This window comes from Agromyces archimandritae (assembly GCF_018024495.1).
GTDB lineage: Bacteria > Actinomycetota > Actinomycetes > Actinomycetales > Microbacteriaceae > Agromyces > Agromyces archimandritae.
This window is the reverse complement of record NZ_CP071696.1, coordinates 1,656,719-1,768,897: the sequence shown is the minus strand read 5'-3', so window position 1 is coordinate 1,768,897 and position 112,179 is coordinate 1,656,719. Positions and strand designations below refer to the sequence as shown.

Here is a 112,179-nt window from a genome sequence, read left to right as displayed (position 1 = left end):
GAGTCCAGCCGAAGGTCGTTCTGGTGCGCACGGCCGACGGGTGGGCACAAGCACTCGGCGGCTATCCGACGACCCACATCCTGAAACCGCAGCTCTCAGGCGATCTTGCACCTGTGATCTATGACGAAGAGTACGGTTCACGTCTGGCACGCCGACTCGGGCTCATGGACTACCGGACCGAGATCCAGGTATTCGACGGGCTGCCGGCCCTGGTGATCGAACGATACGACAGGCAGGAAGGGCGCCGGTTGCATCAGGAAGACTTCAGCCAGGCACTCGGTGCAAGCGGCAACCAGAAGTACCAGGAACTCGGCGGCATCGTGAGCCTCGAACGGGTAGCCGGCACCCTGCGCAGATATGCACCTGAGGAGGACCTCCGTCACCTCGCGCGCATGGTCATCACAACGGTCGCCATCGGCAATCTCGACCAACACACGAAGAACTTGGGGCTCCTGCACTACGCAGATGGCAGCGTTCGCGTTGCACCGGCATACGACCTCGCACCACAAGCTCAATACGCCAATGACGGGAAACTGGCACTGGCCGTCAATCGCGAGTACCGCCACGCAAGCGCGCGGCTCCGCCGGACGCCGCGCGCCCGGCATCCACTCACGCCTTCGCGCAGGCCTCGCAGAAGAGGTCGACCCCGCTCAATCGCCGCCGAGTGCCCACGAGGGCTGCGGGCAAGCGATGTTGAGTTGCTTCCATTCGTCTTGCGGCATCCTGGCGAGATCGATGCCTGAGTCGTCGTATGCCATCCACGGTGAAGAGAAGTAGCTATCAATGAACTCCTGTTCAGAAGGCGGTGTACTGCTCGCGTAGCCTTGCTTGATGAGGCATTCACGGGTTTCGAGCTCGTGCCGATACACTTCTGCAACCTCGCGCGGCGACATTGCGGCGGTGCGATCGTCGAGACGTTTCATGCACGCACTTCTGTCGGCGTCGAAATGCTCATACTGAGCATCCGGGATCGTCTCGCTGCTTGCTTCGACGCCATCCCATTCCAGCTTGACGGCATCGCCCCATCCGAATTCCGCAAGGCACTCGTAGAGGAATTCCGCCCCGGCGGAAAGGCTGGTCGGCTCAAGGTCGCGTGTTTTGGGAACGGCCCCGGGGCTCTCCGCGCATCCGCTCAGAACGAGGATGCCGACAACACCTGCCACGAGGGCGAACCGTGGGGCATTCCTGTGTTTCAAGACCATTCGCATCCGGTTCCGTAGCCGGTCAGGCTGCCGGGAGTGGTCATCGTCAGATAGACCGGCCCCGGCTTCCACCATCCCGTGTACTTGCTATAGCCCTTCTCATACGTCCTCTCCCGCCATCGGCCGCCACTTTCGTGACGGTGGGTAAGAGAGCCACTCCCAGTCCCGAACGTCAACGACCAGCTGTTGTTGCAGGTAGCGGTACGGCTGTAGTCGGCGGCGTTCGCTGCGCCCCCTGTGAAGCTGAGTGCGAGCGCAACTGCACTGGTGGCCGTGATCATTGCCGGGATCCGTCTCATTGATCCTCCTTGATTCTTGTTGGTCAGCAAAACGGTATTCCTGCCCGGTGATCCTCGACAATGTGTAATCTTGCACAATTCGGGCTCGGAGGGTGGCCGGCGGAGTGCGCCGGTCGCTATGCTCGCCGCATGTCTGAGGGTGGAGCGGGCCGGCGCCGGCCGGTGTGGGCGCTCGGCGCCGTGCTCGTGCTGGCCGCGGGTGCGGGCGTCGGCTGGGCCGGCGCTCAGGTGTTCGCGCCGCGCGCCGATGTGCCCGCCGAGGCGGCGTTCACCTTCGTGGAGCTCGCCGAGGGCGAGGTCGGCTCGTCCATCACGCTGAACACCGTCGCCGAATGGGCGCAGACTCCCGTCGGCACGAATCAGGCCACCGGCACCGTCACCGCGGTACATGCCGAGGCTGGCGCCGCGATGGATGCCGGGGCCGTGCTCTACGACGTCGAGTTGCGGCCCGTGGTCATCGCCGCCGGTGCGGTGCCCGCGTTCCGCGCCCTCTCGCAAGGCGTCGAAGGCGCCGACGTCGCCCAACTGCAGTCCATGCTCGCGACGCTCGGGCTCTACGAAGGGGAAGCCGACGGCGTCTTCGCCTGGGAGACACGCGCCGCCGTCGAAGCATGGCAGGATCAGCTCGGCCTCGCAGCTGACGGCGTCGTGCAGGCCGGCGACCTCATCTTCGTACCGGAACTGCCCGGGCGATTCACCCTCGACCATGAGCTCGTCTCCCGCGGCACGGTGCTCGCCGGCGGCGAGGCGGTCCTCGCCGGGCTCTCGCCCGAACCCGTCTTCACCGTGCCGGCGACGACCGCGCAAGGGGCGTCGATGCCCGTCGGCACCCGCGTCGAGATCGCCGCGGACGGCGCCGACTGGGTCGCCGAGGTCGCCGGGCAACGCCCCGCCGAAGACGGCGGCGACCAGGTCGTCGTCATCCTGAACGGGGTCGAGGGAGCATCCGTCTGCGCGCAGGAGTGCGAACTCGTGCCCGTCGAGGGGCAGAGCCTGCTGCGCTCACGCATCGTCACCCAGGCATCCGTCACCGGCATCGTTACCCCATCGGCCGCGCTGCGATCGGACGCCGGGGGCGCCGTGAGCGTCATCGACGCCGAAGGGCGCGAACACGCCGTCGAGGTCGTCGCATCCGCCCGCGGCATGTCGGTGATCACGGGCGCGGATGCCGGGCTGCGGGTGCGTGTGCCTGCCGACGCAGAGGCCGCCGGGTGACCGCCCGGCTGGCCGCAAGCGGTCTCGGCTTCCGCTACGAGGCAGGCACGCCGCTGCTCGAGGAGTGGACGGCCGGCTTCTCATCCGGCGAAGTCGTCGCCGTCACCGGCCCGTCGGGGCGCGGCAAATCGACCCTGCTATACCTGCTCGGCCTCATGCTTGCGCCCGCCAGCGGCGAAGTGTTACTCGACGGCCGGCCCATACACAGCCTCGGGGATGCGGCGTGCGCCCGGCTGCGCGCCGAACGCTACGGCTTCGTGTTCCAGGATGCGGCCCTCGACCAATCGCGCACGGTGCTCGACAACATCCTCGAGACCACCCTCTACCGACGCGGCGACCGCCGGCGGGATGCGCGCCTCGCCCGAGAGCTCATGGAACGCTTCGGCGTCGCCCTGCGTGCCGACGCGAAACCCGGCCAGGTATCCGGCGGGCAGGCGCAACGCATCGCCCTCTGCCGCGCCCTGCTCGGCGACCCTGACGTGATCCTCGCCGACGAGCCCACCGGAAACCTCGACCCCGGCTCCTCCGACGTCGTCGTCGACGCCTTCCGGGAGCGTGCAGTCAGCGGCGCCGCCGTCGTCATCGTCACCCACGACCCCGCGCTCGTGGCCCGCTGCGACCGGGAGATCCCGCTGTGACCACCGCGCTCGAACGTGGGGAGCCGGCCGGGCGAGGGGGCGCGGATCCCGAGGCGCCGCATCCCGAGGCGCCGCCGCGGTCCGCGTCCGGAGCGCCCGCCGCCCGCGGGGCGCTCAGCCACGCCGTCGCCGTTGTGCGCGAAGCCGTCGCCGCCGCACGCGCCGCGCCTGTCGCATCCATCATCACGATCGTCATGCTCGCCAGCATGTGCGCCGCCGTGCTGCTGACGAGCGGCCGCACTGTCGGCGCCCAGGAGGCGGTGCTCGGCTCCATCGACTCCGCCGGAACCCGCTCGATCGTGGTGCGCGCCGAGCCCGCAGCCGGCCTCGACACGGGCGTGCTCGACCGCATCGCCCACCTCGACGGTGTCGAATGGGCCGGCGCGTTCGGTGCGGCGCAAGACGTACAGAACACCGCCTTCGGCGACGGCCTCCGGGTGCCGCTGCGCCTCGCCTACGGGGATGCGGTGGGTATCGACCCGGCGGATGCGATGGCCGGCGCCGGCGAGACCGCCTACGCATCCGACGCCGCCCTCGCCCGGCTCGGCATGAGCGAGGCCGTCGGCGGCATCGCCACCGGCACCGGCACCGGTACCGGCACCGGCACCGGATACACGGTGGCCGCCCGCATCGACGTGCCCGACGCCCTCCGCTTCCTCGAACCCGTGCTGCTCGCCCCGCAACCCGCCGACGCCGACGCGCCTATCGCGATCCTCGTCGTCACCGCCGAACGCCCCGACCTCGTCGCGGCCGTCGCCGACGCCGTCACGAGCGTGCTCGCCGCCGACGACCCCACCCGCGTCGCCGTGCAGACGAGCGAACAGCTCGCGATTCTCCGCAGCCTCATCGACGGCCAGCTCGGGCTCTTCGGCCGCGGGCTCACCCTCGGGATCCTGGCGCTCACCGGCCTGCTCACGACCGCGATCCTCTACGGCCTCATCATGATGCGCCGCAAAGACTTCGGCCGGCGCCGGGCGCTCGGCGCCAGCCAGCGTCTCATCATTGGGATGCTGCTCACCCAGACGGCCCTGCTCGCAACACTCGGTGCTACGTTCGGCACCGCGGTCGCGCTCGGCGTGCTCGCGGCCAGCGGCGACCCGCTGCCCGGGCCGGCCTACTCGGCGGCCGTCGCCGTGCTCGCCGTAGCCGTCGCCGTCGTCGCCGCGCTCGTACCGGCTCTCGCCGCCTCCCGCCGCCAGCCCATCACCGAACTCCGCGTCCCCTGAGCGCGCAGCGCCCGCTCACTCCGGCTCCGGCGCGGCCTGACCCAGCAGGAGCTCGCCCGGAGCACGCCGCAACCCTGCATTTCCGTCCACTCACGGCACGGCGCTTCCCAGCCCCCAGTGCGCGGCTCCGCCGGGCGCCCGCGCGCCCGGCATCCGCTCACGCCTTCGCGCAGGCCTCGCAGAGGCCGAAGACGTCGACGACGTGGGCGGCTTCGGTGAAGCCGTGCTCGGCGGCGATGCGCTGGGCCCAGGATTCGACCTCGTCGGCGGCGATCTCGACGGTCAGGCCGCAGTTGCGGCAGATGAGGTGGTGGTGGTGGCCGGTGGTCGAGCAGGCACGGTAGATGGCCTCGCCCTCGGGCGACTGCAGCGAGTCGGCCTCGCCGGTCGAGGCGAGGTCGCCGAGGGCGCGGTAGACGGTGGCGAGCCCGATGGACGACCCGGAGCGGTGCAGGTCGGAGTGCAGCGCCTGCGCGCTGATGAATCCCTCGGTGCGGTCGAGCGCCTCGCGCACCGCTTCGCGTTGCCAGGTGTTGCGTTTCATGCCGTACGTGCGTCCTCTCCGACGGGGGTTCCGACCGGGGCGGCCCTTCGCATCCACGGTAGCCCGCGCAGCTTGGATGCGATGAGCGCGAGCACGAAGCAGGCTGCCGCGGTGATCGCGATGGCCGGGCCTGCGGCGATGCCGAGGGCTCGGGATGCCGTGACGCCGATGACCCCGCTGGCGGCGCCGACCAGGGGGGCGAGCACGGCGACCCCCGCGAACGAGCGGGCGAGCAGGCGTGCGGCCGCGGCGGGGGCTGCGAGCAGTGCGATCGCGAGGATCGCGCCGACCGCCGGCAGCGAACTCACCACCGAGGCGGCGATGAGTGCCAGCACGAGCAGTTCGAGGGGCCGCTCCCGGTAGCCGGCAGCACGGAACCCCGCCGGATCGAACGTCGAGAACGCGAGCTCCTTGCCGAACAGGGCGAACACCGCGAGGGCGACGACGAGCACGCATGCCGCGAAGAGGATATCCCCCTCCGAGACCGTGAGGATCGAGCCGACGAGGAACGACTCGGCGCGCACCGGGATGCCCGGGATCGCCGCCTGCAGCAGCACCCCGAGCGCGAACCCGGCCGTCAGCACGATGCCCGCGGCCACCTGCGCGCCCTGCCGGCGGATGCGAGAGATGCCGACCATCGCGGCGACGATGAGCACCGCGGCGACCGCGGCCCCGAGCGGCACCGCGATACCGAGCGCGGCCGCGGCGACCGCCCCGGGGAAGGTCGCATGCGTGAGCGCCTGCGCGAAGAAGGTGCGCTTCCGCAGCACGACGAGGGTGCCGACGAGCCCGGCCGCGGCGCCGATGACGACGGCGGCGAGCAGTGCGCGATCGAGGTAACCCATCAGCCGTGCCTCCTCGCCGGCGCGCCTGCGGGGCCGAGGTCGCCGCGGATGCGGGCGGATGCGGCATCCACTCCCCCACCCCGCGCCCCGCGTCGCACGGCCCGCACGATCTCGGTGATCGCGAGCACCAGCAGGTAGCCGGCGACGAACACGGCGACGACCGTGGCGCCGGCAGGCAGGTCGAGGCCGGCGCCGACGCTCACCGCGAAGTTCGCCGCGAGCCCGAGCCACGACGCGAGCAGCGCGAACACGGCGGCGACGGGGAACAGGGCGAACAGGCCGACGCCCGTGAGGCGCGCCACCGCCCCCGGCACGATCAGCAGCGCGAGCACGAGCAGCGACCCGATGGTGCTCGCGCCGGCGACGACGACGAGGGCGACGGCGACGTTCAGCACCAGGTCGACGGTGAGGCTCGGGATGCCCGAGGCGCGGCTTCCGGCCGGGTCGAACGCCCGGAACAGCTGCTGCTTGAGCGTCGCCGCGACCGCGACGAGCGCGAGCGCCGCGACCACGAGGAGCGGCGGGATCTGCCCCGCCGGAATCGTCAGCACCCGCCCGAACAGCAACGACTCGAGCTCACCCGCATAGTCGGTGCCGAGCGAGACGACGATGACGCCGACGCTGAACGTCGCCGTCAGCACGATCGCGATCGCCGAATCGCTGCCGATCCCGGCGCGTGCGAGCCAGGTCAGCACGACCGCGGCGACGAGCGCGGCGACCGCAGCCCCCGGCAGCAGCCCGCCGGCCCCGCCGAACGCGAACCCGATCGCGAGCCCCGGGAACACCGCATGCGTCAGCCCGTCGCTGATGAACTCGAGCCCCCGCAGATTCACCAGCACCCCCACGACGCCGGCCACGAGCGACAGGGCGAGCATCACGAGCAGCGCCCGCCCCATGAACGGCAGGGCGAACGCGGCGAAGAGGGCGTCGAGGGGGCTCACGCGGCGCCTGCTCGGGATGCCGTCATGCGCCGTCCCCGTGGTGATCGGGCACGACGAGGGTGTGCTCGTCGATCTCGACGTTGACGTCGCCGAAGCAGGCCTGCACGTTCTCCAGGGTGAGCACGGATGCGACGGGGCCGGCAGCGAGCTGGCGGCCGTTCAGCAGCACCACCGTGTCGCACACCTCGCGGGCGAGTTCGAGGTCGTGGGTGGAGACGATCACGGCGACACCGCGCTGCTTCAGGGCCCGCAGCGCCGACATGAGCGCGTCGCGGTTCGGCTGGTCGAGCCCGTTGAAGGGTTCGTCGAGCAGCAGCACGCGGGGCTGGCCCGCGAGGGCGCGTGCGAGCAGCCCGCGCTGCCGCTGCCCGCCCGAGAGCTCGCCGAAGCGGGTCTTCGCCCGGTCGGCGAGGCCGACGGTCTCCAGCGCATCCGCGACCGCCCGGCGATCCGCCCGGCCCGGCCACCGCAGCCACCCGAGACGGCGGTAGCGCCCCTGCATGACGACCTGCGCGAGAGTGATCGGGAACTCCGGATCGAAGTCCGCCGACTGCGGCAGATACCCGATCATGCCGCTCGCGGCATGCATCCGGCCGCCGCCGAAGTCGACCGTGCCCGCCGTCAGCGGCACGAGCCCCAGCAGCCCCTGCAGCAACGTCGATTTGCCGGCGCCGTTCGGCCCGATGAGGGCGACGGCCTCACCGGCGTGCACCTCGAGGTCGAGCCCATGCACTCCCCCGCCGCCGGGGTGGGTGAATGCGGCATCCACGAGCCCCAGCACGACCCCCTCGCCCATGGCCGTCATCCCTCCAGCGAAGCCGGCAGCGGCGGCGCCTCGACACCCCACGACTTCAGGATGAGCCGCACATTGTGGATCTGGCTGCCGAGGTACGTCTCCCCCGGGCTGCCGGCGGCGCCGAGCGAATCGCCGTAGAGGGCGTCGGGCCCCGAGAAGACGGCGACCCCGGCCTCTCGGGCGATGGTCTCGGCAGCCTCGGGCGAGAGCGACGCCTCCGAGAACACGGCCTTCGCGCCGGTCTGCCGGATGCGTTCGACGAGCGCATCGATCTCGGCCGCCGACGGTTCGGCGTTGTCGTCGAAACTCGGGATGACGCTGCCGACGAAGGTGATGTCGTACTCGTCGACGAAGTAGGTGAAGGCGTCGTGGTTCGTCACGAGCAGCCGATCCGGTTCGGGCACCTGCCCGATGCCGGCGTCGATCCACTCGTCGAGGTCGTCGAGCCGGGCCAGATACGCGTCGGCTGCGGAACGGATCGCCCCGGCATCCACCCCCTCGACCTCTTCGAGGCCCGCCGCGATGTTCTGCACCATCTGCTCGGCGTTCTCGGGGCTCGTCCAGATATGCGGGTTGCCCGCGCCGTGGTCATGGTCGTCGTCGCCGGGGGCCGGCGCCGTGCTCGGCTCCGGTTTCTCGGGCAGCACGGTGGCATGGTCGTCGGCGTCGCCGCCCTGGCCGCCGTTCTCGGTGCCGCCGTCGTGGTCGTCGTCACCGGTCGCCTCGAGCTCGATGCCCGTCGAGGCGTCGATGAGGCGCCCGTCGAACCCGGATGCGTCGATGACGTCGCCGAGCCACGATTCGAGGCCCGCGCCGTTGACGACGAGCGCATCCGCCTCCCCGATCGCGAGCAACTGCGCGGCCGATGGGTCGAAGTCGTGCGCGGACTGGTCGGGCTTGACGAGCTGCGTGAGCTCGCCCTGCTCCCCCAGCAGCTGCCGGGCGAAGTCGCCGACCTGCGTCGTCGTCGCCACGATCGACGGACCGCCCTCGCCGGTGCGGGCGTCGGGTGCCGCACAGCCGGCGAGCACGAGCGCGGCTGCGCCGAGCCCCGCGATGGATGCCGTGGCGCGCCCCACGAGGGTCTTGGTCATCTGCATGACCTCGACCCTACGTCTTATTGATAATGATTGTCAAAGTCGGATGTTCGCCGTCGTGGTCCGGACCGGCGCGAGGCTCCGGTCTGGGCGTGAAGGATCTTCTCGGGGTCGAGGAGGTAGACGGAGACGAGGGTGAGGAAGATGCCGGCTGCGGCCATGAAGCCGTTGCCGTTCTGGAGGAATATGGCGATGTGCCCGAGGCCCGGCACGGACAAGACCATGCGCGAGACGGTGTCGACAGGGTACGGGTCGGGGTCGGCGGTGCGGTTGGCGTCGCCCTTCAACTCGAGGGCCGGGGATCCGTCGATGGTCGTCTTCTCGACCACCCGGTGGGTGACGAGTCCGAGTCCTCGGGGGCGCTGGACGGTGACGATGTCGCCGACGGCGACCTCGTCGTAGTCGACGGACTTGATGAGCGCGACCGATCCGACCGGCAGTACCGGTTCCATCGACCCCGAGATCACGACGACGGGGCGGATGCCCAGCAGGAGACCTCCAGCGAAGACGAGGATGCTCACCCCACCGAGCACCGCCGCGGCCGTGAGGAGTGTTTGGCGTACCGCCCCGAGCACCCGAAGCCACATCGGGCGCGGCTGTGCTTCGGCGCGCGGCAGGGCTTCGGGTCGCGGATCGGTCTCCGAGGCGCTCGGCCGCCGGCTCGCTTTGCCCTCGAGCCGGTGCGCGGGCGTGGATCGGGCGGTCATCGGGCGATCATGTCCAGACTCCAGTCGGTGTTCGGGATATCGACGCGTCGGCGGTCAGGGATCAAGGTGCGGTCGCCGTCGCTTCCGCGTCGAAGCTGAGCGCGATGGCCGCCTGGCCGCCGTTGAGGTATTCGACGCCGTCGGCATCGAGGTAGGTGATCGTCAGTTCCAGGTTTCGTTCGCTGCCGGCATTCCCGGCCGTGTACGCGGCGCCGTCGGCGAGAGGGGCGGTGCCGCGAGCGGCCAGCACCCCGATGGATCCCTCGGCATCCGCCCACGCACGGTCCTCGAATACGGCGACCCCGTCGATACGGGCCGTGAAGCGCAGGTATCCGGTGATGTTCGGCTTGTCGGCGACCGCGCCGTCGTCGTTCCGAAGCACGATGCTCACGGTGGTGTCTGCGCCGACCTGGCGAGTGTTGTTGAACACGGTGAGCTCGGTCGTGATGCTGTGGCCGGGCACGAGGGTATCGGCGCCGGCAATCGGCCAGTCGATCCCGGCCGGCCCGTCGGCTTGGCGGACCATACCGCCCTGATCTACGACACCGATGTCGAACGTGAACGGTGACCCGATACGTCCCGTCGTGACGAGGCGTGCCTCATCGGTGAACGCCGCCGAGGTCGCGCCTGCAGCCAATGCGCCTCCGACGGCGAGGACGGCGGCCGAGGCGAACCATACGGCCCGGGATCTGGGGGTGGTCATCGGTCGAAGACCTCCATCGACCAATCCCCCGCCCGGCGCGCGCCGTCCGGTTGCGCCGGGATCGAGGGAGTGCGTGCATGGGCCGTATCGATATACGCGGCTGCAGTGGGGTCAGCGGCGGCCAGGCTCAGGATCACCGCGGCCGCCCCCACGGCTCCCAGTGCCCGTTCGACGTGTTCACGAACCCGGAGAACCGTGCCGGTCATGCGGACCACCGCTTCCTGGAGAACACGGTCGCAGCACCGACGACACCGACGAGGCCGGCAGCCCACAGCCAACCCGAAACATCCACCCCGGTTTCCGGCATCTCCTCGCCGACCGGGGCCGCCTCATCGATACGGGTGCGGAACTCGAAACTCAACGTGCCCGAAGCCTCCTGGTATTCGTTGCCGGCGTCGGCCGGCAGGCTCACAACCCCGGTCAACACGGTCCGCTCACCGGCAGGCACCGGCGACAGCTCGAGCAGGGTGTCCACCGCCTCGGCGGCGACGCCCCGATAGACGGTGGCGCCGGTGGCCGTCTCGTACACCTCCAACTCGAGCGGATACGGGCCGTCGAAGAGATGCGAGCCGACCCCGGAGACGACAAGACTCAACGGCAAGGAGACTGCGGCGAGGTTGCGCGCCTCCATCTCCCACCGCACCGCCTCCCCGGGAGTCGGAACCGTCACCTCGACCACATCCGGCGCAGCATCGATGAGCCCATCTGCGGCAACCGAAGCCGTCGGACTCAGACACATCCCGGCCGCGATGCCCAAGCCGGCCAAAACGATCCCACGACCCCTCATAGACTCTCCCCTTCCACCCGAACGCCCACCTGCGTCGACAAGCCGGCCACATCGGCGTCGTCCGCGAGGCGAGCGCGGATCGTAACCGTCACCGTCTGCTTGGAAGCACGGTCGAAGGCGATATTCGCCGCGTTGACCTCTTCGGCACTCGCCCCGGTTATTTCGGACTCACGCCCCGACTGCAGCAACACGATCGTGAAGACCAGCTTGTGGAAGAGATCGCCGTCCCCGGTGTCATCAGGGTCGTATACCCGGAAGGTCAACGTCCCGTCGATCTCACCGGAGTTCACGAAGAACGCTTGGTACTCGACCGGAGTGCCGGTGGTCGTGAACGCCGGAGCAGATCCCGAAGTCTTCATCATCGGCACCGCGTCCTCCGGCACCACCGCGTCGACGAATTCGCCATCCTCAAGGACGTCGACGTCGAACAGGCCCGGGTTGCCGATCGCCCCGGAACCGAGATCCACTACCGCCTGATCGGTGAACGACGCGGCCGTCGCCGCGATCCCCCCGAGCAGCAACGTGCCCGCCGCAACCACCGTCCTGACACGCCCGGTACGCCCCCGGCGACGAGGAGAACGCTCAGTGCTGCCGGTCACGGAGCCACCGCCTCGAACGCGAACCGGATACCCGTACCGGCCGACTGCCACCGGTTATCGGCCCCGGCATCCATCTCGATCCGCACATCGAGGATCCTCTCCTCGCCCGGCGCGAAGGCCTCATCCCAACTATGCGCATCCAACTGGCCGGCAGGCACCGCACCGATCAAGGTCTCCTCCCCCTCGGTCACGGTGAACACGAGCTGATCGAAGAGCTCCACGAAGTTCCCCGTGGCCGGATCGGTCGCCGAACCCTGCGGATCCGAGTCGCCGATCGTCAGCGTGAGCATCGCCGGCAGTCTCGGACTGTCGTTCTTCACCGCGACCCGGGCATGGATGGCCGAGCCCGGCATCAGCAACCGATCCGCGGCCGTCACAGCCCGGATCTCATGGACAGGGTCGCCCTGACGCCACTCCCCGGCCCCCGGCATCCACGCCCGAGTCGGGTCGATGGCCCCGGCGACGAGGATGTCGAATCGATTCTGCCCGCCATCCAGGTGAACGTCGACACGTGCCCGGTCGCTGAGAGCGGCCGCCGTCAACACCGCGCCGCAACAGGCGACGGCGCCACTGGCGGCCAGCATGCGGACCAGATCCGAACGGGGAGGCTTCATCTGCGTGTTCCTCGAGACTCGGTGATGGTGGGCGGAACCGGCAGGACCTGATCTGCCGGCCCCACCCGAGGGATGACGGAAGCGCCCCGGTTGGGGGCACCTTCGGGGCGCCTCCGTCGGTCTGGTTACGGCGTCACCGACGCCGCATCGAAGTGCGCCTGGGCCCAGAAAATGCCGCCCTGCAACGCGTTGTCCGCGGCCGGGCTCCCCTGACCCGGCAGCTCGATCGTCAGCGTGAGCTCGCCTCCCGACCCGGCCTCGTACGTGCCGAGGTCCAGGTCGTCGATGTCCGAGTAAGGCACCCCCGAAGCGAGCACGTCGTTGTCGACGGCGACCGTGTACCGCAGCCCAGCGGCGATCAGCGCGTCGGCAGCCTGCTCTTCCGCGCTCCGGGTCACTCCGGCCGGGGTCGACGACACGATGTCCAGGTCGATCGCCGCCGACAAGACCGGGCTGTCGTTCTTGAACGGGATGTCCACCGTCACCGGCGCCGCACCCGGGTAGAGCACGTCGGCACCGGGAACACGGATGTCGACTCCTTCGGCCGTGTCCGCCTCCTGCCACGTCCCGGGCACCGGGTCGCCGGCGGTGTCGGTACCGACGACCTGAATGTTGAACCGGTTGTTCCCACCGATCCCGGAGTCCTCGGTGCCGCCGCCGAGGTTCAGGTTCGCGATGTCGGTGAACGCGGCCGCCGTCGCCAGGGCGCCCGCGGCAAGCACCGCACCCCCGGCGATGATCAAGCGCTTCTTTCCGGCGGGTTTGCGGGTCTGGATCGAGTGCATGAGTGTCCTCCGTGCTCGGGTCTGTCCGCAGCACGACCGGATTGCGGCTGCGGAGCGTCGGACGTACCGACACCCAGGCAGACGGCGGCCTTCGGCATTCATGACGCGATTACTGAGAGACTTTTTCCGTCTTCCGGCTCAAAGGCGTTGATATTACGGTTGATCAGGCTTTTCGAACTGAGCAAGCCTGCTGTTCCGTCACCTTGAACTGCCCCCTGTTCACGGGAGCAGCGGCACGATCATTCCTCCCCGGCGGGATGTGCGCGGTGTATCGGATGCGATGGACCCTCACTCCAGCAGCAGCGCGGGCTCCTCGATGATCGAGGCGACGTCGGCGAGGAAGCGCGAGGCGACATCGCCGTCGACGACCCGGTGGTCGAAGGAACCCCCGATGGTGGTCACATAGCGCGGGCGCACCTCGCCGTCGACGACCCACGGCTTCTGCTTGATCGTGCCGAGGGCGACGATGCCGACCTCACCGGGGTTCAGGATCGGCGTGCCCGTGTCCATCCCGAAGACGCCGATGTTCGTCACCGTGATCGTGCCGCCCGACATCTCGGCCGGCTGCGTCTTGCCCTCCCGGGCGGTCAGGGTGAGCTGCTCGAGCGCGGTCGCGAGCTCGACCATGCTCATCGCCTGCGCCTCCTTGACGTTCGGCACGATGAGCCCGCGCGGGGTCGCCGCCGCGACGCCGAGGTTCACGTAGTGCTTGACGATGATCTCCTCATCGGTCCACTGCGCGTTCACGGTCGGGTTCCGCCGAACCGCCCAGATCATCGCCTTCGCCATGACGAGCAGCGGCGACACCTTCACGCCCGCATAGTCGGGGGAGGCCTTCAGACGCTTGACGTATTCCATCGTGCGCGTCGCATCCACATCCACGAACACGGATACATGCGGCGCGGAGTATGCACTCGCGACCATCGCCTGCGCGATCGCCTTCCGCACGCCCTTCACGGGCACGCGCGACTCGCGGCCCTCCGGCCACTCGGGCGTCTGGATGTTGCGGAACACGCTCGCCTGGCTCGCCTCGCGGATCACATCGTCGCGCGTGACATCGCCCACAGGTCCGGTCGGTGCGACCCGCGACAGGTCGACCCCGAGGTCCTTCGCGAGCTTGCGGATCGGCGGTTTCGCGAGCACCGGCAGCGACGGATCGCGCGTGGGGGAGGCCTGGGCCGGGCCCGCAGTGGATGCCGCGGGCACCGCCTGCCCGGCGACCGACGCCGGGGTGGAGGCGCCCGGCGCGCTCGTCGGCGCGCCCGCCGCAGCATCGCGCGGCACCGCCGTCGCGTCCATGCCGAGACGGGCATGCGCTACGGGTCGACCGGTGTGCCGCGTCCGGCGCGTGGGCGCCGGGCCGCTGCTGCCGTGCCCGACGAGCACCGCGCCCGAGGTCTCGGCGGGGGAGACCGGCGCGGCGGGGAGGGGGCGCCCCGGCATCCGCTGCGGCACCGGCCCCGTCGGCATCCGCACCCGACGACGCCGTCCGAACCACGAGGATCGGCGTGCCGACGTCGACGGTCTGCCCCTCCTCGACGAGCAGTTCGGCGACGACGCCCTCATGGGCGCTCGGCAGTTCCACGAGCGACTTCGCCGTCTCGATCTCGACGAACACCTGATCGAGCACGATCCGGTCGCCCGGCCGCACCCGCCACGACACGATCTCGGCCTCGGTGAGGCCCTCGCCCACGTCGGGCAGGGGGAAGCGGATCTCGCTCATTCGGGCTCCTTCGCGTTCGCCTCGTGCGGCATCAGAACGCCAGCACGCGATCGACGGCCTCGAGCACCCGGTCGGGGCTCGGCAGATACTGGCTCTCGAGCGCAGCCGGCGGGAACGGGGTGTCGAAGCCCGACACCCGCAGCACCGGCGCCTCGAGCGAATAGAAGGCACGCTCGGCGACGGTCGCCGCGATCTCGCTGCCGACGCTGACGAAGCCGTACGCCTCCTGCGCGACGACGAGGCGCCCCGTGCGCCCCACCGAGTCGAGCAGCGGCCCGTAGTCGACGGGGGAGAGGCTGCGGAGATCGACGACCTCGAGGCTCCGACCCTCCTCGGCGGCGATATCGGCGGCCTGCAGCAGCGTCGAGACCATCGCGCCGTGCCCGACGAGCGTCGCGTCGGTGCCCTCGCGCATGATGCGGCTCGCGTGCAACGGCAGTCCGGCGTGGTCGAGGTCGACCGGGCCCTTCGGCCAGTACCGGCTCTTCGGCTCGAAGAACATCACCGGGTCGTTCGAGGCGATCGCCTCGCGCAGCATCCAGTACGCGTCGTGCGGGTTCGACGGGCTCACGACCCTGAGGCCCGGGGTGTGCGCGAAGTACGCCTCCGGGCTCTCCTGATGATGCTCGACCGAGCCGATGTGACCGCCGTACGGCACCCGGATCACCACGGGCATCCCGATCCGCCCCGCATGCCGGACCGTCTGCCGGGCCAGCTGCGTGGTGATCTGGTTGAACGCGGGGAAGATGAAGCCGTCGAACTGGATCTCGACGATCGGCCGGTACCCGCGCATCGCCAGGCCGATCGCCGTGCCGACGAGGCCCGATTCGGCCAGCGGCGAGTCGAGCACGCGCTGCTCGCCGAACTCGTCGAGCAGCCCCTCGGTCACGCGGAACACGCCGCCGAGCCGGCCCACGTCCTCGCCCATGAGCAGCACCTTCTCGTCGGCGCGCATCGCGTCGGCGAGGGCGGCCTGGATGGCCTTGGCCATCGGCAGCGTCTGCACGCCGCGGGGGCCGGCGCCTGCGGCTGCGCCCGCGTTGTCGGGTGCGGATGCCCGTGCGCCCTCGGCCGGCGGCGCGGCCTGGGCATCGCTCGCGGCATCCATTCGGGGCGTGTGCTCGGTCATGGTCACGCGTTGCCTCCCTGCGTCTCCGCCTCGGCGAACGACGCCTCGTAGGCGTCGAGCCACGCCGCCTCGGCCTCCATCAGCGGATGCGGTTCGGAATAGACATGCTCGAAGATCGCCCGGCGCGGCGGCGACGGCAGCTCGAGCGTGCGGCGACGCACATCCGCGGCGATGTCGGCCGCCTCGGCGTCGACCTCGGCGAAGAACGCCTCGTCGGTGCCGCGGGCCACCAGCCAGGCGCGGTACCGGGTGATCGGATCCCGCGCCTCCCACGCCTCGAGCTCGCCGGACGGACGGTACTTCGTCGGATCGTCGGCGGTCGTGTGGGCGCCCATCCGGTACGTGAGCGCCTCGATGAGCGCCGGCCCCTCGCCCGCACGGGCCGCTTCGAGCGAGGCCCGCGTCACGGCATAGCTGGCGAGCACGTCGTTGCCGTCGATGCGGTGGCCCGGCATCCCGAACCCGATACCGCGCAGCGCGAGCGGCGAACGCGACTGCCGTTCGACCGGCACCGAGATCGCCCACTGGTTGTTCTGGATGAAGAAGACCTGCGGGGTCTGATAGCTCGACGCGAACACGAGGGCCTCGTTCGCATCGCCCTCCGAGGTCGAGCCGTCGCCGTAGTAGGCGATCACCGCCGTATCGGCATCGGCATCGCCCGTGCCGACGAGCCCGTCGAACCGGATGCCCATCGCGTACCCGGTCGCGTGCAGCGTCTGCGCGGCGAGCACCAGGGTGTAGAGGTGGAAGTTGCCGTTCTCGGCGGGATCCCAGCCGCCCTGCGTCGCACCGCGCAGCAGCGCGAGGATGCCGATCGGGTCGAGCCCGCGGATCATGCCGACGATGTGCTCGCGGTAGGAGGGGAAGAGGTGGTCCTGCGGCCGGGCGGCGTGCGCCGAGCCGACCTGGGCGGCCTCCTGCCCGTGGCTCGGCACCCACAGCGCCAGCTGCCCCTGCCGCTGCAGGTTCGCGCCCGCCTGGTCGATTCGGCGCGACACGACCATGTCGCGATAGAAGGCGCGGAGCGTCGCGTCGTCGAGGGCCTCGACGAACGGCAGGAACTCCTCGGCGGCGTCGTTCGGGCGGAACTCGCCCTCCGGCGTCAGGATCTGGACCGTCGGCACGGTGATTTCTCGGGCAGCCACCGTTCCACGCTACCGGCGGGCATATGCCGCGCTCTTATGGAACCTCGACAACGTGTCGCCGATCCCTTGGGGGATTCCGTGCGCCGCAGTGGATGCCGCGGCGCGGCGGATCCGCGAGTGCGGTTCCGGTGGGCGCGGGCGGCGCAGTGGATGCCGCGGGCCACGGCACCCGCACGAGGCGGTTACGCGGTGGGCGCCAGCGGCGCGAGGGCGGCGAGCAGCGGCTCGATCGCGGCCTCTTCGGCGACCGAGATGCGGATGCCGTCGGGGTGGAAGGCGCGCGTGACGAGGCCGGCCTCGAAGAGGCGCTCGGCGACCTCGGCGGTGCGCTCGCCGGTCGGCAGCCACACGAAGTTGCCGTGCGAGGCCGGCACCGGCCAGCCCTGGGCGACGAGGGCGTCGCGGAACGCGTCCCGGCGGGCGGCGAGCACGGCGACGCGTTCGAGCAGTTCGGCTTCGGCGTCGAGCGATGCGAGCGCGGCGGATGCCGCGGGCCCCGTCACGCCGAGGGGGATCGCCGTCGCCCGGGCCGCGTCGAGGGCGGCGACCGGGCCGATCGCATAGCCGATGCGGAGGCCGGCGAGGCCGTACGCCTTCGAGAAGGTGCGCAGCACGATGAGGTTCGGGTAGCGGCCGATGAGCTCGCGCCCGTCGACGGCATCGGGGTCGGTGACGAACTCGGCGTACGCCTCGTCGAGCAGCACGATGAGGTCGGCGGGCACCTTCGCCATGAACGCCTCGAACTCGGCCTTCGTGACGACGACGCCGGTCGGGTTGTTCGGCGAGCAGACGATGACGACGCGGGTGCGGTCGGTGATCGCCGCCGCCATCGCGTCGAGGTCGTGGCCGTGGTCGGGCCGGTTCGGCACCTGCACGCTGACGGCGCCGGCGACGGTCGCCAGGCCCGGGTAGGCCTCGAAGGAACGCCACGAGTACAGCACCTCGTCGCCGGGTGCGCATGCCGCGAGGAAGAACTGCGCGATGAGCGCGACCGACCCCGTGCCGACGAGCACCTCGTCGGCCGTGACGCCGAAGCGGGCGGCGAGGCGCTCCCGCACCGACAGCGCCGTCGCGTCGGGGTAGCGGTTGAACTCGGCGACGTTCCGCACGGCGTCGACGACCGAGGGGAGCGGCTCGAAGGGGTTCTCGTTGCTCGAGAGCTTGAAGCCCTCCGCGGGTGCGGGGCGGCCCTGCCGGTACGGCGGGAGCGCCGCGATCTCGGGGCGCAGGCGGAGGGGGGAGTCGGGCGTTGCGGTCACCTCTCAACGGTACTCCGCGGCGGATGCCCGTTCGTCACCGTTTCGCGGGCGCGACCGGCCATCCGTCTGCGCCGGCGGGCCCGGACGATCCACCCGTCCCGCCGACACCGCCTGCGGCCCGCCGTGCGCGCGAGGAGCGCGCCGATCCACCCGCCCGCGTGCACGCATCCCGTGCCATCGTCGGTGCCCGATGCCATCATGGAGGCATGCGATTCATCGTCAAGCTCATCGTCAGCGCCTTCGCGCTGTGGCTCACGACGCTCATCGTCGGCGGGGTGAACGTCGAACCCTACGACGACACCGAGATCGCCACGATCCTCACGTACCTCCTGATCGCCCTCATCTTCGGCGTCGTCAACGCGATCGTCGGCACGGCGATCCGCATCGTCGCCTTCCCGCTCTACATCCTCACGCTCGGCCTCCTCTCCTTCATCGTGAACGGGCTGCTCCTGCTGCTCGTCGACTGGATCAGCGGGCTCATGGGCTTCGGGCTCGTCGTGGAGGGCTTCTGGTGGGGCGTGCTCGGCGCGCTCGTGCTCGGCATCATCACCTGGCTCATCGGGATCATCGTCCGCCCGTCGAAGTGACGGCCGGCGGCGCGGGCTCCGCCGGGCGGGGCTCCGGCGGCACGCGTTCGGCGAGCCAGCGCGTGGCCTGACCGCCTCCGCCGCCGGTGATGCCGGCGAGCGCATCGAGGGCTTCGGTGGGCTCGAGCGCCGGATCGTCGTCCACGAACCCGGCGGTTCCCCGGTAGTGGATCATGCCGTGGGCGGGGATGACGTCGGTCGTCGCCGCCCCGTCGAGCACGGATCGGCCGAGGACCACTTGCGAGTCGTTCGGAGCCCCGCTTCCGGCCGTGGCCGGCACCGGATCCTCGGGGTGCTCGAGCGAGACGACCGGCACGCCGTCGGGCACCGGGATCTTCGCGACCGGGGCGCCCGCGGTGAACACGGCCTTCACTTCGTCGGGATGGTTCTCGGCGATGCGGGCGGCCACGGCGCCGCCGAGGGAGTGGCCGACGGTGACGATCGGGTCGCCCGGCTTGAACCCGGCGGCCGCGAGGGCCTCTTCGGCGGCGCGTTCGGCGGCGGCGGTGCGCCCGGCGAGCATCGCCTCGTTCGCGACCGCGCCGACGGCCGAGGTCGCATCCGAACTCTGGGTGCCGGGTTCGAGGCTCCAGTCGACCGTTCCCGAGACGTAGACGACCCATCCGCCGTCGTACTGCTCGACGCGCACCTGCGGTTCGCCGGGCCCGCTGTCGGGGATGCGGCGCATGAGCTCGTTGAGGTCGTCGGGCGCGTCGACCTCGCCGTTCGGCGGCACCCGGCTCTCGGTGAGTTCCTCCGGCAGGTCCTCGCGTTCGGCCCGCGCCGCCTCTCCGCCGGCGGCCAGGGCGGCCGGCGACTCGTATTCGGGAGAGACCTGCTTCACCTTCACCGGGGTCTCCTGCAACGGCCGCCCGCCGAACGCGGCCCCGATCGCCGCGATGCCGACGATGAGCGCGGCGGTGCTCTCGTCGGCGTCGATGAGGCCGAAGCTCGGGGGCAGGCCCACGAGCCCGGCTCCGAAGTCGTCGACCGAGTCGACGGCGGTGCGGAGCCAGGCGGCGAACGCCGGCTGGGAGATGACCTGCCGCAGCAGCGCATCGGGCCCCGGTTCGCCCTCGATGACGCCGGCCGATGAGAGCAGGTAGCCGAGCAGCGCACCCGCCGTGAGGCCGAGGGCGGCCTGCTGGGCGACCGTTCCGGCGACGACGGCGAGCCCGATCGGCGAGAGGGTCGCCAGGAACGCGATCGTGCCGAACACGGCCGGGCCCGCGGCATGCCCCGCCTGCCACCACATGGTCTGCAGGAGGGCATTCATCAGCCCCGCCTGCCGCTCCGCCCGCTCGTACCCGTCGGCGGCGGCATGCAGGCCGGCCCGAACCGCGTCCGTGCGTTCGGCGAGCCGGTCGAGCGCGATGGCGGCCCGGCCGAGCTCGTCGGCCCCGCCGGCGCGGAGACCGGGCACCGCGTACTCGGCCGTGCACCGCGAACGCCACGCGACGATCGCCCGATCGAGGAGGCCGAGGAGCTGCGCGCGGCCTCGCAGCTCATCGGTGTCGACGGTGATGCGAGCGAGGTACGCTTCGTCGCTCATCGCCCGGCCGCCTCGCGCTCACTCCGGACCCGGTCGAGTTCGCGCGCATTGCCGCCGAGGTCGATCGCGGTCTGCCCGAGCGCGAGCTGCAACGCATGGATCACCCCGCCGACGAGCAGCTCGAGCTCCTCGGCCGCCTCCGCATACCTCCCTGAGGCCGCCGACCGCCACAGCATCCCCCGCGCCGGCGGCAGGAACCGCGGGACCGAGGCGCGGATCTCGTCGAGCAGCGCCTGCACCTCGTCCCGGAACCGCGTGAGCCGCTCGGCCTCGAGACCGAGCATGCGGAGCTGCTGATCGAATTGCATCGGGTCCATGCCGACGAGCCTGCCCCGGGTGCGGATGCCGCGAGCCCCGATCCGGCGGATCCGTGGAACGGGTGCCCGCGGCATCCACCTGTGGAGGAAAGGACGACCCTCAGCCCGCGAGCACCTCGGCCACGGCGCTGCGGGCCATTCGCGCCATCGGCCCGTCACCCGAGGTCGTGATCGCGAGCGACGAGGCGATGCCCGCCGCAAGCGCGTGCGCCCGCGCCCAGCCGGCATCGTCGGCGGCGGGATGCCCGGCCGCCGCCAACGCCTCGCGGAACGCCGCCCGCCCGGACGCATCGAACCCCAGCCAGGCGATGACGAAGTCCGCCGCCGGGTCGCCGCCCGTGAGATCGCCGAAGTCGATGACCGCCGACAGGCGGACGGGCGAGCCGGCCGGATCGAGGCCCGCGGCATCCACACCCGGCACGACCTCGTCGACCAGCAGATTGCCCGGATGCATATCGCCGTGCACCCACACCGGCGGGCCGGGCCACACCGGTGCGGCGAGCCCGCGCTCCCAGATCGCGAGCAGCTCGTCCGCCGCCGGCACCCCGCCGGACGCGAAACGCTCCCGATAGAACGCGTCGCGCTCGGCCAACGGCCGCCCGCGCCACGGATTGACCGGCGCATCCGCCGGCGCCGGAGTATGCAGAGCGATGAGGAACTCCGCGATCGGCGCCGCCAACGGCAGCCGCTCCCCGGCGCTCACCGACAGGGCCGACTCGCCCGGCATCCACGGCACCACCGACCACGGATACGGATACCCCGCCCCCGGCCGCCCGACACGGATCGGCGCCGGAATCGGCACCGGCAGAACGGGCGCCAGCACCGGCAGCCAGCGCTGCTCGTTCAGCAGCAACGGCACGGCGGCGGCGCGCCTCGGCATCCGCACCGCCAGATCGGACCCGAGACGGTAGACCATGTTGTCCCAGCCGCTCGCGACGAGCCGCAACGGGCCGGCGAGATCCGGATGCTGCTCGCGCACCAGACGCGACGCGACCGCATGATCGACCGGAACATCCGCCTCAGGTGCCTCGGCCACATCGCCTCCCCGCTCGAGTCAGATGCAGCCTATCGGCCCCGGCGCACCGAACCCGACCGCACGGGGGAGAATGGAAGCGCCGGCGGCCGCGCGCCCCGGCATCCACCGCCGCGCGAACGAAGGAACCGCATGACCTCGCTGCCGCCCCAGCCGCTCAGCCCCCTCGACGGGCGATACCGCGCAGCCGTCGGCGAACTGGGGGAGCACCTCTCCGAAGCCGGCCTGAACCGCGCCCGCGTGCACGTCGAGATCGAATGGCTCATCGCCCAGACCGACCGCGGATTCTTCGGCGCCACCCCCCTCACCGACCATGAGAAGGACGCCCTCCGGCAGGTCGTCGCCGACTTCGGCCAGCCCGACATCGACGAACTCGCCGCCCTCGAAGCCACCACCCGGCACGACGTCAAAGCCGTCGAATACTACGTGCGCAACCGCCTCACCGCCCTCGGCCTCGACCGCATCGCCGAACTCACCCACTTCGCCTGCACGAGCGAGGACATCAACAATCTCTCCTACGCGCTCACCGTGCGCGACGCCGTCGAACAGGTCTGGCTGCCCGCGTTCCGCACCGTCATCGCCCGCCTCGGCGAACTCGCCCGGCAGCTGCGCGACGCCCCCATGCTCTCGCACACCCACGGGCAGCCGGCGACGCCCTCGACCATGGGCAAGGAGCTCGCGGTGCCCGCCCACCGCCTCACCCGCATCCTGCGGCAGATCGAATCCGCCGAATACCTCGGCAAGTTCTCCGGCGCGACCGGCACCTTCTCGGCGCACGTCGTCGCAGCCCCCGACATCGACTGGCCGACCGTCTCACGCGAATTCATCGAGTCCCTCGGCCTCGGCTGGAACCCGCTGACCACCCAGATCGAATCCCACGACTGGCAGGCCGAGCTCTACGCGAAGATCTCGCACGCCGACCGCGTGCTGCACAACCTCGCGACCGACATCTGGGAGTACATCTCCCTCGGCTACTTCACCCAGGTGCCCGCGCCCGGCGCGACCGGCTCCTCGACGATGCCGCACAAGATCAACCCGATCCGCTTCGAGAACGCCGAAGCGAACCTCGAACTCTCCTCCGCGGTGCTCGACTCCCTCGCCGCGACCCTCGTCACCTCCAGGCTGCAGCGCGACCTCACCGACTCCTCCGCGCAGCGCAACATCGGCGTCGGCCTCGGGCACTCCCTGCTCGCCCTCGACAACCTGCGCCGCGGCCTCGGCGAGATCAACGTCGACCGCGAACGGCTCCTCGCCGACCTCGACGCGAACTGGGAGGTGCTCGGCGAAGCCATTCAGACCGTGATCCGCGCCGAAGTCGTCGCCGGCCGATCCACGATCGCCGACCCCTACGCCCTGCTGAAGGAGCTCACGCGCGGCAAGCGGATCGGCGCCGCCGAACTCGCCGAGTTCGTCTCCGGCCTCGAGATCGGCGAAGAGGCGAAGACGCGGCTGCTCGCCCTCACGCCGCCCCGGTACACGGGCCTCGCCGACGAGCTCGTCGACCGTCTCGAGGTGCTCGAGTAGGGTCCGCGAGTGGATGCCGGGGCGCGCTGCACCTGGCGCTCCCCGCGCGCCCGGCGCGCGCCGCGCTCTGCGCGCGCCCGCTGCGTTCGACCTCCCGTTCCGGGGGTCAATTCCTGCCACGTTTCTGGGAAAAACCGCTCGAATGTGGCGGGAATTGACCCCCGGAAACGTGGGAAACATGGAAAGCAGCATCCACCGCGCCGAACGGACGCCGTGCGCCGCGCACGCCCGCACGCGCTGCCCTCCCGGCATCCACTCGCTGCGCTCCCGCCCTCGCGCCCTGCGTTCGCGCTCCCCGCACGGGCTCGCTGCGCTCCTCTTCCGTTCCGGGGGTCAATTCCCGCCACGTTTCTGGGAAAAACCGCTCGAATGTGGCGGGAATTGACCCCCGGAAACGTGGGAAACATGGGAAGCCTGGGAAGCCTGGGAAGCCTGGGAAGCCTGGGAAGCAGCATCCACCGCAACGAACTGACGCCACGCAAACAGACGCGGCGCGCAAACGAACACACCGCACCGAGTGGATGCCGAGGCGCGCTACGCGCCGGAGCGCGCCTACTCGTGCCCGGGCTTGGGCGGCTTCGGCGCCTTCGGGGTTTCGTCGTCGAGCTCGGCCTGCTCGGCGTCGTCCGGCTTGAAGGTGAGCGCGAACATCGCGAGCACGACGAGCACGACAATGAACGCGATGCCGAGGAAGATCGCCGAGAGCACGAGGTCGCGCGTGACCATCAGCACGATGAGCCCCGTGAAGATGCCCGCGATGCCGGCGCCGCCGACGAGTTCGAGCGGGCGCAGCACGTCGCGCCGGCTCGGCTTGGGGAATTCGGGGGTGTTGCTCACGACTGCTCCGTTCCGGCCGCACGGGGTGCGGCGTCCTGCTCCTTGGCGGCCCACTTGAGCGAGAAACCGCCGATCAGCAGGTATACGCCGAGGATGACGAGGTAGGCGCCGAGCAGGCCGACAGCGGTGACGGCATCCGGGGGCAGCAGCAGGAAGACGATCGCGAGCACCGCGGTGAAGACGCCGGCGGCGACCCAGTCGCGGGCGGCGGCCGAGCGGCCGCGGGCGCGCAGGCCCGCGTACAGCTCGAGGAAGCCGGTGACGGCCGCCCACACGCTCACGAGGTAGAGGAACAGGGGGAGCGAGGCGGGCAGGCTGAACGCGAGGAGGCCGGCGACGGCCGAGACGATGCCGCCCACGAGGGCGAGCGAGCGGATCACAGGGTCGTCGATCAGCCGGAAGCCGAGGGCTCCGACGACGACGCCGGCGACGAGCGCCCAGATGCCGAAGGCGACGAGGCCGAGCTCGGGGCTGTGATCCTGCGAGAAGGTGATGACGATCGCCGGGATCACGGCGAGCACGCCCCGCACGACGGGGACGGTCCAGTACCCGGTGCGCTCGGGTGCCTTGCGGGCGTCGGTCACAGCATCCTCTTTCGTGCGGCGTACCGATCCAGTCTACGCGGCGTAGACAGTGCCGAGGACGGCCCGCGCCGCCCATGCCGGCGGGGCCGGTGCGCCCGGGCGCTGCGCGCGGAATCGCCCGCTAGCCTGGGCCGATGGCCGCAGAGCGGGTGTCGCGCACCGAGGTCGTCGCCTATCGCCTCGGCGCTCACGGGCTCGCCTCGCGAGCGGGGCCCGACGACGGGGCGGTGGATGCCGCGCTGGTGGATGCCGCGGCGCGCTGCGGCATCCAGAACAGTCCGCCCGGTTCGGCCCTGCTCGCCCTCGCCGCCCGGGTGGGCGGCGTCACGGCGGCGGGGCTTGCGGCATCCATCGACGCGAAGACGCTGCTGCAGAGCTGGAGTCTGCGGGGCGCGCCGTTCCTGTTCCCGACCGCCGATGCCGCCGTGTTCACGACGGGCGTGCTGCCGCCGGGCGACATGGAGGTGCGGCACTTCCTGCCTGGGCTCGGCCCGGCCCTCGACGAGCTCGGCATGACCGCGATGGATGCCCTCGCCCGCTGCGACGCCGAGATCCGCCCCGCCCTGTCGGGCCGCCGCCTGCCCATCGGCCCCCTCGGCGCCGACATCGCCGCCCGCATCGCCGCCGGCCTGCCGCCGGCGCAGCGCCGCATCTGGTGGCAGGAGGGCCCGTACGCGGCCGGCCAGCCGCTCGGCGAGGCCGTCGTGCACTTCTGCCTTCGCATCCTCACCCTACGGGGTGTCGTCTGCCTCGCGCCGCGCGAGGGCAACACGGCGCCGTTCGTGCTCGTCGAGGAGTGGATCGGCCACCCCCTCGCGGCCGGCGACCCCGACCGGGCCCGCACGGAACTCCTTCGCCGCTACCTCCGCTGCTTCGGGCCGAGCACCCGCGCCGGCTTCGCCGCGTGGATCGGCCTGCATGCCGGCGACGTCGGGCCGTGGTGGGAACCGCTGGACGACGAACTCGCCGAAGTCCGCACCGACGCCGGCCGCGCGTGGATACCCGCCGCCGAACTGCCGGCGCTCCGGCAGGCGAGGATGCCCCGCGGCGTCCGCCTGCTGCCGCCCCGCGACCCCTACACGCAACTGCACGACCGCGGCACCGTGCTCGACCCCGGCCTGCACCGCCGGGTGTGGATGCCGGTGGGCGCCCCCGGCACCGTGCTCGCCGACGGCGAGCTCGCCGGCACCTGGCGCGCCCGCAAAACCGGCGCCCGCCTCACGGTCACCGTCACCCCGTTCGCCCCGCTGCCGGCCCGTCTCCGCCGGGAGCTCGACGAGGAGGTCGCGCGCATGGGGGCGCTGCGGGAGGCGGCATCCACCGAACTCGTCGTCGCCGAGGCGTGAACACGCGGCTGCCGGCACGGGAAGGACCCGCGAGGCGGGTGCCTCGCGGGTCCTGGGTAATCGGGTTGGTTCTCGTTGGGAGCGAGATCGGGGGGGATTGAACCGAGCGGGCCGCGGAGGGAGGATTGCGGCCCGCCCGGTTCAGCTCTGGACCATGTCGGCGAACCTCGAGAAATGGCCGTGGAAGGCCACCGTCACGGTGCGGGTGGGGCCGTTGCGGTGCTTGGCGACGATGAGGTCGGCCTCGCCCGCACGGGGGCTGTCGCGCTCGTAGGCGCTTTCACGGTGCAGGAGCACGACCATGTCGGCGTCCTGCTCGATCGAGCCCGACTCCCGGAGGTCGGAGAGGGCCGGCATCTTGTCGGCGCGCTGCTCGGGGCCGCGGTTCAGCTGCGAGAGGGCGATGACGGGCACCTGCAGCTCCTTGGCGAGCAGCTTCAGGGCACGTGAGAACTCCGAGACCTCCTGCTGGCGGCTCTCGACGCGGCGGCCGCTCGTCATGAGCTGCAGGTAGTCGATGACGACCATCTTCAGGCCGACGCGCTGCTTCAGCCGGCGGCACTTCGCGCGGATCTCGACGAGGGTCATGTTGGGGGAGTCGTCGATGTAGAGGGGCGCATCGTTGATGCGGCCGCGGACCTGGGCGATCGTCGTCCAGTCCCGCGAGTCGACGACGCCCTTGCGCATGCTCTGCAGCGGCACGGATGCTTCGGCCGAGAGCAGGCGCATCGCGATCTCGCTCTTGCCCATCTCGAGCGAGAAGAAGATCGTCGGCAGGTCGTTGTGGATGGCCGCGGCGCGCGCGAAGTCGAGGGCGAGCGTCGACTTGCCCATCGCGGGTCGGGCGGCGACGATGATCATCTGCCCCGGGTGCAGGCCGTTCGTGAGGTCGTCGAGCTCGGCGAAGCCGGTGGGCACCCCCGTGAACTTGCCGTCGGTGTGCTTGGCGGCTTCGATCTCGTCGATCGCGACGGTGACGGCCTCGGTGAGCGGAACGTAGTCCTCGCTCTCGGTCGACCCGGTCACCGAATAGATCTCGGCCTGGGCCGAGTTCACCAGCTCGGTGACCTCGCCCTCGCCCGAGTAGCCCATCTGCACGATGCGCGTGCCGGCCTCGACGAGGCGGCGCAGCAGCGCCCGCTCGGCGACGATCGTCGCATAGAACCCGGCGTTCGCCGCAGTCGGCACGAGGCTCGTGAGCGTGTGCAGGTATTCGATGCCGCCGGCGCGCTGCAGCTCGCCCGTCTTCGTGAGCTCGTCGGTGACGGCGATGACGTCCGTCGGCTCGCCATGCGAGTACAGCGAGAGGATCGCGTCGAAGACGACCTCGTGCTTGGGGACGTAGAAGTCGACGCCGCGCACCGTCTCGACGACGTCGGCGACGGCGTCCTTCGAGAGCATCATGCCTCCGAGCGCCGACTGCTCGGCGAGGAGGTCGTGCGGAGGGGTCCGCTCGGCCTGGCGGGGTTCGCCGGGCTCGGACACCAGGTGGGCGATCGACACTCGTTACCTCCATCTCAGCGACACGCTCTCGGGCATGCCATCGCCCGTCTCGGTCTCACTCCAGGTGTATCGGGAGCCACCGACACGGGCGGTACGCGGCCGGTCATCCACCCCCGGATCCGAGACCGCTTGCTCACCATAGGGAAGCCGCTCGACGGCGCACAAGCCGGCCTGTGGATAACGTTGTGGAGGAACTGCGCGAAACGCCGTGGAAGTTGTGCACACAGGGTGTGGATAACTGTGGAAAACCCGCGAATTACACGGATTGAATTCGGGACTCACCAGGCATTTCCACAATCCACAGTTGTGGGGGAAAACTTCTTGGAAAACTCCCTCGCCCTGCGGAGAACTCCTGTGCACAACTCAGGCCGAAAACCCGTGCCGCCTCTTGCGGCAGACGCCCGACAAGAGGAGAAAACCGCCCCTCGCGGGCGCACGAAAACGGCGGCCCGGGCACATGCCCGAGCCGCCGCCCGTGTCGCGCGGGATTACTTGGCCGCGATCACCTGAAGGGTGATCGTCGCCAGCACCTCGTCGCGGAGGCGAACCGTCGCCTCGTGCTCGCCGAGCGCCTTGATGGGCGTGGCGATCTCGATCTTGCGCTTGTCGACCTCGCCGAGGCCGGCCTCCTTGACGGCGGCCGCGACGTCGGCGGTCTTGACGGAGCCGAAGAGGCGCCCGCCCTGACCGGCCTTGACCGTGAGCTTGACCTTGGTCGACTCGAGCGAGGCCTTCAGGGCCTGCGCGTCCTCGAGGGAGTGCAGCTCGCGGGCGGCACGCGCCGCCTTGATCTGCTCGACCTGCTTCTCGCCGCCGCGGGTCCACGCCACGGCGTAGCCCTGCGGCACGAGGTAGTTGCGCGCGTAGCCGTTCTTGACCTCGACGACGTCGCCCGCAGCACCGAGGCCCGTGACCTCGTTCGTGAGAATAACCTTTGACATTGCCGTGCTCCTTAGCGGCCGGAGCCCGAGTAGGGCAGAAGCGCCATCTCACGCGCGTTCTTCACGGCGCGGGCGATGAGGCGCTGCTCCTGCACGGAGACACCGGTGATGCGACGGGCGCGGATCTTGCCGCGCTCCGAGATGAACTTCCGCAGGGTCGCGACGTCCTTGTAGTCGATGACGCCGACCTTGACGGACTTCGCCGGGGCGGCGTTCTTCGCGCCCTTGCGAGGCTTGCGGCGGTCGCCGCTGCTCTTTCCAGCCATAGTCTTTCCTGTCTGTGTCGCCGGGTGCGCTGGCACGCGCAGCCGCGGCAGGGATTAGAAGGGGGTTTCGTCCCCGTAATTGGTTCCGGGCGTGTTCCACACGTCGCCGCCGCCGCTCGACTGCGCCGGGGCGCTGGGCGACCACGGCTCGTCGTTCGACTGGCCGCCGCCGAAGTTGCCGCCGCCGACCGCACCGCGGTTCGACTGGGCCCGCGTCACGGACGCGGTGGCGTAGCGCAGGCTCGGGCCGATCTCGTCGACCTCGAGCTCGATGGCAGTGCGCTTCTCGCCTTCCTTCGTTTCGTAGGAACGCTGCTTGAGGCGCCCGGAAGCGATGACCCGGGTTCCCTTGGTGAGCGATCCCGCCACGTGCTCGGCGAAGTCACGCCAGCAGCTCGCGCGCAGGAACAGCGCTTCGCCGTCCTTCCACTCGTTCGCCTGACGATCGAACGTCCGGGGAGTGGATGCGATGGTGAAGTTGGCAACCGCGAGGCCCGACTGCGTGTAGCGCAGCTCGGGGTCCGCCGTCAGGTTGCCCACCACGGTGATGATGGTCTCGCCGGCCATGAGGACTAGGCGTCCTTCTTGGCCGCGGCGGAGGCGGCCTTCTTGGCGGCCTTCTCCTCCTGCGCCTTCTGGTGCTTGGCGACCTGGGCGATGGCCTCCTCGGCGCGGAGGACCTTCGTGCGCATGACCGCTTCGCTGAGGTTCAGCTGGCGGTCGAGCTCGTTGGTGGTCGCGGACTCGGCCGTGAAGTCGACGACGGCGTAGATGCCTTCCGACTTCTTGTCGATCTCGTAGGCCAGACGACGCTTTCCCCAGATGTCGACGTTGTCGACGGTGCCGCCATCATTGCGGATGACGTTGAGGAACTTGTCGAGGCTCGGAGCAACGGTGCGCTCGTCGATCGCGGGATCGAGGATGACCATCAGCTCGTACTGGTGCATGACAGACCCACCTCCTTCGGACTCGAACGGCTGCAGGATCTCTGCAGCAGGAGGGTGTACATGCGTCGCACCGCGGAGGCCGCGGGAACGCGGCGCACGGGCAACCTTCACAGTGTAACGGATGCCGCTGCGCGGCGCACCCCACGCGCTCCGGCATCCACTCGCCCCGGCGCCGCCGGCATCCACCCGCCCCACCATCCACCGCCGCGTCCGCCCCGCGCGCCCCGGCATCCGCGGCCCGCACCCCTCAGCGCTCCCTCCAATCCTTCAGGGGGTCGAATCCCGCCACGATCGCGCCGAAAACCCCTTCAAAATGGCGGGAAACGACCCCCGGAAGCGGCGAGCCCGCGCTGCGCCCTCTCGAACGCCGAGCACGCACACGACGAGAAGCGCGAGCGCCCCGGCGACCGAGAGCACCGGGATCGAGACGATCCAGAGCACGCTGCGCGCGAGCACGGTGAAGATGCGGTTCATGCGGGAACTCCTCGAGCAGGGGTCTCCGGCGCCGGCACGTGCGGCTTCGGGTCGCCGCCGCGGGCTCGTCGGAAGGTCGGGTGTCAGCGACACCAACCGGCCCGCTATCCCGCGCGGTAGACCACGAATCGGGGCGTCGCCCCGACCCCGTTTCGGGGGAGTTCCGCACCTGTTCCCGCACCATTGCCCGCACCGCTTCCCGCACCATCCGGGGCGGCAGCCCCCGGGCATCCACTCACCCTGCGGGGGTCATTTCCCGCCACGATCCCACGGAAAACGCGATGAACATGGCGGGAAATGACCCCGGGAAGAGGGAATGTGCGAGCAAGACGGAGAGCGAGGAGATGACGACAGGGGCGCGGCCGGATCACGCCGCGCGGCTCACGAGGGGAAGCCCTGCCGCACGCAGCGTCCCGAAGAGCCGTTCCGGGGCACGCGCCGTCTCCCATCCCCAACGGGCATCGCGCCGGCCGTACCCCAGTCGGATCCGATCCGCGCGCTGCTTCTCCGCCAGCAGCACCCGTTCGATCGTGCGACCGCCCCGCATCGCCTCGTCGAGGTACTTCGTCTCGCCGTCGAATTCTCCGAAGACCCCGTACTCCTCCCAATCGAAGTCCGCGCGATCCACGCCCAGCCCGTCGACCCGCACGAACTCCCGCTGCAACGTCGGAGCCGGAAACCCGAGTTGATGCATGCGGCCCCGGCTCAGCGACTCCCCGACGGACTCGGATGCCCCGTCCGCGAACCCGATCGCCACACGTGCGGCGGGCGATCCGCGTCGCCGCCCGTGTTCGTCGAGTCGCTGCAACAGGAATTCCTTGTCGGCGCCCGGAGCCTCGAGCCCTGCATCGCTCCGCACCGCGTCCGCGATCCCGGCATCCAACGCGACCACAGCGCTCAGAAACGGTCGCGTGCACGCGAGATCCACGAGCGTCTGCACGAGGCCGGTCACGAGGAACCCGTGGATTTCGACGACCTCGGTCGGATCGAACGGGGTGCGGCACCACCTGATCCCGCCGCGATTGTGCGGCAACGTGCCGACGGCGTCGGCGAGCTCGACTCGATCGGGGCGCGGTCCGAATCGCGGCAGGCCCCAGACGATCGCCGCCGATTCCCGGCTGAGCACGACGCGATCCCGGCGGGTCCCGACGACGGCGGAGATCTCGGCGAGTGCTCGGCGCCGGTCGTCCGCCACGGCCTCGGACCCTGGATCCACGAACGCTCCCGGCCGCATCCGTTCGAGCTCGCCCTGCTGCGCGAGCCGATGCAGCGTCCGCTGAGAAGCGTGCGGGGCGCCGGCACCTCGCGCGAAGAGCACGGGAGGCGGCGACGCGTGAGGGGAGGTCTGCGGTATGCCCATGCGTGCGATCGTGCCCGACCGCGGTGGATGCCGTGGGCCGATCGCAGAATCGGTGGACGGCCGCCTCCGCTGGCGCCCTTGTGGAGGAGGATTCCGGGTCCTGCTGAGGTTGCCTGCCGGAGGAGGCCAGCGGAGGAATGCTGGGCACCTTCCTCCCCTCTTCCTGGGGTCGTTTCGTGCCACGATCCCACGGACAACGCCATGAAGATGGCGGGAAACGACCCCCGGAAGATCTGTCGGGTGCACTGGAGCGGGAATAGCGATGCGCCAAGGGCGGGCCAGCGCCGGGCATCCACCCACGATGTACGAGAGCCTGCGGGCGCACCCATGCGGCGCACTATCCTCACCGCGCGACGCTCACCGTTCCGGGGGTCGTTTCCCGCCACAATCCCGCAGAAAACACGATGAAGATGGCGGGATACGACCCCGGGAAGAGATTTGCGGCTCGCACCAGCACCCCAGCGCGCGAGTAGAGCGCGCGCGATCCGCACCCTGGCGCAGCGCCGCCGCCCCGCTACCCCTCCGCGCCGTCGCGCCCCGCCCACCAGGCGAGGAGGCGCTCGCGCGCGGCGTCCTCGCCGATGACGCCCTCGTCGAGGCGCAGTTCGAGCAGGAAGCGGTACGCCTCGCCGACGGCCGGGCCGGGGCGGATGCCGAGGGCCTCCTGGATCTGCACGCCGTCGAGCTCGGGGCGCACGGCGGCGAGCTCCTCTTCTTCGGCGAGCACCGCGATCCGCTCCTCGAGGTCGTCGTAGGCGAAGCCGAGGCGGTCGGCCTTGCGGCGGTTGCGGGTCGTGACGTCGGCACGGGTGAGGATGTGCAGGCGTTCCAGCTGAGGCCCGGCGTCGCGCACGTAGCGGCGCACGGCCGAGTCGGTCCACTGCTGGTCGGAGTAGCCGAAGAAGCGCAGGTGGAGTTCGATGAGGCGGCCGACGGCGGCGATCGTGTCGTTGTCGTAGCGGAGGGCTCGCAGCCGCTTGCGGGCGAGCTTGGCACCGACGACGTCGTGGTGGTGGAAGGAGACGGCGCCGCCTGCCTCGAGGCGACGGGTGGCGGGTTTGCCGATGTCGTGCAGGATCGCGGCGAGGCGAACGATCAGGTCGGGGGATGCGAGCGTTCCACGTGAAACCTCGTAGTCGATCGCCTGCCGCAGCACGGTGAGGCTGTGCTCGTAGACGTCCTTGTGGTGGTGGTGCTCGTCGATCTCGAGGCGGAGGGCGGGGATCTCGGGCAGTACGCGGTCGGCGATGCCGCTGTCGACGAGCAGGCGGATGCCGGGGACGGGATCGGCGGTCAGCAGCAGTTTCGAGAATTCGTCGCGCACGCGCTCGGCCGAGATCCGCTCGATGGCGCCGGCGAGGTCGCCCATGGCGCGTTCGGTGGCCGGTTCGACGGCGAAGCCGAGCTGGGCGGCGAAGCGCGCGGCGCGCATCATGCGCAGCGGGTCGTCGCCGAAGGACTGCTCGGCGGCCGCCGGGGTGCGGAGGATGCCGGCGAGCAGGTCCTCGATGCCGCCGGAGGGGTCGACGAGGGTGCGTTCGGGCAGCCGGAGGGCGAGCGCGTTGACGGTGAAGTCGCGGCGCACGAGGTCGTCTTCGAGGGAGTCGCCGAACACGACCTCCGGCTTGCGGGATTCGCCGTCGTAGGCGTCGGAGCGGTAGGTGGTGATCTCGACCTGTTCGCCGGCGATCTTCGCACCGATGGTGCCGAACTTGCGCCCGACGTCCCAGTGCGCCTCGGAGATCGGCTTCACGATCCCGAGGATCTCGTCGGGGGTCGCGTCGCTCGTGAAGTCGAGGTCGTTGACGGCGCGGCCGAGGAACGCGTCGCGCACGGGCCCGCCGACGAGGGCGAGCTCGTGGCCTGCATCGGCGAACGCCGTCGCGAGGCGTGAGACGGCCGGCGACTCGGCCAGTTCGCCCAGCCGCTCGAGGGCTGCTGCGACACTCTGCATGCCCCAATCGTACGTGGGCGGATGCGCGGTGCGACGAGGCCTGTGGATGCGGCCCGGGCCGCGCGTGGCTGCCGGATGCCGGGCGCGGCGCGGGCCCGGCCGGCACGGCGGGTACCCTGCCGCGACGCCGTAGAATCCCCTTCATGGTGGCCGAGTCGATTCCCGCGCGCCGACTCCGCCGACTCCGCAGGCGTGCCCGGGTGTGGATGCCCGGGGTCGCCGTCGTCGCCGCGGCGCTGCTCGCGACGGCATCCGCCCCCGCAACGGCGATGACCGTCGGCCCCGACCGGCCCGACGAGGCCGCGGCGGCGGCCCTCACGGTCCCCGCGCACGCCGAACCGGGGGAGGTCGAGGACGCGGAGGCCCCGGCCGGCCGGGTGAGCCTCACGGTCGCCCCGGTCGACGAGGTCGTGCGCGCCGAGCCGGCCGCCCAGCCGTTGCTCGTTTCGGTCGAGCTCGCCAACGGCACCGGCGAGACGGTTCCGGCGGGCGTGCTGCGGGTGCTCCGCTCCGAGGCGATCGGCGATCCGTCCGGGCTGCAGGCGTGGCTCGGTGCGAGCGATCCGGTCTCGGGCACGGAGCTGGCCTCGGTCGAGACCCGCGATGTGCCGCCGGGGGATGTCTTCGTCACGAACGTGTCGGTGCCGCGCGATCTGCTGCCTTCCGGCGACGCGGCGACGGTGTACGGCCTCGCGGGCGAGCTCGTCGCGGGCGGCGAGATCGCGTCGACGGGGCGTGGATCGGCGACCGTGGCCGGGCGCGATGCCCCGGCCGGGCTCGGTCTCGCGATCGCCTACCCGCTGACGGTTCCGCCGTCGGGGGAGGGGCTCGTCGATGCGGAGGATCTCGAGACGTGGACGGGCCCGGAGGGGCTGCTCACCCGGCAGCTCGACGCCGTCGAGGGTCGCGGCGTCGCGATCGGGCTGGATCCGCGCATCCTGGCGTCGATTCGCGTGCTCGGCAGCGCGGCGCCCGAGAGCGCGGTCGCGTGGCTCGAGCGCCTGCAGGCGTCCCCGAACGAGGTCTTCCCGCTTTCCTATGCGGATGCCGATGTTGCGGTGCAGTCGCAGCTCGGCCTCGACGGGCTGCTCGCCGCCGACGAGTTCTCCGATGCGCTCGACCCGCAGCGCTTCGAGCCGGCCGAGCCAGGCGGCCCGGGGGAGACCGAGACGCCGCCCGCATCGCCGGAGCCGACGTCGACCGACACGGCACCGGCGAGCGGGGCGGGTGCGGCGGCGGGCGGGGCGGATGCGTCGAGCGAGCCGCCGGCGACGACGGAGCCCGTGGTGCCGCCGACCGCGGATCCGGACGCAGATCCGGTGCCGACGACACTGCCGACGAATGCCGAACTGCTCGCTTGGAACTACACGCGTACCGATCTGGCGTGGCCGGCCCCGCGCACCGTCGCCACCGGCGATCTGCAGTTCCTCGCGCGCCAGGGGCTGACGACCGCGATCCTCGACGCGGCGAACGTCGACGGACCCGATGCCTTCTCGAACGCGTCCGTCTCCATCGAGGGGACGACGGCGCTCGTCGCCGAGGGCAGCCTGTCGACTGCGCTCTCGGAGGCTGCGACGGCGTCGAGCGAGGCGGCGCTGCGCGGTGCCCGAGCGGATGCCGCGGCGTCGCTCACCCTTGCCGCCTCCGCCGGCGGCGGGCAGACGCTGCTCGCGGCCTTCGGGCGGGAGCTGCCGGTCGAGGCCGACCGCATCCCTGCCGTGCTCGACACGATCGAGGCGCTCGGTTTCGTGCGCTCGGCCGGGCTCTCCGAGGCCATCGGCGCCCCGCCGCAGGCTGCCGAGCTCGTCGATTCCCCCGAGTCCGACCAGCGGCGCAGCAACGTCGACCGCATGATGGTCGCCGAGCGCGAGGTCGACGAGTTCTCCAGCGTCGCCGAGACGCCTGCCGCCCTCACCGCTCCCGTGCGGCGCGACCTGCTCGCCGTGCTCGGCGCCGGCTGGGTGGGCAGCGCCCTCGACTGGGATGCGGCGGTCGGCGAGAACCTCTCGGCCGCTCACGAGATCACCGATGCCGTCTCGGTCGTGCCGAGCAGCGCGATCCTCGTGGTCTCGCGGGAGTCCGGGGTCCCGGTCTCGGTGCAGAACGAACTGCCGGTGCCGGCGACGGTGATCATCTCGGTCGAGCCCGAGAACGGCCGGCTCGTCGTCGAGGACGATCAGGAGCTCACGGTCGAGGCCGGTTCGCGCGCCCAGGTGCAGATCCCGGTCGCGGCCGGCGTCGGCAACGGCGAGGTGCAGCTCGCCGTCACCCTGACGTCGCCGACGGGCGTCGAGATCGGCGGCACCGAACGCATCGTGGCGAACGTGCAGGCCGACTGGGAGGGCATCGGCGCGATCGTGCTCGCCGTCGCGGTGGTCGCGTTCTTCGGCTTCGGCGTGTTCCGCATGATCCGGCGCCGGCGGCGGTCGGCAGCGGATGCCGACGGCTCGCCCGACGCCGAACCCGGCGCATCCGCCCCCGACCCCACGGAGGAACCCAGCCATGGCTGAGGACCGCATCGGCCGCGCAAGCCTGTTCCTGGCGTCGGGGACGATCGTCTCGCGCGTCCTCGGCTTCCTGAAGACGCTGCTGCTGGCCGCCGTGATCGGCGCGGCCGGCGCCGGCACGAACGCCTTCGCGGCCGCCAACCAGCTGCCGAACACGATCTACGTCGTCGTCGCCGGCGGCGTGCTGAGCGCCGTGCTCGTTCCGCTCATCGTGCGTTCGGCCGCGAACCCCGACGGCGGCGTCGCCTATCTGAACAAGATCGTCACGCTCGGCTTCGTGGTCCTCGGCGGAGCGGCGATCCTCGCGACGCTGCTCACGCCGCTGCTCACGATGCTCGTCGGCTCGCGGATGTCGCCCGGCGTCTTCGCGCTCGCGGTCGCGTTCGGGTACTGGTGCCTGCCGCAGATCTTCTTCTACGGCATGTACTCGCTGCTCGGCGAGGTGCTGAACGCCAAGCGCGTCTTCGGGCCCTTCACCTGGGTGCCGGTGCTGAACAACCTCGTCGCCCTCGCCGGCCTCGGGGCGTTCGCGCTCATCTTCGGTACCGACCCCGACGGCGATCGCTGGGCGGCCGGAGACTGGACGGGCGGCATGATCGCGCTGCTGGCCGGCAGCGCCACCCTCGGCGTCGCGGCGCAGGCGCTCATCCTGTTCTGGTTCTGGAAGCGCGCAGGCCTCAGCTACCGCCCCGATTTCCGGTGGCGGGGCGTCGGACTGCGCTCGACGGCGACGATGGCCGGCTGGACGTTCGGGATGCTGCTGCTCACCACGATCGCGGGCTTCGTCGAAACCTCCATCGCCGGTGTCTCTGCCGAGAACAGCACCGAAGCATCCATCTACGCCCTGCAGACCGCCTGGCTCATCTTCATGCTGCCCCACTCCGTCATCACCGTCTCGATCGCGACCGCCTACTTCACCCGCATGAGCGAGCACGCCGCGATCGGCGAACTCGACCGCGTGCGCGCCGACTTCTCGAGCGCCGTGCGCGGGGTCAGCGTCATCGTCATCCTCGCCGCCGCCGGCCTCATCGTCTGCGCGTACCCGTTCGCCCGCGTCTTCACCGGCGTGGAACCGCTCGTCTGGGCCACCGGCGACGTCATCATCGCCTACGTCGCCGGCCTCATCGGCTTCAGCATCCTCTTCATCGTCCAGCGCACCTTCTACTCGCTCGGCGACACCCGCACGCCCTTCTTCTTCACCCTCGCGCAGTCGGTGATCTTCATCGTCCTCGCCCTCGCGTGCATCGCCCTGCCGAGCTCCCTCGTCGCCGTCGGTATCGCCATCGCCACCACGGTCGCCGGCACCGTGCAGTTGATCATCGCCGTCGTGCTCCTCCGCCGCCGCCTCGGCGGGCTCGACGGTCGCCGCATCGTCGAGAGCATCGCCCGCTCGGTGGTCGCCCTGCTCATGCCGGTGCTCGCCGGCGTGTGGCTGCTCATCATGCTCGGCGGCACCGATGCCGACGGTTTCGCCCTCTCCAGCCGCGTCGGCGCCCTGATCACCATGGCCGTCATCGCCGTCGTCATGACGGTGCTGTACTTCGTGATCCTCTGGGTCACCCGTTCGCCCGAACTGCGCGGGTTCGCCGAACCGATCCTCGCCCGGCTCACCCGTCGCTGACCGGCCGACGGAATACCCGCCGCCTAGACTGTGTTCACCATGTCGTGGCGCCTTTCCACCGGCGGCACGCTGACGAAAAGGAGCCGCGTTGCGCGACATCATCATCATCGGTTCGGGCCCTGCCGGCCTCACGGCGGCGATCTACGCGGCCCGCGCCGAGCTGAAGCCGCTGCTCATCGCCAGCTCCGTCGAGGTCGGCGGCGAACTCGTCAACACCACCGAGGTGGAGAACTTCCCCGGCTTCCCCGAGGGCGTCATGGGCCCCGACCTCATGACGAAGATCCAGGCGCAGGCCGAACGCTTCGGCACCGAAGTCGTCTACGACGACGTCGTCTCGCTGGATCTCGAAGGCCCCGTCAAGCGCGTCACGCTCGGCGGCGGCGAGGTGCACGAGGCACGAGCCGTGATCTTCGCGACCGGATCCGCCTACCGCAAGCTCGGCCTCCCCGAAGAGGAGGTCCTCTCGGGCCACGGCCTGTCGTGGTGCGCGACCTGCGACGGCTTCTTCTTCCGTCAGAAGACGATCGCCGTCGTCGGCGGCGGCGACTCCGCGATGGAGGAGGCCACCTTCCTCACCCGCTTCGCCGACAAGGTCCACGTCATCCACCGCCGCGATGAGCTGAAGGCCTCCAAGATCATGCAGCAGCGCGCCTTCGACAACCCCAAGATCGAGTTCGTGTGGAACGCCGAGATCGCCGCGATCCACGGCACCTCGCAGGTCAGCGGCGTGACCCTGCGCGACACCGTCACCGGCGAAGAGCGAGGCCTCGACCTCGACGGTGTCTTCGTGGCCATCGGCAACGACCCCCGCACCCACCTCGTGCACGGCAAGCTCGACCTCACCGCCGAGGGCACGATCGCCGTCGAGGGGCGCAGCTCGAAGACCTCCGTGCCCGGTGTGTTCGCCGCCGGCGACGTGATCGACCCGCACTACCGGCAGGCCGTGACCGCCGCAGCCTCGGGCACCGTCGCCGCGCTCGACGCCGAGGCCTACCTGGCCGACCTCGACGACGCATCCACCGCTGCGCAACCCGCCCTGGCGACCGTCTCCGACTGATCCACGGCCCGTCCACGAACCTCGCCGGCCCGCCCGGCGCACGAGAAGGAGAAACCATGACTGCACGCGCAGTGACCGAGGCCACCTTCGAGCAGGAAGTCCTGAAGAACGACCGGGCCGTGCTCGTCGACTTCTGGGCCGAATGGTGCGGCCCGTGCCGCGCCGTGAGCCCGATCCTCGACCAGATCGCGACCGAGCACGCCGACAAGCTCGACATCGTCAAGCTCAACGTCGACGAGAACCCGCAGCTCGCGATGAAGTACCAGATCACCGCGATCCCCGCGATGAAGGTCTTCAAGGACGGCGAGGTCGTGCAGACCGTCATCGGCGCCAAGCCGAAGCCCGCCCTCGAGGCCGACCTCGCCGCCTACATCTCGTAGTCGGCGGTCTTCGCATCAGACCCGTCCGGCACACGCCGGGCGGGTCTTTTCGATTCCCGGGTGGATGCCCCGGCGCACCCCGGCCGGGGGCCGCGCATTCCGCACCCATCTCCGAGAACTACGATGAATACCCTGAGCAGAAGGAAGCAATGTGACCACTGACGGCGTCCCCGAGCGGACCGGCAACAACCTCGACCCCTGGTATGCGAACTACGCAGAGCGAGCTTCCGGGCTCTCCGCATCCGAGGTTCGAGCTCTGTTCGCCGTCGCGTCGCGGCCCGAAGTGGTCTCGCTCGCCGGCGGCATGCCGTTCGTCTCCGCGCTGCCGCAGGAGCTCATCGTCTCCTCGATGGAGAAGGTCATGCGCGAGCAGGGCCCGACGGCCCTCCAGTACGGATCGGGCCAGGGCATCCCGGAACTGCGGGAGCAGATCCTCGACGTCATGGCCCTCGAAGGCATCCACGGCTCCGTCGACAACGTCGTGACCTCGACGGGTTCGCAGCAGGCGCTCGACCTCGTGACGAAGCTCTTCATCGACCCGGGCGACGTCATCCTCGCCGAGGCGCCGAGCTACGTCGGCGCGATCGGCGTGTTCCGTTCGTACCAAGCGAACGTCGTGCACGTCGCGATGGACGATCAGGGCCTCATCCCCGAAGCGCTGCGGCAGACGATCGCGCACCTGCGCGGGCAGGGCCGGCGCATCAAGTTCCTGTACACGATCCCGAACTTCCACAACCCGGCCGGCGTGACCCTCGCGGCCGAGCGGCGGCCCGAGATCATCGAGATCTGCCGGCAGAACGAGATCCTCATCCTCGAGGACAACCCGTACGGGCTGCTGCACTTCGACGAGCCGGCTCCGGATGCCCTGCGCGCCCTCGACCCGGAGGGCGTCGTCTATCTGGGCTCGTTCTCGAAGACGCTCGCGCCCGGCTTCCGGGTCGGCTGGGCCCTCGCCCCGCACGCGGTGCGCGAGAAGCTCATCCTCGCCGCCGAGTCGGCGATCCTCTCGCCTTCATCGTTCAGCCAGATGGTGGTGTCCGAGTACCTCGCGACCGCCGACTGGCGCGAGCAGATCGACCGCTTCCGCGGCGTCTATCGCGAGCGGAAGGACGTCATGGTCGAGGCGCTCGGCGAGCACCTGCCGCAGCTGAGCTGGACGAACCCGAACGGCGGGTTCTACGTCTGGGTCACGATGCCCGAGATGCTGGACTCGAAGCAGATGCTGCCGCGCGCGGTCAAGGAACTCGTCGCGTACACCCCGGGCACGGCGTTCTTCGCCGACGGGCGCGGTCGCCACGCGATGCGTCTGTCGTTCTGCTACCCGACGACCGATCAGATCCGGGTCGGCATCCGCCGCCTCGCGACCGTCGTCAACGGCGAGCTCGACCTGCTCGACACCTTCGCGGGCACCGGCCCGCTGTCGCTGCCGCCGAGCCCCGACTTCGACTCCGCCCCGCCGTCCGACCTCAAGTAGGGAGCCCCCGATCCATGAACGACTCGAGCGCATTGAACGTCATCGTCCTCGCGGGCGGGATCTCCCATGAACGCGATGTCTCGCTCCGCTCGGGGCGGCGGGTGGCGGATGCCCTGACCGCGGCCGGGCATCACGTGACGATGCGGGATCCGGATGCCGGACTGCTGCCGTATCTCGCGGAGTTCAAGCCCGATGTGGTATTCCCTGCACTGCATGGATCGAGCGGCGAGGACGGTTCGCTCTTCGATCTGCTTGCCGCGCTCGGCATATCCTTCGTCGGCTCGACGGGAGCAGCGGCGCGCGAGGCGTGGTGGAAGCCGGGGGCGAGCTCCATCGTCGCCCGTTCCGGGATCGTCGTGCCGGAGTCGGTCGTGCTCTCCCACGAGTCGTTCCGTGAGCTCGGGGCGCCGAGCGTGCTCCGCGTCGTCCGTCGCGGGCTCGAGGGCGACCTGGTCGTGAAGCCCGGTTCCGGCGGTTCGGCGCAGGGCGTCAGCATCGTCGCCGATCCGCAGGAACTGCCCCGCTCGATGGTCGAGGCCTTCGTCTACGACGACACCGCGATCGTCGAGCGACGCATCTTCGGCACCGAGGTCGCGGTCACCGTGGTCGACACGGGCGACGGCCCGGTGGCGCTCCCGGCGGTGGAGATCGTGCCGGTGGACGGGGTCTACAGTTTCCAGGCCCGGTACACGGCGGGGGAGACGACGTTCTACGCGCCGTCGCGGCTGCCCGCCGAGCAGGCGGATGCCGTGGCGCGCGCCGCGGTGACCGCGCACGATGCGCTCGGCCTCCGCGATCTGTCCCGCATCGACTTCATCGTCGACGAGTCCGGCACCCCGTGGTTCCTCGAGGCGAATGTCATCCCGGGGCTCACCGAGACCTCGCTCGTGCCGCTCGCGATCGAGGCTGCCGGTCGCACGCAGGCCGAGGTGTACGACGGTCTCGTCCGCGCGGCGGCCGCTCGCGGCGGAGCAGCGGCGTAAGGTCGACCACGCAGAAGCGGCGGTGCGCATCGCGCACCGCCGCTTCTTGTCTCCGGCTCAAATGCCGGTGAGGTCCTCGCCGAGTTCCTCAAGGATGCGGCGGAGATCCTGCACGCTCGCGAAATCGATGTTGATCTGGCCTTTTCGTGCGCCAAGCGTGACCTTGACGCGAGTGTTCAGGCGGTCACCGAGGCGAGAGGAGACTTCGTCGAGGAACTCCTGCCGGCGGCCCGCAGCCGGGTTGTTGCTGCGCTTCGCGGACTTCGGCTCCGCTGTCGCGGCGGCTTCGGCCGCGCGTACTGAGAGGTCTTCGTTCACGATCTTGTCGGCCAGGCGCTGCATGGCTTCGGTGTCGCCGACCGAGAGGATCGCGCGAGCGTGTCCGGCGCTCAGCACGCCGGCCGCGACGCGCACCTGAACCGGTTCGGGCAGTTTCAGCAGGCGGAGGGTGTTCGAGATCTGCGGGCGGGAGCGTCCGATGCGATCGGCGAGGGCTTCCTGCGTGATGCCGAAGTCCTCGAGCAGCTGCTGATAGGCCGATGCCTCTTCGAGCGGGTTCAGCTCGGATCGGTGGAGGTTCTCGAGGAGCGCATCGCGCAGCATGTCCTCGTCGGCGGTGTCCTTGATGACCGCGGGGATCGTCTCACGGCCGGCGGCCTTCGAGGCGCGCAGGCGCCGCTCGCCCATGATGAGCTCGTACTGCTCCGGCAGGTCCGGGTGCGGGCGGACGACGATCGGCTGCAGCACGCCGAACTCGCGCACGCTGTGGACGAGCTCGGCGAGGTCGTCCTCGTCGAACACGGTGCGCGGCTGCTTGGCGTTCGGCACGATCGAGTGGGGGTCGAGCTGTGCGAGCCGGGCGCCCGGGACTGCGATGAGCTCCTCTGCGGGGGCGTCCGGTTCGCTCGGCGGAGCGGCGATGGCGGTCGCGGTCGCGGTGGCGGCTTCGGCGCCGGGGAAGAACACGTCGACGGGCCGGGCACCCTTGGATTCGTCCGTGGTGGGGATGAGGGCGCCGATGCCGCGGCCGAGCCCTGTTCGCTTGGTTGCCATGGATTACCGTTCCTTGCTGACTGGTGCACCGCGGTGCGCGAGCTCCGCGGCGGCTTCTCGGTAGGAGAGGGATCCGCTCGACGAGTAGTCGTAGCTGATGACGCTCTGGCCGTAGCTCGGTGCCTCGGAGACGCGCACCGAGCGGGGGATGATCGTCTCGAGGGTCTGCGTCGGGAAGTGGTCGCGGACCTCCTGCGCCACCTGCTGCGCCAGATTGGTGCGGGAGTCGAACATCGTGAGCAGGATGGTCGAGATCGTCAGCTCGCTGTTCAGGTGCTGCTGGATCAGCTCGATGTTGCTGAGCAGCTGCGACAGGCCCTCGAGGGCGTAGTACTCGCACTGGATCGGGATGAGCACCTCACGTGCGGCGACGAATGCGTTGATCGTCAGCAGTCCGAGCGACGGCGGGCAGTCGATGATCACGTAGTGGTACGGGTCCTCCATCTCGCCGAGGTAGCGGTCGAGGGCTCGCCGTAACCGCTGCTCGCGCGCGACGAGGGAGACGAGTTCGATCTCGGCGCCGGCGAGGTGGATATTCGCCGGCACGCAGTCGAGTCGTTCATGCTCGGTCGACGGACGGATCACCTCTCCGATCGTCGCCTCGCCGACCAGGACGTTGTAGACGCTGAGCTCTTCTGCGGGGTGCTCGACACCGAGAGCGGTGGAGGCGTTGCCCTGCGGGTCGAGATCGATGACGAGGACACGCGCACCGCCGCGCGCGAGAGCGGCGGCGAGGTTGACGGTGCTCGTGGTCTTACCGACTCCGCCCTTCTGGTTCGACACCGTCAGGATGCGGGTGGACGAGGGGAGCGGGAGCTTCTTGGAGTCGAGGGCCGCGCGACGGCGCGTCTCATTCGCAACTTGATCAGCCAGGGGGGTTCCTCCGAGTGCGGGAGATGTTTCACGTGAAACATCGGAAGGCGCGTCACTCGCGGGGGCCTGCTCGGATGCCGCTTCGGGCGCCTCTTCAGCATAGTTCGGTGCGGTCGCCGCGACCGACGCGGCGTCCACCGCACGCTCGGCGGCCGCGTGGATGGATGCCGGGGCACTCCCGGCCTCGCGGGCCCCGCCGTCGCTCTCGTCCGCAGCCGAGGTGCCGGCATTCTCGTCTTCCGTCGACGATGTCTCCTCGGCGTCCGCTGCGTCGTCGTTCGACTCCTCGTCGTACGCCCGCGCACTCTCGTCGCCGGAGTCCGCTTCGTGCTCGCTCGTCGCTTGCTCGGCCGCGGGCAAAGCGTCCGCCGCTGCGTCCCCCGGTTGCTCGGCCCCGTCCGTCCCTGGGCGCCATTGGGCCAGCGGATCGAAACCGGAGGGGAAGTCCTCGGTGAGTGCGGCGGCGGTCACCGCATCCCAGTCGATACGCTCGGGCGCACCGTTCTGCGCAGACGCACCCGTCTCGCGCGCTTCGGTGTCCATCGCATCGTCCTCGGACTCCGCGGCTGCGCCGGCGGGCGCGTCCGCGGCTGCTTCGCTCCGCTCGGATCCGGCGTGCTCAGGCTCAGCTTCGGGAGCTTCGGATCCCGTGTCGGCCTGCTCGTTCTCCCGCGCCTGCTCGTTCTCCGCTGGTGCACCTTCGACCGCTGCGTCGACATCGGCCCTGGGTTCCGCCGGTGCCGGTTCGCCCGTTGCGGATGGCGTCACCGTATCCGCTGCGGCGGGGGAGTCGTTCGCCTCGGCCGCCGGCTCATCGGCGACGACATGCTCCGCGGCCTCGACGTCATCCTTCTCGAGTGTTGCGACGGCGATCGCGCCGGACGTGCCGCTCGTTTCATCTCCATCGCCGAGCCGCGCCGCACCGGCGGCAGTCTCGTGCGCGGGAGGATTCGTCAGCTCGACGTCCCGCTCCGCCTGGGGGTGCTCGTCCGGGGCTGCCTCGAGCGGCACTCCACGCTTTCGAGCTTCCTTCTCTGCACGTCGGGCTTCCGCACGTTCACGTCGACGCTGAAACCAGCCAGCCATTCGCCATCCCGTCGTTCGCGCCCTCCCGATCGGGTTGTGCCGGGAGTCCATGGCGGTCCCACCCTAACCCTCGCTCTCCCGCGCGGATAGGCGGAACACCGGGTGTCACGGTATTGCCGGTCCGACGATCGACACGCCGATGTTTCACGTGAAACATCGCTTCGCTCGGCACGTCACGCGGGACTCGTTGCCTGCGATACGGAGAGCTCACGCCGGTATGACCAAGGTCTCCGAGCAAGAACATCTGTGCTGATGCCCGCGGAGTCCCGACAACACCGTGGACGCCCCAGAGTCAGCGCATGGGCAACTAGGGCGTGTTGCCGGAACTCCGCACGCACTGCGGCGCACGACTGGCGGCCGCTTGCCGCGTTGTCGTCGTCGGCCTCACCTCCAGTGAGGCCCTCCTCCTCCGCCTTGCATCCGGTCACCCTCGCACATCCTCGCCGCGCACGGAGTTCCGCAACACTCCCTGCGGCCCGCGGCGTCGGTCACGGCGGGGGGTTCACGTCCCGGTTTGCCGGCAGCTGTGCGTGCCGAACCACGTCCGCGGCGAACATGCGGGCGTTCGAGATATGGAGAAGCCGCTCTCCGCGCATGCGCACTCGCTCAAACCCTCACATCCTGTCAGCGGCCGACCTCGAACAGAGCACGCTCCTTCTCCCTGCACCCCCAGAGTGGTCGGCCGATGGTGCCGTATCCGCACGCCCTGTGGCAGCCACGTAGCCACCACTGCGGGACCGGCATCGGTGTTTCACGTGAAACACCGATGCCGGGGATACCTGTCCGCTGCACGCCAGCAGGATGCCCGGGACGCTGCCGCCGACGTGAAACCGCCTCGCTTGCGCATCCCGACCCATGAAGGCAGGACGGTCCAAGATCCGGCGTCCCGGTGGCAACCATCCATGCTTCCGTGGCACTGCGAGCCAGCGTCGATGTTTCACGTGAAACATCGCATCGAACAGGGGGAGTTCCCGCGGCCGTCTGCCGGCGATACGGCCAGGCTCGGTCCCCGACGCGAGTCACCGCCACGTCGCGCTCGCCGTTAGTCCACGACGATCCGAGGCCTCACACCGAAGCCACGGCCGGAAGGATGAGCGCGCCCGAACCGAGTGGCGTCCGAGGGGGCGAGCACGCTCGCCACGACCGCGCACCCGCTCAACAGTCGAATGACATTGATGGTCACCGTCCAGAGGACGGTTGCCGGATGGCGGCTCCCTCCGCTCCAGTGCTGCTCGCCCGGTGACGTTGCACCGCGCACATGCCCGAGGGTCATCGATACGCAGCAGAGGCCAGCATCGATGTTTCACGTGAAACATCGCACTCGAGGAGGAGCGCCTGATTGGCAGCACACCGACACGATGGTCGGCCGCGGACATCAACGAGATCACTTCGCCGAGCGGCTCCCGCCGCCAGAACCGCAACGATCGGAGATGCGGGGTCGAAGGCGTGGATCGAACGTGCAGTGGTGAGGACGAGTTGTTCTTCCCCGCACCGCTCGACCAGCACCTCGGCCGCACTGTTTCTGCGCACTCACCGAGACGCGGTCACGGGCCGGACACGTGGAACCGTTCCACCGTCAGTCTGATGACGCAACCATCGACGGTCGGACGGCGACGCCCCTCCGGCATAGAGGGCGAGTGTGAGTCCCGAAGACCGCCGTGGACGATCAGCGAGTGTGGCTCCCAACCTCACCCCGGAGGTCTACGCCGACCTCTGGCATTCAAAAGATGCTGGGAGGACGATTCGCGGATGCGGAGAACAAGTCCGGTGGCAGCCGGCTACGCTGCCCTGCTCCGGAGGCGTTGCAGCCTGGAACAGGATCAGACCGAGGCTAGGCGGCGTCCAAAGGAAGGGAACGCCGCACAGCCCTCCGGTGTCTCGTCGACGATCCACATCGAAGGGCGCAACCTTCCGGGCGCTCCAGCCATGATCGGTCGGTGCCGCCAGTCCTGCGTTCACGGTCGGGATCGACGAATGCGTGGTTGAGACAATGGCGTCGGTGTTTCACGTGAAACATCGCATTCGTGCGGGGGAGTCCTCTTGACGCTGCGCCGGCACCATACCCACGCCACAGTCCCAGACTTGGTGTTCGCCGCGCCGACTCGTCCTCGCCTGCAGCTCCACACCGGCCAGAGTCTGGTTTCGATGGCACACCCCACACGGAACGATGTTTCAGGTGAAACACTGCATTCGATCGTGAGACCGATAGGCATTCCGCCCGCATCGCAGCCGCGCTGCGGAGCCCCACGCTCGACTCGACTCGCCGAACCGCTCCCGCCGGGAGAACCACCACGGTCCGAGAACTTGCATCGAAGGCACGACCCCGTGCGGAGCGACGACCCGGACGTGCTGATCGCGCAGCGAGTTCCCGGTGGCAACCATCCATGCTTCCGCGGCACCGCGGCCAGACGTCGATGTTTCACGTGAAACATCGCATTCGAGCAGTGTCTCCCGGCCATATGGCCGAGGTTCGGTCCCCAACATGAATCGCAGCCTCACGTCGCGCTCGCTGTTAGGGCGTGTTGCGGAACTCCGCTCGCGCTGCGGCGCACGACGGGCGGCCGTTTGCTGCGTTGTCGTCGTCGGCCTCACCTCCAGTGAGGCTCTCCTCCTCCGCCTTGCATCCGGTCGCCCATCGCACGTCCTCGCCGCGCACGGAGTTCCGCAACACTCCCTAAACCTCTACGGTCTGAGATTTCACATCGAAGACTCGAACCCATGCGGGGCTACAACCCGGATGCACGGCTCGCGCAGAAGGCTCCCGGTGGGAACCATCCCCGCTTCCGCGGAGCTGCGGGCCAGTGTCGATGTTTCACGTGAAACATCGCGTCGAACAGAGGGAGTTCCCGCGGCCGTGTGCCGGCGATACGGCCAGGCTCGGTCCCCGACGCGAGTCACCGCCAGGTCGCGCTCGCCGTTAGACCACCACGATCCGAGGCCTCACATCGAAGGCACGACCGGTGCGGGGCAACGACCCGGACTTGCGGCTCGCACAGAGAGCTCCCGGTGGCAACCATCCATGCTTCCGCGGCACCGCGGGCAGACGTCGATGTTTCACGTGAACCATCGCATTCATGCAGGAGGTCTCCTGGCCATATGGCCGAGGCCTGGTCCCTGACACGAATCCCAGCCCCACGTCGTGCTCGCTGTTAGGCCTCCATGGTCCGAGAGCTCACATCGAGACGCAACTCCGTATGGGGCTACAACCTGATACGAGGCTCGCGCAGAAGGCTCCCGACGACAACCATCCGCTTCCGCGGAGCTACGGGCCAGGGTCGATGTTTCACGTGAAACATCGCATCGAATAGGGGGAGTTTCCGTAGGGGAATTCCCGCGGCGGGCATGTACCGGCGCGATGGCCGGGCCTGGTTCCCGACACGAGCCGCCGCACCGCCCCACCCTCTCCCTCGCTGGTTCTGGCGTAGAAGACAACACCCATACGGGGCGCGTTCCGAATATGTGGCCCCCGCAACGGGCGTCCGGTGGCAACCGTCCGGACTTCGCGGCACTGCGGAGCGGTGGCGATGCTCCACGTGAGCCATCGCATTCGAGCCCGGGGCCCTATGTCGTTTCGTCACGTCGGGAGGTGCTGTGAACGTCTAGCTGTACTTCCCTGACAGGTTGTGAACGGCTGAGGTAGTGAAGACCTCCGGGGCAGGATGTGGGTTACCACACTCACCGTCCTGACCACGGAGGTCTTCGTGACTCACGCTAACGCGCCCTTGACGCCGGAGGGGCGTCGACGTCTTGCCGTTCTGATCGTCGATGACGGTTGGACTGTCCGCCGTGCGGCCGAACGCTTTCAGTGTTCGCCGGCGACGGCATCTCGGTGGGCTCGCCGGTACCGCGCCGGCCTGCCGCTGACCGACCGTAGTTCGAGGCCTCACTCGTCACCGGGCCGGCTGCCGCGCAAGACAGAACGGCGAATCCTCGCGTTGCGGTTCGTCCGTCGGTGGGGGCCGCACCGGATCGCGTATCACCTGGGGCTGCACCGTTCCACGGTCGGCCGGGTGCTCGCACGGTATCGGATGCCGAAGCTGGCGAACATCGACCAGGCCACAGGGCTGCCCGTCCGCAAGCCCAAGCCGGTGCGTTACGAAGTCGCCAAACCGGGCCAGTTGGTGCATGTGGACATCAAGAAGCAAGGCCGGATCCCCGACGGCGGCGGCTGGCGCGTCCACGGCCGCGGGTCCGCCCAGGACCGCCACGCTGGCCTCGCCCGCGACAAAGCCGCCCGGGCCGGCGCGGCAGGTTCACGCGGCTACCGCTACCTGCACCACGCCGTGGACGACTACTCACGGGTCGCGTACTCGGAGATCCTCGACGACGAACGCAAAGAGACCGCCGCCGGGTTCTGGAACCGCGCGAACGCGTTCTTCACCGGCCTCGGGGTGACAGTGACCGCGGTGATGACCGACAACGGTGCCTGCTACCGCTCCCACGCCTTCGCCGACGCCCTCGGCGAGAACGTGAAGCACAAGTGGACCAAGCCCTACCGGCCCCAGACCAACGGCAAAGTCGAACGGTTCAACCGAACCCTCGCCGCCGAATGGGCCTACGCGAAGCCCTACACCAGCGAAGCCGAACGAACCGCCGCCTACGACACCTGGCTCCATGACTACAATCACCACAGACCCCACACCGGCATCGGCGGCCAAACACCCTCACAACGCGTTCACAACGTCACGGGGAAGTACAGCTAGCGTTCGAACGTTCAGGCTGCTCCGGGAGTCCGATCCGGATCTTGCCGCTGCTGAAGTCTCGGTCGCCTGGCAGGGATGCCGGCGCGGGGAGTTCTCTTTGGGCTTCCCAGATGAGGTTGGCCGCTCGCGCTTCGGGGTGGAGGAGATCGTCGAACGTTCCGAGCATGCCAGATTGGACCCTTCGAGCTTGCCGCTTCTTCTCGGCGCTGATGATCCACGGCAATGACAGGTCGCGAAGGGCGCAACGAAGACGCCCACGAGTGCGATCGCGAACCAGGTATCGCCGTCCATCCCCATGCCGCAGGCTATGCCGCGGTGACGGGTGCGTCTACGCAGCGACTTTCGCGGTGTGGGTTCGTAGAGGGAACCCTCACGCGGCATGGCGAAGAGAACGTCGGATCGGCCTCGGGCCAGGACCCCGTGACCGAGGGCGAACGAGCAGCCGTCATCCTCTGGACCGACGATGCGCCGGCCGGATACCGGCGACTGCTCGAGCTCGGCGCACGACCGGTGAAGGAGCCCGAGCCGTGGTTGGGACGCCTCCTGATCGTATGGGTCAAGGATCCCGACGGCCGCCTGATCCAGGTTGTGCAGGACAAGCCCACAGCATGACCGTTCAGCGTCCCGAAGAACCCCCTGCGAATCGCACCGAACGCAGTTATCCACAGGTGCACTCCCATGTGAACATCCCTTGCGGCATTCACCCAGGAAAGCCGACCTCCCGCCGGCGTCCTGCTAGAGTCGGCGCCCATGACCGCATGGCGAGAAGACCGCATCCGCTCGGCCGCGAGCGGGGAGAATCCGACCGTTCTCACGGAGATGAACGGCGGATTCGCCGTCATCGGGGACGTGCAGTTCCTTCCCGGTTACAGCCTGCTCCTCGCGAAGGATCCCATGCGCGCGCCCTGGCGGAGTTGCCGCGAGACGAGCGCGTGCGATACCTCGCGGATGTGGATCTCCTCGCCACCGCGGTCGAGGCCGCCTGCCGTGAGGCCGATCCGGCCTTCCGCCGGATCAACATCGAGATCCTCGGCAACACGGATGCCTTCGTTCACACGCACATCTGGCCCCGCCACGAGTGGGAGAGGCCGGAGCTCGTGACGAAGCCGGTCTGGCAGTACGAGCCGACGAACTGGAGCGACCCGGAGACGGCGCTCGGTCCGCAGCACGACGCCCTCCGTGCACGCATCGCCGACCATCTCCACAGGCTCGCGGGCGAAGACGAGACCGTCGGCCCGAAGCCGCGCGGACGGCTCAGCGCGTAGCGGTCACGCGACGCGCGCGCGGAACACGCGGGTGACCTCGCTGTCGGGCACGATGCCCTCACCGAGCACGATCACCTCGGCATCCCGAACCCCATACTTTCGCATGGGTTTCTCGGCCGCTGCGATCTCGTTCTCGACGCTCGCACCCTTCATGAGCACGAGTTCGCCGCCCGACTTCAGGAGGGGAGCGGTGATCGGGATCAGGGTGCGGAGGGCGCTCACAGCCCGGGCCGTCACCTGGTCGAGTTCGCCCCGGAGCTTCGCGTCCTCGGCCCGGGCGCGCAGCACGGTCACGTTCCGCAGGCCGAGCTCCTCCACCTGGGATTCGAGCCAGGCGACCCGGCGCTCCATCGGCTCGATGAGCACGAAGTCGACGTCGGGCCGGGCGATGGCCAGCACGAGCCCGGGTAGCCCCGCACCGCTGCCGATGTCGCCGACGCGACCCGGCCGGAGCAGGGGAGCGACGAGTGCGCTGTTCAGCAGATGCCTCGTCCACAGACGCGGCAGCTCGAGCGGCCCGATCAGGCCGAGCTCCTCGCCCCGCGAGGCGAGCGCCGCGGCGAACGCGCGCGCGAGCTCGATCCGCTCGCCGAACAGCCTGGCCGCAGCGGCCGGCTCCGGCTCGAGCGCGGGGGAGCCGGCGCCGGCGTCCATGGCGCCCGTCACGCCGAACGCGTGATGACCGTGTGCCGTTCGGCTCCCTCGCCGCGCGACTCGGAGTGGAAGCCGCCCTCCGCGACGAGGTCGTGCACGAGCTTGCGCTCGTACGACGACATCGGAGGAAGCGCCGCCTCGGCGGCACCGTTCTCGATGCGCTCGAGCGAGCGGGCCACGAGTATCTCGAGCTCCGAACGGCGGGCGTCGCGCGAACCCCCGATGTCGAGGATGAGCCGCGAGAACGCGCCGCTCTTGGTCTGCACGGCCAGGCGCGTCAGCTCCTGGAGGGCACTGACCGTCTCGGGCTTCGACAGTACGCGGAGGTTCGCGCCGTCGCCGGCGTTGACCGAGACGTAGGCGCGGCCGTTCCGGGCATCGATGTCGATGTCGCCGTCGAGGTCGCAGATGTCGAGCAGCTCCTCGATGTAATCCGCGGCGATGTCACCCTCTTCCTCGAGCTGGCTGAGGGATCGGGATTCTGCTTCGGGCTGGACGTCGGTCATCGTCATTTCCTCTTCTGCTGCTTCTTGGAGCGCGACTTGCTCACGGGCTGCTGGCGCTGCACGGGCTTCTTCTCCTCGACGACGATCGTCGACTGCTCTTCGGCTGGCAGCTTGCCCTTCTTGGCCAGGCGGGCCTCGCGGGCCTTCGCCGCGTCGGAGCCGGGCGTGGGCATGTTCCGGATGACGACGAACTGCTGGCCCATGGTCCAGAAGTTCGAGACGAGCCAGTAGAACATGACACCGAGGGGGAACGCGACGCCGGAGAACAGGAACACGAAGGGGAGCAGGTAGAGCAGCACGCGCTGCTGGCGGAACATCGGGCTCGCCTTAGTTTCGGGCGACATGTTCTTCGAGACGATCTGCAGCTGGGTGAAGAACTGCGAGGCGGTCATGAGCACGATCATGATGACGGCGATGACGATGACCTGCCAGGGGCCGCCGGCGTTCACGGCGTTGATGAGGGTCGACTTCAGCGGAGCGCCGAAGAACTCGGAGTTCGCGAAGGAGTTGGCGAGCTCCTGGCTGAACAGGCCGACGCCGGCCTTATCGTGCTGGGCGTCGTTCAGCACCGAGAACAGGCCGAAGAAGATCGGCATCTGCAGGAGCAGAGGCAGGCACGAAGACATCGGGTTCGTGCCGGTCTTCTTGTAGAGGTCCATCGTCTCGCGCGACATGGCCTCGCGCGAGAACTGGTCCTTCTTTCCCTTGTACTTGTCCTGGATCTTCTTCAGCTGCGGGGCGACCTCGAGCATCCGCCGCTGGTTCTTGATCTGCCGCACGAAGACGGGGATGAGCGCGGCCCGGACGACGATGACGAGGCCGACGATCGAGAGCACCCAGGTGACGCCGCCGTCGGCATCGAGGCCGAAGAAGGTCCACATCGAGTGGAAGGCCACGAGGATGAGCTCGATGACCCATTTGATGGGCCAGAGGATGATTCCGATGATGTCCATGGAAGCGGGTCAGTCCTTTCGGGACAGTGCGGGGGCGAGGGCCGACGACGTGGCGCGGACGTCAGAAGCGTGGGCATGGCCGGCGTGCGAGCCGGGTGTGGATGCCGCAGCGGCATCCACACCGCGCGAAGGCGCCACGAAGCCCGCACGCGTGATCCGGTACCGGAACCGTGCCGGCGAACGCACCTCGTCGATGCCGCCGGAGGCCCACGGGTTGCAGCGGAGGATGCGCCAGACAGCGAGGGCGGCGCCGATGACGACCCCGCGCTGCTGCACGGATCCGAGGCCGTATGCCGAGCAGGAGGGGTAGTACCGGCAGACGTCGCCGTAGAGGGGCGAGATCACCTTCCGGTAGGCGATGAGCACCGCGATGACGAGATTGCGGGGCAGGAGGAGCACGACGGCGACGAAAGCAGGCATCTCACCGGCTCCGTGCCTTGCGGACGACGCGGGCCATGTCAGCTTCGAGGGCATCCCATCCGGCATCCGCCGCCGACGGCAGTGCGCGCACGACGACGTCGAACCCGATGGTGCCGTCGTCGACGATGCCGCGGCAGGCGGCCTTCAGCCGTCGCCGCACGAGATTGCGGTCGACGGCCTTCCCGACCTTCTTGGAGACGATGAACCCGAATCGGGCGGATTCGCCTTCGTCCCGAGGCCGGATGTAGCTCACGGTGTGCGCACCGGCGACCTTCGCGCCGCGCCGCACGAGCGCGCGGTAGTCGTCAGCGCTCGTGATGCGGTTGGCTTTTGCGAGCACCGTCGGGGAGCACGCGCGCTCAGGCGGAGAGCTCGGTGCGGCCCTTGCGGCGGCGGGCGGCGAGGATCGCACGGCCGGCGCGGGTGCGCATCCGGAGGCGGAAGCCGTGCTTCTTGGCACGACGACGGTTGTTCGGCTGGAACGTACGCTTGCTCATACTCTGCTGCTTTCGCTGTGATCTCCGCAGCGGACGGCGTGCAACACGGCCGCCCGGGGAAAACTGGGGTGCCCAAAAGGCGTTGGTCAACTGATTAAACCTACGGCTTTGCGCCGCTGCGGTCAAACCGCGACGGCATCGAACCGATGATTATCGCCTGATCCACAGCCTACGCGACGCACCGACACGCCGAGAGCCTCGACCTCAGGTCGAAGTATTTGTCGCCGAGCGGCCCGTCCACTACCGTGTGAAGCCGGTTATCCCCAGCTTTCCGCCCGGAATTCCGCGCATGTCGCGCGGACTTTTCACAGGCGGTGGATAACCTGGTGAACATTCGGATTCACGCGGCTCGCTCCATCGAACGGGGGATCGACCAGCGGCGTGACGTGGCTTGGAACAGGGGAACGATGGCGGAACAGCCCATTTCCGAGACCTGGGCGGGTGTGCTCGCACGCCTTTCGGAAGACACGGCCGTGACGCCGATGCTGCAGGGGTTCCTGAACCTCGTAGAGCCGAAGGGGATCGCCGGCGGCACCTTCTACCTCGAGGTGCCCAACGATTTCACGGCGAGCATGCTGAACCAGCGGATGCGCGTCCCCCTGATCTCGGCGATGCAGGCCGTCTCGAGCGCCGCGGCCGCCGAGGGCGACGAGGCCGCCGTCGCCTCATCGTTCTACGTGGTGGTCAACCCGGAGCTCGAAGAGGCGCCGCACTTCGCGCCGCAGGCCCCGGTCGCCGAACCGGCAGTCGAGGAGCACCTCGAAACTCCGGCTCCGCCGCAGTCGATGTTCGATTCGCCCGGTGCCGACCGGCCGCGCGATTCCAGGCTGAACCCGAAGTACTCCTTCGACAACTTCGTCATCGGCCAGTCCAACCGCTTCGCGCATGCGGCGGCGGTCGCCGTCGCCGAGGCGCCGGCCAAGGCCTACAACCCGCTGTTCATCTACGGCGACTCGGGGCTCGGCAAGACCCACCTGCTGCATGCGATCGGGCACTACGCGATGAGCCTGTACCCGGGCATCCGCGTCCGGTACGTCTCCAGCGAGGAGTTCACGAACGACTTCATCAACTCGATCGCGAACAACCGGGGAGCCCTGTTCCAGCAGCGCTACCGCAACATCGACATCCTCCTGATCGACGACATCCAGTTCCTGCAGGGCAAGGCGGAGACGCAGGAGGCGTTCTTCCACACCTTCAATCAGTTGCACGACCACAACAAGCAGGTCGTGATCACGAGCGATGTGCCGCCGAAGCATCTGACGGGCTTCGAGGATCGGATGCGCAGCCGCTTCGAGTGGGGGCTCATCACCGATGTGCAGGCGCCCGACCTCGAGACGCGCATCGCGATCCTTCGCAAGAAGGCGCAGTCGGATCGCCTGATGGTCGACGACGACATCCTCGAGTACATGGCGACGAAGGTCTCGAGCAACATCCGCGAGCTCGAAGGCACGCTGATCCGCGTGACGGCGTTCGCGAGCCTGAACCGCACGCCGGTCGACATGGCGCTCGTGCAGACGGTGCTGAAGGACCTCATCAGCGACGATGAGGACAACGTGGTCGCCCCGGTCGACATCATCACGGCGACGGCCGAGTACTTCAAGCTCACGGTCGACGATCTGTACGGGTCGAGCCGTTCGCAGGGGGTCGCGACGTCGCGGCAGATCGCGATGTATCTCTGCCGGGAGCTCACGAGCCTGTCGCTGCCGAAGATCGGTCAGCTCTTCGGCAATCGCGACCACACCACGGTGATGTATGCGAACAAGAAGATCTCGGAGCTCATGAAGGAGCGCCGTTCGATCTACAACCAGGTGACCGAGCTGACGGCGCGCATCAAGCAGACGAGCCGCTTCCGCTGATCTCCGCGAGCCCACTTCACACATGTGGATAACTTGTGGATTGTTAACGAGCAACCCCGGCGGGCCTGTTGACGGGCGGGGAGCGCCTGTGAATAACCGCCTCGGCCGGTGACCGCCCCTCGACATCCGCGGCCGGTCCTCCCACACCGCATCCACAAGCCCGATCGCGTTAACACCGCGTGATTCCGGGCCTCGAGGAAGTTGTCCACAGTTTCCACACCGGTTAACACCGTTAACAGAGAAGTGTTAACCAGGGAAGCTCGACAACCTCGAGTCGAACGTCGCCGAGGCGGTCGCCTCGCGCCGAGCCAGGAGAAGCGGCGGCCGGCGCTTCGCGCCGAAGGGCCGACGGCTTCGGCGCGCGCAGCGTGCGCCGGCCGGGCCCACGCCCTAGCATTGGAGCGCCGCATCCAACCTCAGCGACGGGAGATCACGTGAAGTTCCAGGTCAATCGCGATGTGTTCAGCGAGGCCGTCTCCTTCGCCGTGAAGCTGCTTCCGCAGCGCACCACGCTCCCGATCCTCTCCGGCGTGCTCATCCGCACGAGCGAGGACGGTCTCGTCCTCTCCTCCTTCGACTACGAGGTCTCCTCGCAGACCGAAATCGCCGCCGACGTCGAAGAGCCCGGCACGATCCTCGTCCACGGCCGACTTCTCGCCGAGATCGCCAGCCGCCTGCCGAACGCCCCGGTGCGTTTCACGACCGAGGAATCCAGGATCTCCGTCGCCTGCGGTTCGGCGAACTTCACCCTTGCCTCGATGCCGGTCGAGGAGTACCCCTCGGTTCCCGAGATCGGCGAGCCCTCGGGCGTCGTGCCGGCGGATGCCTTCGCCGACGCGGTCTCGCAGGTGGCCGTCGCCGCCTCCCGCGACGACGTGACACCGGTGATCACCGGCGTGCAGCTCGAGATCGCCGACAATCGCCTCAGCATGGTCGCCACCGACCGGTACCGCGTCGCCGTGCGCGACATCGACTGGGACGGCGGGCGCGTCGGCGACGAAGAGGTCACCACCGCACTCGTCCCGGCGCGAACCCTGCAGGAGATCGGCAAGACCTTCGGCCACTCCGGCACGATCTCGGTGACGATCGCGCAGCGCGACGACCGGGCGATCATCGCCTTCAGCGCCGACAAGAAGACCGTCACGAGCCTGCTCATCAAGGGCAACTTCCCGCCGGTTCGCCGTCTCTTCCCCGAGACGGTGGACAACTACGCCGTCATGAACACCGCCGAGCTCATCGAGGCGACCCGGCGCGTCTCCCTCGTGCTCGAACGCGAAGCGGCCCTCCGTTACAGCTTCGGCGAGGAGGGTCTGACCCTCGAGGCGATCGGCAGCGAGCAGGCGCAGGCGCAGGAAACCATCGACACGGTGCTCACCGGCGAGGCGACCGTCGTCTCGCTGAAGCCGCAGTTCCTGCTCGACGGCCTCGGCGCCGTGCATTCCGAGTTCGTGCGGGTCTCGTTCACGAAGACCGAGAACCCGAACAAGCCCGGACCCGTCCTGATCACGGCGCAGACCTCGCGCGAGCAGGCCGGCAACGACAGCTACCGCTACCTGCTGCAGCCGAACCTGCTGCTGCGCTGAGCGCCCGGCCGACGCGGGTGTCGGCGGTCGCAGGTAGCGTGGATCCGTGCACGTCGCCCGACTCTCCCTCACCGACTGGCGCAACTACGGGCGCGCCGAGCTCGAGCTGGAGCCGGGTGCGACCGTGCTCGTCGGCCGGAACGGTCAGGGCAAGACGAACCTCGTCGAGTCGATCGGCTACCTCTCCACGCTCGGTTCGCACCGGGTCTCGAGCGATCAGCCGCTGATCCGCGCGGGCGCCGATGCGGCGATCATCCGTGCGCTGCTCCGCCACGACGGCCGCGACGTGCTCGTCGAGGTGCAGCTGAACCGGCAGGGCGCGAACCGGGCGCAGATCAACCGTGCCCCGTCCAAGCCCCGCGAGCTGCCGCGATACTGCCACAGCGTGCTGTTCGCGCCGGAAGATCTCGCGATCGTGCGCGGCGAGCCCTCCGTACGGCGGCGGATGCTCGACGAGCTCCTCGTCCAGCTCACCCCGCGGCTCTCCGGTGTCATGGCGGACTACGAGCGCGTGCTGAAGCAGCGCAACTCGCTGCTGAAGTCGGCGCGCGCACGCGGCATCCCGGCCTCGGGGCTGTCGACGCTCGATATCTGGGACGAACGCCTCATCGAGCTCGGCACGGAGCTCATCGATCAGCGCACGAGCGTCATCCGCGCCCTCGACGAGCCCCTGCGCCGCGCCTATCACGCGATCGTCGACGCCGACCACGAGCCGCGCATTCGACCCCTCCTCTCCATCGACGGGGCTATCGTCGACGACGAGCCGGCCGCATCGCGGGTCCCCGAGGGCGCCGCGGTGGATGCCGGGTCGCACTCTGCCGATACGGCGGCGCGCTTCCGCACGGCCCTCGCCGCACTTCGCCCGCGCGAGCTCGAGCGCGGCGTCACCTTGGCCGGCCCGCATCGCGACGACGTGCTGCTGGAACTCGGCGGGCTTCCGGCGAAGGGGTATGCGAGTCACGGCGAGTCGTGGTCGCTGGCCCTCGCGCTCCGGTTGGCCGGCGCCGAGCTGTTGCGGAGCGATGCGCCGTCGGGCGACCCGATCCTCGTGCTCGACGATGTGTTCGCCGAGCTCGATCGCACCCGGCGCGAGCGACTCGCCGCGGCGATCTCGGGGTTCGAGCAGGTGCTGATCACGGCCGCCGTGCTCGAGGACGTGCCGGAGTCCCTCTCGGCTCGGCTCGTGCACATCGACGGTGGCAGGATCGAGTCGGGCGACGCGGATGCCGCCGAGGAGGGAGGCACGGATGCCTGAGCCCGGCCCCCAGACGGAGGCGGAGCGCGTCTACCGCCATTTCCGCGAGATATTCGGCGGTGACGGTCGTGCGCCGAGCCGGCGGCGGCGGGAGCGCCGCACGCCCGAAGCCGAGCTCCCCTTCGCGCCGGGGCGCGATCCGCGCGCCCTCGGGGATGCCCTCGACGCCTTGACGACCCAGCTCGGCTGGACGGCGCCGCTCGCCCGGCACGAACTGCTCGCATCCTGGCCCGAGGTCGCCGGTGCGGAGATCGCGAAGCACTCCGAACCGGTCGGCATCGAGGGCGGGATGATGACGGTTCGATGCGAGTCGACGGCGTGGGCGACGCAGCTCCGGCTGATGCGCACCGAGCTCGTCTCACGGGTCGTCGACCGCTTCCCGGATTCGGGCGTGGAATCGATGCGCTTCCAGGGGCCCGACGCCCCATCCTGGAAAAGGGGTCCCAGATCGGTTCCAGGGCGCGGTCCGCGCGATACCTATGGCTGAGGAGGCAAAATCGGTCACTGAGCGCGCCTCAGGGCGTCAGGCGGGCGTGTAACGGCTTCGAAACACGCCCGGGCTGATAGGATTGAACGTCGCCACAACGACGGTCAGGAGCCCGATTCAAATATGACAGCGGAACCGAAGAAGGGCCAGAGTTCGCCCGAATACGGCGCGGATGAGATCCAGGTGCTCGAAGGCCTCGAGGCGGTTCGCAAGCGCCCGGGCATGTACATCGGATCCACCGGCCCCCGAGGCCTCCACCACCTCGTCTACGAGATCGTCGACAACTCGGTCGACGAAGCCCTGGCCGGCTACGCGACCACCATCAACGTCACGATCCTCGCCGACGGGGGCCTCCGCGTCGTCGACGACGGCCGCGGCATCCCCGTCGACATCCACAAGGCCGAAGGCAAGTCCACGGTCGAGGTCGTGCTCACGATCCTGCACGCCGGCGGCAAGTTCGGCGGCGGGGCCTATGCGGTCTCCGGAGGTCTGCACGGCGTCGGTTCCTCGGTCGTGAACGCCCTCTCCACGCGCCTCGACGTCGAGGTGAGCCAGAAGGGCCACGTCTGGAGCCAGACCTACCACAGCGGTGTCCCGGATGCCCCCCTCGCCCAGACCGGCACGACCGACGCCACCGGAACGACCATCACCTTCTGGCCGAACGCCGACATCTTCGAGACCGTCGAGTTCGACTACGAGACGCTGCGCACCCGCTTCCAGCAGACGGCGTTCCTGAACAAGGGTCTTCGCATCACCCTCGACGACGAGCGGGACGTGCCGCAGATCGTCGACGGGGACACTGGCGAAGACGAGGAGGCCGGCAAGGCCCCGCACCGGCACGACGTCTTCCTCTACGAGCGCGGGCTCGTCGACTACGTCGAATACCTGAACCGTTCCAAGCGGGCCGAACTCGTCCACGACGAGGTCATCTCCTTCGAATCCGAAGACCCGGAGCGCAAGATCGCCCTCGAGGTCGCGATGCAGTGGACGACCGCCTACACCGAGTCGGTGCACACCTTCGCGAACACCATCAACACCCATGAGGGAGGCACGCACGAAGAAGGCTTCCGCGCGGCGCTCACGACCCTCGTGAACCGGTACGCGCGCGAGAAGGGCCTCCTGAAGGAGAAGGACGCGAACCTCACCGGCGAAGACGTCCGCGAGGGCCTCACCGCCGTCATCTCCGTCAAGCTCGGCGAACCGCAGTTCGAAGGCCAGACGAAGACGAAACTCGGCAACACCGAGGCGAAGTCCTTCGTGCAGAAGGTCGCCGCCGACCAGCTCGGCGACTGGTTCGAACGGAACCCCAACCAGGCCCGCGACATCATCCGCAAGTCGATCGGCGCGGCCACCGCGCGCCTGGCCGCCCGCAAGGCGCGCGAGGCGACCCGCCGCAAGGGCCTCCTCGAATCCAGCGGCATGCCCGGCAAGCTGAAGGACTGCTCCTCGAAGGATCCGTCGATCTCCGAGATCTTCATCGTCGAGGGCGATTCGGCCGGCGGCTCGGCCGTGCAGGGCCGAAACCCCGCGACGCAGGCGATCCTGCCGCTGCGCGGGAAGATCCTGAACGTCGAGAAGGCGCGCCTCGACCGGGCCCTGGCCAACGCCGAGATCCAGGCGATGATCACGGCCTTCGGCGCCGGTATCGGCGAGGACTTCGACCCCTCCAAGGCCAGGTACCACAAGATCGTGCTCATGGCCGACGCCGACGTCGACGGCCAGCACATCACGACCCTGCTGCTCACCCTCCTGTTCCGCTTCATGCGGCCCCTCATCGAGCTCGGGCACGTCTACCTGGCCCAGCCGCCGCTGTACCGGCTGAAGTGGACGAACGCCGACCACGAGTTCGTGTTCTCCGACAAGGAGCGCGACGCGCTGCTGGCCGACGGCGTCGCCCACGGCAAGCGCATCCCCAAGGAGAACGGGATCCAGCGCTACAAGGGCCTCGGCGAGATGAACTACCAGGAACTCTGGGAGACGACGATGAACCCCGAGACCCGCACCCTGCTGCAGGTCTCGATGGATGACGCGGCCGCCGCCGACGAGGTGTTCTCGACCCTCATGGGCGAGGACGTGGATGCGCGCCGCACCTTCATCCAGAAGAACGCGAAGGACGTCCGGTTCCTCGACATCTGACGCGCCAGCGTGAGAGACGAGACCCGCGGATCCGAGAAGAAGAAGAGCGATGACTGACGAGATCACCCCCGACGAGACGGACGGCCCGGGCATCCACGGCCGGATCGACCAGGTCGACCTGCAGCTCGAGATGCAGCGGTCCTACCTCGACTACGCCATGAGCGTCATCGTCGGCCGTGCCCTGCCCGAGGTGCGCGACGGGCTGAAGCCCGTGCACCGCCGCGTCATCTACGCCATGTACGACGGCGGCTACCGCCCCGACAAGGCCTTCTCGAAGTGCGCGCGCGTCGTCGGCGACGTCATGGGCCAGTTCCACCCGCACGGCGACTCGGCCATCTACGACGCCCTCGTCCGCCTCGTCCAGCCGTGGTCGATGCGGTACCCGCTCGCGCTCGGGCAGGGAAACTTCGGCTCGCCCGGCAACGACGGGGCCGCCGCCCCCCGATACACCGAGACCAAGATGGCGCCGCTCGCCCTCGAGATGGTTCGCGACATCGACGAGGACACCGTCGACTTCCAGGACAACTACGACGGCCACACGCAGGAACCGTCGATCCTGCCCGCACGCATCCCGAACCTGCTCGTCAACGGCTCCGTCGGCATCGCCGTCGGCATGGCCACGAACATCCCCCCGCACAACCTCCGCGAGGTCGCCGAAGGCGCCCAGTGGTACCTCGAGCACCCCGAGGCCACCCGCGAAGAACTGCAGGAAGCGCTCATCCAGCGCATCAAGGGCCCCGACTTCCCGACCGGTGCGCAGATCCTCGGCACCAAGGGCATCCTCGACACCTACCGCACCGGCCGCGGATCCATCACCATGCGCGCCGTCGTCAGCGTCGAGGAGATCCACGGCCGCACCTGCCTCGTCGTCACCGAACTGCCCTACCAGGTCAACCCCGACAACCTCGCCATCAAGATCGCCGACCTCGTCAAGGACGGCAAGATCTCGGGCATCGCCGACATCCGCGACGAAACCTCCGGCCGCACCGGCCAGCGCCTCGTCATCGTGCTGAAGCGCGACGCCGTCGCCAAGGTCGTGCTGAACAACCTGTACAAGCACACCCAGCTGCAGGACAACTTCGGCGCCAACATGCTCGCGATCGTCGACGGCGTGCCCCGCACGCTCTCCATCGACGGCTTCATCGCGCACTGGGTCGACCACCAGGTCGACGTCATCGTGCGCCGCACGAAGTTCCGCCTGAAGAAGGCCGAAGCCGACGCGCACATCCAGCGCGGCTACGCCCTCGCACTCGACATGCTCGACGAGGTCATCGCGCTCATCCGTCGATCCCCCGACGTGGATGCCGCCCGGGAAGGCCTCATCGAGCTGCTCGGCGTCGATACCCTCCAGGCAGATGCCATCCTCACGATGCAGCTGCGTCGGCTGGCCGCCCTCGAACGCCAGAAGATCCTCGACAGGCTCGCTGAACTCGAGCGGGAGATCGCCGAATACCAGGCGATCCTCGCCGACGAGACCCGTCAGCGGGGCATCGTCTCCGAAGAGCTCGCCGAGGTCGTCGGCAAATACGGCGACGAGCGCCGCACGCACATCATGCCCGGCTTCGACGGGGACATGTCGATCGAAGACCTCATCCCCGAAGAAGAGATGGTCGTCACCGTCACCCGCGGCGGCTACGTCAAGCGCACCCGCAGCGACAACTACCGCTCGCAGCACCGCGGCGGCAAGGGCGTCAAGGGCGCCCAGCTGCGCGCCGACGACGTCGTCGAGCACTTCTTCGTCACCACCACCCACCACTGGCTGCTGTTCTTCACGAACATGGGCCGCGTGTACCGTGCGAAGGCCTACGAGATCCAGGAGGGCGGGCGCGACGCCAAGGGTCAGCACCTCGCGAACCTCCTCGAACTCCAGCCCGACGAAGAGGTCGCCGAGATCCTCGACCTGCGCGACTACCAGGCTGCGAAGTTCCTCGTCCTCGCCACCCGCGACGGCCTCGTGAAGAAGTCCGCCCTCGAGGAGTACGACACCAACCGCTCCCGCGGCATCATCGCGATCAAACTGCGCGACGGCGACGAACTCGTCTCCGCGATGCTCGTCGATGAGGGCGACGAGATCCTCCTCGTCTCCCGCAAGGGCATGTCGCTGCGCTTCGCCGCCCACGACGACGCCCTCCGCCCCATGGGCCGATCCACTTCGGGCGTGAAGGGCATGTCGTTCCGCGATGGCGACGAACTCCTCGAAGCGGCCGTCGTGCCCGCATCCGGCGAGGAGGACGCCGCCGAAGACGGCCGCCCCTACGTCTTCGTCGTCACCGAAGGCGGATACGCCAAGCGCACCGACGTCGCCCAGTACCGCCTGCAGAACCGCGGCGGGCTCGGTATCAAGGTCGCCAAGCTCTCCGACGACCGCGGCGACCTCGCCGGCGCCCTCATCGTGCACGACGACGACGAGGTCCTTGTGGTTCTTGCCAGCGGCAAGGTGGTACGCTCTGACGTCGCCGAAGTGCCCGCGAAGGGGCGTGACACGATGGGTGTGGTCTTCGCGAAATTCGCGGAGCAGGACCGCATCATCGCCGTCGCCAGGAACTCCGAGCGGAACCTGGGCCTGGCGGATGAAGCAACCGAGGCCCCCGCGGCATCGGGGGAGGAGTCAGCTGAATGAGTAGCATCGCCGAGAAGCTCGCGAAGAAGTCGACCCGGCGCACACCCGCCAAGCAGGTGCGGCTGCGCCTCGTCTACATCGACTTCTGGTCGGCCGTGAAACTGTCGTTCCTCGTCGCCGTGTGCCTCGCGATCGTCAGCATCGTCGCCTCGTTCCTGATCTACACGGTGCTGCTGTCCACCAACGTCTTCCAGAAAGTCGACGAACTCGTCCGCGACGTCGCCGGCTCCGGCACCGACCTCATGTCGTTCCTGTCGCTCGGCAACGTCATGGGCTTCGCGCTCATCACCGCGCTGCTCAACCTCGTCGTCACCACAGCCCTCGGCGCCGTCCTCGCCGCGCTCTACAACCTGAGCGTCCGCATCACCGGCGGCATCCTCGTCGGCTTCACCAACAACTGACACGATTCGTCGTTTCCGCATCGGTCGGGTAATCTAGCACTCGGCCGATTCTCGGGGCTATAGCTCAGGCGGTTAGAGCGCTTCGCTGATAACGAAGAGGTCCCAGGTTCAAGTCCTGGTAGCCCCACTCGAAACGGGAACCCCCTGTCCGCATCGCGGACGGGGGGTTTCTCGTTCGTATTCGAGTGTCCGCCGGTTCTTGCCCGGCGTGTGCGTGGGGTGCTCGGGTGGAGCGTGTGGCGAGGGCGGCGTCGCACCGCATCGTGGATGCGGGTGATGCGCCGCGCGGGCCGATGCGGGGAGTTTGAGGCATCGCCTTGCCTCGGGGTGGATGCCCCGGGCTCAGAAGGGCGGGGCGGTGACGACGTAGGCGTTCCGCAGGAGGTACTCGAACGTCGGATGCAGCGAAGCGGCGTCAGGGCATTCGGCGTAGGCGACCACACCCTGGTCGGAATCCGTGAACACCCGCGTCATGATCAGGTCGCTGATACCTTCGCTGCGCTCCTTCGGCACCGCGATCAGATCCATGCGCCCACGGTTCGACCCGTGTTCGGCGGCGATCGAGGCATCGGCCGTCTCCTCGAAGGCGAACGACCTTCCCAGCAGGCTTCCCGCCCAGCGAAGGCTCCGCTCCCGGTCGCCTTCCTCAGCATCCGGCGCGGGCAGTTCCACACCGCCCGACGTCACCCAGACCGAGCAGCCGGTCTGCTCATTGCGGTACCCGTCCGTCCCGAACTCCGGACGCTCCGCGCCGAAAGACCAGTCCGTGCCGCGAGTGAAGCTGACATACGGGATCTCGCCCTCCGGAAGCGGCATATCCCAGTCCAGATCGCGTCGCTCCGCCGCCGCAGCCGGTTCAGCAGGCGGCTCGGCGTCCGGCTCGACCGAGGCCGGCCCCTCGCCCGGCGTCTCCGGCACCACGGCGGCGGCGACCGGCTTCCCGAGTTCGGCGACGGTCGAGAACCCGCGCGCGAAAGCCCCCACGACGACCCAGCTGCTGACGGCGGTGGCGATGATGCCCAGGACGCCGAGGAGCGCCAGCACGAGCACGAGACGGCGCTTCGACGTCGGCCGCACCCCCGTCGAAGCCTGATCCGGGGGTTCCGGTGCGGACGGGTTCGGGGCGTCATAGTCGGTGGTGCGGGGTCCTTCGAGCGGCATGGGATCATCCTCACGGTCGGGAGTCTCGGTGAACTCCGAGCGTATGGACGAACCCCGCTCCGTCGAGGCGAGAGCGACGAATCTGTGGATGGCGACGGCCTGCGACGCGGCTGTGGAGGAGCAGTGGCGGATCCACCGCAGCCGCACGCGGACCACCCGCAGGCCGGACCCGCAGGGCGGAGCCCGCCGCCGATCAGCGCCAGCGGAACAGGCGGATGGCGAGGAGCGAGCAGATCAGCGCCCAGGCGCCCATGACCAGGATGGGCGCAAGCGTCGCGGTGCCCTCGTACCAGGCCGACGTGAGCGACTGGCTCATCGCGCCGAGCGGCGTGAATCCCGAGACCGTCCGCATCGTTTCGGGCATCGTGTCGCCCGGCGTCCACACCCCGGCGGTGTAGAGCGATGCGATGAAGACGAGCATCCCGATGCCGTTCGCGGCCTGCGGACTCGGCGCCCGCGCCGCGATGATCGAACCGACCGCCATCATCGTCACCGCACCGAGCGCGATGATCGCGATCACGAGCACGAGGTTCCGCGGCACCGAGGCACCGAACGCGAGGAAGGCGAACGCTCCGGTCACGGCGACCGCGGCCGCATACGACAGGATGCTCACGATCCACTGTGCGAACAGCACGCGCGGTGCGCCGACGGGCGTGACGTCCAGGCGTCGCAGCACGCCCAGCTGCCGGTAGCCGGCGATCGCCGTCGGGTAGTTGATGACCGCCACGCTGAGCAGCGCGACCGTGAACGCGATCGGGATGAGCAGGTCGATCGTGCGCAGCGAACCGCCCGCCATCGGCTCGTTCATGCCCGGGATGACGAACCCCTGCAGGACGAGCAGCAGCGAAGGCAGCAGCAGCGCCATGAAGACGCTCGTCGGGGTGCGTGCGAAGAGACGGAGTTCGGTCGCGGTGAGGGTACGGAGGGCATTCATGCGCGATCGCTCCGGTCGTGTGCATCGAGATAGGTGACGTAGGCGTCTTCGAGGGTGCGCGCGTCGCCGCGCAGTTCGGCGGGAGTGCCGATGAACTTCGTCCGGCCCGCCGCGATGATCGTGAGCCGGTCGCAGAGTCGCTCGACCTCGTCGAGCGAATGCGAGACGAGGATGACGGTGACGCCGCGGGCCTTGACGCGCTCGACGAGCGCCCACACCTCACGGCGCGCCTGCGGGTCGAGCCCCGTGGTCAGCTCGTCGAGCACCACCACCTCGGGCGAACCGATGAGGGCGAGGGCGATCGACAGGCGCTGCTGCTGCCCGCCGGAGAGTTTGCCGAAGGGCCGCCTGCGGTGCTCGCGGAGGCCGACGGCTTCGAGCAACTCCCCGATCGGCTGCGGGTTCGCGTAGAAGGATGCGTACAGTCTCATGGCCTCCTCGACCCGCAGTGCCGCCGGCAGCACGGCGGACTGCAGCTGGTAGCCGACCTTCTCGCGCACCGTGGCGCGGTCGGCGGCAGGGTCGACGCCGAGCACGCGCACCATGCCGGCATCCGGGGTGATGGCCCCGGTCAGGCATTCGACGGTGGTGCTCTTGCCGGCCCCGTTCGGGCCGAGGATGCCGAACACTTCGCCCGGCTCGACCGTGAACCCGACGCGATCGACGGCGACGAGCTCGCCGAACGTCTTCCGCAGCGAGGTGACCTCGACGGCGTTCATGCGACGGCCGCATCCCGTCGGCGCGAGGCGAGACCGGTCACAGCCCACCACCCCAGCTGCACCAGCACGATGATCACGGCGCCGAGCACGGCGGGCATAACGAGGTCTTCGCCCCAGCCGGCCCGAACCCCGAAGGCCGCCACGAGTGCGACCGCCACCGCGACGCCCGCGACGAGGAGCGCCATGCGCCACCCGGAGCGTCCGCGCAGGACCGCGACCACGAGCTCGACGATCTGCAGGAGGACGATGCCGGCCCCCGACCCGACTGCGTAGGCGACGACCTCGTCGGGGAGCGGATGCGTCTGCAGCGAGATGAGGACGGCGAGCGCGATGACGACGAGGGCCGCCGCATCGATCGCGGCCGCAGCCGTGCTCCACGGCTCGCGGGTCCGGTCCTGGCGCTTCCGCGGAATGTGCTCCCAGGCGCGATTCGTGAGCACCCGGCCCACGAACACACCGATGAGCAGCACGCTGAGCGCCGCCGCAGCGACGCCGAAGACGTTCCCGCCGATCGCCCACACGAGGGCTCCGACGGCGACGACCACGGGGATGGAGCCCACCCGGCCGAACCACCACCCGCGGACATACGGGTTCCGGGCTTCCGGCAGGTCGACGGGGTGCACGTATCGCTGCTCGGCGATATCGGGCAGCGCGACGGATTCACGCAGTTCGTTCATGATCCACTCCAAGGGCTTCGTTCGAGATAGTCGGGATCGACGTGCGGCTTCGCGAGGCCGTACACCTTCTGGCGGGCCACGCCGAGCGCCTCGGCGACGGTGACGGCGCTGTACTCGTCGAGCAGGCCGTCGATGCTCAGTCCGCGGATGCTCGCGGCGCGTGCGACGAGGTGCGACATCAGGGCGCCGACCTCCGCGGCGATGAGCGCGACCGAGCGGAGCCCGCCGAACGCATCGGCCCACTCGTCGTCGCCGGCCGCAGCCGCCGCGTACAGACGGTCGCCCCCGTCCGCGAGGTGCGGCGCGAGGTCCCCGGGGGTGACGCCGGCCGCTTCGAAGCGGGCGATGGTCTCCCGCACGACGAGCTCGCCGTCGCGCACGCGGTGCGCGAGCACCCGCATCCACTCCGGATCGTTCATCCTTTGTCACCCCTGGGGTTACCGTTCATGGGATCAGCGTGGCAGGCGCTCTGCGTCATGTCAACCCCGGGGTGACAGGTATCCTGGACGGTCCGAGCGACTGCGGCCATCCGCTAGAATCGATCGGGCACGGGGCCTTAGCTCAGTTGGTAGAGCGCCTGCTTTGCAAGCAGGATGTCAGGAGTTCGATTCTCCTAGGCTCCACGTAAAGTTGAATGTTCGAACCCTGCCCCGCATCATTGCGGGGGCAGGGTTCTTGCGTTGGTTTGCTCGGTTTTGAGGAGGTCGATCGGGAATACGACGACGCCGACGTGCAGACCGCCCGGCAGATCGTCGCGCTGTCCGAGGCGGGCTCACGCTCCTTGCCATCCGCACCGTGCTGCCGTGCGCGGCATCCGACGGCGCGGCTCTGCGCGCGTGCCCGGTGGTCGCCCCGGAACTGCGCGCACAACTCGATACGATCCGGGAGCGTATCGCGACACTCTCCAACAGCGCCGAGGCCATCCAGCGCTACCTGGATGGACTCACCTCGCACACGGAAGAAAGCCTCGCGCAATAGCCGACTCGGTTCAGGGCGGCGCATCTTTAGGCCCTTTCTGTCGAACGGTGAGGCAGGCCACAGCGAGCGCCGCCGCAACAGCTCCGACCCCGAGACAGGGAAGCCGGGCGGCCGCGAGGCCCGCGCTCAGGGCGAAACCGCCGAGGGAACCGGCTGCGGCGATGCCGATGTTGAACGCCGAGCTGTTGACCGCGAGCGCAAGGTCAGGGGCGATGCCTGCCGCGTGCGTGGCGATCCAGGTGTTCAGTGGCGGGAAGGTTGCGAAGTAGGTCAGGCCGACGAGCGCCAGTCCGATCACCGCTCCGAGGCGGCTTCCGGCCAGCAGGCCCGCGATGAGCAGGGCGATTCCAGTGGCGGTGAGGGTGACGAGGAGTGCCCGCGCGAGTCTGTGGTCGGCGAGTCTGCCGCCGATGACGTTCCCGGCCAGGCACGCGGCCCCGTAGACCAGGAGCAGCGCGGCGACCGCGTTTTCTCTGATACCGGTACCGGTAAGGAAAGGCAGCGCGAACGCGAGGAGCGTCATCGCGCCGAGTCCGGTAAGCGCGCTCATCGCGACGCCACCGAGCACGCTGCCACGTGCCAGCACCCGCAGAGAGCGCCAGCCCGCCTCACCGCGCGGGGCACGATCGTCGGGGAAGACGACCAGCATGATCGCCGAGGTCGCGACGACCAGGGCGGCGATGAACGCGAATGCCCACTGCCAGTTCCAGGCTTCGGCCAGGGCATTGCCGATGGGCACGCCGATCACGGTCGCGATACCGAGGCCGAGCGTGATCCGCCCGACCGTGCGATCTCGCTGACCGTCGGGGGCGAGACGGATCGCCGTGAGCATGAACGACACGAGCACGGAGGTGTGCAGCGCGCCCGTGACGATCCGCGCGATCAGCAGCGCCGGAAACGACGGCGCGAAGACCGCGAGCACCGTGCCCGCCGCATAGACCACGAGCGCGGACAGCGTGAGCACGCGCAGCGGTATACGAGCGGTCAGGAGCGAGAGAACGGGGCCGGCGATCACTGCGGTTCCCGCGTAGGCGGTCACGAGCAGACCGATACTCGATACTGACACCTCGAATGCTTCGGACAGGCGGGGCACGATCCCCACGATGACGTTCTCGGAGGTGCCCAGCGCGAATGCGCCGAGGATGAACGCGAATGAGAGCAGGTGCGGTACTCCGGCCGGGCGGGAGACAGGGGTCGATGCGGGCATACGTTCGACGCTAAACTCTGACATTGATGTGAGAGTCAAGTCGTGGAGGGAGGGCAGATGCGGATCGGTGAGCTGGCGAAGCGCTCGGGTGTGAGTGTGCGGTCGCTGCGCTACTACGAGGAGCAGCGCCTCCTGCACCCGACGAGGATGCCCAGCGGCTATCGGGTCTACGAAGACACGGATGTGGTGCACGTGCAGCGCATCCAGGCGTTGCTTACGGCGGGCTTGAGCACCCGCAAGCTCGAACGCATCCTGCCGTGCATGCGCCAGCACGACGCAGGCCTCGCCCTGTCTTGCGGTGACCTCTACGACGAACTCATCACCGAGCGCGCGGAACTGTTGGCGCGAATCGACGCGCTGCGCGCATCGGTGACCGCCCTGGACGCGGTGATCGAGGCCAGCCCGCGACCTGTCTCGGTGTAGCGGGCGTATCCTCCCGAACTCGAGCGATAAGGAAAAGAAGGTGGATGCGCAGATATCGAAGCTGAGGAAGCGCGACGATCTCGCGGTCCGAGCGGCGAGTGCTGGCACCAGCGACCTACTTCTCCTTGGGCGGTACGCATGACTACTGCTCCCCAAGCTGCTCTCCCAACGCAGGCGTGCGGCTGACAGCGCGGGTGAGTGCGAAGAATACGATGCCCAGCACGATGACGATCCCGATCATGGTGATCCCTGCGGCGAGCAGTCCGTCGTGGTAGATCCAGGGGTGACCGTGCTCGCCCGACGCGACGAGCTGTCCGCTCCGGCCTGGGAGCGCGGTTGTGACGACTGTGGCGAGGATCACGGCGAAGAGGGCGACGAAGACGGCTTCGGAGCCGATGCGGAACAGGTTGATGACGCCGGAGGCGGCTCCGGCTCGTTCAGCGGGCACGGCGGCGAGGGCTTCGGCGTCGACGATGCCGAGCGGGAGGCCGAAGCCCAGTCCGAGCAGGATCATCGGAGCAACACCGAGCGCGACCGGCAGGTCCGGCCGTAGCAGCATGAGCACCCCGACGCCGCCGAGGATGAGGCATGCGAAGGATGCCGCGACGATCCCGGTCGGTGTGATGCGGGTGCGTTCCAGGACCCGGTGCACGAGAACGGGTGCGATGAGCACCGGGATCGTCATGATGAGCATGAGCGCTCCGGTGGCTCCGGCAGCGAGGCTGTGGATCGCGCCGAGCGCGCTGGGCAGGTAGGTCAGGAACGTGACGAACCCGATCGCTCCCGCCATCGGCACGAGCGTCATCGTGAGGAACTTCGGAGCCTTCAACGCGGAGAAATCGAGGATCTGGCGCAGCGACGTGTTCGCGCGCCCGAGCAGCGGAAGCCGCATCGATCCGACAAGGGCCAGGAGCAGGACGATCGTGTGCGCGGCGAAGATGCCGCGCCACCCCCACGCCGACATCAGCAGGCCGGAGAGCGCGGGGCCTGCGGCGAGACCGAGGCCGTTGATCGTGCCGAACAGTGCGAACGCCTTCGCGCGGTCAGCGCCATGAAACAGATGGCTCAGGATGGGTGCCGCGCCGGTGAGCACGGCCGCCGAGCCGATACCCGCGATGACACGGCCCGTGTCGAGGAGGGCGATGTTCGTGGCGAAGGTGCTGAGGACGCCGCCGAGCGCAGCGATGACGATGCCGATCTGGAACGAGCGGGTGTACCCGATGCGATCGGAGCACACGCCCCAGACGATCGTGCAGACCGCGAAGGCGACGTTGAACCCGTTGACGACCCACTGCAGCGGCGTCGGACTCGCCCCGAGCGTGGACGCGATTTCGGGCAGCGCGACGGCGGTGCCTGAGATCGAGAGCGGGATGACGAACTGGGCGAACAGGATGACGGCGAGCATTAGTCGAGGTCGTGGCACGGGCATTCCTTTGGTTCGATAAGCAACTAAGGTTCGATGTATAACGAACCTAGATTGACACGACCATGAGGTACGATACAAGTCGAACCTTTGATGCTGGACGGAGACCGAGTGTGACGATGCCGAAGAGCAAGGATGGCGTGGAGCCTGACGAGATCGACCTCGGTGCGGTGCTGTCCGCGCTGGCCGACCCGCACCGACGCCGTGTGATCCACGACCTCGTCAACGACGCCGACGGCAGCGAGCGCTCCTGCACGAGCTTCGGCCTCGACGTGTCTAAATCCACCCGCAGCCACCACTTCAAAGTGCTCCGCGAAGCGGGCCTCGTGCACCAGGTCGACCGGGGCAACCGCAGCGAGGTCACCCTGCGCAGGCATGACCTCGACGCCCGCTTTCCCGGACTCCTCGAATTGATCGGCCGAGAGTCTGCTGTGTGACTCTGCGCAGAGCGAGGTCAGCTACCGTTCCCGCCCCTGGGGATCGCGCAGCCGCGATCGCGCAGCCGTTGCGCGAGGCGCTGACAGCGGATCTGAGGGTGCGCTGAGATTGCCGATCTCAGGTGTGGGGCAAGGTTCGAACACTGTCGCGCTACCTCCACGGTTTCAGGCGTGACCCGATCCGCCGGCGAGTTTCTCCGCGATGCGGATCAGGTCTTCGAGGTCGCGTTCGTCGAGGCGGTCGGCGAAGCGGCTGCGCACGGAGGTCAGATGCACCGGCGTCGCCTCGCGCAGGGCGTCACGGCCGAGGCCGGTGAGGATCAGGAGGCACCCGCGCCCGTCGTCCGGGTCGGGGGCGCGTCGGATCAGGCCCCGCTCCTCCATCCGACTCGCATGTCGGGAGAGCCGGCTTCTCGACCAGCCCATCTTCGTCGCCTGGGCGTGCAGGGTGCTCGTGGTCTCGCGGCGCTCGACCAGGGTGCTGAGGACCTCGTAGTCCGGCGCCGAGAGGCCGGTCTCGCCGAGATCCCGAACCGTGCCGGACTGCACGGCGATCATCATGCGGCGGAAGGCGCGCCAGGCGCGCTCCTCGTCCTCGCGCAGCCAGGGGGCGGCCGAGCCCGGTCGGTTCATTGACATGTAAACATCCTATCGCCTAGCGTTGTTTACATGTCAACGAAAACGACTCGAGTCATGGTCCTCACCTGCAGCACGCGCCCCGGGGCGACCGGCCCCGCCGTCGCGGACTGGCTCCTCACCGCACTCGGCCCGGCCGCCGCGGAACTCGGCGTCGAATTCGCGCCCGTCTCGCTCGGCGAACTGGACCTCCCCTTCCTCGACGAGGAGGAGCATCCGTCGTCCGGCGTCTACCGGCAGCCGCACACCCTGGCCTGGAGCAGACTCGTCGACGCAGCCGACGCCTTCATCGTCGTGACCCCGGAGTACAACTACGGCATGCCGGCCACTCTCAAGAACGCCCTCGACTACCTGAGCGCCGAATGGGCCTGGAAGCCGATGGGCTTCGTCAGCTACGGCAACACCTCGGCGGGCACTCGCTCGGTCCAGCACGCGAAGCAGGTGATCACCACGCTCCGTCTCGTCCCGCTCGGCGAGACGATCGCGATCCGCCTCGGCGAGATGGTCGAAGACGGCCGCGTCCTCGGGACCCCCCGCCTCGAGGCATCCGCGACCCGCCTGCTCGACGAACTCGTCCGCCTCGCCCACGCCCTCGCGCCCATGCGGGAGGCGGCCCGGCCCGCCGCCCAGGCCGGGCCGATCCGCGGAAGCCATACGCGACCCATCGGCCCGGACGACGCCGGGCAGGTCATGGTGCTGCAGCGCTGCTGCTGGGTCGACGAGGCACGCGCGAACGCCACCCTCGAGCTGGAGCCGCTGCACGAGAGCCTGGCGGATGTCGAACGCTGGCTGGCCGAATGGACGACGACGGGCCTCTGGCTCGACGGCCGGCTGATCGGGATGTTCCGCACCCGCCTCGACGGACGTACGGGGCACATCGGCCGGCTCGCCGTCGTGCCCGACCTCCGCGGCCGGGGAATCGGCCGCCGGCTCCTCCGCCGGGCGATCGCCGAACTCGAGCCCGACTGCGACCGCCTCGAGCTCAGCACCGGCTCGGGCAGCGAGGGCAACCTCGCCCTCTACGCGAGCGAGGGCTTCGAGCGGGAGGCGGAGGAGGACGGCGTGGTCCGCCTGGGCAGGATCGTTCGCTCGGATGCCGGGAGCCTCGCCTCCTGAGGGTCGGAAGCCCGTCGCGGGAATCCCGGGATACGTATCGGAGAATCCCTTCTGGTCTCCGGAGGGCGACTCCGGCAGGATTGGACCCGAAACCACAGGGGAGGGTGTGTCATGGGGGGAATTCAGCCATCCGACGCGCGAGACATCGCGGAGAGCCACGACCGCATGTGGTGCGCCGACGGCGGTGACGGCGAGGTGCTCCTGATGCTGCATCCGGGCGGCACCGATGCGCGGGCGCTCGGCCCCTTGCGTGCTGAACTCATCGAGGACTACCGCATCGTCACCCCCGAGCAGCGCGGTCACGGCCACACCCCCGACCGTGACGGCGAGTGGCACTTCGCCGACATGGCTGCCGACACCGCGGCGCTCCTCGACGGGATGGAGGTCGGCCGAGCCCACGTCTTCGGGTGGAGCGCCGGTGCGATCGTCGGGCTTCATCTCGCGCTGTCGCGGCCCGAGCTGGTCGCCAGTCTGGTCTTCGGCGGCGCCCCCTTCCACGTCGAAGGGTGGCGGGCCGGGGTGCTGGACGGAGAACCACCGGCGTTCATGGCCGACGCATACGCCGAGGTGTCGCCGGACGGGGCAGCGCACTGGCCGACCGTCACGGCCAAGTCGAACCGGATGCACGAGAACGAACCCAGGCTGTCCGAAGACGATCTCGGCACGCTGGCGATGCCGGTCCTCGTGGTCCTGGGCGACGATGACGAGGTGCGATTCGACCACGCGATCCGCATGTACGAGACGCTGCCCGACGGCGAACTGGCGATCGTACCGCGTGCCACCCACGGCCTCATCGTGGAGAAGGCGGACCTCCTGGCCCGCCTCATCCGCGACTTCCACGCCCGAGGCGACGACAACGGCGTCGCCCCGATCCGCCGCCGCCCCTGAGGCATCACGGGGCGGAGGCGGCACAGGCCGGGGTTCGGCGTCGCGCATGCAGCGCATCAGAAGAGATACGTTTCGGAAATTCGCGGACTGACGGGCGGATCCTCGTGCTTCGTTGCCATCCCGTTGCACTTCGCGCTGTTATACGAAACATAAATGCACTAGCTTCGTTCCATGCACTCCCCCGAACCGGTGTCATCCACCCGAACGGCCGCCGCTTCGAGCACGACCCCGATCGTCGAACTCGCCGGCGTCAACAAGTACTTCGGCGACCACCACGTCCTCACCGATATCGACCTCTCGGTCGCCCCCGGCGAGGTCGTCGTCGTCATCGGTCCGTCGGGGTCGGGCAAGTCGACGCTGTGCCGCACCATCAACCGACTCGAGACGATCGACTCCGGCACCCTCACCATCGAGGGATCGCCCCTGCCCGACGAGGGCAAGGAACTCGCCCGGCTCCGCGCCGACGTCGGCATGGTCTTCCAATCCTTCAACCTCTTCGCCCACCGCACCGTGCTCGACAACGTCGCCCTCGGCCCCCGCAAGGTGCGCGGTCTCGGCCGCAAGCAGGCCGAGGAACGCGCCCGCGAGCTCCTCGAGCGCGTCGGCGTCGCCGACCAGGCCCATAAGCTGCCCGCCCAGCTCTCCGGCGGCCAGCAGCAGCGCGTCGCGATCGCCCGATCCCTCGCGATGCAGCCGAAGCTGATGCTCTTCGACGAGCCGACCTCGGCGCTCGACCCCGAGATGATCAACGAGGTCCTCGACGTCATGTCCGACCTCGCCGCCGACGGCATGACGATGATCGTCGTCACCCACGAGATGGGCTTCGCCAGACGCGTCGCCGACCGGGTCGTGTTCATGGCCGACGGGCGCATCGTCGAGGAGAAGGCCCCGGCGGACTTCTTCGACGCCCCGGAGACCGACCGGGCCAAAGACTTCCTCTCCAAAGTCCTCGCGCACTGATCCCCAGCGCGCCGGGCCGGCGGCGACGCCGACGGCCCACCACCTCCCATCCCCGAAGGAGTACACACGTGATGCACACGAAGCGAATCGGCGTGGCGGCGGTCGCCGTCGCCGGCCTCATCGCACTGACCGGCTGCAGCGGCGGCGGATCCAGTGCCGACGAGGCGAAGGACGACGCGAAGACCCTCACGGTCGGCATCAAGTTCGACCAGCCCGGCATGGGCCTGAAGCAGGGCTCGGAGTTCACCGGGTTCGACGCCGACATGGCACGCGAGATCGCCGAGCGCATGGGCTACGAGGTCGAGTTCACCGAGTCGGTCTCGGCGCAGCGCGAGACGCTCATCCAGAACGGCACGGTCGATATGATCCTCGCGACCTACACGATCAACGAGAAGCGCGACGAGGTCATCGACTTCGCCGGGCCGTTCTTCGTCGCCGGTCAGGATGTGCTCGTCCCCGCCGACGCTGACGACATCAAGGGCCCGGAGGACCTGAACGGCAAGACGCTCTGCGCCGTCGAGGGATCCAACTCCACCGAGCGCCTGCGCGACGAGTACGCCAAGGAAGCCCAGCTCTACCCGGCGCAGACCTACTCGGAGTGCATCGAGCTGCTCGCCGCCGGCACCGTCGACGCCGTCAGCACCGACGACGTCATCCTCGCCGGCTATGCCGCGCAGGACGAGTACGCGGGCCAGTTCAAGATCGTCGGCAAGCCCTTCTCCGAAGAGCCCTACGGCGTCGGCATCAAGCAGGACTCCGAGCTCTGCGAGCCGATCAACGAGGCCATCGAGGAGATCCTCTCGGACGGCACCTGGGAGAAGCTCGTCGCGAAGAACCTCGGCGACTCCTACACGCCGAACGCGGAGCTGAACCCGCCGAGCCCGCGCGGGTGCGACAAGAACCTCTGATCGGGCGAGTGGATCGGCCGAGCCGGCATCCACACCCTGATCCGCCGCCGGGCGATCCCGGCACCGGGTGACGGCGATCCGCACGGGTCGCCGTCACCGCCCCACCCCCGACCCCACGAACGGTGAACACGATGGACCAGCCTGATTCCGGCATCTGGGACGTGATGCTGCAGTACGACTACTTCGGGGCGTTCTGGGTCAGCATCCAGTTGACGTTCTGGGCGGCGGTGTTCTCGTTCGTGCTGGGCACCGTGCTGGCCATCATGCGGGTCTCGCCGGTCGGCAGCCTCCGCCGGGCGGCGACGATGTACGTCAACACCGTCCGCAACCTGCCGCTCACCCTCGTCATCCTCGCGTGCTCGCTCGGCCTGTGGGGGCAGCTCGGCGTCGTGCTCGCCTCCGAGGAGTCGAGCGATTTCATCTCCACCAACAGCTTCCGTCTCGCCGTGCTCGGCCTGACGCTCTACACCTCGTGCTTCGTGTGCGAGTCGCTGCGTTCGGGCATCAACACCGTTCCGGTCGGCCAGTCCGAGGCGGCCCGATCCATCGGCCTCGGCTTCGGCCAGGTCATGGGCCTCGTCATCCTGCCGCAGGCCATCCGCGGCGCGATCACGCCCCTCGGCAACACCCTCGTCGCCCTCGCGAAGAACACGACCGTGGCGCAGGCCGCCGGCGTCGTGCAGGCCTCGTCGTTCATGATCACGGCGATCGATCAGAACGGCAACATGATCTTCCCGATCTTCGTCGTCGTCGCGATCGGCTGGGTCGCCGTCGTCCTGCCGATCGGCCTCATCACGACATCCCTCTCCCGACGATTCGGAGTCAGCCGATGAGCGACACCCACCTCCTCTTCGACGCGCCCGGCCGCCGCACGCGCCGCCGGGTCGCCGTCCTGAACGTCTTCGGCACGCTCATCGTGCTCGGCATCCTCGTCTGGGTGCTGCTCGCCCTCGGCGAGAAGGGGCAGCTGGCCCCGAGCAAGTGGGAGCCGTTCCTGCAGCCCTCCGCGTGGCTCGACAACCTGCTGCCGGGTGCGCTTCGCACCCTCGAGGCGGCGGGGATCGCAATGGTCGCCTCGATCGTGTTCGGCCTCGTCTTCGGCATGGGCCGCCTCTCGCAGCAGCGGATCGTGCGTGCCGTCTCGACGGCGATCGTCGAGTTCTGCCGGGCCGTGCCGGTGCTGATCATGATGATCTTCCTGTGGTACCTGCTGTCGTTCAACCAGATCGTCGACGGCGAGCAGTCGCCGTTCGTGGCGGTCGTCATCGGCCTCACCCTCTACAACGGATCGGTCATCGCCGAGCTCGTGCGCTCCGGCGTGCACACGCTGCCGAAGGGGCAGGGCGAGGCGGGCCTGTCGATCGGTCTCACGCCCGGGCAGACGCTCCGCAACATCCAGCTGCCGCAGGCGCTGCTCGCGATGACCCCCTCGGTCGTCGCGCAGATGGTCGTCGTGCTGAAGGACACCGCGCTCGGCTACCTCGTCACCTACCCCGAACTCCTGCGGCAGGCGCGTCTGCTGGGCTCCTCGAACGGCAACCTGCTGCCGGCGCTCATCGTCGCCGGTCTCATGTTCCTCGTGATCAACCTCGCGCTGGGGTGGCTCGCCGAGCGGCTCTCGCGCACGCTCAGCCAGCGCACCTCCGCCCCGGTCAAGACGGGTGCGCCCGTCGACGAGGAGGCCGCGCCCGTTCGCTGATGACGTGGTCCGCCGGCTCGCGGGTAGGGTGACGGGATGGATATCCGCATCGCCGCGTACGGCGTCATCATCGACGACGGGCGGATGCTGCTCTCGCACTGGAACGCGAACGGCCGCAGCGGCTGGACCCTGCCCGGCGGCGGCCTCGAGGGCGACGAGCACCCCGTCGACGCCGCGGTCCGCGAGATCCGCGAGGAGACGGGCTACGACGCCGCGATCGACCGCCTGCTCGGCATCGACCGGTCGATCATCCCCCTCGCACACCGCATCGCCGGCGACGACGACCTCTATGCGCTGCGGATCGTGTACCGCGCGCACGTCACCGGCGGCCGCCTGCAGCACGAGATCGACGGTTCGAGCGACGAGGCGCGGTGGGTGCGGCTCGACGAGATCGACCGGCTGCGGCGCGTCTCGCTCGTCGACGTCGCACTGCGCCTCGAACGCGACGAACCCGCCGACGGGGTGCCGGCCGAGGTCTGATCCGCCGGCCCTGCCGGGTGTCGAAACGGGAACCGCCCGGTGCGGGAGCGGATCCCGAACCGGGCGGTTCGTCGTGGTGCCTCGGTGCCGGCCGCCATGATCAGAGCAGCCGGTGCGGCATGGCCGCGAGCTCGATGCTCAGCCGGTCGCGGCGGAGCAGCGCCTCGGCCTCGGCCACGGCGACGACGCTCACGGCGCGGTCGCGGTCTGCGGCGCGTTCGGCGCTGCGGCGGCTCCAGGCGAGCAGCGCGATGCCGGTGCGGCGTGCCACGCGCTGGCGCAAGGCCAGGCGCACGGCGGAGCGTTGCGGCGGGTGGGTGGTGATGAACTGCGTGGTCACGTCGATTCCTATCGATGAAGGGTGGTGCGCGGATGACGGCGCGCGGGCGCGCGCCGTCGTCGGACGGTCGCCGGGCACGACGAACGTCGATGGTGCGAGAAGAAGGATCAGCGGTGGATCGCCGATCCGGCCGGGGATGCGACCGGGCGTTGCTCCGGGAACCGGAGACCGGGCGCGGGTTGCGATGCCGACGGCATCAGCGGGAGCCGGCGGCACGCGTTGAGCGCGTGCACCGAGGCACGAACGGGCACGCTCCCGAAGGACGGCGTGCGCAGCGTGCTGTTAGCAGACCCCGGCGAGGAGGATGCCGCGTGGTGTGGATTCGAATCGATACTGAATCATCGGGCTCAACTCCTCTCGTTCGGTGAAACAGGGCCAGAAACCGAGCATAGTCAGACGCGATGACGGTGCGCAAGGGTTTTCCGAAAAACGCTCCACGAAGATGCCGGAGCGCGCTCGGGCATCCACTCGGGGACGCCGGAACGACCCCGCACGGGCGGGGTCGTTCTTCGTGGAACTCAGCCTTCGGGGTTCGAGCCCGGCTCGTCGTCGGCGACCCAGAGCTCGTCGTCGGCGCGGAACGTCTGCCAGACCGCGTAGACCACCGCGGCCGCCGCGGCCACGCCGGCGCCGATCGCGAGGTAGGTGCCGAAGCCGCGCTTCTTCTTCTGCGGCGGCAGAGCCTTCGGGGCCACACGGCCGACCGTGCGGCGCACACGCGCATCCTGGGCGATGTCGCCGATCGACAGCAGCGATCCGAGGACGCCGCCGGCCGTGTTCTCGACGGTGCGGCGCGCCTGGTGCGCGGCGGGGCGCACGTATTGCTCATACCCGTCTCGAACCCGCGGCACGACCTCTTCGCGCGTGACGTTGCCGAGCTGGCGGCTCGCCTCGCGGGCGACATGATTCGCCTGCTCGAGGACGGTCTGCTGGTTGTTCCAGAGGTCCTCGGCACTGCTGCGCAGTCGCTTGAGTTCCTTCCGGCGCGTGCGTGACAGGCTCATCTCGACCTCCATCAATCGGCAGCGAACTTCCTCCATCTTGCCACCCAACGGGCCCGAATCGGGGAGAGGACTCGGCGAGATCCCAGGCAGGGGGTGCGGATCCGCCCTCCGCGGCCGTCTCGCAAGGCCTCCGCCCAGGCCCGCTATGGGAGGATGGATGCCATGGCACACCCCACCGCTGTCGCGACCATCACCACGAACCTCGGGCCGATCAAGGTCGACCTCTACGGCAACCAGGCACCCAAGACCGTCCGCAACTTCGTCGGCCTGGCCACGGGCGACATCGAGTGGACGCACCCGGCCACCGGCGACAAGAAGAACGAACCGCTCTACGACGGCGTCGTCTTCCACCGCATCATCCCCGGCTTCATGATCCAGGGCGGCGACCCGCTCGGCCAGGGCATCGGCGGCCCCGGCTACCAGTTCGACGACGAGATCAGCCCCGAGCTCGACTTCACCGAGCCCTACGTGCTCGCCATGGCCAACGCCGGCATCCAGATGGGCCGCGGTACCAACGGCTCGCAGTTCTTCATCACCGTCGGCCCGACCACGTGGCTGCAGGGCAAGCACTCCATCTTCGGCAAGGTCACCGACGCCGCCAGCCAGGCCGTCGTGGACAAGATCGCGAGCGTGCCGACCGACGGCCGCGACCGTCCGCTCGACGACGTCGTGATCGAGCACATCGCCGTCGAAGAGGTCTAACCGCCCGTGACGAACACGGCCGGCTCCGGAGACACCTGCTACCGGCATCCGGACCGGCAGAGCTATGTGCTCTGCCAGCGATGCGGGCGCACCATCTGCCCCGAATGCATGACGCAGGCGCCGGTCGGCGTGATCTGCCCCGAATGCATGAAGGAGCAGCGCGCGCAGGCGCCGAAGACGAAGCCCGCCGTGCTCACGCGCGTGCGCTCGGCCGCCGGCCGCGGTGCGCCCGTCATGACCTACGGCATCATCGGGGTCACCCTGCTCGTCTTCCTGCTGCAGTGGATCCCCGGCCTCGACATCACGAACCGGCTGCTGTTCTCACCGCTGTACGTGAGCGATGCCGCACTCGCCGGGGTCGGCGGGCTCTCGTTCGAACCGTGGCGGCTGATCACGGCCGTCTTCGTGCACTCGACGGGGTTCGTGCTGCATGTCGCCCTGAACATGTACACGCTCTGGATCTTCGGGCAGCTGCTGGAAAGCCTGCTCGGTCGGTGGCGCTATCTCGCGCTGTATCTCATCGCCGGCCTCGGCGGTTCGGTCGGCGTCGTCTGGCTCGCCGAGCCGAACTCGGCCGTCGTCGGCGCCTCGGGGGCGATCTTCGGTCTGATGGGCGCGTTCCTCGTCATCCAGCGCCGCCTCGGCGGGCAGACCACGCAGCTGTTCGTGCTGCTCGGCATCAACTTCGTGATCGGCTTCCTGCCCGGGGTCAACATCTCATGGCAGGCCCACCTCGGCGGGCTCGTGGCCGGTGCCGTGGCCGGCTTCGTCTTCATGGAGACCCGGAAGCGCTCGCAGCGCACCCTGCAGGCCTGGCTGCTCGCGGCGATCGCGGTCGTGCTGCTCGTGCTGGCCGGCCGCTACCTGTACTTCCCGCTGCTCGGCTGAGTCGCAGGGCCGCCGCCGGCGGTTATCCACAACTTCTCCACATGTGGGGAGAGTTACACGGGTGTAATTGTGGGCGTTAAGGGGGACTCAGCGCCAGCGCGTCGTCATGAGGAAGCCGATGAAGGCGATCCCGAAGCCGATGAGGATGTTCCACGGCCCGAGACCGGGCACCGGAAGCGTGCCGCTCGAGACGTAGAAGACGATGATCCAGGCCAGCCCGAGCAGCATGAAGCCGAACATGACGGGCTTGAACCAGACGGCGTTGGGAGCCTCCTCGCCGCTCGGCTGCTCCGCGCGCTCGGGCTTCGATGATTTCGTGCGTGCCATGCCGACGATTCTAGCCTGCGAGGCCGGGCGGAAACAGCGTGACCTCAGCCCCTCGCAGCGCCCGGCGGTTAGACTCGCGCGTATGTCCGACCGCTCAGACCGTGCGACCCGTCGAGCCGCTCGGGCGGCAGCGGCCGATGCCGGCGATCTCGGGGGCCGCAACGGCTCCGCCCGCCCCCGGCACCGCGTGAGCGTCATCGGCGTCATCGGGGAGCTGCTGCTGACCGCCGGGGTGCTCATCCTGCTCTTCCTCGCCTGGCAGCTGTGGTGGAACGACGCGATCATGGCCGGTCAGCAGTCCGGCTCCGCCTCCTCGCTCAGCCAGCAGTGGGATCAGGCCGCCCGCGACCCGTCCGTGCCGCCGCCGGCGCCCGAGGACTACGGCGACCCGGTCGTCAGCGACGCGAAGCTCGCCAACGCCGAGACCTTCGCGATCATGTACGTGCCCCGCTTCGGCGAGGATTCCCAGCGCAACGTCGCCGAGGGCATCGGCCTGGACGTGCTGAACAGTTCCGAGCTCGGCGTCGGCCACTACCCCGAAACGGCCCGCCCGGGCGGCGTCGGCAACTTCGCGATCGCCTCGCACCGCAGCGCCTACGGCGGCGGCATGCACGAGATCGAACAGCTCCGCATGGGGGACAAGATCTACATCCAGACCCCGGACGGCTGGTACACCTACGCGTTCCGCGACTTCGAGTACGTCACGCCGACGACCCTCCAGGTGCTCGCGCCCGTGCCGCACCAGCCCGACGTCGCCCCGACGGATCGCATCATCGCGCTCACCACGTGCAACCCCATCTTCTCCACCGAAGAACGCATCATCGCCTATGGTGTTCTGGAGTCGTGGCGACCCGCGGCCGCCGGCCCGCCCGAGGCGATCGCGGCCGACGTCGCCGCGTGGAAGGAGTGAGCGTGTACGGTGCACTCTGGCGCGTCCTCCCCGGCCCCTGGTGGGTCCGGCTCATCATCCTGCTCGCTCTCATCGCTGCCGTCGTCTGGGCGCTCTTCACCTGGGTGTTCCCGTGGGTGGACGGCATCGTGAACCCCATCGAAGTCACGGTGAACCAATGACCCGCGTGCTCGTCATCGACAACTACGACAGCTTCGTCTACACGCTGAACAGCTACCTGCAGGAGCTCGGCGCCGAAACCGACGTCATCCGCAACGACGCCGTCGGCGAGGCCGGACTGCCCGCCGCGCTGGACGCCTACGACGCGGTGCTCCTCTCGCCCGGACCCGGAACCCCGGCCGGCGCGGGCGTCTCGATCGCCGTCGTCCACGAAGCGCTTCGGCGCGGGATGCCGTTGCTCGGCGTCTGCCTCGGGCACCAGGCCATCGCCGAGGCGTTCGGCGGCGTCGTCACGCAGGCCGAGGAGCTCATGCACGGCAAGACCTCGATCGTCGAGCACGACGACGACGCCTTCTACCGGGACGTGCCGCAGCCCTTCACCGCGACCCGCTACCACTCGCTCGCGATCGTCGACGGCACCCTGCCGCCCGAGATCGTCGTCACGAGCCGCACCCCCGGCGGCGTCATCATGGGCATCCGGCACGAGTCGGCCCCGATCACCGGCGTGCAGTTCCACCCGGAATCGGTGCTCACCGAGGGCGGGTACCGCATGCTCGGCAACTGGCTCGCCGCCGTCGGACTCGAGGGTGCGCGGGAAACGGCCGCGGGCCTCGACCCGCTGCTGCGCGCCGGCTGAGCCGCACCCGCCGGCTGACGCCGCACCCGGCTGCGCGGGCGCGCGCCGGCGCTGCGGGGCCGCCCGCGGGCGGCGGCGCACCCGCTACCGCTTGCCCGTGCAGTAGCGGAGCTCGACGTCCGAATGCTGCGGCACATCGCCCGGTGCGAGCGACTGGTGCAGGACGGGGTTGCCGTCGGCCTCCTTGCAGCTCGGGTCGGCGGTCGGGATCGCGTTCAGCTGCAGGTTCGCCGCCTGCAGCACCGCGCTCGCATCCGATACCGGCTGGCCGGTGAGATCGGGCAGGGTGACGTTGCCGCTCGAGAGCACGAGGTCCACGGCGCTGCCCGCCTCGAGCGTCTGGCCCTGCTCGGGCGAGGTGCCGAGCACGATGTCGGCGGCCACCGTCGGCGAGTTCTCACGCCGCTCGGCGCCGGCCTTCAGCCCGGCCTCGCTCAGCTGCAGCTTCGCATCCTCGAGGTTCTTGTTCCGCAGGTCGGGGACCTCGACGGGCTGCGGGCCCGTCGAGACCATCACGCGCACGTTCGTCTCGAGCCCGACGATCTCGCCGGCCTCGGGCAGGGTGCGCGAGACGAGCCCGGCCTCGACCTTCTCGTCGACCTCGTCGACGCGGGTCACCGTCAGCCCGAGCTCCTCGAGCTCGGCCTTCGCATCGTCGTAGACCTTGCCGGCCAGCTGCGGCACCTCGCGGGCATTGCTCGGGATGTCGTTGGTCGGCACGAGGTTGACCGCCCAGAACATGACGGCGACCACCACGACGACGACGGCGATGATCCCCGCCCAGATCCATGTCGCCGGAGGGCGCCGCTGCGTGCGGTGCATGGTCTCGTCCTCGGCGAGCTGGCGGAGGGCGAGCTCGGAGCTCGTCAGCTGGGAAGCCGGGGCGCCGAACAGCATCGCCGTCTCATCGGCTGTGTGGCGATTCACGGGTACCCGGCCGGCCGCGGCCTCGTCGACGTCCTCGCGGAACTCCGCGGCCGACTGATACCGGGCGTTTCGGTCCTTCGAGAGCGCGCGGAGCACGACGACGTCGAGGGCCGGAGAGACCCGCGGGTTCACCTGGCTCGGCTTGATCGGCTGCTCGCTGACGTGCTGGTAGGCCACCGCGACCGGAGTGTCGCCGCGGAACGGCGGGCGGCCCGTGAGCAGCTCGAAGAGCACGACACCCGTCGAATACAGGTCGGTTCGGGCATCCACCGTCTCGCCCTTGGCCTGCTCGGGGGAGAAGTACGAGGCCGTGCCGAGGATCGCGGTCGTCTGCGCGACCGTCGTCGCCGAATCCGACACCGCCCGGGCGATGCCGAAATCCATGACCTTCACCTGACCGGCGGTGGTGATCATGATGTTGCCCGGCTTGATGTCGCGGTGCACGACGCCGGCGCGATGCGAGTACTCGAGGGCCGTCAGCACACCGTCGATGATGCGTACCGCGGCCTGCGGTTCGACCGGGCCGTCGGCGATGATGTCCTTCAGCAGCCGGCCCTCGACGAACTCCATGACGATGAAGGGCAGCTGCACCTCCTGCCCCGCGGAGTCGGTGACCGTCTCCTCGCCCGCGTCGAACACGCGCACGATCGTCGGATGCGCCATCCGCGCCGCCGACTGCGCCTCCTGGCGGAACCGCATGCGGAACGCCGGATCGGTCGCGAGCTGCGGCTTCAGGAGCTTGATGGCGACGCGTCGGCCGAGGCGCAGGTCGTCGCCCGCATGGACGTCGCTCATGCCGCCACGACCGATGAGGGCGCCGACGCGGTATCGACCCGCGATCAACCGTCCTTCATCGCTCATACGCAGCTCCGTTCACTGTTGGGCAGGGGTCGTCGGTTCAGCCGTCGCCTTCTTCGTCGCCGGGCGGGGTCGTGGGCTGAGGAGCCGCGAGCACCGTCACCGACGTCGTCGGCGAGTTCGGCGAGCTCAGCTTCCCGCAGTAGTACATGAACGACACCTCGAAGTCCTGATCGGGGGCGTCGAAGCTGAGCTCGGTCGTCGTCGGCCCGACCGGCGCGGGCGCGCTGCCGGCCGAGACGTTCACCTGGTAGCCGGAGAGCGACTGCCCCGCCGGGCAGCTCTGGGCCGGCCAGCTGACACGCACCTGGCTGCCCGGGATGACCGCGCTGGACGGGGACACGTTCGGCGCGCTGCCGGGGGCCGCGGGCTGTTCGGGGGCCGTCAGGTAGGTGAGCGTGATCGTCGTGCCCTGCTGGACCTCGCCCGAGGGGCTGACGTCGGAGACGGTGTTCTCGGCCTGCGGGTCGGTCGCGGCCGCACCCGGCTGCGCCTCGGTCGCCAGACCCATCTGCTCGAGCACGCCGCGCGCCTCGTCGATGTTCATGCCGATGAGCGCGTTGCGGTCGACCGTCACGGTCTGCGGGGCCTCGCTCGTCTCCGGCGGCTCCTCCGACTGCGTCTGCGTCTGCGTCGGGCGGGTCGCCGGCGTCGAGGTCGTCGTGGGCGACCCGTTGTTCGAGTTCACGATCAGGGCGACGATCGTGCCGATGAGCACGATCGCGAGGATCGCGATGAGCACGATCAGCGGCCACGTCCAGGGGCTGCGCTTCTTCTTCTCGCCCTCTTCCTCGCCCTCGTCGCCGGCCTCCCCGTCCTGGGCGGAGAGCACCGTCGTCGCGGCCGTCGGCGCGCCGTTCTGCCGCGGCATGAGCATCGTCGCGCCCGTGAGCGTGCCGTTCGCGCCGAGCACCGCCGGAACCGCAGCGGCTGCGGCCTGGATGTCGCCGCGTCGCAGCGCCTGCGCGGCACGCGCGAGATGCGCGGCCGACTGCGGCCGATCCGCCGGGTTCTTCGCGATGCACGCATACACGAGGTTGCGCACCGGCTCCGAGACCGTCACCGGCAGATCCGGCGGCGTCTCGTTGATCTGCGCCATCGCGATCGCGACCTGCGACTCGCCCGTGAACGGGCGACGGCCCGCGAGGCATTCGTAGGCGACGATGCCGAGCGAGTAGATGTCGGTCGTCGGGCTCGCCGGGTGGCCGGAGGCCTGCTCGGGCGAGAGGTACTGCACCGTGCCCATGACCTGGCCGGTCGCCGTCAGCGGCACCTGGTCGGCGATGCGGGCGATGCCGAAGTCGGTGATCTTCACCCGCCCGTCGGGCGTGATGAGCAGGTTGCCCGGCTTGATGTCGCGGTGGACCAGGCCGGCCGCGTGCGCGGCCTGCAGGGCCGCGGCCGTCTGCGCGACGATGTCGAGCACCTTGTCGGTGGAGAGCACGTGCTCCCGCTCGAGGATCGTGGAGAGCGCCTCGCCGGGCACGAGCTCCATGACGAGGTAGGCGCTGCCCTCCTCCTCGCCGTAGTCGAAGACGTTCGCGATGCCCTCGTGGTTCACGAGGGCGGCGTGGCGCGCCTCGGCGCGGAAGCGCTCGAGGAAGCCGGGGTCGCCGAGATACTCGTCCTTCAGGATCTTGATGGCGACCTGACGGCCGATGACGAGGTCGGTGGCTTTCCACACCTCGCCCATGCCGCCGATGGCGATCCGGGACTGCAGTTCGTAGCGTCCCCCGAAGGTCAGCCCTGCGCTCGGTCTCATTTGTTCAGCACCGCCTCTAGTACCTGTCTCGCCACGGGTGCGGCAACGAGGTTGCCGTATCCGTCCTGCCCAAGTCCCCCGCCATCTTCCACGACCACGGTGATCGCATACTGAGGGTCGTCGGCGGGGGCAAAACCGGTGAACCAGAGAGTGTACGGGTCACTCTCGCCGTTCTCCGCCGTACCCGTCTTACCGGCCACGCTGACGCCGTCTATTCTTGCATTACTCGCGGCGCCGTTCTCGACGCCGTTGACCATCATCTCGGTCATCGTCTTGGCGGTTTCCTCACTGATCGCCCGGCCGAACTCGGAACCCTGGAACGTCTCGAGCGTCGAGAAGTCCGGGGCGACGATCTTCTCGATCACGTTCGGGTTCATCACGACCCCGCCGTTGGCGATCGCGCCGGCCACCATCGCCATCTGCATCGGCGTCGTGCGCACATCCCCCTGCCCGAACGCGGTGAGCGCCGTCAGCGCATCGTCGAGCTGCTCGGTCGGGTAGACGCTCGCCTCGGTGCCCATCGGGATGTCGAACTCGGTGTTGAAGCCGAACTTCTCGGCCTGCTCGCGGATCGCGTCGTCGCCGAGCTCGATGCCGAGTTCGGCCATCGGGATGTTGCAGGAAAGGCGCAGGGCCGTCGCCAGGGTCACCTCGGCTCCGCCGCCGCAGTTGCCCCCCTCGGTGTTGCGCACGACCGAATCCGTGCCCGGCGGGGTGAACTCCGTCGGGTTCGGGAAGGTCGACTCGGGCGTGTACTTGCCCGACTCCAGCGCCGCGGCCGTCAGCACGAGCTTGAACACGGAGCCGGGAGGGTTCATGTTGCCCCCGGTGGCCCGGTTGTACAGCGGGTTCGACGGATCCGCGACGAGCGCGTCGTAGGCCCCGAGGGCCTCCTCGCCGTCGTGCACGGCGAGCGTGTTCGGGTCGAACCCGGGGGTCGAGTACATGGCGAGGATCTTGCCCGTGCTCGGCTCGGAGAGGTACACGGCGCCCCGATACCCGGCATTGGTCAGGGCATCCTGAGCGGCCTGCTGCGCGACCGGGTCGATCGTGACCTCCACCGAGGCGCCCTTCGGGTCCTGGCCCGAGACCAGCCGCAGCAGCGAATCGAAGAACTGAGAACTCGAGGTGCCGCTGAGGTACGCGTTGGCGCTCCGCTCCAGGCCCGTCGGCTCGCCGTTGACCGGCAGATACCCCGTCACGGCCGCATACAGCGGGCCGTTCGCGTACACCCGCTGGAACTGGTATCGGTCGTCGCTCGGCTTCGAATAGGCGATCGGCTCCCCGTCGACGAGGATCGGGCCGCGCTCGACGCTGTAACTCGCATACAGGGTGCGCGAATTGCGCGGATCGTCCTTCAGGTTCTCGGCCTGGAAGTACTGGATGATCGTCGAGGAGACGAACAGGGTCACGAACATCAGCATCGCCAGGATCGCGACCCGCTTGAGTTCACGGTTCATCCGTCGATCACCAGCCTCGGGTGGTTGCGGATCGTGTCGGACAGGCGCAACAGCAACGCCACGATGATCCAGTTGGCGACGAGCGAGGATCCGCCCGCCGCGAGGAACGGCGTCGTCAGGCCCGTGAGCGGGATGACCCGGGTCACGCCGCCGACGACGATGAAGATCTGCAGCGCCACGACGAACGAGAGGCCGACGCCGAGGAGCTTGCCGAAGTCGTCCTGGCCGGCGAAGCCGATGCGGAAGCCGCGGGCCACGAACAGCACGTACAGGACGAGGATCGCGAACAGCCCGCCGAGGCCGAGCTCCTCGCCGAGGCTCGCGATGATGTAATCGCTCTGGGCGACGGGGGTGATCTCCGGCATCCCGCGCCCGAGGCCCGTGCCGATCAGCCCGCCGTTGGCGAGGCCGAACAGGCCCTGCACGAGCTGATAGCTGCCGCCGGGGTCGCGATCGTAGATGTCCGGATTGAAGGCGTCGAGCCAGTTCACGACGCGCGCGTTCACGTACTCGAGCGAGCTCGCGGCGATGATCGCACCGCCGAAGAAGAGGACGAGGCCGATGAGCACCCACGAGAAGCGGCCCGTGGCCACGTACAGCATCACGAGGAACAGGCCGAAGTACAGCAGACCGGTGCCGAGGTCGCGCTGGAAGACGATGACGGCCATCGACAGGGCCCACACCACGAGCAACGGCCCGAGATCCCGCACCCGCGGGAAGCGCATGCCGAGGAACTTCGTGCCGACCATCGACAGCGAATCCCGCGCACGCACGAGGTAGCCGGCGAAGAACACCGCCAGGGCGATCTTCGCGATCTCACCCGGCTGGAACGTCGCGAAATCGCCGAAGCCGATCCACACCTGCGCCCCGTCGCGACGCTGCCCGAGGCCCGGCACGAGCGGAAGCAGCAGGAGGACGATCGCGATGAGCCCCGACAGGTAGGTGTAGCGGAAGAGCACGCGGTGGTTGCGGATCAGCAGGATCGTCACGATCGCCGCGACGATCGCGATCGCACTCCACGCCACCTGGCGGACGGCCGCGGACTCCCAGCCCGCATCCTGCTCGGCGATGTCGATGCGATAGATCATCGCGATCCCCAGGCCGTTCAGCACCGTCACGATCGGCAGCAGGAACGGGTCGGCGTCGCGCGCCACGAACCGCATCGCGATGTGCATCCCGAAGGCGAGGACCGTCAGGCCCGCCCCCAGCAGCACGAGCTGCGTGTCGATGTGGCCGAGGGCGCCGAGCTGGACGAGCACGATCGCCGCACCGTTGATGACGCACGCGAACACGAGGAGCGCGAGCTCCAGGTTCCGCAGCTTCTGCGGCAGGCGGATCCGGCCGACCGGCTTCGTCTTGGCCGCCTTCGCCCCGTTCGCCGGGCGGGGCTGCGCCGGGATCTGCTCAGTCAAGTGACGCCTCCAGACGCTCGACGATCGCACGCGCATCCGACAGGGAATCGGCGCTGATGGTCTGCTCGATCCGCTGCTGGTCGTAGGTGCGCAGCTCCGACACGTCGACCTCGGTCTCCTCGTGCAGCTCGTGCAGCGAGATCGGCCCGAGGTCCTGCTGGATGCCCTGGAAGATCGCGACGCGCCCGTTCGACTCGCCCACGTAGTACCGGGTCTGCGTCCACTGGTAGCCGAGCCCGAACACCGCGACGATCGCCACGACGAGCAGGGCGATCCAGAACCCCCAGACGATGCGCCGGCGCCGGCGCCGGCGGGCGTCCTCCTCGATGATCTCGTCGAAGTACTCCTCGCTGTCCGGCTCGAAGTGCGTCTCCTGCACCGGATGCGGGCGGAACGGGGTGAGGCGGATGCCGCGTGGCTTGACCGGCTCGGCCGCCGCGCCGAACGCGAGCGGGGCCGCCGCAGAGCCCACGATGAGCGGCGGCGTCTCGGGAGCCGGCGGTTCGCCGATATCGACGAGCACGACCGTCACGTTGTCGGGGGCGCCGGCATCCAGCGAGGCCTTCACGAGCCGGTCGGCGACGAGCTTCGCACTCGCCTCCGAATCCAGCAGCTCGTGCAGGGTCTCGAACGACACGAAGCCCGACAGACCGTCGGAGCAGATCAGCCAGCGGTCGCCGGCGCGCGTGTCGAGCACGAGCGTGTCGATCTCGGGGGTCGACTCGACATCGCCGAGGACGCGCATGAGCACCGAACGGCGCGGATGCACCATCGCCTCTTCGGCCGTGATGCGCCCCGAGTCCACCAGCCGTTGCACGAAGGTGTGGTCGGTGGAGATCTGGCTGAGCTCGCCGCCGCGCAACAGGTAGATGCGGGAGTCGCCGATATGGGCGATCGCGACCCGGTCGCCCTCGACGACGATGCCGCTGAACGTCGTGCCCATCCCGGTGAGCTCGGTGTGCTCGGCGACCGTCTCGGCCAGGCGTCGGTTCGCCTCCAGCAGCGCCTCCTCGAGGCCGACCGCCGCCTCGCGGGCATCGCCGAAGTCCACGTCGGCGCGCTGCATGTACTGCGTCGTGATCGCGCTGGCGACATCGCCGCCCGCATGCCCGCCCATGCCGTCGGCGACGAGGAACAGTCGCCGCCCGGCATAGCCGGAGTCCTGGTTGTTCGAACGGACCCTGCCGACGTGGGAGACCGCCGCGCTCGCCTTGACCGAGGCCATGGACTACCGCCGGAGCTCGAACGTCGTCGCCCCGACCTTCACCGTGGCTCCGAGCGGGACCGGGACGGGCACGGTCACGCGGGAGCCGTCGAGGAAGGTGCCGTTCGTGGAATCGAGGTCTTGGAGCATCCACCCGCCGTTCCACAGCATGAGCCGAGCGTGGTGGGTGGAGGTGTAGTCGTCGCGGATGATGATCGCCGAATCGCTCGAGCGGCCGATCGTGATCTCGTCGCGGCCGAGCGGGAACTCCGCACCGGCCTTCGGCCCCGACGTGATCACGAGCTTCGAAGCGTTCTCGGCCGTCGCCTGACCCCCAGGCTGGGGCGGGGCCGCGGCGGTGGGTGCGGATGCCGGGAACGCCGCCGCCACCGGGGCTTCGGCCTGCTGCGCCGGCTGCAGCTTGCGCACGCGCTGCCCGAACAGGTCGCTGCGCAGCGCGTACACGATCGTGAACACGAAGATCCACAGCAGCAGCAGGAAGCCGAGCTGCAGGACGACGAGGGTCAGTTCACTGGGGTTCGTCATGAGGCGGGCCCCCACATGGTCGGGTCGTGCCGTCTGCCGGCCGGCTGGGCGCCGCCGGATGCCTGTGCGATCACCCGGAACACGATACGGCTGCGACCGATGGAAATCACCGAATCGGGTTCGAGCACGGCATCCTTCACCGGGGCGCCGTTCAGTTGCGTGCCGTTCGTCGAGCCGAGGTCGCGCACGCGCGCCCGCCGCCCGTCCCACTGCACCTCGGCATGCTTGCGCGAGGCGCCCGAATCGTCGAGGGTGACGTCGGCGTCACGGCCGCGCCCGATGATCGTGCGGCCCTTCGTGATCGGATAGCGGCGACCGGCGACGTCGAGCACCGGCGTCCAGGCGACCTCGCCCTTCACACTGTGCGAATCGATCTGCACGATGCCGACCGAAAGCGACTCGTCGGGCGCGAAGCCGATGGTGATGCCGCCGGCGAACTGGAAACCCTGGCTCGCGGCATGCCGCTGCACGACGCCGGTGAGCTCGTCGATGAGCGCCGGGCCGAGGCCGGCCATGCGGTCGTAGTCGTCCTGCGCCATGCGCACCGTGAAGGTGTTCGGCACGAGCACGCGGTCGCGCGAGACGATCGCCGCGTTCGTGTCGATCTCGCGTTTCAGCGCCGAACTGATCTCCACCGGCTGGAGTCCAGAACGGAAGGTCTTCGCGAACGCGCTGTTCACGGCGCGCTCGAGACCCTTCTCGAAGTTGTCCAGTAGGCCCACAGGTCTCCCGATCCGGTTGGCGTGGTTCTGTTGCATGTTAGCCGTACCCGCTGGATCGGCGCCGATGGATCTGCCGTCCTCGCCGAATCCGGCGCCTCACGGCATCCGCTCAGTCGACCGTCAGGCCCGCCTCGGCCTCGTCGACGTCGACGTCGAGGGAGATCGTCGGGATCGAGGCCGTCAGCAGCGTGCCGTCGGAACGGCGCACCCCGCTCATCCCGTGCACCGACGGACGGCCGCGCAGGCGCGGACCCTGCCCGTCGAGGGGCACCGTGACCTCCTCGCCGGCGACGACGAGCACATCCCGGCCCCGCACCGACACGCGTGCCTCCTCGCCCGTCTCGAGCTCGAAGGAGATCGAGGCGTGCTCGATCCGCACCCGGAGCCGCGCACCGGCGATCGTCAGACGGAACACGAGCCGTTCCCAGCCGTCCGGCAGACGCGGGTCGAAGGTGAAATGCGAATTGTGGTCGCGGAAGCCGCCGAAACCGTAGGCGATCGCCTCCCACACCCCGCCGGTGGATGCCACATGCACCCCGTCCGAGGCGTTGTGATGCAGATCGGCCAGATCCACGAACAGACTCGCCCGGAAGTAGCGCATCGCCAGCTCGTGATACCCGACCTCGGCCGCGATGATCGACTGCACGACCGCCGAAAGCGTCGAATCGCCCGTGGTCAGCGGGTCGTAGTACTCGAAATTCGCGCGCTTCTGCGCATCGGTGAAGCGGTCGCCCTGCAGGAACAGGGCAAGCACCACATCCGTCTGCTTCAGCACCTGGAAGCGGTAGATGACGAGCGGGTGGTAGTGCAGCAGCAGCGGCAGCCGGTCCTCGGGCGTGTGCTCGAGATCCCACAGCTCCTTCTGCAGGAACTGCGAATCCTGCGGGTGGATGCCGAGCTGCTCGTCGTAGGGGATGTGCATATGCGCCGCCGCGCGCCGCCACTCGGCGACCTCGCCGGCGGTGAAGCCCAGCCGGTGGACCGCCCGCTGATACGCCTCCGGATCCTCCACCTGCACGTGATCGACCGCGGCCGCCGCCGCCTGCAGGTTCGCCCTGGCCATCACGTTCGTGTACAGGTTGTCGTTCACGACCGTCGTGTACTCGTCCGGCCCCGTGACGCCGTGGATGTGGAACACGTCGTCCTCGCCGACGCGCCAGAACCCCAGGTCCTCCCACATCCGCGCCGTCTCGACGAGGATGTCGATGCCGCCGTGGGCGAGGAACTCGACATCTCCCGACGCCCGCACGTACTGCATGAGCGCGAAGGAGATATCGGCGTCGATGTGGTACTGCGCGGTGCCGGCCGCGTAATACGCGCTCGACTCGAGGCCGTTGATCGTGCGCCACGGGAACAGTGCCCCGCGCTGATTCATCTCCAGAGCCCGGGCCCTGGCCGCATCCAGCATCTTGTGCCGGAATCGCAGGACGTTGCGTGCGACCGCAGGCGAGGTGTAGCTGAGGAACGGCATCACATACACCTCCGAGTCCCAGAAGTAGTGGCCGCCGTAACCCGAGCCCGTCACGCCCTTCGCCGCCACGCCGCCGCCGTCGGTTCGGGCCGTCGCCTGGGCGAGCTGGAACAGGTTCCAGCGGATCGCCTGCTGCAACTCGGACTGCGGCGTCACCTCGACATCCGCACGGTCCCAGAAATCGTCCAGCCACGCCCGCTGCTCGGCGAAGAGCCGCCCGACGCCCTGATCCCGGGCCCGATCCAGCGCCCGCTCGCTGCGGCCGGCCAGCTCTCGCACCGGCACCGCCGCGCCCGTGTGGTAGCTCAGGATCTTCGTCACCCGGATCGGCTTGCCCGGCTGGGCGCGGATCCGGTAGCTGTGCTCGGCGAGGTCCTCCTCGACGATGCCGCGCTCGGTGTACTCGTTGTCGGTCGTGATGCGATGATCGGCGCCGACCACGATCGTCATGCCCGAATTCGTGCACTGATAGCCCAGCTGATAGCGGCCCGCGTTCTCGCGCTGCAGCCGCGGCTGCAGCACCCGGTCGGTGAACTGCTCCGCCTTGCGCGGGTCGAAGGTGCCGTCGGTGACCTGCGGCACCCGCGAACGGTACTCGTCACGGCCGTCCTGCCGGTTGATGATCTGGCTCGAGATCGTCACCGCCGCAGGAGCATCCAGCAGCTCCACCTCGTAATCCACCACGGCGATGTGCCGGTCGATGAAACTCGTCATCCGCCGGCTGGTGATCAGCACCTTCTTGCCCGACGGCGTCCGCCACTCGATCGAACGCGACAGCGACCCGAGCCGGAAGTCGAGACGCCGCTCGTAGTTGAGCAGCTCCGCCTCGGTGATGATGAGCGGCTCGTCGTCGACGTACAGACGGATCACCTTGCCGTCGGGCGCGTTCACGATCGTCTGGCCGACACGCGCGAAGCCGTACGCCTCCTCGGCGTGGCGGATCGGCCACGTCTCGTGGAACCCGTTCACGAAGGTGCCTTGCAGATACCCCGTGCGGCCCTCCTCGACATTGCCGCGAAGACCCAGATACCCGTTGCCGACCGCGAACAGCGTCTCGGTGCGGCCCTGATCGGCCTCGCTGAACTCGGTCTCGACGAGCGCCCACTCCTCGATCGGGAAGCGGCCGCGGTTCAGCGGGTCGTCGTCGGCGAATCTCACCGGGGGTGTTCCTTTCCCTGCAGGGCATCGAGCTCGGCACCGGCATCCGCCGGCACGATCTCCGAGCCTCTCACGGCCGGCACCAGATCCGCGAGGTCCTTCACGACGAGCTCCGCACCCAGCTCGGCCAGGCGCGCCGCGCCGACGCCGCGATCCACGCCGATGACGATGCCGAAACCGCCCGCCGCGCCGGCCTGCACGCCGCTCTCCGCATCCTCCACCACCGCGCAGGCGGCAGGCGGCAGGCCGATCAGCTCGGCCGCACGCAGGAACGTGTCGGGCGCGGGCTTGCCGGGCAGATGCTGCGCCGAGGCGACCGCGCCGTCGACGACCACCGGGAAACGGTCGGCGATGCCGGCAGCCTCGAGCACCGCGGGGGCGTTCTTCGAACTCGACACGACCGCCACCCGGCATCCCGCCGCCTGCACGGCGTCGAGGAACGCGACCGAGCCCGGGTATGCGGTGACGCCCTCCTCGTCGAGGGTCTCGGTGAAGAGGGCGTTCTTGCGGTCGCCGAGGGCGCGGACGGTGTCGGTGTCTTCGGTGTTCTCGCGGGCGGTGTCTTTGGGGGCGGTGGATGCCGGGGGAGCGGTGCTCGCGGCATCCGCACCCGATGACCCGTCGCCCTCGGGCAGCACGATGCCGCGACTGGCCAGCAGCGCCCGAACCCCGTCGTAGCGGGGCTTGCCGTCGATGCACGCGTAATAGTCGTCGTCCGTGTACGGCGCAGCCCCGCGCGCGGCGAGGAACGGCGTGAACAGGCGCGACCACGCGTGCATGTGCACGACCGCGGTCGGCGTGAGCACGCCGTCGAGATCGAAGAGGTAGCCGCGGATGACGCTCGGATCGAGCGTCGCGGCACTGTCGCGTGAGGGCACGGCGGTCCTTCCTCCCGAAGCCCGGGCCTGGCGCAACCCGCACTTCGATGCTATGCGGCGGGCCCCGGCTGCGCGAGTGCCCTTCACACGCTTCACTGGGTCGGGGCGGGCGTGGGCGGGCGTCCGCGCCGGGGTCCGGCCCGGGGTCCAGCCCTCTGGCCCGGGGGTCGGCCCGGGGTGGCCCTGGGTCGGCCCTGGTCCGGCCCAGGCCCGGCCCGAATGGGAATCTCAGCCGGGAGGTGTTAGTCTCTGTTGGCTGGTGCGCGATGCGTGCCGGTGCTCACGCGCGAGTGGCGGAATTGGCAGACGCGCTGGCTTCAGGTGCCAGTACTCGCAAGGGTGTGGGGGTTCAAGTCCCCCCTCGCGCACGAGACGACGGCCCCGGCGGAACCACGGTTCCCCGGGGCCGTCGGCGTGTGCGGCGTTATTCCCGACCGCAGCGGCTCCTGCGTGCAGCGAGGGGTCGCGCGGCGTCTGTTTCACTCGCGGCCTCGGCGACGCTCGAACCGGCGGCTTTGCCGGCGGGAGGCTAGGAGTGCCGATTTCCCGTGGGAGTGCCGGGAAGTCGGCACTCAGGCGGGAGATCGGCACTTCTGGCAGCGACAGCGGTGCGGCTGGAGCGGAGGGCGACCGGGCGGCGGCAGCTGTTCCGCTCGCGGCCGGCGCGTGCCAGGATCGGCACGTGGATGTCGAAGAGGCCCAGTGCCGGCGGGGCTCCTCGTGGCGATCGCGCTCGGCATCCTCGAGCCGACCCTGTTCCTGCCGGCATCGCTCATCATCGTCGGCGCCCACTATCTCACCTTCATCTCGCTCTATGGCATCCGCCTGTACGGAGTGCTCGCCGGCGTGCTCGTCGGGATCGGCGCGGTCGCGCTGTTCTGGATGCCCGGCATTCGCGGGATCAGCGGATGGATCGGCGCGGCCGTGCTGCTCGCCGCCGCCGTGCCGCTGTACCTCGGCTCGCGTGCGGCGATGCGCGAACCGTCGGCGGACCCGGCGGCAGCGTAGGAGTGCCGATCTCCCGTAGGAGTGCCGAATTGCTGCCGGAGTGCCGATTCTCCGCCGGAGTGTCGATCTCCTGCTGGAGTGCCGATCTCCCGCGAAGCGACGCGTAGGAGTGCCGATCTCCCGTGGGAGTGCCGGGAAGTCGGCACTCCGGCGGGAGATCGGCACTTCTGGCTGCTGGCGCGGGCGGGCAGGGGACCGGGCGACGGGGGAAGCGGGCGCGGGTGCCGTCGCCGGCGGGGCGGATCTCGGGGTGGATGCGAAGAGCTCCTCGAGCAGGACGCGGAGCTCGAGGCGGGCCAGCGGTGCGCCCGGGCAGGCGTGCACTCCGCGCCCGTAGACGAGGTTCAGGGCCGGGTCGCGATCCACTCGGAACTCCTCGGGGTCGCCGAAGCGCGGCGAGGTCGCGGTTCGCGGCCGCCCAGTAGACCATGAGGCGCGCCTCGGTCGGGATGACGCGGCCGCCGAGTTCGACCGGTTCGGTCGTGCGGCGGCGGTTGCCGACGAAGGGGTCGTCGATGCGGATGAGCTCGTCGGTGACCGCGTCGGCGAGCCCGGGATGTGCGCGCAGCATCCGCTGCCGTTCGGGATGCCGGGCGAGGGCGGCGACGACGATGCCGACGGATGCCGCGATCGTCGACAGTTCGCCGACGGTCCAATTGCGATCGTCGAGACGATTTCCTCGTCGCTGAGCGGCCGGCCGTCGACGTGTTCGGCGAGCAGTCGCCCCGTCGGGTCGTCGCGCTCGCCGCTCGCACGGCGGTCCGCGAGCTGCTCGCGGATGTAGCCGTCGAACTCGTTCGCGACCTCTTCCATCGCCGCACGATCGAGCTCCCGGGTGGCGCGCCGGTTCTTCTCGGTCCACGCCCGCATGGGGGCGCGCAGCCGTTCGGGCCAGCCCATGAACGCGACCTGCACATCGTTCGCGAACGGTTCGCCGAGCTCGGCGTGCCGTCGATCTCGCCCTGGGTGCTCTTCCCGGTCAGCCAGGACACGCACGACGGGCACCGCCAACGTTGCGATCCCTGATTCACCGCATGATTCCGCGGCTCGACCGAGATCCCATCCACTCCTCTTGACCGATAACCCGGCCTTCGTGGCACTACTTCGGCAGCAGCTCGTCCGAGATGTAGCGCACGAGGATCTCCTTCATTGCGGTGATCGTGATTCTGGGTGACCCCGTGAGGTACTGGATTGCGAGCCCGTCGGTCATCGCAGTGAGCCGATGGGCCACCGTCTCCGGATCGACGTCGGAGCGGAAGATGTTCTGGCGCTTCCCGCGCTGAACAGTGCGTTGCACCGTTTCATACCACCGGTCGTAGTATCCCTGGTGCGCCGTGCGCAACTCGGGGCGCACGGTCGCCTCCGCCCAGAACTGCACCCAGATCGACCACTCGTCGCGCAGCTCCCCCATCCGGGGCAGCTGCATATCGATGAGGGTCAGCAGGCGCTCGTGGGCGTCATCGATGCGCTTGAGCACGTCGCTCTGGCGGTTGAACGCGCGATCCACTGCGTGCATGAGCGCATCGTTGAGCAGGTCGTGCTTGCCGTCGAAGTGGTAGTGCACGAGGCTCGTGCTGATCCCGAGCTCACGCGCGACGTCGGAAACCCGCACGGCGTGGAAGCCGCGCTCCGCGATCAGTCGAGCGGTGGCATCGAGGATTCGTGCGCGGGTGCTCTTCGCCTCGCCGGGTTCGTCGGCGCGGGAGATCGGGGCTTTCTCCGACGGCCTCGACGGCGAGGTACCAGCGGGCGACGGGCCGGCGGCGTTGCGGGCGCGCGAATTCATGAGTCGAGTGTAGCCGTGCCATGCCGTCCCGACCTGAGATTGACTGCTCGATCAGTCGCTCGCTACCGCCTACCACCGCGGTTCGCACGCGCCCCCATTAAGCGGGGCATATCCGGGCTTCGGTTGACACTGACTCTGGAGTCAGCATAACCTCGCTCCGGAGTCGAGCTGCTTCCTGTGGCCTCGGGCTTCGAGTAGCGCGTGAGCGCCACGGTAAATGAGGAGACGAAGATGTCTGAATTGCTGGGGAGCTCCCCGGGCTCACGGGTGCTGCGGTCTGACGCACTGAGCGGGAAAGTCGTGCTCGTCACAGGAGCCGGAAGTGGAATCGGTCGCGCGATCGCGCTCGACGCGGCACGCGCAGGCGCCTCGCTCGTTCTCGCCGGTCGTCGCGAGGAGCCGCTGCTGGCCACCCGCGACGAAGCCGCGCTCGTGGGGGCGGACTGCCTCGTCGTGACTGCCGACATCCGTGAAGCCGACCAGGTGACCAGCATGGTCGATGCCGCGCTCGATCGGTTCGGCGCCGTCGATGTGCTCGTCAACAACGCGGGCGGCCAGTTCATGGCACCGGCCGAGGACATCACGCCGAAGGGGTGGCGCGCGGTACACCGGCTCGCCGTCGACGGCAGCTGGATGGTGACCCGAGAAGTCGCGACACGTTCGATGATCCCCCGGCTGAGCGGTGTGATCTTCTTCATCGGATTCTCTCCGAGGCGAGGGATCCCTCAGATGGTGCATGCGACCTCGGCGCGGGCGGCGCTTGAGAACCTCGCGTCCGGCCTGGCGCTCGAGTGGAGCCAATACGGGATCCGCACGCTCTGCGTGAACCCGGGCACCATCGACACCGAGGGATTGCAGCAGCAGTACGACGAGTCTGCTCGCCGTGAGTGGGCCCAGGGAGTTCCGCTGGGCAGGCTGGGCACGGAGTGGGATGTGTCGGCGTTGGTCACGTTCCTCGCGACGCCGGCGGCCTCGTTCATCACCGGAACCCAGATCGTCGTCGATGGCGGCGGCGACGCATGGGGCACGGGTCGTCCGGTGCCACCGCTCGTCGAGGCACCGGGGGAGAACGCGTGATGACGGCACGGGATTTCACCGGACTGTTCGAGCCGCGATCGGTCGCGATCCTGGGCGCGAGCAACGACGAGACGAAGTACGGCAACTGGATCAGCGTTCAGGCCCTCGGAATGCTCGGCCGCCGTGAGCTGCACCTCGTGAACCGGCGCGGAGTCTCGGTGCGGGGGCGTCCGCCCGTCCGCTCCCTGGAGGAGATCGGCGAGCCGGTCGACCTCGTGGTGATCACGGTTCCCGCCTCCGGCTTCGAAGAGGCCGTCGAAGACTCGCTCGCCGCAGGGGCCCGCGCGATCGTCGGGGTGACGGCAGGGTTCGCCGAACTCGGCGCAGAGGGCCGCGCGATCCAGGACCGCATCGTGCGCCGTGTGCGGGATGCCGGAGCCGTGCTGGTCGGGCCGAACTGTCTCGGCGTCGTGGATGCGGCCTCGGGGCTGACGCTCGCTTCCAACCCCATGCCGGAGGGCGAACTCGCACTGTTCTCCCAGAGCGGCAACATGGCGCTCGAGCTCAGCGGTTTCCTGCAGCAGAACGGCCACGGCTTCTCCCGCTTCGTCTCGCTCGGAAACCAAGCGGATGTCACAGCCGCAGAACTCATCGATGCCTGTATCGAGCATGAGGCGACGCGCGCGATCGCGGTGTACTGCGAGGACTTCGGCGACGGGCGCGCATTCACCGAGGCCGCCTCGCGCGCGGTCGAGGCGGGAAAGCCCGTCATACTCATGACCGTCGGTGGGAGCGAGGCCTCCATGCGCGGCGCCCAATCCCACACGGGTGCTCTGACCTCCGACACCGCCGTCATCGATGCGGCCTGCCGCGCGGCCGGCGTCGTGCGCGTCCACACTCCCCGCGAACTGGCCGATGCCGCGAAAGTGCTGCTGCGTTATGGCGTGGGAAACGTCGTGCGGCGCGTCGCGGTGATCGCAGACGGCGGCGGCCACGGCGGGATCGCGTCGGACACCTGCGAGCGGTTCGGGTTGTCGGTGCCCGAGTTCAGCGCTGCCTTGAGCGAGCGGGTCGCCGCATTGCTTCCCCCTTCGGCCGGTACGGCGAACCCCATCGACATCGCCGGCGCCGGAGAACAGGACAATCCGTCCTTCGCCCGGGTGCTGCACGAATGCCTCGCGAGCGGTGAGGTCGATGCCGTGCTGTTGACCGGCTACTTCGGCGGGTACGCCTCGTACGGCGAGGGCCTGGCGGCGGAGGAGCTGCAGACGGCCGCGCGGATGGCCGAACTCACCGCGGAGTACGGCAGACCGGTGCTCGTCCACACGATGGCGCACACGTCGCCGGCCGCAGCGCTCCTCGAGGAGCGAGGTGTTCCGGTGTGCTCGGCGATCGAGGACGCGGTCCGCGCGCTCGCGGCACTCGACCGCGCCCGCAGGGCACCCACCCCTACCGGAGGAGTCACCCTCCCGGAGGTCCCCCTCGTCAGCGACGACTACTGGCGCGAGCGGGAGATGCTCGCAGACATCGGGATCCCCTTCGCACCCGCCATGCGCGTCAGCGACGGCGCGGAGGCCCGCGCTGCGGCGGATCGCATCGGCTACCCGGTGGTGCTGAAGGCGCTCGGGCTGCTGCACAAATCGGATGCAGGCGGGGTCGCCCTCGGGATCACCGATGCCGAGGAGCTCGACGCCGCGCTCTCGCGGATGGAGCGTGAACTCGCGCCGCCGGGATTCGTCGTCGAACGCATGGTGGACGCCTCCGGATCCGTCGAGCTGATCCTCGGCGTCCAGCGGGATCCTCGCTTCGGAAGCGTCGTGATGGTCGGCGCCGGCGGCGTGCTCACCGAAGTGCTCGGTGACGTCGCCTTCGAGCTCGCCCCGGTGGATCCCGAACAAGGTGAGACGCTGCTGCGCTCACTGCGTACCGCCAAGATGCTCGGGGACTTCCGCGGCAGAGCAGGCGTGGACGTCGCGTCGGCCGCAGAGCTCCTCGCCAAGATCTCCGCGTTCGCAGCCGCCAATCTCAGAATCCGCGAAATCGAGATCAACCCGCTGCTCGTCTCGGCCGCGGGCGCGATCGCCCTCGACGCGAGGGTCATCCTCGACCCAGAGACCTCAGAGAAGTAAGGAACACACCATGGAATTCGCCTACAGCCCTCGTCTCGCCGAGCTGAAAGCCCGAGCACGCTCCCTCGCCGACGCGATCGAGCCATTCGAGCTCGAATGCGAGGAGAACAACGGGATCTCGGCCGCGTCTCACGCGACGATCAAGCAGGCCGTGCTCGATCACGGGCTGAACGCCATCAACACTCCGGTCGAGTTCGGCGGCACGGGCCTCTCGGTGCTCGAGCAGGCGGTCGTTCAGGAGCAGCTCGGTCGTCTCACCGGAGCGCTCTGGGACACGGTGTGGCGTCCGGCGAATCCGCTGGCGCATGCCACTCCCGAGCAGCGGGAACAGTACCTGCTCCCGGGCGCGCGCGGTGACCGACGCGACGCCGTCGCGATCTCCGAGGCCGAAGCCGGATCGGACTTCTCCACGGCAGCCACCACGGCGACCCCGACGGAAGACGGCAAGTACTTGATCAACGGCGAGAAGTGGTTCGTCACCGTCGGCGATGTCGCGGACTACCTCATCGTCCTGGCGATGGTCGAGCCGGAAATGAAGCCGACGATGTTCCTCGTCGACATGGACACCCCGGGGATCACGAAGGCCAAGACCCCCCGCTACACCCACACGTTCGTATACGAGCACCCCGAGTTCCACTTCACCGACGTCGAGGTCGGCCCGGAGGCGGTGCTCGGCGGGATCGGTGAGGGACTCGAGCTCACGCGCGACTGGTTCACCGAGGAGCGCCTGATGATCGGAGCCCGCACGATCGGCGCCGCAGAACGAGCCCTCGAGCTCGCCGTCGACTGGGCGAAGAACCGCGTGCAGGGAGGTGCTCGCCTCATCGATCACCAGATGATCAAGGCCATGATCGCCGACTCCGCCGCCGAGATCGCGGTCAACCGCGCATATGTGCACCAGGTGGCCTGGGAGTTCGACCAGGCCGAGGCCGGAGATCAGGCGCGCCGCAAGACGCTGCACGCGAAGGCGGCGACGGTGAAGCTCGCTGCGTCCGAAGCGTCGAACCGAGTGGTGGATCGCTGCCTGCAGATCTTCGGAGGCCGCGGCTACATGCGGGAGTACCCGGTCGAGCGGCTGTGGCGCGAACTGCGCGTCGACCGCATCTGGGAGGGCACCTCGGAGATTCAGCGCTTGGTGATCGCCAATGAGGCCGACAAGCGCGGGATCCAGGCACTCCTCAGCTTCAGCGGACCGGCGGAGTAGGGCCGATCATGGGAAACGAATCAGGCGGTGGCACCGCCGGCGATGGAAGCGTCTCCGTCGAGCGTCGGGGTGCCATCGCCCTGATCACCCTCGATCGGCCGCGGAAGCGCAACGCACTGTCGACCCACCTCGAGCGGGAGTTGCAGCGCGCGATCTCGAGCGAGGAGGTGACGGGGAGCCGCGCCGTGGTCATCACCGGCGAGGGGGGATGCTTCTCTGCCGGAGCCGATATCACCGAACTCCGTGAGATGACCCCCCGGGCCATCGCCGATTACTATCGCTCGAGCGGTGGCGTCTACGAGGTGGTCGCTGCGCTGCCGCAGCCCGTGGTCGCCGCGATCACCGGCTACTGCCTGGGCGGCGGTCTCGAGCTCGCGCTCGCGGCCGATGTCCGCATCGCCGACGACGAAGCGGTCTTCGGGTTTCCCGAGATCGGGATCGGGATCCTTCCCTCCTCGGGCGGCGTCACGCGCATCACCCGCTGCGTCGGCACCGGGCGGGCCGCGGACCTCGTCCTGCGCGGGCGTCGCTTCGGCGCGGTCGAGGCAGAGCGGTGGGGGGTCGTGAGCGAGGTCGCGGAGCGCGGGCAAGCGTTGTCCCGCGCGCTCGACGTCGCCGCAGAGTTCGCCGAGCGGGACGCGCTCGCGCTCGAGCACACGAAACGAGTGCTCGAGATGAGTCAGGAGGCGAGTCTTGCCGGCTCGCTGCTGCTCGAGCGTCTCGCCTACGCAACCCTCAACCGGACGGAGGCCTGAGCCACACTCTGCGCCCGATGCCGGGCGCCACTCACCAGATCGAAGGGATCTTCAATGAGTTCGTATGACTTCATGGAACACCCGGCGAAGAAGGGATTCCTGACGCGGCTGCTCATCGCCTGCTGCGGCGGTCCGTTCCTCGACGGCTACGTAATGAGCATCATCGGTGTGGCGCTGGTCGGGGTCAGCGCAGAGCTGGAGACATCGGCCGTCGAGATGGGGCTGATCGGTGCCGCCTCCCTCGTCGGTATCTTCATCGGGTCGGCCATCTTCGGATTCCTCACCGACCGCTACGGGCGGGAGAAGATGTACGCGGTCGACCTGCTCGTTCTCGTGGTCGCCTGCGCGATGAGTGTGTTCGTGACCGAAGCGTGGCAGCTCGTCGCGCTCCGCTTCTTGATCGGAGTGGCGATCGGAGCCGATTACCCGATCGCGACCTCGCTATTGACCGAGTTCACGCCGTCGAAGAAGCGCGGCTTCATGGTCGGGGCGTCGGCGGTGGCATGGTCGGCCGGAGCCGTGGCGGCCTACATGATGGGCGCGCTCGTCGTGGGAATCAGCGGCGACAACGGGCAGTGGCGCCTGCTGCTCGGATCCACCGCGGTGCTCGGCGTCATTGTGATCCTGCTGCGGCGCGGCATTCCGGAGTCGCCGCGCTGGCTTGCGCGCAACGGGCGCGTGGCGGATGCCGAGCGCGTGGCGAAGGACATCTACGGCGTCGATGTCTCCCTCGCCGAAGCCGACCAGAGCAACGAGGTCGGAGAGCCGGCGAAGATCGACCTGAAGCCGTTGTTCCGGGGCCAGTATCTGCGACGCCTCATCATGTGCAGCGTCCTGTACATCGCGGTCGTCACCCCGCTCTACGGACTGGTGACGTTCTTGCCCGCCCTTCTCGAGGGATTCCACATCGATGGCGGTGGGGTTTCCGGAATGTGGGTCGAAACGGTGATCCTCGCGATCACGGTCGCCGGTTCCCTCGTCGCAATGTCGAAGGTCGACTCCTGGGGGCGCCGACCGCTCGCCGTGGTGCCGTTGCTGCTCATGGCGGTGCCGCTGCTCGGCTTGTGGCTCTGGACGGAATCGCCCATCTGGTTCGTGCTCATCGCATTCTGCTCGTACAACTTCTTCTCCGGCGGGCCGAGCATTCTCGTCTGGATCTACCCCAACGAACTCTTCCCGACGCAGTATCGCGCGAGTGCCGTCGGCATCGGGACTGCGGCCAGCCGGTTCGGCGCGGCGACGGGAACCTACCTGATGCCCATCAGCCTGGAGACGTTCGGCGCCGGAACCACCATGCTGTTCGGTGCCATTCTCACCCTTGTGGCGTTCGTCGTCGTCTACATCATGGCGCCCGAGACCCGAGGGCGGTCGCTCGAACAGACCGGGGCGATCAAGGTGGTATCGCGCCCGTAGGGCGGGCATCGAGCACGAAGGCCTCGTCCGCACGTGAACGTGCGGACGAGGCCTTCGGCGATTCTCGGTGGGTCTTCCCACCGGCCGAACGCTTCAATGCGGTCGGATCACAGCGACTGGATCAGCGCTGCCGGATCACCGCGATCGGGTCAGTGCGCGGCGTCGTACTCGGCGAGGATCGCCTCGGAGACGCGGCCGCGGTCGGAGACCTTGTGCCCCTTGCCGCGCGCCCACTCGCGGATCGCGTTCAGGTCCCGACCGGAGGGGTTGCGGCGCGGGGCGCGGCGCGGTGCCGGAGCGCCTGCGCGAAGCGAACGGCCGGCCTTCAGGTAGGGCGCGAGCGCGTCGCGCAGTTCCTTCGCATTCGCCTCGGTGAGGTCGATCTCGAAAGCGCGGCCGTCGAGGGCGAATTGCACGGTCTCGCCGTCGCCGGGTTCGAGGACGGTTCCGTCGAGGTCGTCGACGAGCTGGTGGATGATTTTGCGTGCCATGGCGAACAGTGTAGCCATTCATGTGCATTCGCGGGCAATACTCGCACGGCGAATTCACGAGAATAGCGCGTATGACCTATTCAGTCGGTCATATGACGCATCGATGGCCGATGCTCATCAGCGGAACTGCGCGGAATCAGGTCGATTCCCCGCCCGCCGGCACCGAGACCGCCGGCGCGGCATGGTGCTTGCGCTCGAGGGCCGCGCCCTCGACATCCACATTGGGCATGATGTGGTCCAGCCATTTCGGGATCCACCATGCCGCAGACCCCAGCATGTGCATGAGGGCGGGCATCAGCAGCATCCGCACGACGAAGGCATCGACGAGCACGCCGAAGGCGAGGCCGAAGCCGATCGAGCGGATCATCGTCGATTCGGCGAACACGAAACCGCCGAACACCGACACCATGATGAGGCCGGCGGCGATCACCACGTTGCGGCCCGCACGGAATCCGAGCGAAACCGCCAATCGTGCCTTCGCCCCGTGCACATAGGCCTCGCGCATTCCGCTCGCGAGGAACAACTGGTAGTCCATCGCGAGGCCGAAGAGGATGCCGACGAGAATGACGGGCAGGAAGCTCAGGATCGGACCCGTCTGGATGCCGAGCGGCGCGGCGAGCCACCCCCACTGGAAGACCGCGACGACCGCGCCGTAGGTCGCGAACAACGACAGGATGAACCCGCCGGTCGCGATGAGCGGCACGAGCAGCGAGCGGAATACCAGGATCATGATGAGCAGCGACAGGCCCACCACCACGATGAGATAGACCGGCAGCACATCGGCGAGGTTCGCCGAGATATCGATATTGATCGCGGCCTGCCCGGCGACGCCGAGTTCGATCTCGTCGTTCACCGGCGGCAGCGCGCGCAGATCCCGCACCAGACCCTCGGTCGAGGCGCTGCTCGGGCCCTCCGCGGGGATCACCTGGAATGCGGCCAGCTCGCCGTCCTCCGAGACGGCGACGGGCGCGACCGCGACGACGTCGTCCTGCTCGGCGAGCGTGCGCGCGACGTCGAGCTGCGCCGTTTGCCGGTCGGCCTCGTCGAGCCCGGCCGGCAGTTCGGCGGCGACGAGCAACGGTCCGTTCGCCCCGGGCCCGAACGCGTCCTCGGTGAGGACGTGCGCCCGGTGGGCGTACGAGTCGGTCGCCTCGGCGGATCCATCCGGCAACCCCACCCGCATCGACAGGGCCGGGATCGCCACGATGAGCAGCACCACGATCGTGCCGAGCACGGTCACGATCGCCCGCCACCACGGCATCGGCTTCGCCTTCGCGTCGACGTGGTCCACCTCGCCGATGCGACGTTGCGCGCGCCGGCTCAGGATGTGCGTCTTGAACAGGCCGAGCAGCGCCGGCGTCAGCGAGATCGCGATGAGCACGGCGACGAGCACGCAGACGGCGCCGACGGTGCCCATGACGCCGAGGAACGGGATGCCGGTGATGTTCAGCGCGAGCAGGGCGACGACGACCGTCGAGCCGGCGAAGACGACCGCGTTGCCGGCCGTGCCGTTCGCGAGCCCGGCGGACTCGACGACCTCGGCGCCGTGCAGCAGCTGCGTCCGATGCCGGTTCACGATGAACAGGGAGTAGTCGATGCCGACAGCCAGGCCCAGCATCACGCCGAGGATCGGGGTGACGGATGCCATCTGCACGATCCCCGAGAAGGCGAGCGAGGCGAGCACGCCGACCCCGACGCCGACGGCGGCGGTCACGATCGGCATCATCGCCGCCAGCAGCGAGCCGAGCATGACGAGCAGCACGATCGCGGCGAACACGACGCCGACGATCTCGCCGACCCCGAGGATCTGCGGCACGCCCTGCGAGATCTCGGTCGAGAAGGCGACCTCGACGCCGTCGATCGGCTCTGCCGTGAAGTGGTCGATGACGGCCTGCTTCGACGACTCGGCGAGCTCCATGCGGGGCTCGGTGAAGGCGACGCTCACGAGCGCCGTCGCGCCGTCGTCCGACACCAGGCGGATGCCGGAGGCGAGCTGCAGCAGCTCCCCGCCCTCTTCGGCGCGCGCCGCCTGGTCCTCGAGTTCGGCGCGCTGCGCGTCGAGCTCGGCCTGCTGCTCCTCGAGCGTGTCGCGCTGGGGCTGGATGGCCGCTTTCTGCGCGTCGAGCTCGGCCTGCTGGGCGTCGAGCGCCGCCAGCTGCTCGGGCGGTGCGCCTGCCGCCTCGGCCTGCTCGCGGGCGGCATCGAGCTGGGCCTGCGCATCGGCGAGTTGCGCCTCGCCCGCCTCGAGCTGGGCGAGGCCGGCATCCAGCTGCTCCTGCCCGGCATCCAGTTGCGCACGACCCGCTTCGAGCTGATCGGCGGCGCCGGCGAGCTCCTCGGCCTGCCCGGCCCGCTCGGCCTCGGTGGCGAACGGGTCGACGACGTTCGCCACATCGGGCAGGCTCCCGGCATCCGCCACCAGGGCCGCGATCCGCTCCTGCTGCTCGGGCGTGAACGCCTCGCCGTCCTCGCGGTGCAGCACGACGGTGCCGGAGGCGCCCGCGAGGTCGGGCAGCTTCTGCTGGAGCTCGTCGAGCACCTCTTCGGAGGCGGTGCCGGGCACGTCGAGGTTCGTCGCGAGACCCTTGAACCCGATCGCGAAGGCGCCGCCGGCGATCGCGAGGATCACGATCCATGCCCCGATCACCCACCAGGCGCGGCCCGCGGCGAACTTTCCCAGACGGTACAGCAGCTCGGCCATGGGGGCTCAGCTCTCCGGGCTCACACGGAGCGTGGTGGATCCGGCCGGCTCGCCGACGACGGTCGCGACGATGCTCGCCGGGTGCGCCGCGTACTTGTCCCGGTAGGCGCCGTCGACGGCTTCGTTCTCGGCGGGGTCGCCGGGGGTGAAGGTCACGTCGCGTTCGACGCCGCCCGCGCGGATGCGGCCCGTGCCGGCCGCCTTCGCCCTCCGGTACCAGCCGTTGTCGGGGCCGTACGCCGAGCGGATGTAGACGGCGCCGGCGACCACGACGACCCAGATCGTCACGAACGGGCGCAGACTGCCGTCGCGCCGCCTCGATGAGACCTGCAGTTCTTCGGCGTCGCCGATGCGTTCGAGTTCGTCCGCCGTCCAGGCCATGGTGATCCCCCGATTCCCCAAGTCATCCCCACGATACTCTGCGGCCCGGGCGTGCGGGAGGGGCGGGGGTGGATGCCGGAAGGCGCTCGTCGGGGGCGGGGCGGCATCCGCTCGCGAACATACCGCATGGTCGGTATGCTTGCGCGCACGACGAAAGGACCCCGCATGACCCGAACCGCCATCGTCACCGGAGCCGCCCGCGGCATCGGCGCCGCAACCGCCCGCCGCCTCGCCGCCGACGGCTGCCACGTCGCCGTCATCGACCTCGACGAGAACACCGCCGCCGGCACCGCCGCAGCCATCGCGGCCGAGACCCCCGGCATCCGCACCCTCGGCATCGGCGCCGACGTGTCGGATGCCGCAGCCGTCGAAGCCGCCGTCGCCCGCGTCGCCGCCGAACTCGGCGCCCCGACCGTGCTCGTCAACAACGCCGGCATCCTCCGCGACAACCTGCTGTTCAAGATGAGCGAGACCGACTGGGATGCGGTGCTCGGCGTGCACCTGCGCGGCGCCTTCCTCATGAGCCGCGCGGTGCAGGCCCACCAGGTCGACGCGAAATGGGGGCGCATCGTGAACCTGTCGAGCACCTCGGCGCTCGGCAACCGCGGCCAGGCGAACTACGCCGCCGCCAAGGCCGGCATGCAGGGGTTCACGAAGACCCTCGCGATCGAACTCGGCCGTTTCGGCGTGACCGCGAACGCCGTCGCCCCCGGCTTCATCGAGACCGACATGACGCGCGCCACCGCCGAACGCATGGGCGTGCCCTTCGAGGACTTCCTCGCCGCCGCAGCAGCGGAAATCCCCGTCGGCCGCGCCGGCACGCCCGAGGACATCGCCGCAGCCGTCGCCTTCTTCTGCCGCGAAGACGCCGGATTCGTCTCCGGCCAGGTGCTCTACGTCGCCGGAGGGCCGCGCGCATGAGCATCGCAGCCGCCTCGCCCGCCGCCCTCGCCGACGCCGTCGGCACGCGGATCGCCGGCGACTGGTTCGAGATCGACCAGGCCCGCATCCAGGCGTTCGCCGACGCCACCTGCGACCACCAGTGGATCCACCTCGACGAGGCCCGCGCCGCCGCCGGCCCCTTCGGGGCGACCATCGCCCACGGCTACCTGACGCTCTCGCTCATCCCGCACCTCACCGCCGGCCACCTCGACGTCGCCGGAACCGCCATGGTCGTCAACTACGGCCTCGACCGGGTGCGGTTCCTGCAACCGGTCACGAGCGGCTCCCGCGTGCGCGCCGTCTCGGAACTCACCGGCGTCCAGCCCGGGCCGCAGGGCGTGCGGGCCGCCGTGACCGTCACGATCGAGATCGAGGGGGCGGATCGCCCGGCGCTCATCGCCGAGACCGTCGCGCTGTTCGTGCCGGAGGCGTGAGGGGTCGGAGTGGATGCCGGGGCGCCGGGGCTCCGGTCTGCGACCGGCCCCCGTGCGATCTCGGATGAGCCGCCGCCCGGCCTCAGACGAGCCCCGCCGTGCGATCTCAGATGAGGAGGAGCGCCGCCGTCACGGCCGAAGCGACGCCCAGCACGATGCCGATCACGATCAGCACCAGATGCACGGTGTAGAACGGCGTGCGCCGCCCGTCGGCGTCACGCGCCCTGGGATCGGCGGCGATACGCGGATAGAACCGCGGCCACGCGACGAGATTGAACACGGCGTTCGCCGCCAGCAGCACCACGGCGAGGATCAAGAAGGCCACCCGTCGATCGTAGGCGGTCGCGTCAGGGGGAGGTCGGTGGGGGAGCTGAACCGGACATGGTCGATGCGTCGATGATCTGCATCTCCCGATCGAGCAAGGCGACGTCCCGAGCATTCAGGGTGACGAGAGCGAGGTCATGGGCGGCCGCTACGGCCGCAATCATACGATCGGTGCGGTTCGCCTTCGGATCTCCCTTCCGCTCGATGATCGCCGTGGCGAAGCGGCCGAACACGGTCGCGGCCCGATCATCGAAGGGGAGGCCGGCACCGAAGATGTCTCGAACGGAGTCGAGCGCAAGGGCTCGCCGACGCATTGTGCTTCGCGATCCCGCGACGGCGACGCCGAGCTGGAGTTCGGCGTAGCTCAGAGAAGCGATCGAGACCGTGTCGAAGACACTGCCGTCGATCTGGGTGTGTTCTTGTGTGAGCGCGATGATGACCGAAGTATCGAGTAGGGCGTGCACGCTCAGTCGGCCCAGTAGTCGCGGTCCGCACGGCGGCGCGCATCGCCGATATCGTCCGCCATTCCCGGATCGAAGGCCACGCGGCTGAGCGCGGCGAAGGCCTCGGCGGCTGGGACGCCGGTTCGGCGTACATGCGGGACCAGGTCTGCGATCGGTCGCCGATGCTTCACGATCACGAGCGTCTCGCCGTCGCTCACGCGATTCAGGGCATCAGTCGGGTTCTGGCGGAGTTCGCCGACGGAGACGGTCTTCATATCGACAGTCTACGCCGAATCTAGACTTTTATCTATAACGCCCGGCCGAGGGCGAGGCCGGCGAGGGCCGCGGCGCCGCAGAGCAGGAACATGCCGGCGCCGTTCAGCACCGCGGCGAGCCGGCGACGCTCCAGGAAGAGCCGCACCGTCTCGGCGCTCGCCGTGCTGAACGTCGTGTACCCGCCGAGGAAGCCCGTGCCGAGCACCACGGCCAGCTCCGGGTCCGGGATGCCGCGCTCGCCGAGACCCGTCAGCAGCCCGAGCAGGAACGAGCCGACGATGTTCACGAGCAGGGTGCCGAGCGGGAACCCGACGCGGACGAGGCGCCGCACCCCCTCGTCCATCAGATACCGGCACGCCGCGCCGATGCCGCCGGCGAGCGAGGCCAGGAGGACCAGCAGCGGGCTCACGCGGGCCGCCGCCGTTCGGTGCGCCCGTGCATCCACCCGCCGAGGCCGAAGCCGGCCAGCGTCGCCGCCGCACCCGCCAGCAGGGTCGCGAGGATGTAGACGACGCCGAGCACCGGCGCCGACTCCAGCAACCGCACCGACTCGACCGCGAACGCGCTGTACGTCGTGAAGCCGCCGCAGAAGCCCGTGCCCGCCGCGAGCCGCAACGCGCGCCGCCGCCCCTCGTCGGGTCCGCGCCGCCGGAGCACCTCGAGCAGCGCCCCCAGCACGAACGCCCCGACGAGGTTCACCGTGAGCGTCGCCCACGGCATCCCGCCGCTCGCCGGCAGCAGCAGACCGATGCCGATGCGGGCCGCCGAGCCGAGCGTGCCGCCGGCCGCGACGAGCAGCGCCGAGCGGCCGAGGCCCGCCGTCACCCCTCGTCCCAGGGGAGGCGCTCGCCGTCGCCGGCCGGGTCGAGGGGGATGACGACGACCGGCAGCGGCTGGACATGCGCGAGACGCGCACCCACCGAGCCCGCGAAGAAGCGCTGCACCGAGGCGAGCACGGAACGCTCACGGGTGCCGACGACGATCATCTGCGCCCCGAGCCGCTCGGCGAGGCGGG

General features: G+C 69.4%; 113 protein-coding genes, 3 tRNA genes and 1 pseudogene (2 of these 117 only partly in view). 49 read left to right on the top strand and 68 right to left on the bottom strand.

The features are described 5' to 3' along the window. Window positions 1–743, top strand: the 3' portion of a protein-coding gene (locus tag G127AT_RS08020; RefSeq protein WP_210895806.1) for a type II toxin-antitoxin system HipA family toxin. The gene continues 451 nt to the left of window position 1, outside the view; 743 of the gene's 1,194 nt are visible here — the last part of the coding sequence; its start codon lies off the left edge, out of view; the stop codon is at window positions 741–743. On the opposite strand, the gene G127AT_RS08015 is transcribed toward G127AT_RS08020, so the two are convergent. Beyond that, window positions 651–1,202 carry a hypothetical protein gene (locus tag G127AT_RS08015; RefSeq protein ID WP_210895804.1) on the bottom strand — a complete coding sequence of 184 codons (552 nt, stop codon included), beginning with the start codon at window positions 1,200–1,202 and terminating at the stop codon, window positions 651–653. The two genes, G127AT_RS08020 and G127AT_RS08015, sit on opposite strands and share 93 nt — an antisense overlap. A 428-nt stretch (window positions 1,203–1,630) precedes the next feature. Between G127AT_RS08015 and G127AT_RS08010 the strand changes: the two genes are divergently transcribed. Genes G127AT_RS08010 through G127AT_RS08000 form a run of 3 tightly spaced genes read left to right on the top strand, consistent with a single transcriptional unit; the run spans window position 1,631 to window position 4,580 of the window. Then, a complete protein-coding gene (locus G127AT_RS08010; protein WP_210895802.1) occupies window positions 1,631–2,716 on the top strand; it encodes a peptidoglycan-binding domain-containing protein in 1,086 nt (361 codons plus the stop codon). Beyond that, on the top strand, window positions 2,713–3,354 hold the full coding sequence (locus G127AT_RS08005) for an ABC transporter ATP-binding protein (protein WP_210895800.1): 642 nt from the start codon (window positions 2,713–2,715) through the stop codon (window positions 3,352–3,354). The genes G127AT_RS08010 and G127AT_RS08005 overlap by 4 nt, the downstream gene beginning before the upstream one ends. After that, window positions 3,351–4,580 carry an ABC transporter permease gene (locus tag G127AT_RS08000; RefSeq protein WP_244857484.1) on the top strand — a complete coding sequence of 410 codons (1,230 nt, stop codon included), beginning with the start codon at window positions 3,351–3,353 and terminating at the stop codon, window positions 4,578–4,580. The genes G127AT_RS08005 and G127AT_RS08000 overlap by 4 nt, the downstream gene beginning before the upstream one ends. Window positions 4,581–4,737: 157 nt before the next feature. On the opposite strand, the gene G127AT_RS07995 is transcribed toward G127AT_RS08000, so the two are convergent. The 16 genes and pseudogenes from G127AT_RS07995 to G127AT_RS07920 all read right to left on the bottom strand — a co-directional run bounded on the left by G127AT_RS07995 (window position 4,738) and on the right by G127AT_RS07920 (window position 18,254). Then, on the bottom strand, window positions 4,738–5,124 hold the full coding sequence (locus G127AT_RS07995) for a Fur family transcriptional regulator (RefSeq protein ID WP_210895798.1): 387 nt from the start codon (window positions 5,122–5,124) through the stop codon (window positions 4,738–4,740). Next, window positions 5,121–5,969, bottom strand: a complete 849-nt coding sequence (locus G127AT_RS07990) for a metal ABC transporter permease (protein ID WP_210895796.1) — start codon at window positions 5,967–5,969, stop codon at window positions 5,121–5,123. The genes G127AT_RS07995 and G127AT_RS07990 overlap by 4 nt, the downstream gene beginning before the upstream one ends. Next, window positions 5,969–6,910 (bottom strand): metal ABC transporter permease, encoded by a 942-nt coding sequence (locus G127AT_RS07985; RefSeq protein ID WP_244857483.1) that lies wholly within the window; start codon window positions 6,908–6,910, stop codon window positions 5,969–5,971. The genes G127AT_RS07990 and G127AT_RS07985 overlap by 1 nt, the downstream gene beginning before the upstream one ends. A 22-nt stretch (window positions 6,911–6,932) precedes the next feature. Next, window positions 6,933–7,706, bottom strand: coding sequence for a metal ABC transporter ATP-binding protein (locus G127AT_RS07980; RefSeq protein ID WP_210895794.1), 774 nt, complete (start codon window positions 7,704–7,706; stop codon window positions 6,933–6,935). Between the two features lie 5 nt (window positions 7,707–7,711). Continuing rightward, window positions 7,712–8,806 carry a metal ABC transporter substrate-binding protein gene (locus G127AT_RS07975; protein ID WP_210895792.1) on the bottom strand — a complete coding sequence of 365 codons (1,095 nt, stop codon included), beginning with the start codon at window positions 8,804–8,806 and terminating at the stop codon, window positions 7,712–7,714. Window positions 8,807–8,823: 17 nt separating this feature from the next. Next, complete coding sequence (locus tag G127AT_RS07970) at window positions 8,824–9,510, bottom strand: signal peptidase I (protein WP_210895790.1); 687 nt, start codon at window positions 9,508–9,510, stop codon at window positions 8,824–8,826. A gap of 61 nt (window positions 9,511–9,571) precedes the next feature. Beyond that, window positions 9,572–10,213 (bottom strand): hypothetical protein, encoded by a 642-nt coding sequence (locus G127AT_RS07965; RefSeq protein ID WP_210895788.1) that lies wholly within the window; start codon window positions 10,211–10,213, stop codon window positions 9,572–9,574. Continuing rightward, the gene (locus G127AT_RS07960; RefSeq protein WP_210895786.1) at window positions 10,210–10,419 is read right to left on the bottom strand and encodes a hypothetical protein; all 210 of its coding nucleotides are present in this window, start codon (window positions 10,417–10,419) and stop codon (window positions 10,210–10,212) included. The genes G127AT_RS07965 and G127AT_RS07960 overlap by 4 nt, the downstream gene beginning before the upstream one ends. After that, window positions 10,416–10,979 (bottom strand): hypothetical protein, encoded by a 564-nt coding sequence (locus G127AT_RS07955; protein ID WP_210895784.1) that lies wholly within the window; start codon window positions 10,977–10,979, stop codon window positions 10,416–10,418. The genes G127AT_RS07960 and G127AT_RS07955 overlap by 4 nt, the downstream gene beginning before the upstream one ends. 17 nt (window positions 10,980–10,996) lie before the next feature. Beyond that, window positions 10,997–11,599: a hypothetical protein gene (locus G127AT_RS07950; protein ID WP_210895782.1), complete on the bottom strand. Its 603-nt coding sequence runs from the start codon at window positions 11,597–11,599 to the stop codon at window positions 10,997–10,999. Next, window positions 11,596–12,213 carry a hypothetical protein gene (locus tag G127AT_RS07945; protein WP_210895780.1) on the bottom strand — a complete coding sequence of 206 codons (618 nt, stop codon included), beginning with the start codon at window positions 12,211–12,213 and terminating at the stop codon, window positions 11,596–11,598. Before G127AT_RS07945 ends, G127AT_RS07950 begins: the two co-directional genes overlap by 4 nt. Before the next feature lie 125 nt (window positions 12,214–12,338). Further along, window positions 12,339–12,998, bottom strand: coding sequence for a hypothetical protein (locus tag G127AT_RS07940; protein WP_210895778.1), 660 nt, complete (start codon window positions 12,996–12,998; stop codon window positions 12,339–12,341). Window positions 12,999–13,286: 288 nt separating this feature from the next. Continuing rightward, window positions 13,287–14,721: pseudogene (locus tag G127AT_RS07935) on the bottom strand (dihydrolipoamide acetyltransferase family protein). Between the two features lie 31 nt (window positions 14,722–14,752). After that, complete coding sequence (locus G127AT_RS07930) at window positions 14,753–15,712, bottom strand: alpha-ketoacid dehydrogenase subunit beta (RefSeq protein ID WP_244857937.1); 960 nt, start codon at window positions 15,710–15,712, stop codon at window positions 14,753–14,755. Window positions 15,713–15,852: 140 nt separating this feature from the next. Continuing rightward, the gene (locus tag G127AT_RS07925; protein ID WP_244857482.1) at window positions 15,853–16,995 is read right to left on the bottom strand and encodes a thiamine pyrophosphate-dependent dehydrogenase E1 component subunit alpha; all 1,143 of its coding nucleotides are present in this window, start codon (window positions 16,993–16,995) and stop codon (window positions 15,853–15,855) included. Between the two features lie 182 nt (window positions 16,996–17,177). Continuing rightward, the gene (locus tag G127AT_RS07920) at window positions 17,178–18,254 is read right to left on the bottom strand and encodes a histidinol-phosphate transaminase (protein WP_210895776.1); all 1,077 of its coding nucleotides are present in this window, start codon (window positions 18,252–18,254) and stop codon (window positions 17,178–17,180) included. A gap of 206 nt (window positions 18,255–18,460) precedes the next feature. Here G127AT_RS07920 and G127AT_RS07915 point away from each other — a divergent pair, with 206 nt between their 5' ends. Further along, window positions 18,461–18,841: a phage holin family protein gene (locus G127AT_RS07915; protein ID WP_210895774.1), complete on the top strand. Its 381-nt coding sequence runs from the start codon at window positions 18,461–18,463 to the stop codon at window positions 18,839–18,841. Here the strand turns inward: G127AT_RS07915 and G127AT_RS07910 are convergent. From G127AT_RS07910 to G127AT_RS07900, 3 genes are all read right to left on the bottom strand, one after another. Beyond that, window positions 18,819–20,393, bottom strand: coding sequence for an alpha/beta fold hydrolase (locus G127AT_RS07910; RefSeq protein WP_210895772.1), 1,575 nt, complete (start codon window positions 20,391–20,393; stop codon window positions 18,819–18,821). The two genes, G127AT_RS07915 and G127AT_RS07910, sit on opposite strands and share 23 nt — an antisense overlap. Continuing rightward, window positions 20,390–20,710, bottom strand: coding sequence for a hypothetical protein (locus G127AT_RS07905; protein ID WP_210895770.1), 321 nt, complete (start codon window positions 20,708–20,710; stop codon window positions 20,390–20,392). Before G127AT_RS07905 ends, G127AT_RS07910 begins: the two co-directional genes overlap by 4 nt. A 100-nt stretch (window positions 20,711–20,810) precedes the next feature. Then, window positions 20,811–21,746: an aminoglycoside phosphotransferase family protein gene (locus G127AT_RS07900; protein WP_210895768.1), complete on the bottom strand. Its 936-nt coding sequence runs from the start codon at window positions 21,744–21,746 to the stop codon at window positions 20,811–20,813. A 129-nt stretch (window positions 21,747–21,875) separates the two neighbouring features. Between G127AT_RS07900 and purB the strand changes: the two genes are divergently transcribed. Beyond that, entirely contained in the window at window positions 21,876–23,267 is a 1,392-nt protein-coding gene (purB, locus tag G127AT_RS07895; RefSeq protein WP_210895766.1) for an adenylosuccinate lyase, read from the top strand. A gap of 552 nt (window positions 23,268–23,819) precedes the next feature. On the opposite strand, the gene G127AT_RS07890 is transcribed toward purB, so the two are convergent. Together G127AT_RS07890 and G127AT_RS07885 are read right to left on the bottom strand one after the other, a co-directional pair. Next, window positions 23,820–24,104, bottom strand: coding sequence for an ABC transporter ATP-binding protein (locus G127AT_RS07890; protein WP_210895764.1), 285 nt, complete (start codon window positions 24,102–24,104; stop codon window positions 23,820–23,822). Further along, entirely contained in the window at window positions 24,101–24,688 is a 588-nt protein-coding gene (locus tag G127AT_RS07885; protein ID WP_210895762.1) for an HdeD family acid-resistance protein, read from the bottom strand. The genes G127AT_RS07890 and G127AT_RS07885 overlap by 4 nt, the downstream gene beginning before the upstream one ends. A 134-nt stretch (window positions 24,689–24,822) precedes the next feature. On the opposite strand from G127AT_RS07885, the gene G127AT_RS07880 reads away from it, so the two are divergent. Continuing rightward, complete coding sequence (locus tag G127AT_RS07880) at window positions 24,823–26,034, top strand: winged helix DNA-binding domain-containing protein (RefSeq protein WP_210895760.1); 1,212 nt, start codon at window positions 24,823–24,825, stop codon at window positions 26,032–26,034. A 141-nt stretch (window positions 26,035–26,175) separates the two neighbouring features. Here G127AT_RS07880 and dnaB read toward each other — a convergent pair whose 3' ends face one another. The 8 genes from dnaB to G127AT_RS07840 form a co-directional block, all read right to left on the bottom strand. After that, the gene (gene dnaB, locus G127AT_RS07875) at window positions 26,176–27,537 is read right to left on the bottom strand and encodes a replicative DNA helicase (RefSeq protein ID WP_210895758.1); all 1,362 of its coding nucleotides are present in this window, start codon (window positions 27,535–27,537) and stop codon (window positions 26,176–26,178) included. Between the two features lie 488 nt (window positions 27,538–28,025). Beyond that, on the bottom strand, window positions 28,026–28,478 hold the full coding sequence (gene rplI, locus G127AT_RS07870; protein WP_210895756.1) for a 50S ribosomal protein L9: 453 nt from the start codon (window positions 28,476–28,478) through the stop codon (window positions 28,026–28,028). Between the two features lie 11 nt (window positions 28,479–28,489). Further along, on the bottom strand, window positions 28,490–28,744 hold the full coding sequence (rpsR, locus tag G127AT_RS07865) for a 30S ribosomal protein S18 (RefSeq protein ID WP_189083988.1): 255 nt from the start codon (window positions 28,742–28,744) through the stop codon (window positions 28,490–28,492). 54 nt (window positions 28,745–28,798) lie between these two features. Further along, window positions 28,799–29,311, bottom strand: coding sequence for a single-stranded DNA-binding protein (locus G127AT_RS07860; RefSeq protein ID WP_210895754.1), 513 nt, complete (start codon window positions 29,309–29,311; stop codon window positions 28,799–28,801). Window positions 29,312–29,316: 5 nt separating this feature from the next. Next, window positions 29,317–29,691 carry a 30S ribosomal protein S6 gene (rpsF, locus tag G127AT_RS07855; protein WP_210895752.1) on the bottom strand — a complete coding sequence of 125 codons (375 nt, stop codon included), beginning with the start codon at window positions 29,689–29,691 and terminating at the stop codon, window positions 29,317–29,319. Between the two features lie 267 nt (window positions 29,692–29,958). Further along, window positions 29,959–30,165 (bottom strand): hypothetical protein, encoded by a 207-nt coding sequence (locus G127AT_RS07850; protein ID WP_210895750.1) that lies wholly within the window; start codon window positions 30,163–30,165, stop codon window positions 29,959–29,961. A 367-nt stretch (window positions 30,166–30,532) separates the two neighbouring features. After that, the gene (locus G127AT_RS07845; protein ID WP_210895748.1) at window positions 30,533–31,360 is read right to left on the bottom strand and encodes a hypothetical protein; all 828 of its coding nucleotides are present in this window, start codon (window positions 31,358–31,360) and stop codon (window positions 30,533–30,535) included. 679 nt (window positions 31,361–32,039) lie between these two features. After that, window positions 32,040–33,479 carry a CCA tRNA nucleotidyltransferase gene (locus G127AT_RS07840; RefSeq protein WP_210895746.1) on the bottom strand — a complete coding sequence of 480 codons (1,440 nt, stop codon included), beginning with the start codon at window positions 33,477–33,479 and terminating at the stop codon, window positions 32,040–32,042. 143 nt (window positions 33,480–33,622) lie between these two features. Between G127AT_RS07840 and G127AT_RS07835 the strand changes: the two genes are divergently transcribed. The 6 genes from G127AT_RS07835 (at window position 33,623) to G127AT_RS07810 (ending at window position 41,501) form a co-directional block, all read left to right on the top strand. Continuing rightward, window positions 33,623–35,989, top strand: a complete 2,367-nt coding sequence (locus tag G127AT_RS07835; protein WP_210895744.1) for a DUF6049 family protein — start codon at window positions 33,623–33,625, stop codon at window positions 35,987–35,989. Next, entirely contained in the window at window positions 35,982–37,607 is a 1,626-nt protein-coding gene (murJ, locus tag G127AT_RS07830) for a murein biosynthesis integral membrane protein MurJ (RefSeq protein ID WP_210895742.1), read from the top strand. Before G127AT_RS07835 ends, murJ begins: the two co-directional genes overlap by 8 nt. An 88-nt stretch (window positions 37,608–37,695) precedes the next feature. Then, window positions 37,696–38,664: a thioredoxin-disulfide reductase gene (gene trxB / locus G127AT_RS07825; protein WP_210895740.1), complete on the top strand. Its 969-nt coding sequence runs from the start codon at window positions 37,696–37,698 to the stop codon at window positions 38,662–38,664. Window positions 38,665–38,720: 56 nt separating this feature from the next. Continuing rightward, window positions 38,721–39,044 (top strand): thioredoxin, encoded by a 324-nt coding sequence (gene trxA / locus G127AT_RS07820; protein WP_210895738.1) that lies wholly within the window; start codon window positions 38,721–38,723, stop codon window positions 39,042–39,044. 151 nt (window positions 39,045–39,195) lie between these two features. Beyond that, window positions 39,196–40,518: an aminotransferase-like domain-containing protein gene (locus G127AT_RS07815; protein WP_210895736.1), complete on the top strand. Its 1,323-nt coding sequence runs from the start codon at window positions 39,196–39,198 to the stop codon at window positions 40,516–40,518. A gap of 14 nt (window positions 40,519–40,532) precedes the next feature. Continuing rightward, entirely contained in the window at window positions 40,533–41,501 is a 969-nt protein-coding gene (locus G127AT_RS07810) for a D-alanine--D-alanine ligase family protein (RefSeq protein WP_210895734.1), read from the top strand. A 57-nt stretch (window positions 41,502–41,558) separates the two neighbouring features. On the opposite strand, the gene G127AT_RS07805 is transcribed toward G127AT_RS07810, so the two are convergent. After that, window positions 41,559–42,554 carry a ParB/RepB/Spo0J family partition protein gene (locus tag G127AT_RS07805; protein WP_210901643.1) on the bottom strand — a complete coding sequence of 332 codons (996 nt, stop codon included), beginning with the start codon at window positions 42,552–42,554 and terminating at the stop codon, window positions 41,559–41,561. Between the two features lie 3 nt (window positions 42,555–42,557). Beyond that, a complete protein-coding gene (locus tag G127AT_RS16080; protein ID WP_280527619.1) occupies window positions 42,558–43,427 on the bottom strand; it encodes a ParA family protein in 870 nt (289 codons plus the stop codon). A 4,787-nt stretch (window positions 43,428–48,214) separates the two neighbouring features. On the opposite strand from G127AT_RS16080, the gene G127AT_RS07795 reads away from it, so the two are divergent. The 3 genes from G127AT_RS07795 (at window position 48,215) to G127AT_RS16075 (ending at window position 50,481) form a co-directional block, all read left to right on the top strand. Further along, entirely contained in the window at window positions 48,215–49,216 is a 1,002-nt protein-coding gene (locus G127AT_RS07795; RefSeq protein WP_210898326.1) for an IS481 family transposase, read from the top strand. Window positions 49,217–49,438: 222 nt separating this feature from the next. Further along, window positions 49,439–49,828, top strand: a complete 390-nt coding sequence (locus G127AT_RS07790; protein ID WP_210901641.1) for a VOC family protein — start codon at window positions 49,439–49,441, stop codon at window positions 49,826–49,828. Between the two features lie 320 nt (window positions 49,829–50,148). Then, window positions 50,149–50,481 (top strand): hypothetical protein, encoded by a 333-nt coding sequence (locus tag G127AT_RS16075; RefSeq protein WP_244857842.1) that lies wholly within the window; start codon window positions 50,149–50,151, stop codon window positions 50,479–50,481. 3 nt (window positions 50,482–50,484) lie between these two features. On the opposite strand, the gene rsmG is transcribed toward G127AT_RS16075, so the two are convergent. From rsmG to rpmH, 6 genes are read right to left on the bottom strand one after another with little or no spacing between them, the layout of a single operon-like run. After that, a complete protein-coding gene (gene rsmG / locus G127AT_RS07780) occupies window positions 50,485–51,135 on the bottom strand; it encodes a 16S rRNA (guanine(527)-N(7))-methyltransferase RsmG (RefSeq protein WP_210901942.1) in 651 nt (216 codons plus the stop codon). Window positions 51,136–51,143: 8 nt separating this feature from the next. Next, window positions 51,144–51,641 (bottom strand): Jag family protein, encoded by a 498-nt coding sequence (locus G127AT_RS07775; RefSeq protein WP_244857840.1) that lies wholly within the window; start codon window positions 51,639–51,641, stop codon window positions 51,144–51,146. A 2-nt stretch (window positions 51,642–51,643) separates the two neighbouring features. Beyond that, the gene (gene yidC, locus G127AT_RS07770; RefSeq protein ID WP_210901637.1) at window positions 51,644–52,594 is read right to left on the bottom strand and encodes a membrane protein insertase YidC; all 951 of its coding nucleotides are present in this window, start codon (window positions 52,592–52,594) and stop codon (window positions 51,644–51,646) included. A gap of 9 nt (window positions 52,595–52,603) precedes the next feature. Beyond that, window positions 52,604–53,014, bottom strand: coding sequence for a membrane protein insertion efficiency factor YidD (gene yidD, locus G127AT_RS07765; RefSeq protein ID WP_210901634.1), 411 nt, complete (start codon window positions 53,012–53,014; stop codon window positions 52,604–52,606). A 1-nt stretch (window position 53,015) separates the two neighbouring features. Then, a complete protein-coding gene (gene rnpA, locus G127AT_RS07760; protein ID WP_210901632.1) occupies window positions 53,016–53,354 on the bottom strand; it encodes a ribonuclease P protein component in 339 nt (112 codons plus the stop codon). Window positions 53,355–53,373: 19 nt separating this feature from the next. Then, window positions 53,374–53,511 carry a 50S ribosomal protein L34 gene (gene rpmH, locus G127AT_RS07755; RefSeq protein ID WP_021010601.1) on the bottom strand — a complete coding sequence of 46 codons (138 nt, stop codon included), beginning with the start codon at window positions 53,509–53,511 and terminating at the stop codon, window positions 53,374–53,376. Window positions 53,512–53,918: 407 nt separating this feature from the next. Here rpmH and dnaA point away from each other — a divergent pair, with 407 nt between their 5' ends. The 8 genes from dnaA (at window position 53,919) to G127AT_RS07715 (ending at window position 63,976) form a co-directional block, all read left to right on the top strand. After that, entirely contained in the window at window positions 53,919–55,367 is a 1,449-nt protein-coding gene (gene dnaA / locus G127AT_RS07750) for a chromosomal replication initiator protein DnaA (protein ID WP_210901630.1), read from the top strand. A 434-nt stretch (window positions 55,368–55,801) separates the two neighbouring features. Beyond that, complete coding sequence (dnaN, locus tag G127AT_RS07745; RefSeq protein WP_210901628.1) at window positions 55,802–56,950, top strand: DNA polymerase III subunit beta; 1,149 nt, start codon at window positions 55,802–55,804, stop codon at window positions 56,948–56,950. Window positions 56,951–56,996: 46 nt separating this feature from the next. Beyond that, window positions 56,997–58,205, top strand: a complete 1,209-nt coding sequence (recF, locus tag G127AT_RS07740; protein ID WP_210901626.1) for a DNA replication/repair protein RecF — start codon at window positions 56,997–56,999, stop codon at window positions 58,203–58,205. Next, entirely contained in the window at window positions 58,198–58,692 is a 495-nt protein-coding gene (locus G127AT_RS07735; protein WP_210901624.1) for a DciA family protein, read from the top strand. The genes recF and G127AT_RS07735 overlap by 8 nt, the downstream gene beginning before the upstream one ends. Before the next feature lie 123 nt (window positions 58,693–58,815). After that, window positions 58,816–60,828, top strand: coding sequence for a DNA topoisomerase (ATP-hydrolyzing) subunit B (gyrB, locus tag G127AT_RS07730; RefSeq protein ID WP_210901622.1), 2,013 nt, complete (start codon window positions 58,816–58,818; stop codon window positions 60,826–60,828). A 49-nt stretch (window positions 60,829–60,877) separates the two neighbouring features. Continuing rightward, window positions 60,878–63,448 carry a DNA gyrase subunit A gene (gyrA, locus tag G127AT_RS07725; RefSeq protein ID WP_210901620.1) on the top strand — a complete coding sequence of 857 codons (2,571 nt, stop codon included), beginning with the start codon at window positions 60,878–60,880 and terminating at the stop codon, window positions 63,446–63,448. Further along, window positions 63,445–63,849: a DUF3566 domain-containing protein gene (locus tag G127AT_RS07720; protein ID WP_210901618.1), complete on the top strand. Its 405-nt coding sequence runs from the start codon at window positions 63,445–63,447 to the stop codon at window positions 63,847–63,849. Before gyrA ends, G127AT_RS07720 begins: the two co-directional genes overlap by 4 nt. A gap of 53 nt (window positions 63,850–63,902) precedes the next feature. Further along, window positions 63,903–63,976, top strand: a tRNA-Ile gene (locus tag G127AT_RS07715). A 215-nt stretch (window positions 63,977–64,191) separates the two neighbouring features. Here the strand turns inward: G127AT_RS07715 and G127AT_RS07710 are convergent. The 5 genes from G127AT_RS07710 to G127AT_RS07690 all read right to left on the bottom strand — a co-directional run bounded on the left by G127AT_RS07710 (window position 64,192) and on the right by G127AT_RS07690 (window position 67,759). Then, window positions 64,192–64,899 (bottom strand): hypothetical protein, encoded by a 708-nt coding sequence (locus G127AT_RS07710; RefSeq protein ID WP_210901616.1) that lies wholly within the window; start codon window positions 64,897–64,899, stop codon window positions 64,192–64,194. 304 nt (window positions 64,900–65,203) lie between these two features. Next, entirely contained in the window at window positions 65,204–65,944 is a 741-nt protein-coding gene (locus G127AT_RS07705; protein WP_210901614.1) for an ABC transporter permease, read from the bottom strand. Beyond that, window positions 65,941–66,663, bottom strand: a complete 723-nt coding sequence (locus G127AT_RS07700) for an ABC transporter ATP-binding protein (protein WP_210901612.1) — start codon at window positions 66,661–66,663, stop codon at window positions 65,941–65,943. Before G127AT_RS07700 ends, G127AT_RS07705 begins: the two co-directional genes overlap by 4 nt. After that, complete coding sequence (locus G127AT_RS07695; RefSeq protein ID WP_210901610.1) at window positions 66,660–67,340, bottom strand: hypothetical protein; 681 nt, start codon at window positions 67,338–67,340, stop codon at window positions 66,660–66,662. Before G127AT_RS07695 ends, G127AT_RS07700 begins: the two co-directional genes overlap by 4 nt. Further along, window positions 67,337–67,759 carry a hypothetical protein gene (locus tag G127AT_RS07690; RefSeq protein ID WP_210901608.1) on the bottom strand — a complete coding sequence of 141 codons (423 nt, stop codon included), beginning with the start codon at window positions 67,757–67,759 and terminating at the stop codon, window positions 67,337–67,339. The genes G127AT_RS07695 and G127AT_RS07690 overlap by 4 nt, the downstream gene beginning before the upstream one ends. Before the next feature lie 131 nt (window positions 67,760–67,890). On the opposite strand from G127AT_RS07690, the gene G127AT_RS07685 reads away from it, so the two are divergent. After that, a tRNA-Ala gene (locus tag G127AT_RS07685) sits at window positions 67,891–67,963 on the top strand. A gap of 365 nt (window positions 67,964–68,328) precedes the next feature. On the opposite strand, the gene G127AT_RS07680 is transcribed toward G127AT_RS07685, so the two are convergent. Beyond that, window positions 68,329–69,525, bottom strand: coding sequence for an MFS transporter (locus tag G127AT_RS07680; RefSeq protein ID WP_210901606.1), 1,197 nt, complete (start codon window positions 69,523–69,525; stop codon window positions 68,329–68,331). A 57-nt stretch (window positions 69,526–69,582) separates the two neighbouring features. On the opposite strand from G127AT_RS07680, the gene G127AT_RS07675 reads away from it, so the two are divergent. Then, window positions 69,583–69,948: a MerR family transcriptional regulator gene (locus G127AT_RS07675; protein WP_210901604.1), complete on the top strand. Its 366-nt coding sequence runs from the start codon at window positions 69,583–69,585 to the stop codon at window positions 69,946–69,948. A 142-nt stretch (window positions 69,949–70,090) separates the two neighbouring features. Here G127AT_RS07675 and G127AT_RS07670 read toward each other — a convergent pair whose 3' ends face one another. Next, a complete protein-coding gene (locus tag G127AT_RS07670; protein WP_342344065.1) occupies window positions 70,091–71,371 on the bottom strand; it encodes an MFS transporter in 1,281 nt (426 codons plus the stop codon). A gap of 119 nt (window positions 71,372–71,490) precedes the next feature. Here G127AT_RS07670 and G127AT_RS07665 point away from each other — a divergent pair, with 119 nt between their 5' ends. Then, entirely contained in the window at window positions 71,491–71,808 is a 318-nt protein-coding gene (locus G127AT_RS07665) for an ArsR/SmtB family transcription factor (RefSeq protein WP_210901600.1), read from the top strand. A 165-nt stretch (window positions 71,809–71,973) separates the two neighbouring features. Here the strand turns inward: G127AT_RS07665 and G127AT_RS07660 are convergent, their stop codons facing one another. After that, window positions 71,974–72,447 (bottom strand): MarR family winged helix-turn-helix transcriptional regulator, encoded by a 474-nt coding sequence (locus G127AT_RS07660; protein WP_244857838.1) that lies wholly within the window; start codon window positions 72,445–72,447, stop codon window positions 71,974–71,976. Between the two features lie 30 nt (window positions 72,448–72,477). Here G127AT_RS07660 and G127AT_RS07655 point away from each other — a divergent pair, with 30 nt between their 5' ends. The 7 genes from G127AT_RS07655 (at window position 72,478) to G127AT_RS07625 (ending at window position 78,495) form a co-directional block, all read left to right on the top strand. Beyond that, window positions 72,478–73,560 carry an NADPH-dependent FMN reductase gene (locus G127AT_RS07655; protein ID WP_244857836.1) on the top strand — a complete coding sequence of 361 codons (1,083 nt, stop codon included), beginning with the start codon at window positions 72,478–72,480 and terminating at the stop codon, window positions 73,558–73,560. Between the two features lie 111 nt (window positions 73,561–73,671). Then, window positions 73,672–74,448, top strand: a complete 777-nt coding sequence (locus G127AT_RS07650) for an alpha/beta fold hydrolase (RefSeq protein ID WP_244857834.1) — start codon at window positions 73,672–73,674, stop codon at window positions 74,446–74,448. A 171-nt stretch (window positions 74,449–74,619) separates the two neighbouring features. Further along, window positions 74,620–75,408, top strand: coding sequence for an amino acid ABC transporter ATP-binding protein (locus tag G127AT_RS07645; RefSeq protein ID WP_280527615.1), 789 nt, complete (start codon window positions 74,620–74,622; stop codon window positions 75,406–75,408). Window positions 75,409–75,479: 71 nt separating this feature from the next. Continuing rightward, window positions 75,480–76,316 (top strand): glutamate ABC transporter substrate-binding protein, encoded by an 837-nt coding sequence (locus tag G127AT_RS07640; RefSeq protein WP_210901932.1) that lies wholly within the window; start codon window positions 75,480–75,482, stop codon window positions 76,314–76,316. 131 nt (window positions 76,317–76,447) lie between these two features. Continuing rightward, on the top strand, window positions 76,448–77,149 hold the full coding sequence (locus G127AT_RS07635) for an amino acid ABC transporter permease (RefSeq protein ID WP_210901598.1): 702 nt from the start codon (window positions 76,448–76,450) through the stop codon (window positions 77,147–77,149). Next, the gene (locus G127AT_RS07630; protein WP_210901596.1) at window positions 77,146–78,015 is read left to right on the top strand and encodes an amino acid ABC transporter permease; all 870 of its coding nucleotides are present in this window, start codon (window positions 77,146–77,148) and stop codon (window positions 78,013–78,015) included. The genes G127AT_RS07635 and G127AT_RS07630 overlap by 4 nt, the downstream gene beginning before the upstream one ends. A 36-nt stretch (window positions 78,016–78,051) precedes the next feature. Beyond that, a complete protein-coding gene (locus G127AT_RS07625) occupies window positions 78,052–78,495 on the top strand; it encodes an NUDIX hydrolase (RefSeq protein WP_210901594.1) in 444 nt (147 codons plus the stop codon). 100 nt (window positions 78,496–78,595) lie between these two features. On the opposite strand, the gene G127AT_RS07620 is transcribed toward G127AT_RS07625, so the two are convergent. Then, the gene (locus G127AT_RS07620) at window positions 78,596–78,835 is read right to left on the bottom strand and encodes a hypothetical protein (RefSeq protein ID WP_210901592.1); all 240 of its coding nucleotides are present in this window, start codon (window positions 78,833–78,835) and stop codon (window positions 78,596–78,598) included. 518 nt (window positions 78,836–79,353) lie between these two features. Further along, window positions 79,354–79,839, bottom strand: a complete 486-nt coding sequence (locus G127AT_RS07615) for a DNA helicase (protein WP_210901590.1) — start codon at window positions 79,837–79,839, stop codon at window positions 79,354–79,356. A gap of 162 nt (window positions 79,840–80,001) precedes the next feature. Between G127AT_RS07615 and G127AT_RS07610 the strand changes: the two genes are divergently transcribed. Continuing rightward, a complete protein-coding gene (locus tag G127AT_RS07610) occupies window positions 80,002–80,541 on the top strand; it encodes a peptidylprolyl isomerase (RefSeq protein WP_210901588.1) in 540 nt (179 codons plus the stop codon). A 6-nt stretch (window positions 80,542–80,547) separates the two neighbouring features. Next, a complete protein-coding gene (locus tag G127AT_RS07605; protein WP_244857832.1) occupies window positions 80,548–81,429 on the top strand; it encodes a rhomboid family intramembrane serine protease in 882 nt (293 codons plus the stop codon). An 87-nt stretch (window positions 81,430–81,516) separates the two neighbouring features. Here G127AT_RS07605 and G127AT_RS16375 read toward each other — a convergent pair whose 3' ends face one another. Further along, window positions 81,517–81,954, bottom strand: a complete 438-nt coding sequence (locus tag G127AT_RS16375; RefSeq protein WP_425305891.1) for a cell division protein CrgA — start codon at window positions 81,952–81,954, stop codon at window positions 81,517–81,519. On the opposite strand from G127AT_RS16375, the gene G127AT_RS07595 reads away from it, so the two are divergent. The 3 genes from G127AT_RS07595 to G127AT_RS07585 are packed head-to-tail and all read left to right on the top strand — an operon-like array spanning window position 81,839 to window position 83,462. After that, window positions 81,839–82,666, top strand: coding sequence for a class E sortase (locus G127AT_RS07595; protein ID WP_210901584.1), 828 nt, complete (start codon window positions 81,839–81,841; stop codon window positions 82,664–82,666). The genes G127AT_RS16375 and G127AT_RS07595 overlap by 116 nt on opposite strands. A gap of 2 nt (window positions 82,667–82,668) precedes the next feature. Continuing rightward, window positions 82,669–82,827 (top strand): hypothetical protein, encoded by a 159-nt coding sequence (locus G127AT_RS07590; RefSeq protein WP_210901582.1) that lies wholly within the window; start codon window positions 82,669–82,671, stop codon window positions 82,825–82,827. Next, window positions 82,824–83,462 (top strand): anthranilate synthase component II, encoded by a 639-nt coding sequence (locus G127AT_RS07585; protein ID WP_210901580.1) that lies wholly within the window; start codon window positions 82,824–82,826, stop codon window positions 83,460–83,462. Before G127AT_RS07590 ends, G127AT_RS07585 begins: the two co-directional genes overlap by 4 nt. A gap of 84 nt (window positions 83,463–83,546) precedes the next feature. On the opposite strand, the gene pknB is transcribed toward G127AT_RS07585, so the two are convergent. From pknB to G127AT_RS07540, 9 genes are all read right to left on the bottom strand, one after another. Beyond that, window positions 83,547–85,250 (bottom strand): Stk1 family PASTA domain-containing Ser/Thr kinase, encoded by a 1,704-nt coding sequence (gene pknB / locus G127AT_RS07580; protein ID WP_210901579.1) that lies wholly within the window; start codon window positions 85,248–85,250, stop codon window positions 83,547–83,549. A gap of 37 nt (window positions 85,251–85,287) precedes the next feature. Next, a complete protein-coding gene (locus G127AT_RS07575) occupies window positions 85,288–87,009 on the bottom strand; it encodes a protein kinase domain-containing protein (protein WP_210901577.1) in 1,722 nt (573 codons plus the stop codon). Beyond that, window positions 87,006–88,469, bottom strand: a complete 1,464-nt coding sequence (locus G127AT_RS07570) for a peptidoglycan D,D-transpeptidase FtsI family protein (protein WP_210901575.1) — start codon at window positions 88,467–88,469, stop codon at window positions 87,006–87,008. Before G127AT_RS07570 ends, G127AT_RS07575 begins: the two co-directional genes overlap by 4 nt. Beyond that, window positions 88,466–89,869: an FtsW/RodA/SpoVE family cell cycle protein gene (locus G127AT_RS07565; protein ID WP_244857933.1), complete on the bottom strand. Its 1,404-nt coding sequence runs from the start codon at window positions 89,867–89,869 to the stop codon at window positions 88,466–88,468. Before G127AT_RS07565 ends, G127AT_RS07570 begins: the two co-directional genes overlap by 4 nt. Window positions 89,870–89,873: 4 nt before the next feature. After that, the gene (locus G127AT_RS07560; protein WP_210901571.1) at window positions 89,874–91,106 is read right to left on the bottom strand and encodes a PP2C family protein-serine/threonine phosphatase; all 1,233 of its coding nucleotides are present in this window, start codon (window positions 91,104–91,106) and stop codon (window positions 89,874–89,876) included. A gap of 3 nt (window positions 91,107–91,109) precedes the next feature. Beyond that, window positions 91,110–91,631 carry an FHA domain-containing protein FhaB/FipA gene (locus tag G127AT_RS07555; RefSeq protein WP_210901569.1) on the bottom strand — a complete coding sequence of 174 codons (522 nt, stop codon included), beginning with the start codon at window positions 91,629–91,631 and terminating at the stop codon, window positions 91,110–91,112. Then, window positions 91,628–92,353, bottom strand: coding sequence for an FHA domain-containing protein (locus tag G127AT_RS07550; RefSeq protein WP_210901567.1), 726 nt, complete (start codon window positions 92,351–92,353; stop codon window positions 91,628–91,630). Before G127AT_RS07550 ends, G127AT_RS07555 begins: the two co-directional genes overlap by 4 nt. 109 nt (window positions 92,354–92,462) lie before the next feature. Further along, the gene (locus G127AT_RS07545; RefSeq protein WP_244857829.1) at window positions 92,463–94,982 is read right to left on the bottom strand and encodes a glycoside hydrolase family 65 protein; all 2,520 of its coding nucleotides are present in this window, start codon (window positions 94,980–94,982) and stop codon (window positions 92,463–92,465) included. After that, complete coding sequence (locus G127AT_RS07540; protein ID WP_244857931.1) at window positions 94,979–95,761, bottom strand: HAD family hydrolase; 783 nt, start codon at window positions 95,759–95,761, stop codon at window positions 94,979–94,981. Before G127AT_RS07540 ends, G127AT_RS07545 begins: the two co-directional genes overlap by 4 nt. A 383-nt stretch (window positions 95,762–96,144) precedes the next feature. On the opposite strand from G127AT_RS07540, the gene G127AT_RS07535 reads away from it, so the two are divergent. From G127AT_RS07535 to G127AT_RS07525, 3 genes are all read left to right on the top strand, one after another. Further along, window positions 96,145–96,228 (top strand) — tRNA-Leu (locus tag G127AT_RS07535). A gap of 334 nt (window positions 96,229–96,562) precedes the next feature. Continuing rightward, the gene (locus G127AT_RS07530; protein WP_210901564.1) at window positions 96,563–96,868 is read left to right on the top strand and encodes a DUF7010 family protein; all 306 of its coding nucleotides are present in this window, start codon (window positions 96,563–96,565) and stop codon (window positions 96,866–96,868) included. Between the two features lie 621 nt (window positions 96,869–97,489). Then, window positions 97,490–97,894 (top strand): hypothetical protein, encoded by a 405-nt coding sequence (locus tag G127AT_RS07525; RefSeq protein ID WP_210901561.1) that lies wholly within the window; start codon window positions 97,490–97,492, stop codon window positions 97,892–97,894. A gap of 73 nt (window positions 97,895–97,967) precedes the next feature. On the opposite strand, the gene G127AT_RS07520 is transcribed toward G127AT_RS07525, so the two are convergent. Continuing rightward, window positions 97,968–98,654 (bottom strand): TetR/AcrR family transcriptional regulator, encoded by a 687-nt coding sequence (locus G127AT_RS07520; RefSeq protein WP_210901559.1) that lies wholly within the window; start codon window positions 98,652–98,654, stop codon window positions 97,968–97,970. A gap of 231 nt (window positions 98,655–98,885) precedes the next feature. On the opposite strand from G127AT_RS07520, the gene G127AT_RS07515 reads away from it, so the two are divergent. Genes G127AT_RS07515 through G127AT_RS07495 form a run of 5 tightly spaced genes read left to right on the top strand, consistent with a single transcriptional unit; the run spans window position 98,886 to window position 105,172 of the window. Further along, complete coding sequence (locus G127AT_RS07515) at window positions 98,886–99,731, top strand: SDR family oxidoreductase (RefSeq protein WP_210901557.1); 846 nt, start codon at window positions 98,886–98,888, stop codon at window positions 99,729–99,731. Continuing rightward, window positions 99,731–101,800 (top strand): acetate--CoA ligase family protein, encoded by a 2,070-nt coding sequence (locus G127AT_RS07510; protein WP_210901555.1) that lies wholly within the window; start codon window positions 99,731–99,733, stop codon window positions 101,798–101,800. Before G127AT_RS07515 ends, G127AT_RS07510 begins: the two co-directional genes overlap by 1 nt. 10 nt (window positions 101,801–101,810) lie before the next feature. After that, a complete protein-coding gene (locus tag G127AT_RS07505; RefSeq protein WP_210901553.1) occupies window positions 101,811–103,004 on the top strand; it encodes an acyl-CoA dehydrogenase family protein in 1,194 nt (397 codons plus the stop codon). 8 nt (window positions 103,005–103,012) lie between these two features. Next, window positions 103,013–103,759, top strand: coding sequence for an enoyl-CoA hydratase/isomerase family protein (locus G127AT_RS07500; protein WP_210901551.1), 747 nt, complete (start codon window positions 103,013–103,015; stop codon window positions 103,757–103,759). A 54-nt stretch (window positions 103,760–103,813) separates the two neighbouring features. Beyond that, window positions 103,814–105,172, top strand: coding sequence for an MFS transporter (locus G127AT_RS07495; protein WP_210901550.1), 1,359 nt, complete (start codon window positions 103,814–103,816; stop codon window positions 105,170–105,172). A gap of 149 nt (window positions 105,173–105,321) precedes the next feature. On the opposite strand, the gene G127AT_RS07490 is transcribed toward G127AT_RS07495, so the two are convergent. The 3 genes from G127AT_RS07490 to G127AT_RS07480 form a co-directional block, all read right to left on the bottom strand. Next, window positions 105,322–105,663, bottom strand: a complete 342-nt coding sequence (locus G127AT_RS07490; RefSeq protein ID WP_210901549.1) for a histone-like nucleoid-structuring protein Lsr2 — start codon at window positions 105,661–105,663, stop codon at window positions 105,322–105,324. A 136-nt stretch (window positions 105,664–105,799) separates the two neighbouring features. After that, window positions 105,800–108,364, bottom strand: a complete 2,565-nt coding sequence (locus tag G127AT_RS07485; protein WP_210901547.1) for an MMPL family transporter — start codon at window positions 108,362–108,364, stop codon at window positions 105,800–105,802. A gap of 6 nt (window positions 108,365–108,370) precedes the next feature. After that, the gene (locus G127AT_RS07480; protein WP_210901543.1) at window positions 108,371–108,745 is read right to left on the bottom strand and encodes a DUF2255 family protein; all 375 of its coding nucleotides are present in this window, start codon (window positions 108,743–108,745) and stop codon (window positions 108,371–108,373) included. A gap of 165 nt (window positions 108,746–108,910) precedes the next feature. Here G127AT_RS07480 and G127AT_RS07475 point away from each other — a divergent pair, with 165 nt between their 5' ends. Both G127AT_RS07475 and G127AT_RS07470 read left to right on the top strand, forming a co-directional pair. Then, complete coding sequence (locus G127AT_RS07475; protein WP_210901541.1) at window positions 108,911–109,666, top strand: SDR family oxidoreductase; 756 nt, start codon at window positions 108,911–108,913, stop codon at window positions 109,664–109,666. Then, window positions 109,663–110,121, top strand: a complete 459-nt coding sequence (locus tag G127AT_RS07470; protein WP_210901539.1) for a MaoC family dehydratase — start codon at window positions 109,663–109,665, stop codon at window positions 110,119–110,121. The genes G127AT_RS07475 and G127AT_RS07470 overlap by 4 nt, the downstream gene beginning before the upstream one ends. Before the next feature lie 106 nt (window positions 110,122–110,227). On the opposite strand, the gene G127AT_RS07465 is transcribed toward G127AT_RS07470, so the two are convergent. The 6 genes in view from G127AT_RS07465 to G127AT_RS07440 are tightly spaced (at most 32 nt apart) and all read right to left on the bottom strand, a layout consistent with a single transcriptional unit that may run on beyond the window. Then, the gene (locus tag G127AT_RS07465) at window positions 110,228–110,437 is read right to left on the bottom strand and encodes an SCO4848 family membrane protein (protein ID WP_210901537.1); all 210 of its coding nucleotides are present in this window, start codon (window positions 110,435–110,437) and stop codon (window positions 110,228–110,230) included. Window positions 110,438–110,468: 31 nt separating this feature from the next. Next, complete coding sequence (locus G127AT_RS07460; RefSeq protein ID WP_210901535.1) at window positions 110,469–110,909, bottom strand: PIN domain-containing protein; 441 nt, start codon at window positions 110,907–110,909, stop codon at window positions 110,469–110,471. Between the two features lie 2 nt (window positions 110,910–110,911). After that, the gene (locus G127AT_RS07455) at window positions 110,912–111,163 is read right to left on the bottom strand and encodes a type II toxin-antitoxin system Phd/YefM family antitoxin (RefSeq protein WP_210901533.1); all 252 of its coding nucleotides are present in this window, start codon (window positions 111,161–111,163) and stop codon (window positions 110,912–110,914) included. 32 nt (window positions 111,164–111,195) lie between these two features. Then, a complete protein-coding gene (gene crcB / locus G127AT_RS07450; protein WP_210901531.1) occupies window positions 111,196–111,573 on the bottom strand; it encodes a fluoride efflux transporter CrcB in 378 nt (125 codons plus the stop codon). Then, window positions 111,570–111,989, bottom strand: coding sequence for a fluoride efflux transporter FluC (locus G127AT_RS07445; protein ID WP_210901529.1), 420 nt, complete (start codon window positions 111,987–111,989; stop codon window positions 111,570–111,572). The genes crcB and G127AT_RS07445 overlap by 4 nt, the downstream gene beginning before the upstream one ends. Continuing rightward, window positions 111,986–112,179, bottom strand: partial view of a universal stress protein gene (locus G127AT_RS07440; RefSeq protein WP_210901528.1) — the final stretch only. The gene runs 307 nt beyond the window's last position; the window shows 194 of its 501 coding nt (coding positions 308–501); the start codon falls outside the window, past its right edge; its stop codon occupies window positions 111,986–111,988. The genes G127AT_RS07445 and G127AT_RS07440 overlap by 4 nt, the downstream gene beginning before the upstream one ends.

Bases quoted from the DNA above. Each gene is read 5' to 3' on its own strand.
- G127AT_RS08015 (WP_210895804.1), bottom strand. From the start codon at position 1,202: ATGGTCTTGAAACACAGGAATGCCCCACGGTTCGCCCTCGTGGCAGGT.
- G127AT_RS08010 (WP_210895802.1), top strand. From the start codon at position 1,631: ATGTCTGAGGGTGGAGCGGGCCGGCGCCGGCCGGTGTGGGCGCTCGGC.
- G127AT_RS07995 (WP_210895798.1), bottom strand. From the start codon at position 5,124: ATGAAACGCAACACCTGGCAACGCGAAGCGGTGCGCGAGGCGCTCGAC.
- G127AT_RS07990 (WP_210895796.1), bottom strand. From the start codon at position 5,969: ATGGGTTACCTCGATCGCGCACTGCTCGCCGCCGTCGTCATCGGCGCC.
- G127AT_RS07980 (WP_210895794.1), bottom strand. From the start codon at position 7,706: ATGGGCGAGGGGGTCGTGCTGGGGCTCGTGGATGCCGCATTCACCCAC.
- G127AT_RS07975 (WP_210895792.1), bottom strand. From the start codon at position 8,806: ATGCAGATGACCAAGACCCTCGTGGGGCGCGCCACGGCATCCATCGCG.
- G127AT_RS07970 (WP_210895790.1), bottom strand. From the start codon at position 9,510: ATGACCGCCCGATCCACGCCCGCGCACCGGCTCGAGGGCAAAGCGAGC.
- G127AT_RS07965 (WP_210895788.1), bottom strand. From the start codon at position 10,213: ATGACCACCCCCAGATCCCGGGCCGTATGGTTCGCCTCGGCCGCCGTC.
- G127AT_RS07960 (WP_210895786.1), bottom strand. From the start codon at position 10,419: ATGACCGGCACGGTTCTCCGGGTTCGTGAACACGTCGAACGGGCACTG.
- G127AT_RS07945 (WP_210895780.1), bottom strand. From the start codon at position 12,213: ATGAAGCCTCCCCGTTCGGATCTGGTCCGCATGCTGGCCGCCAGTGGC.
- G127AT_RS07940 (WP_210895778.1), bottom strand. From the start codon at position 12,998: ATGCACTCGATCCAGACCCGCAAACCCGCCGGAAAGAAGCGCTTGATC.
- G127AT_RS07930 (WP_244857937.1), bottom strand. From the start codon at position 15,712: ATGGCCAAGGCCATCCAGGCCGCCCTCGCCGACGCGATGCGCGCCGAC.
- G127AT_RS07915 (WP_210895774.1), top strand. From the start codon at position 18,461: ATGCGATTCATCGTCAAGCTCATCGTCAGCGCCTTCGCGCTGTGGCTC.
- G127AT_RS07910 (WP_210895772.1), bottom strand. From the start codon at position 20,393: ATGAGCGACGAAGCGTACCTCGCTCGCATCACCGTCGACACCGATGAG.
- G127AT_RS07905 (WP_210895770.1), bottom strand. From the start codon at position 20,710: ATGGACCCGATGCAATTCGATCAGCAGCTCCGCATGCTCGGTCTCGAG.
- purB (WP_210895766.1), top strand. From the start codon at position 21,876: ATGACCTCGCTGCCGCCCCAGCCGCTCAGCCCCCTCGACGGGCGATAC.
- G127AT_RS07880 (WP_210895760.1), top strand. From the start codon at position 24,823: ATGGCCGCAGAGCGGGTGTCGCGCACCGAGGTCGTCGCCTATCGCCTC.
- rplI (WP_210895756.1), bottom strand. From the start codon at position 28,478: ATGTCAAAGGTTATTCTCACGAACGAGGTCACGGGCCTCGGTGCTGCG.
- rpsR (WP_189083988.1), bottom strand. From the start codon at position 28,744: ATGGCTGGAAAGAGCAGCGGCGACCGCCGCAAGCCTCGCAAGGGCGCG.
- G127AT_RS07860 (WP_210895754.1), bottom strand. From the start codon at position 29,311: ATGGCCGGCGAGACCATCATCACCGTGGTGGGCAACCTGACGGCGGAC.
- rpsF (WP_210895752.1), bottom strand. From the start codon at position 29,691: ATGCACCAGTACGAGCTGATGGTCATCCTCGATCCCGCGATCGACGAG.
- G127AT_RS07850 (WP_210895750.1), bottom strand. From the start codon at position 30,165: ATGAACCGCATCTTCACCGTGCTCGCGCGCAGCGTGCTCTGGATCGTC.
- G127AT_RS07840 (WP_210895746.1), bottom strand. From the start codon at position 33,479: ATGCAGAGTGTCGCAGCAGCCCTCGAGCGGCTGGGCGAACTGGCCGAG.
- G127AT_RS07835 (WP_210895744.1), top strand. From the start codon at position 33,623: ATGGTGGCCGAGTCGATTCCCGCGCGCCGACTCCGCCGACTCCGCAGG.
- murJ (WP_210895742.1), top strand. From the start codon at position 35,982: ATGGCTGAGGACCGCATCGGCCGCGCAAGCCTGTTCCTGGCGTCGGGG.
- trxA (WP_210895738.1), top strand. From the start codon at position 38,721: ATGACTGCACGCGCAGTGACCGAGGCCACCTTCGAGCAGGAAGTCCTG.
- G127AT_RS07810 (WP_210895734.1), top strand. From the start codon at position 40,533: ATGAACGACTCGAGCGCATTGAACGTCATCGTCCTCGCGGGCGGGATC.
- G127AT_RS07805 (WP_210901643.1), bottom strand. From the start codon at position 42,554: ATGGCAACCAAGCGAACAGGGCTCGGCCGCGGCATCGGCGCCCTCATC.
- G127AT_RS07790 (WP_210901641.1), top strand. From the start codon at position 49,439: ATGACAGGTCGCGAAGGGCGCAACGAAGACGCCCACGAGTGCGATCGC.
- rsmG (WP_210901942.1), bottom strand. From the start codon at position 51,135: ATGGACGCCGGCGCCGGCTCCCCCGCGCTCGAGCCGGAGCCGGCCGCT.
- G127AT_RS07775 (WP_244857840.1), bottom strand. From the start codon at position 51,641: ATGACCGACGTCCAGCCCGAAGCAGAATCCCGATCCCTCAGCCAGCTC.
- yidC (WP_210901637.1), bottom strand. From the start codon at position 52,594: ATGGACATCATCGGAATCATCCTCTGGCCCATCAAATGGGTCATCGAG.
- yidD (WP_210901634.1), bottom strand. From the start codon at position 53,014: ATGCCTGCTTTCGTCGCCGTCGTGCTCCTCCTGCCCCGCAATCTCGTC.
- rpmH (WP_021010601.1), bottom strand. From the start codon at position 53,511: ATGAGCAAGCGTACGTTCCAGCCGAACAACCGTCGTCGTGCCAAGAAG.
- dnaA (WP_210901630.1), top strand. From the start codon at position 53,919: ATGGCGGAACAGCCCATTTCCGAGACCTGGGCGGGTGTGCTCGCACGC.
- G127AT_RS07735 (WP_210901624.1), top strand. From the start codon at position 58,198: ATGCCTGAGCCCGGCCCCCAGACGGAGGCGGAGCGCGTCTACCGCCAT.
- gyrB (WP_210901622.1), top strand. From the start codon at position 58,816: ATGACAGCGGAACCGAAGAAGGGCCAGAGTTCGCCCGAATACGGCGCG.
- gyrA (WP_210901620.1), top strand. From the start codon at position 60,878: ATGACTGACGAGATCACCCCCGACGAGACGGACGGCCCGGGCATCCAC.
- G127AT_RS07720 (WP_210901618.1), top strand. From the start codon at position 63,445: ATGAGTAGCATCGCCGAGAAGCTCGCGAAGAAGTCGACCCGGCGCACA.
- G127AT_RS07705 (WP_210901614.1), bottom strand. From the start codon at position 65,944: ATGAATGCCCTCCGTACCCTCACCGCGACCGAACTCCGTCTCTTCGCA.
- G127AT_RS07700 (WP_210901612.1), bottom strand. From the start codon at position 66,663: ATGAACGCCGTCGAGGTCACCTCGCTGCGGAAGACGTTCGGCGAGCTC.
- G127AT_RS07695 (WP_210901610.1), bottom strand. From the start codon at position 67,340: ATGAACGAACTGCGTGAATCCGTCGCGCTGCCCGATATCGCCGAGCAG.
- G127AT_RS07690 (WP_210901608.1), bottom strand. From the start codon at position 67,759: ATGAACGATCCGGAGTGGATGCGGGTGCTCGCGCACCGCGTGCGCGAC.
- G127AT_RS07680 (WP_210901606.1), bottom strand. From the start codon at position 69,525: ATGCCCGCATCGACCCCTGTCTCCCGCCCGGCCGGAGTACCGCACCTG.
- G127AT_RS07675 (WP_210901604.1), top strand. From the start codon at position 69,583: ATGCGGATCGGTGAGCTGGCGAAGCGCTCGGGTGTGAGTGTGCGGTCG.
- G127AT_RS07665 (WP_210901600.1), top strand. From the start codon at position 71,491: ATGCCGAAGAGCAAGGATGGCGTGGAGCCTGACGAGATCGACCTCGGT.
- G127AT_RS07660 (WP_244857838.1), bottom strand. From the start codon at position 72,447: ATGTCAATGAACCGACCGGGCTCGGCCGCCCCCTGGCTGCGCGAGGAC.
- G127AT_RS07655 (WP_244857836.1), top strand. From the start codon at position 72,478: ATGTCAACGAAAACGACTCGAGTCATGGTCCTCACCTGCAGCACGCGC.
- G127AT_RS07650 (WP_244857834.1), top strand. From the start codon at position 73,672: ATGGGGGGAATTCAGCCATCCGACGCGCGAGACATCGCGGAGAGCCAC.
- G127AT_RS07645 (WP_280527615.1), top strand. From the start codon at position 74,620: ATGCACTCCCCCGAACCGGTGTCATCCACCCGAACGGCCGCCGCTTCG.
- G127AT_RS07640 (WP_210901932.1), top strand. From the start codon at position 75,480: ATGCACACGAAGCGAATCGGCGTGGCGGCGGTCGCCGTCGCCGGCCTC.
- G127AT_RS07635 (WP_210901598.1), top strand. From the start codon at position 76,448: ATGGACCAGCCTGATTCCGGCATCTGGGACGTGATGCTGCAGTACGAC.
- G127AT_RS07630 (WP_210901596.1), top strand. From the start codon at position 77,146: ATGAGCGACACCCACCTCCTCTTCGACGCGCCCGGCCGCCGCACGCGC.
- G127AT_RS07625 (WP_210901594.1), top strand. From the start codon at position 78,052: ATGGATATCCGCATCGCCGCGTACGGCGTCATCATCGACGACGGGCGG.
- G127AT_RS07615 (WP_210901590.1), bottom strand. From the start codon at position 79,839: ATGAGCCTGTCACGCACGCGCCGGAAGGAACTCAAGCGACTGCGCAGC.
- G127AT_RS07610 (WP_210901588.1), top strand. From the start codon at position 80,002: ATGGCACACCCCACCGCTGTCGCGACCATCACCACGAACCTCGGGCCG.
- G127AT_RS07595 (WP_210901584.1), top strand. From the start codon at position 81,839: ATGTCCGACCGCTCAGACCGTGCGACCCGTCGAGCCGCTCGGGCGGCA.
- G127AT_RS16375 (WP_425305891.1), bottom strand. From the start codon at position 81,954: ATGACGCTCACGCGGTGCCGGGGGCGGGCGGAGCCGTTGCGGCCCCCG.
- G127AT_RS07585 (WP_210901580.1), top strand. From the start codon at position 82,824: ATGACCCGCGTGCTCGTCATCGACAACTACGACAGCTTCGTCTACACG.
- pknB (WP_210901579.1), bottom strand. From the start codon at position 85,250: ATGAGCGATGAAGGACGGTTGATCGCGGGTCGATACCGCGTCGGCGCC.
- G127AT_RS07575 (WP_210901577.1), bottom strand. From the start codon at position 87,009: ATGAGACCGAGCGCAGGGCTGACCTTCGGGGGACGCTACGAACTGCAG.
- G127AT_RS07570 (WP_210901575.1), bottom strand. From the start codon at position 88,469: ATGAACCGTGAACTCAAGCGGGTCGCGATCCTGGCGATGCTGATGTTC.
- G127AT_RS07560 (WP_210901571.1), bottom strand. From the start codon at position 91,106: ATGGCCTCGGTCAAGGCGAGCGCGGCGGTCTCCCACGTCGGCAGGGTC.
- G127AT_RS07555 (WP_210901569.1), bottom strand. From the start codon at position 91,631: ATGACGAACCCCAGTGAACTGACCCTCGTCGTCCTGCAGCTCGGCTTC.
- G127AT_RS07540 (WP_244857931.1), bottom strand. From the start codon at position 95,761: ATGCACGCGTGGTCGCGCCTGTTCACGCCGTTCCTCGCCGCGCGCGGG.
- G127AT_RS07525 (WP_210901561.1), top strand. From the start codon at position 97,490: ATGCCGCGATCGTCGACAGTTCGCCGACGGTCCAATTGCGATCGTCGA.
- G127AT_RS07520 (WP_210901559.1), bottom strand. From the start codon at position 98,654: ATGAATTCGCGCGCCCGCAACGCCGCCGGCCCGTCGCCCGCTGGTACC.
- G127AT_RS07515 (WP_210901557.1), top strand. From the start codon at position 98,886: ATGTCTGAATTGCTGGGGAGCTCCCCGGGCTCACGGGTGCTGCGGTCT.
- G127AT_RS07510 (WP_210901555.1), top strand. From the start codon at position 99,731: ATGACGGCACGGGATTTCACCGGACTGTTCGAGCCGCGATCGGTCGCG.
- G127AT_RS07505 (WP_210901553.1), top strand. From the start codon at position 101,811: ATGGAATTCGCCTACAGCCCTCGTCTCGCCGAGCTGAAAGCCCGAGCA.
- G127AT_RS07500 (WP_210901551.1), top strand. From the start codon at position 103,013: ATGGGAAACGAATCAGGCGGTGGCACCGCCGGCGATGGAAGCGTCTCC.
- G127AT_RS07495 (WP_210901550.1), top strand. From the start codon at position 103,814: ATGAGTTCGTATGACTTCATGGAACACCCGGCGAAGAAGGGATTCCTG.
- G127AT_RS07490 (WP_210901549.1), bottom strand. From the start codon at position 105,663: ATGGCACGCAAAATCATCCACCAGCTCGTCGACGACCTCGACGGAACC.
- G127AT_RS07485 (WP_210901547.1), bottom strand. From the start codon at position 108,364: ATGGCCGAGCTGCTGTACCGTCTGGGAAAGTTCGCCGCGGGCCGCGCC.
- G127AT_RS07480 (WP_210901543.1), bottom strand. From the start codon at position 108,745: ATGGCCTGGACGGCGGACGAACTCGAACGCATCGGCGACGCCGAAGAA.
- G127AT_RS07475 (WP_210901541.1), top strand. From the start codon at position 108,911: ATGACCCGAACCGCCATCGTCACCGGAGCCGCCCGCGGCATCGGCGCC.
- G127AT_RS07470 (WP_210901539.1), top strand. From the start codon at position 109,663: ATGAGCATCGCAGCCGCCTCGCCCGCCGCCCTCGCCGACGCCGTCGGC.
- G127AT_RS07455 (WP_210901533.1), bottom strand. From the start codon at position 111,163: ATGAAGACCGTCTCCGTCGGCGAACTCCGCCAGAACCCGACTGATGCC.